The following is a 99,149-nucleotide window of genomic DNA, read 5'->3' as shown; positions in this document are numbered from 1 at the left end:
CCGGCCGCACCCACCACTGTCCACCGCGCCGCGCGACGGTGGCCCCGCCCGGCCGCACCCACCACTGTCCACCGCGCCGCGCGACGGTGGCCCCGCCCGGCCGCGTCCGCCGCTGCCGGCGCGGGCGACGATATGGGTCGCCACTGCCGTCATGGTCGCCGCGGGCCTCGTGGGAGACGCCGGCCTCGTCGAGCGGGCGAACGCCACCGGCCTGGAGGTCGCGACGGCCGACCGCGCCGAACTGCCCTGGGCGCAGGCGCAGGTCCGCGGCGCCAGGTGCCTCGCCGACCTGCTGGGAGGCGCCCTCACCGCCGCGTCGGAGGCCGTGGAGACCACGTATCGGGAAGCCGTCGAGACCCAGACGGCCCACCTGGTCGGCGTGTGGACCGCCGTCCGGGGCATCGTGGCGAAGGCCCAGGGGCGCGTGGACCTGGCACAGCAGGCGCTGCGCGAGGCGATCGTGTTGCTGGAGGGCCGTGACCCGCTCCGCTTGCGGCGCGTGTACCTGGCCGAGCTGGCCGGCGCGTACGCGATGGCGGGGGACACCGTCCAGGCGGACACCTGGCTGAGCCGCATGGACGACTCTCCCGCACCACCGGGTGCGCTCTTCGAGCCCTGGATCGAGCGCAACCGCGCCTGGGCCGCCGCCGCCGCGCTCGATCTCCCCCTCGCCGCGAGCCGCGCCATCGGGGCCGCGAAGGCCGCTCGCGAGGCCGGAGCGCCGCTGATCGAGGCCCTGGCACTGTTCGACGCCGCGCGATTCGGTGCCGCGAAGGAGGTACGCGACAGGCTGAACGAGCTGGCCAGGGACACCGCCACTCCAACGACGGAGGCCTTCGCCACGGTGGCCACCGCGCTCGCCACCGACGACGCCGGGCTGCTGGCGGAGGCGGCCGAGACGCTCCACCACATGGGCCACCTGCTCTCCGCCGCCGAGGCGGCCGCGACGGCCTACCGGTTGCACGTCGGGGCGGGCCGGCGCACAGCGGCCAAGAACGCGCTCGTGTTCGCCCGCGAGCTGCTGGCCGAGTGCGGCGGAGCCCGTACGCCGCTGACGGACCTGACCGGGAGCGAGGCGTCGTTGACCCCCCGGGAGCTGCAGGTGGCGAAGCTGATCGCGGCCGGTCTCCCCGGCCGCGCCGTCGCCGACCGCCTCGACCTCTCCCTGCGAACCGTCAACAACCACCTGGGCCGCGTATACGCCAAACTAGGCGTCTCCGGCCGCCACGCCCTCGCCCAGGTCCTGACCCAGCCCCCCGAACAAAAGAGACCGTAAGGACGTCACAGTTCCCGACCCTACTTAGCGTGGCAGTGGGCCGGACTGCGGCGCGTGCGGTGATGGGGGCGAGCGCCAACGGCAGCCGGCCGCAGTGGGCGATGATCTCCGTGACCGCAGCGGACTCGCTTGCCACGCGTTCAGCACCGATGCGGCTGCTCAGCAGCAGGCGCTCAGCCGCCAGACCCCGCCGTAAACGGGACGGGATCCGCGCCGGTGGCAGGACCCCTCTTCGTCGTGGAGAGGTGACGGGCTGAGCGGGACGTCAGCCGGCGGGGCGCGTGTCAACGCGTCCGCGCCTCGCCGGCTTCGCGGTCGAGGGCCGGGGCGCAGCGGACACTGGCGCCGATCCGCGAGGCCTCGGCTCGGATGACCTCGCCCCACTGCGGCCATAGCCGCGACAACCGGGAAGTGATCATGACACGGTCGAAGGTGTTGTCGGGCCAGGGTGTCCGCAAGCCAAGTCCGTGGTGCGTGATGAAGCGGCAGTCGACGGATGCCCCAGTGAGGAGCCTGTCGTCGAAATCCACCAACGCGCCGCGCAGCCCACGACCAGGCACGCTCGCGCCGCTGCCGAAGACCGCCACGCGGGCCCCGGCCGGCAGGTCCGCGGTGCCACGGTCCACTTCTGGCTGCACGTCCAGGTCGGTGACCCGGTCCTCCCAGTCGACAAGGTCACGGTACGCGTCTTCGGCGGGGAACATGATGTAGTCGCGCGTCAGCAGTGCCCAGAAGAACTCGACGGCAGGGTCGGCGTGCGCCATGAGTATGCGCAGCGCGTTGCTCTTGTTGCTGGCGATACTGGCCTCGCGGTCACGCTCGTGCGGTATTTCCACCGCCCAGGGGAGGATGTCGCAGGCGAACGGCACACCGTGCCGGTGCAGGCGGTACCCGAGTTCCAGGTCCTCCCCTCCCCAGCTGTGAAATCGCTCGTCAAAGCCGGCCACCGCCGTGTAGTCGGCGGCATGCACCGAGACGTTCAGCGTCCAGAAGAACAGCCACGGCATCCTCAGCCCGGTCAAGCTGAAGTCGACCTTGTCCAGCTCTTCATGACGCGAGTCGCGGAACAGCGGATCGCCGAGATAGCGCTGGTACACCTGCTGCGGGCTGAGCAAGGTGAAGGACTCGGCAAGCCCCGGGGTAGGGCTATAGGGCCGGTATCCGTAGGTGTAGCCGATCACGGCCGCCCCGCGGGCCGGCGATCCGGGGCCCGGACGGTGCTCGGCCTGGCCGCGCAGGTGGCCGGCGAGCAGGTCAGGTCCCGCTAGCGTGCCGCTGTCCAGGAACACCAGGATCGGCGCTCTGGCGATGGCCGCGCCCATGTTCCGCGCCTTGGCTACCCGGTACCCTTGGTCCTCCTGATAGCGGTAGCGGATCGCCAGGCGGTCGCTGAACTCCTCAGCGACCTGCTCGCTGTCGTCGGTGGACCCGTCATCGGCCACGATGACCTCGAACGGCGGCGGGTCGCGCTGATCGGCAAGCGACGCGAGCGTCTTGCGCAGCAATGGCGCCCGGTTGTAGGTGGGGACCACCACGGACAATTGTGGCTGGTTAGGCATGCGATCACCTCAGGCGCTTTCTGCAGGAGACGTCTGCCGTTGGCTGCTCCGGGATGTGGTGATTGTACCCGACGGGGCCTCAAGCCACGTTGCCGAATGTCGCCCTTACGCCACTACAGGCACGGTGTCTATGCGCTGCTATCGCGTGGACGCGAAGGAGTCCGATAAGAGCGCCATGAGAGCGAAGAAGGACCGGTGCCCTCCATGATCGTATGTGTAAGCCAGATGGCCGAAAGGGTCGCTCTCGATTCATGATTACAAGGAGGATCGAATCTCGTCGTGAGCGTCTCTGTCCGGGTCATTAACGGCATCTACGGAAGGCCGGCCGCCGGACTTACGGTTAGCCTCAGTCGAGAGGTCGATGGTGGATTTGTGCAGCGATGGACTGGGCGAGCAGACGAAAGTGGGCAGTTCTTGAGCTTGCAAGAACTTTCACTACCGCCTGGAGCGTATAGGCTTGAATTCGATCTTGGTGACTACTTCTGCGCGCGGGTACGCGCCCTATAATTCGGTGATCTGGGTGTGCTTCTTCATGGCCAACCGTGGCCATGTTTATCGGATCACGCTGCTGGCGGCTCCCGCTAACTGCACCATATTCAGGGAGGCTGGGTAATGAAAGCTAAGTCAGGAGTGCCTTCGCAGTTCCCGTCCCTGCCTGCAGGGCATGTCACAGCCGGTGTCGCCGTTCTGCCCTCAACAGGACTGCGCCTTGACAGTGGGATACCATTTAATAATTGGCTTGGAATTGGCCAGGGGTTGGCCGAGGCCGTGAGTAGCTCGGCATGGTGCCTAGGCGACTGGCTGATTTACGGTGAAACTCGCTTCACCGGGCGTTACCGCAGTGCTATCGAGCAAACCTCGCTTGATTACAAGACGCTTCGCAATTATGCGTGGGTCGCTAGAAAGTTCGCGCACGCAAGGCGGAGGGCGGGATTGAGCTTCGAGCATCACGCCGCAGTCGCCAGTCTCCCCGAACCGGAGCAGGACTATTGGCTTCGGAAGGCAGAGTTGGCTGGCTGGTCGAGGAACGACCTGCGGCGCGAGGTGCGCGCCAGCCTCGCCGCGCGCGGCGAGGACCTGGCTGACCGAGGTATCGCGGCTGGGGTAACCGCTGACGATCACGCCAGGGGTCACGATCATGCCAGGCATGAAGGTGCCAGTATCGGCGACAGCGCCATGGCCTTGAAACTGCACCTGGATGTCACCGACGATCAGCTTGCCATGATCACGGAGGCGGCCAGCAAGTCCCAGCTCTCCGTTGGAACGTGGGCGCAGCTGATGCTTGAGCAGGCCGCTCGCGCGACCCTGGCATTCGCTTCGCGGGACCCGAACCCGGCGACGCGAGCCATCGGAGTTAGCTGACACTTAGCGGCGGACAGCGACACGGCGCCTGCCGGCAGCTCGGCCTGGTGAATAACAAGTGAGGTCGCCCTGCTCCCCCTCACCAATCAAGCTGGGCGAACCGCTGAACGGCGTCGCGGTACGCCGCAGTCGCATCGGCGCGCGTATGTGAGGAGCCCTCGGAGTAGAGCAGAATGCGGATGTGCTCGCCTATCTCTTCGCTTCGATTGAAGCTAGCCTCGAACGGGAAATCCGTGTGGGACCAGTCTTCGACCGCCTCCAGCGTGTCTAGGTCGAGCCGTAGCGCGGCGCCAGCGATGCTATGGAAGCTGTTGAAACCGAACAGAGAAGCTGGTATTACTGCCCTGCCAACGGTGCGGACCAATTGGGCCAGCGGAGTCCGGCCGCGCATGGTGACCTTCATCAGCTCCCGATGCGCCCGGACAACGGCCTCCTTACCAGGTGCTGCGACGTCGATTCGCAGCGGGGCGACGTTGAGGAACATCCCCCGCGCATCCACGCCGTTCGGTACCGCGAGCCGGGTATTGACAGGGACGCCAGTTAGGATGCTCCGCCCGCCGACCAGTCGCGCCTGCGCCTCAAGGTGGATCGCGAGAAGCACGGACTTCAACCCGGAGGAGGAACTCGCCGCAAGTCGGCTCAGCATCCTATTCTCCTGGCCTGCGATCTCCACCGAGTCCTGCCAGGTGTGGCAGTCGCGAGTGGTCTCGGCACTCGACTGCGTTTCCAGTCCGTCCAGGTACCGGCTCCACCACTGTGAGTCGGCGAGCGTGAGCGACTGGAAGAGCTGCTGCGCGCTATGCTCACGGAGTCTGAAGCGGGGCGAGGCGTTCGAGGCAGATGACGCTGACTGCTCGGGTGGCCGCCCAGTAAGTTCCGCGACGTAGCGGTCTAGGAATTCCACTAGGTTCAGGTGGGTGCTCCACCCGTCAGCAATCGCATGCGGCTCAGTAAGCGTCAAGGTGATCGCCGTCTCACTCAGGAGGTGGACCGTGATCGTGACGAGGGGCGGATCCTTCAGATCGATGGTCCGCGTGTTCTCGGCGTCAGCGAACTCGGCCAACCGTTGTTGCTGTTCACGGTCGTGGAGCCCCCGCAAGTCGCAAACTTTCACCAATGGCCGGTCGACATGGTTCAGTACGATCTGCATCGGGCGCGAGTAGCGGTCCAAGTCCAGCAGCGAGCGGAACATTTCGTGCTCCCGCACCAAGCCAAGCCCGGCCGCCTCGAAGGCTGCGGGCTCCACGCGAGGTACGGTCAGACGCGAGGTTGCGACGTTGTGATAGGCCGGGACACCGATGGCGCCGCGGTCTCGGAGGGCAGCGGCCATGAGCATCCGGGTGGCCATCACGGCCTGTTGCTCGCTCATCGGGAAGGCATCCACGGCACTGGCCGGCAGCCGTCGGCGATCAGCTGGCGAGACCAGGCCCAGCGCGGGTATCTGCGCCCATCGGTCGTCTGGAACCTCGAATGCCTCCACCTCGCTGGCTCCGGCTGTCGCGTAGAGCGTCGCGCGGACAGACTCGGAGATGGTGTCGCGGCCCCGACCTGTCACGATCGCTCCCCCGTTGGACGTGCTCGGGCCGCGAGGGACTCGATCTCGTCATCTTCTAGTACGTCGCGGATGGTGAGTTCGACACCCCGAGTGCGCGCGATGGCGATGAAGCGCACACACAAGATTGAGTCGCCGCCAACGGCGAAGAAGCGCGCCGAGCGGTCAGGCGGTGCATCAAGGCCGAGAAGCTCAACCCAGATGCTCCCAATCAGCTCTTGAGTTTCATCGATAGTTCTCACGGCTGCCTCCTGAGGTCCGAGAGCTTGCCTTGGCCACGGGGATCCACGGATCCGCCGGCCCCTTCTATCGCGACACCAGATGGTCTCCCATGACCATCGCGTCGATGTCTATCCGGGAGAACGTCGCCACCGCGTCCTCGGGTGAGCAGACGATCGGCTCCCCGCGCGAGTTGAACGAGGTGTTGAGCAGGACCGGAACGCCGGTGATTGCCCGGAAGGCATCGATCAACCGCCAGTAGAGCTCGTTGTCCTTGCGTCGCACTACCTGGATCCGGGCAGTGCCGTCGACGTGCGTCACCGCCCCAAGTCTCGGACGCCAAGCCTCACGAACATCGACGGTTTCGATCATCCACAGATACTCGTCGGGATCGTCGATCTCGAAGCACTGCTCTGCGTACTCGAGCAGGACCGCCGGCGCGAGCGGCCGGAATTCCTCCCGTTGCTTGACCATTGAGTTGATCCGGTCCCTCATCTCGACGGATCGTGGATCGGCGAGAATGCTGCGGTTCCCCAGCGCTCGCGGGCCGTATTCCATCCGGCCCTGGAAGAGCGCGACGACCTTTCCGTCACTCAGAAGCCCAGCAGCCTCAGCGACGAGGTCGTTGAGTTCGCATCGCCGCCATCGCAGGTCGGTGCGCTCCAGCGTGGCCTGGATGCGCTCGGAGGTGAATGCCGGACCGAGGTAGGGCAGCCCGATGCGCGGGCGAACCCGCCTCCTGGGCACCTCGGCGCGCTCCTCCTCCTCCATCACCATCAGCGCCGCACCCAGCGCCGTTCCGTCGTCGCCGGCCGCTGGCTGGGCGAACTGTCGCCGGTACATCCCGCTCTTGCGGATTGCCTGGTTGACGACGCAGTTCAGGGCCACGCCGCCGGCCAGGCATAGATTCTCGCTGGACTGCTCATCCCGGTGCGCCGCCAGGAAGCCAACGATGGTCTCTTGGGTCACGGCCTGCAGCGCCGCGGCGATGTCGAGGTGACGCTGCTCAAGGTTCGCACCCGGCTCCCGGGGCGGGCCGAGAACCGAGGCGAGATGTTCCAGTGACTTCTGGTAAGTAGCGCGTTCCTGTGCTGTTTCGTTCAAGTATGTTAGAGGCGTGGTGTAACGGCCGTCGTTTTGGCGGACGACAAGGGTGTCGAACGCCGGACGAAGTCGCTGCGGGTCCCCGTAGGGCGCCAGTCCCATGACCTTGTACTCGTCGAAGTTCATCCAAAATCCCATATGCATGGTAACCAGCCCGTAGACGAGTCCCATGGAGTGCAGTCCGCGCACCTGGCCGCGCAACTGCAGTCCCTGCGATCCGCCTGTGTAAAGCGATGTGCTCTCGAACTCTCCCATCCCGTCGGCGACCAGGACATCGGCAGAGCCGAAGCCGGAACAGTGCAACGCGCTAGCGGCGTGGGCCTGGTGGTGCAATATCGGGATGACCTTCAGGTCATCGCTCCAGAGTTCCCTTGGAAATGCTGCGAATAGATCGCGGTGTATGACCTCTGGCGCGTACACGTGCTTGTATTCCTCGATCGCCCCTTCGGATTCGAAGTACGTCTGGTACCGGCCGAAGTCAAAGTTGTGCGCGACCGCGCTCACGTCACGCGGAGTGATGCCAGCCGCTCCGAGCACATACTCGATCGCGGCCCGTGGGAATTCTCCGGTGCCCTTGCGTCGCACGAAACGCTCCTCGGCCGCGGCGGCCACGATGCCATCCTCGGTGACGAGAGCCGCTGCCGAGTCCGCCCCCTGGGCGAGCCGATATACGCGCTCGTCCAGCCCCGGAAACGACCGCCGCATGTATGGCTGGCTCTGGCCCAGCCCGCTAATTCCCAGGACATACCGCACGATTGCTGCTCCTCTTATTGACACTGCCGGTTCGCATCGGTTTCTTCAATCTCGATGAATCTTGGGCAGATGTTTCGTCGGCGGCTCCAGCAGGGCCGGGCCGGGTCAGGTCATCGCCACCGCGATCTGTCGCTCCCCCTCGTACGGTTCGCGTCCGTGGGCCGTCAGCATGTTGTCGATCATCAGCAGGTCGCCTTGCTGGTAGTCGAACCGTGTTGCTGCCTCACGATATTTCTCGCGGATGTGTGCGCATACCTCCGCTGGAATTTCCGCCCCGTCACCGTAGACGGTGTTATTGGGAAGGCCGGACCTTCCGAAAAGCTCCTCAAGGACTCCGATGACACGCTCGGGAAGGGTTGTCCAGTGAAAGAAGGCTATGTGGTTGAACCATAGTTCATTGCCGTTTACCGGATGGCGATGAAGAGCCACTCGATCGGCTACGGTGCGGAGAGTCCCGTCGCTGTTCCAGTGCGTCTGTATGCCGTTTCTTCCGCAGTAGAGATCCACGGCTTCGCGGCTCGTAGTTCCAAATACCTCGCTCCACGGCAGGCCAATCTGTGGATGGTAATTTCGGATGTGCCGCCAGCCGCGCCTGCGGAACTCTTCGACGATGCCGACGTCAAGCGAGGCGGTGACCTGACGCACGTCGGCTAGTGGCGTTGCCCCACCTGAAGCGGGCGGCCGCTGGCAGAAGAAGAAGAGCCTGCCCGGCCAGGTCGCCTGGTAAGAGTTTTCATTGTGGAAGAATATTTCCTCCTCCCGGGTGTACTCGGTCGACGTGTAGATTCCGGACTCGAGTTGCTTCCGCGGTGTGGAGCGCTCCGTATATGGCAACGGGTCGCCGCCCAGTGTCTGAACCGCCTTCGCGAAGTCGGCTGTGCTCTCGAGGGGAAATCCTCGGAACAGGACACGGCCCGCTGACATTAGCCGCTCGTTGATATGCCGGGACTGCTCGTCATTCAGCCTGGCGGTCAGGTCACTGTTTAGGTCCGGTGGCGTGATCGGGGTGTCCGGCATCTTTCCTGTCACTCCCATGACGCGCTCGACTTTCCACGTTCTGTGATGTTGATCTGTGTGTTGATCCGAATGGAACGCGGCAGCGCATAGGACGGAAATGTCTGGCGCAGGTGCGCGAGAAGATCGCTTTGGGTCGTCCCGCCGTCCCGAGTCACCACGGCCGAGTGGAGGCCGTGCACCTCGTCCGCTTGGACGGTGGCGCTCACCACCCCTGGAAAGGCATTGAGGCAAGACTCAAGAGCGGCCAGGTTGATCCGAAAGCCGGCGACCTTCGCCTCCCGTCCCAGCCGGCCAACGTAGGTGTAGGTTCCGTCGTGGTCGCGCCGCACGCGATCTCCGCTGCGGTAGCTGCGCTTGCCGGCGGAACTGGGGAACGGTCGCAACTGCCCGCGGCCATCCGCAGCGTCGTCCGAGTTCGAGGCGGTGAGGTAACCAGTCGCCACCTGCACCCCGGCAATTATCAGCTCGCCCTCCTCGAGGTCGTCTCCAGCCTGGGGCGGCTGTCCCTCGATACTCAGCTCCACACCTGGCGGGGCAGTCCCGATCGGAACCTCGTGACTGGTGAAGCCGGCCGGCACGATGTAGCGGCAGCAGCCCACAGTCGCCTCGGAAGGGCCGTACTCGTTGACCACCAGCGTGTCGGGGAGGCTGTGCCGCCAGCGGGCAATACTTTGCCCGTATAGGGCCTCACCTCCGACAACCAGGACTGGCATCGAGCACCGGGCTCCACGCGCCTCCAGCAGCTCACACAGCATGTTGACCTGGCTTGGCGTCATCTTGACGAAACTGGAGCCCTGGAGGATGCCGGGGTCGGTGGCGACCTGAAGCGGCCAACGCAAGGGATCGAGAATCTGTACTCGTCTGCCGTTCAGGAGCGGTCCGAGGAGGCTGGTGATCGTCAGGTCGAAGCCCAGCGAGGTAAACAGCGGTGCCCCCCATCCTCGGGTGCAGTTGTACTCGCGCATCGACCAGCCGAGGTAGGCCCGCACGGCAGGCTCGGGTACGACGACTCCCTTTGGATCGCCGCTAGTGCCTGAGGTGAAGATCACGTACACGGTGTCCTGCGGGGCGGTTGGTATGAGGCGGTTGGCGCCTGGATCGTTGGCCACGTCCCCGGGGCTGAGCCAGACGACGCCGTCGGTCGTCCCGCTGGCGTCCCCGAGGATGAAGGCGGCACCGCACAGACGGGCGATCCTGGCGGCAGTGCGTGGCGGCATGCGGAGATCGATCGGAGCAAAGGCGGCTCCGGTCATCAGGATGGCCACGATCTGGACGAGGGCGGTCGTGCTCGGGGCCGCCTGGATAGGCACGATTGCCCCGGGCCCGGCCCCGCGTCGGCGCAAATGGATGGCGACCTCGCGTGCGTGCGATAGGAGCTGTGCATGGGTGGTGACCGCGCCCTGCTCGATGACCGCGGCGGCAGTAGAACTGGTCAGTTCGCCGACAAGGCTGTGCGCGCGTGTGGTCACGGCCTTGCCAATCCTGCGCAGTCAACGAGGTCGCCGACGGCGACCAGCAAACGACGCACGCCCGTATAGGGGTTACGAGCGTGGCTGCGGCGCAGGTTGTCAACGACTATCGTGCGGTCCGCCTTCCAGGGCACGACTTCCTCCAGGTCGGAGCAGATTTCTACAAGTTCGTCGATGACGGCGTCGGGGATCGGCCTGCCGTCCCCGCGTCGGCACCCTTTGGGAAACTCGTGAGGCTCGTAAAGCAGACGGAGCGAATCGTAGATTTCCTCGTCCAGTGCCCGAGGATGCCAATGCAGGATTTGTGCTGTCAGCGAGGGTCGGCCAGTGGCCGGGTCGAGGATGACAGCCGGCCGCCGCTGCTCGGTGGTAAGGATGCCGCCGCGCTCATCCCACCTCCAGGTGGCGCCCTCCCGCTCGCAGGCGCGCTCGACAGCGGTTGGGTCAGTGGTGCGGTAGACCTGGCGCCAGTCGAGCCCGAGATCCATCCCCAGTCGGCGAACGTAGGTGACGCCGGTGGCGAGGACGTCCCTGGCCGAGCTGCTAAGCCGCTCGTAGACGGCCGTCATGTCCGCAGTCGGTGTCTCCCCACCGTCCCCGATTTCCTGGCAGCCAAAGATGATTCGCCTGGGCCACATGCGCGCAAATGTGTTCTCGTTGTGCCACAGCAGCTTCCTGGTCCGTGAGAAGGGGGTCGGACTGTTGATCGTGCCCGTGGGGTCATCGACGATGCTGTTGTGCTCTGGGTTGTCTTTGGCGAGCGGCCCGCAAGCCGCAGCGGCGAGTCGCTGGAAAGTTGCTACGTCCTGGCACAACCCATCGCCGTCGATGATGACCGCACCGTTACGGCGAAGGTGCTCCGCAACCGCCGTGGAGTTGGCGAGCCACCACACTTCCGGTGGGCCATCGAGCCTAAGGTGCTGCATCGGAGGCCGCCCTTTCACCGTGTGCCGCTGCCGAGATCAGGTGCTGGCGTGCCAGCTGCGCCAAACGGGCGATACCGGTGCTGTCGGCGGTGCCGTGTCGTGCGGTCACCGTCACTTCAAAGCTGGTATCAGTGACCGTCACGCCTACTGACAGCTGGTTACGTGCCACCGGCAAGCGGATGTCGACGGGCCGCAGGTGATGCAGACGACGCCGATACCGGATGTCACGGAAATAGAACTTGCAGGGGTGACCGCCGTGGCCGGCAGCTTCGCTGCCCGGGCGGATCTCCTGCCGCATGGCGGCGGCCAGCCGGCGCATCACGGCCGTGTGGACGGCGGCGGCCGCGGCCGGACCGGACGTGTTGCGGTCGACGGTGGCGATTTCCAGTTGAGACAGGTGGAATCCCATCGTGTCTTGGGACGTGCCGGCTAGCGGGCGGAGGTCTACGTCGATGTACGCCATGACCGTCGCTGGCTCCGACCAAGCCGCTGCGGCAGCCGCCAGGTGCCCGACCGTCCAGGCGAACGGGGTGACTCCGGCCCTCCGCGCCGCGGCCGCAACCCGCTCCCAGACACGGTCGCCATTCGAGATCGCTAGGTGCCGCTGCAGGTCGGTCACGAGCGGGGCATGGTCTCGCGTGGCAATGCGGTGCACGGAAGGACCGAAGCCGGGATGGTGATGTCCCGCGTCGCCTGCCCCGGGTCCGGTAAGCCGGCGGTCAACCTCGGTCCAGAAGATCTCCTCGGAATGTGCGTCCCAGACGATGTGGTGGGCCAGCACGAACAGCCGCGTGGCGTTTCCCCTGTCATCGGCCTGTGCGGCTAGGTGGACCAGGGGCCCGGTCGCGAGGGGGGTCGGCAGCCCTGCCAAGTGGGAGACGACGTCCGTGCGCCGCCATTCCGCCGGGAACGCAAGGACCTCTGCGGGCAGCGAAGCCGCAGGCGACTCGAGGAACTTGTGAAGTATGCCTTGCTCGTCGACTGCGAACCGTGCCAGCGCCTCGGGATGGCAGGCCCGGACAGCGGTCATGGCGCTGGCCGCGTCGCGAAGGCTTACCTGCGACCCGGGGCGTAGCTCCGCGGCCGCCAGGCACAGGTAGCGCCCCCGCAGTTCGGCCCCCTGCTCCTGATACCACAGGCCGAACTCGGCTGCGGTGGCAGGCAGAACCATCGCCACCTCAGCGTCGCCTCGCTGCGATAACGCAGCGCGTTATGGTGGCTAGCTGCGGAGCCTCAAAGACCTCGAGCAGCGGCAGCGTGACATCGCACGCGGCTTCAACCGATCGCAGCAGCCGGATGAAGGTGAAGGAGTCGGCGCCGCTTTCGAAGAGGTCGTCGTGCGGGGCCGGCTTCGTCGCGGACTCCGGCGCGATATCACGCCAGCAAGCTTCAACCTCTTCCAGGACCCGCGGGTAATCCATTGGCCTCATCGACCCGCCTCTTCTCGAGCACCGGCTGCGGCGGTCTGTTCCGCGACAAGGTCGCTGGCCAGGTCGTGCCGGAGGAATTGGCGGGTTTGCTCGATGTCGCCGGCCAAGACGCGGTCGTCCTTGAGCCGGGGCACTCGTGTGCGGTAACGCTCCTGTGCGCCGCGGACTGCGGGGGAAAGGATCAGCCCGGCCTTGAGATCGGCGGCCTGGCATGCGGTCATCAACTCGATGGCCAGCACGTTCTCCAGGTTGTCCACGATCTGCCGCAGCTTCAGCACGGAGGTGCCACCCATGCTCACGTGATCTTCCTGCAGTTGGCAGGTTGGAATCGAGTCGACGCTGCCGGGGTGCGCCAGGGTCTTGGCTTCGCTTACCAGCGCCGCAGCGGAGTACTGGCTGATCATGAGCCCGGAGTTGACGCCGGGATCCTCGGTGAGAAAGTCCGGGAGACCGCGGCGTCCGGACAGTAGCTGGTAGGTCCGGCGCTCGGAGATAGCGGCAAGCTCGGTGGCGGCGATGCCGAGCATGTCCGCGGCCATGGCGACCGACTCGCCGTGCAGGTTGCCGCCCATGAGCACCAGGTCGTCATCCACGAAGAACAGCGGGTTGTCGGCGGTTGTGTTGATCTCGTTGAGGATCGAGTTCTGGGCGTATGCGATGTGCTCGCGCACGGCCCCGTGGACCTGAGGAATGCATCGAAACGAGTAAGGGTCTTGCATTGACGGTACGGCGGAGTCCAAGGCTGCGTGGTTTCCGCCGTGGGTGTAGTGGGAGAGGTTCTTGGCGACCACCGCCCGCCACCGGTTCCCCGAATCGCGGTGGTATCGCTCGTGGAAGAACCTGTCGGCGCAACTGAATGCCTGGGTGCTGATCGCCGCGATCAGGTCGGCCGAGCGCGCGAGCTCAAGGAGGCGCCGCAGTTCGATCACCGCGACGGCCGAGATGTACTGGGTCCCGTTGGTCAGCGCGAGACCGTCCTTGGGACCGAGCTCTACCCGGCCGAGGCCCAGCTGCTCCTCGACGTCCCTGGTGTCGCACACCTGGCCGTCCACGGTGATCTGGCCGAGGCCGAGGAGGGGAAGCGCCAGGTGGGACAGTGGTGCAAGGTCTCCGCTCGCACCGACGGTGCCGCGCTCGGGTACCACGGGGTGGATGCCGTTGTTGAGCATCCTCACCAGGCTTTCGGCGACCTCCAGGGACACGCCGGTGTAGCCGCTGCGGAAGGTCAGCAGCTTGATCAGAAGCATCATCCGGACGACTTCAACGGGCGCACCGAGCCCGATGCCGCATGCGTGGGAAAGGATGTGGCGACGCTGGAGTTCTGCCTCATCGCCGGGCCGGACGCGGACGTTGGCCAGCGCGCCGAAGCCGGAGTTGACGCCGTACAGCAACTCGGGCCTCACGGTGAGCGAATCGACCCACTTGGACGAACGTCTGATCGCCTCGGTGGCCTCATCCGCCAGTAGTACTGTGTTGCCGGGATCGATCCCGGCCATCAGGCGCTCGACCTCCCAGCGTTCACCGGGCCGAATCACGACGTTGGCCATCGCCGAACCTCCTCATTGACAACTGCTTTGTCATGGTGGTGAGAGTGGCGTCGGCCCCAGCACGCAGTGCACGTGCCATCTCACCGTCGGAGCGGCCCGTGACGACGCAGGTGATGTCCTCGGCCAGTGCGCTGGTCCGGAAGTAGCACGCGAGGGCATGGCGCGGGGGCGAGCCGATGAGCTGCGTAGCCGAGCTCGCCACGCCGTCGATCTCGACAGCCGGCGCAGGCGGGTGATCCTCCAGGACAACGACGGCGTCACCGACGGGTGCCCACCCTTGTCCCGGCCGTACGCTGCCGAATCCCGGGACCAGCGCCGCGAAGTCGACAGCCGCCAATAGGTCGCGGTTAACCGCTTCGATGACGCGGGTAGTGTCCTGGCCGGCAGCATCGACCAGCAGGGGCACGTCAACCACGTAATTGCCGATCGAGCGGACCTCATCTGGAGTCCGCGTTGAGACCGGTGTCTCGACAACAACCTGGTCCCGGTCCAGCACCCGGCCGACCGCCCTGGCGATCAACGTGATGAGGACAGCCGCCCGGCTCACTGACAGGCAGTCCGCGAGTTCCCTGATTGGCTGCGTCGGCAGCCGCCAATCGACCACCGACGCTCCTGCGGCAGCACCGTTCGGGCGCAGCCGCTCGTCGTAAGGTTGAGCCTTCAGCCCACGCCTGACCGTGGACCAGTGCCCTGCCGCAGACTGGACGAGACGGGCATCCGGTCTTGCTGGGGGCAGCACGCACAGCGAAGACAGCGATGTTCGGCGTTCCGGTGTGCCAAGGCGGTGCTGCAGCTCCGCTACGAGCAGTCCCATGCTCACTCCGTCGCACACCAGGTGGTGGGCAATCAGATAGACGCCCACCGGTGCAGGCTCCGTGCGCGAGCGGACCAATATGGCCCGGACCAGCTGATCCGCCCCGACGTCAAACGGCTGGTATGCACTGCTGTCCACCTCCGGTTGGGGGAAGGTGTCGGCGGATGCAGAGATCTGGAGTACGTCGACCCGCGCAACGCCTGCTCCGTGCAAAACCCGTCGCGGGCGATCGCGGCCCGGGACGTACCGGACTCTCAGCTGGGCTACGTCCTTGAGCAAGTCCGACAGCGCTTGCCGGAGGCGCTGCTCGGTGATGGCCGCATGTGTAATGAATCCCCCGACGACGTTCAGTGCACCGTCGCTAGGAAACAACTGACTCCACACCCAGATCGGCCGTTCAGTGGAGGTCAGCTCCTCACCGAGGGTTACGGGGGCAGCGGTCGATACGGATTGCGGAGTTTGACGACGGTTGCGGTCCACCACGCCAGCGAGGCCGGCGACCGTGGGGTGGGCTAGGTAGTCACGGATCGACAGCCTGACTCCTAGGTCGCGCTCCAGGTGAGCGCTCAACTCGAGTGCCAGGAGGGAGTGTCCGCCGCTGGCGAAAAAGTCAGTCGAGCCTGTTATGGCCACGTCGGGCAGTACCCGCTCGAACGCTGCGGCGACCGCCTTCAGCGTCGTCTCATCCGCCGTCACCTCCACCTGTTCGTCACCCGAGTCGGCTACCTTGAGCGACCGGTAGTCGACCTTCCCGGAATGCAGGCGCGGCAGGGATGGACGGATCACCACCCGGTCGGGCAGAAGGCGGACCTCCACCGTCTCGGCGATCTGCGTCAGGACCGCGACACGATCGAGGCGGCTGTCGGACGGCACGATCCAGACGTGGATCATCACCTGCCCGTCTGCCTCATCGGCTCGAGCGGCCGCCTGCCCCACGGCCGGGAGCGCGTGGAGCACCGCCTCTACCTGGTCGAGATTGATCCGTACACCGCGTCGTTTCACGGTTCGATCGCGCCGTCCCGACAACCGCAGACGACCATGGTGGTCCAGATAGCCGAGATCTCCTGTACGGAAGACCGGGACGCCATTGGGTGCCGGGAAAGCTACAAGCGAGCCGACCTGCTCCGATCCGTATCCGCGACATAGGTACTCAGACTCCACCACGATCTCGCCGGGGTGTTGCGCTGAGGATCCGGATTGGCCGTCCAACGGCTCGATAGACAGTGTCCGTCCTGCGATCGCTTTACCAACCGGAATGTCGTCCGAGTCGGCGTCCTCCGAGGTGATCTGGTGCCAGGTCAGCAGAACGCACTCCGAAGGGCCGTATTCATTGTGCAGTCCGACCTTGGCCCCGCAGCGCTCCGCAGCGTCGAAGACCTGCCTTGCCACTTGCGGGTCGAACCACTCGCCGCTGCACATCACCTCCGTCAGGTGCGGCGGCCACGACGCCCCGGGCCGCACCGCAGCGGACGCCACCCGTCTCAGGATCGACGGAGTGGTCTCAAGATGGGTGATGCGCGCCTCCCTCAGCCACTGAAGCACCGCGTCCCCGTCATTGCGTATGGACATCGGCGCGACAACGCCTGCCGCGCCACTGGCCAGGGCCGAGATCAGTTGGCAGTAGTGGGCGTCGTAGGTGGGGGCCGCCCACAGCGCCAGGCGGTGGCCCGGCGCAAGGCCATATCTGCCGACGAACTCTGCGCAGTAGTACTCGATCGCCGCACGACTCATCTCGATCAGCTTCGGGTCCGCTGTCGTGCCAGAAGTCCGAACACAGTATGCCGCTGCCTGCGGTGTCCGCACCGCCATGCGTTCGCTGTGCTCGAGAACAGCATGGTCATCCCATTGCCGGGCGGCTTTACTCAGGTCCCGCCCGGTAACGGTGACCAGTTTGTTTATCAGGTTCGCAGGCGTGGTTTCGGCGGATGGGCTGGCCAGGAGGACCACGTCGGCGGCGAACTGATCGATGAGCTGCCGCCGCACGGCGTTGCTTTCCTGGTCGTCGATGACCATGAAGGTCCGCCCCGCCCAGAGACATGCCGCGATCAACGCGCTGACCTCAATCGACGCCGCACCGACGATGGCGACCCGTTCCGCGTGCCGTTGACCGAAGAACTCATCGCATGTGCAGGCAAGGGCACCGAGGCCGGCGTACGACAAGACATTGCCTGTGCCGTCCACCAAGGCTGTCTCGGCAGCTCCACGACGGATGCGCTCATCCAAGATCGTGGCTAGCGCTGCCCGTCCGTCTGGACCAGAGCTGATCATGATGGCTTCCCCTTGGTCACTCGGCGTTCGCCATCATCGCCACGAATTCATTCATGCTGGCCGCAGACATCAGGTCGTCCAGTGAAACGTTGTATCCAGCCTCCCGCAGCCCTCCCAGCAGGGAAAGAATTCCCAGCGAGTCGAGACCAAGCCCGAATACGTCTACCGCCATGTCCGTCAGCTCGCGACCAGTCACTTCGCGGAACTCTTGTTCAAGAACCTTGCGCGCCTGCATCGTCAGCGTCCTTTGTCGAGTAACGCGAAGTAGTCATATCGCCGCGATCACGGCCCATCGCCTTTTCCCTGCACTCCGGCTGCCTGAAGCCAGTGTGTCGACAGTCCAGTGCATCCGTCACCGTACTTATCTGTTGCCTGATGATCTCGGGAAAGTCGGCCATCAGTCGGTGCAGTGCCGAACGGTCATTGTTCTGCTTTGCACTGAATACCGCTACGGGCAGAGCAGAATAAAATCGAAGTACCGTTCTATATCGTTCGCTAATATGGCGTTGCCATAGATCATCGCCGAGCAGCAACTGCAACCGCTCAGACATTAAATTGCTGTGCTCGAACAGCGCCCGCGGGGCATGGAGATCGAGCCCCGTATCTTCTTTGGGCGGCGTGTCCAGGAGTTCATCCCGGTACGCTTCAAGCGCCGCTACGCCGTACAGGCGACCGTCCGGCATGACCAGACCCTGGGTAGCTCGACCCGGATTCCCAGAAGCGAGAAAAAGCTCGAGCTCAGCAACCACGAACCGTGGGTCGAACCGGTAGGATGCCATTGCATTGAATTTGAAGAGAATAAATGATCGCGTCCACGGCTGGTCCGCGTTCGCGCAGGATTCGTAAGCGGCGTCAAGCTCTGCCCATGAAACCTGGGTGGTTTCAAATCGAATCAACTCGTCGTAACCCAGTAGATGCGCGATCCCTGCATCACTATCTGATCCGTAGATAAGAACGTCATGATGACAAGAGCTCTCCCCGTACGTCGGTCGTCTCGGGATAAAGAACTCATCGACAAACGCGTAGATATACCAGCCATCGAGAAGCTGTGCATGCATGAACTCAGCGAAGCTGTGGCCGATCCACCTTTGCATCCACTTACGGTCTGCCCTGATGGTGTGCAGATACGGATTGGCCGCAAAATCATAAGAATAGAAGCACAGCGATGGGGATTCTATCGGGTGTTCATCATAGGCCAGGTGTATGAAGTTTGAGAGAATCCAGTCACGGTTTTTAGGAGCATGCGCCTCGATGATGGAGACCGGGTACGCATACGGCTGGTACGCCCGGATACTGGGATTCGTTGTCACCGGCAAAATTGTGCGGTGACGCCGCAAATCCTCAACGTGTTCCGCCTCTACCCTGTTCACCGGTATTGTCCAACTGCCCACGCGCGCTCGGCCGGCCCCTGAATTCGGCTGACGGCAAGCGCGTCGGACATGTACTCGAGCGGGGTGACGATTTCATCTCGGACCGCCTCTTCCCATGCGGTCGTTGGGCCGATTCCCCACTTGAACCAGGGAGTCAGGTCATCAACCACGAGCGTGGCGCCTGGCTTAGCCAGCCGTCGAGCGTTCGTGATGTCCGCCTTCGCGCACGAGTACTCGTGGCCTCCGTCGATGAAGATGAGATCGAAACCATCCATTGGGCCGGGTATCTGGAAGGCTGGAACCGTTTGCGTGGAATCTCCGTAGATCAGCTGATGGCGATCCGGGTAACGAGAGTCGATGAACTCCTTTGCCGACTTAACGGAGGTCTCGGTGTTGATTTCAAAGGATGTGACCTTCACCTGGGGAGAGCTTTCAAGGAAGGCGATGCTCGAGTAGCCGATATTGAAACCTATCTCGGCTATGGAACTGGCCTTCCGTGCACGCGCTAGATACATGAGATAAAGGACCTGGGCCAGGCAGCTGATTCCGTCGTCCAATGCGTTTCCGTGCCCTTGTGCATGCCGGAATATGTCCTCCATGAGCGAGTTGATACGTGATCGATCGCTGATTCCCGTGTCGGGGAATAGGGCAGACTTGAGTCCTGCTGGAGGCATCGACATGTCCATATGGCAATGTTGACTTTTGAAAGCCACCCCTGTCAACACTTCGGTGCTGCTTGCGCTGAGGAAACTTCAGAAGAGCCGTCATAGCAAGATTCCCTACCGAGGTACCCTCGGTAGGGATGGAGTGATTTATTTGCGCAGCGTCACCCGGGAATCGATCACCCGGAAGGGGGCATATTGCAACCGTCGCTGATCTTGACGGTCCTTCGCTTACCGGTATTGTCCAACTGCCCACGCGCGCTCGGCCGGCCCCTGAATTCGGCTGACGGCAAGCGCGTCGGACACGTACTCGAGCGGGGTGACGATTTCATCTCGGACCGCCTCTTCCCATGCGGTCGTTGGGCCGATTCCCCACTTGAACCAGGGAGTCAGGCTGTCAACCACGAGCGTGGCGCCTGGCTTAGCCAGCCGTCGAGCGTTCGTGATGTCCGCCTTCGCGCACGAGTACTCGTGGCCTCCGTCGATGAAGATGAGATCGAAACCATCCATTGGACCGGGTATCTGGAAGGCTGGAACCGTTTGCGTGGAATCTCCGTAGATCAGCTGATGGCGATCCGGGTAACGAGAGTCGATGAACTCCTTTGCCGACTTAACGGAGGTCTCGGTGTGGATTTCAAAGGATGTGACCTTCGCCTGGGGAGAGCTTTCAAGGAAGGCGATGCTCGAGTAGCCGATGCTAAAACCTATCTCGGCTATGGAACTGGCCTTCCGTGCACGCGCTAGATACATGAGATAAAGGGCCTGGGACAGGCAGCTAACCCGGTCATCCAATGGATTTACGCGATCTTCTGCGTGCCGGAATATGTCCTCCATGAGCGATTGAATACGTGATTGATCGCTGACTCCTAAATCGGAGAACAGGGCAGACTTGAGCCCTGCTGGAGGCATCGACATGTCCATGTCGCAATGTTGGCTTCCGAAATCTACCGCTGTCAACGCTTTGGTGATGCCAGCGCTGAGGCAGCCTCAGAAGAGCCTTCCCGCGTGGCAGCAGGTCAGCTTCCGAGGTAGCGGAACGTCGCGGCATGTTTGTTGTCCCGCCCGGCAGGACAAAAAATTTGCAGTGTCCAGTTGACAGCTCTCTGGCTGACTCTCAGGCAGAGGCGGGGGCGTCTTGGTCACTTCGCGGGTGCAGTCTGTGCCGTCTGGCCGGTGCTGGTCGGCTGCTGGCGTTCGTTGAGTAGTGCGGTGACGGCGATCAGGCCTGCTACCGCGATGAAGGATCCCAGGCCGATGACCCAGCGCGGGCCGAACCATTCCGCCAGCACGCCGCTTGCGAGCATGGCGACGAGCGACACCCCGGCGTAGATGGCGCCGGTCGTGCCCACGATCCGGCCGCGCAGCGAGCGCGGCGTGCTGAGCAGCAGCCAGGTCTGCCCGCCCACCCAGGAGATGGTGAAGGGCAGCCCGGACACGATGAAGGCGATCAGCGCCAGCGGCAGCGACGGCCAGATCGCCAGCACCACGATCGCGCAATTGGAGATGGCGGCGCCGAGCAGGACGGGAAGACGGTACCCCAGTCGGCGGACCACCGTGCCGATCATCGGGCCCGCGATCACGGCCGAGACCGCGAACGCGCTGTTGACCAGGCCCATCTGCCCGGACGTGGCGCCGATCACGCCCAGCATTAGCACTGGAAACAGGGAAGACAGCGGCCCCTCCTTGACCGCGTCAAGGAGTTGCAGGAGTACCAACCCCCGGACGCGACGGCTGCGTCGGAGCATCGCTAGATACCCGTCGCCGCCGCCTTCTTCGCCTTCCTCCGCCGTGCCGCCGGCGGTCGGCGTCTTCCGCCCGGAGCCCCGCAGGAGCAGGCTGAGCAGTGCGGACAGCAGCATCAGCGTCGTCACCCCGATGGCCGTCCAGCGGAATCCGGCCCATCCCATGATGAACCCGCCGAGCGCCGGCCCAATCAGCCTGGTGGCATTGGAGGCGAACGAATTCAGGCCGTTGGCCTCGGCCAGGTCCTCGACGGTGACGTAGTCGGCAATGAGGACCTGCTCGGCGGGAGTGTAGAGCTGCTGCAGGACCGCCTGGGCGAACACCGCGCAGACGAGGCCAAGCGGCGAGTCGGCGAGTGTGAAGAGGGCCACCAGTACCAGCACCCGCAGGAAGAGCGCGATCCGTATGATCCGCAGGGGGGCGCTCCAGCGGTCCGTGACAGTCCCGGCCAGGTGCCCGAAGGCTACCCCGGCCACGGTCGGGACCGCCGCGAGCACGGCTGTCCAGATCGGCGAGTGGGTGAGCTGGTAGAGATGGACGCTCAAGGCGATGCCCACGCCCGATCCCACCAGCGACGAGACCAGGTTGACGACCAGCAACGTCCCGAAGTTCGGATTCCTCATCAAGAACCCGATCGGTTTGACCCCCTTGTTGACGCTCACCTGGCCGCTCCTCTCGGAAGCATGACCACATCAGCCATACGCGAAGACATAATCGAACGTCAGTCATGATGTCAAGGTGTGTCTCTAGCTTGTTGACGATTACAGATGCCAGCGCTAGAACTAGTCAAAGTCGATGGTCAAACCATCAATGCTTGCACTCTGTGAGCGTGCGTGGAGAAGTGGTATGGCAGTCATCAAACTTACACCGCAATCTTCAGTACCCGTACATTTCTCGGCCGAGACCACCCGGCAAGGACCACTAACTATAGGTCAGCTCAACATTCTGAAGTGGATTAATGATTACAATTCGAGAGAGGGTCAGCCGTATCCTACCGTAACGTGTGCCATCAGCCTGAGTGGAACGGCGAGTGTGGAGGATGTCACTGAAAGTCTTGCCCTCCTGATCGCCCGCCATGAAGTGCTGCGGACGTCCTTCGTCACCGGACCGCAGCCATATCAGCGTGTTTCCTCCGTTGGCACATTGATGGTTGATATCTGTTCGCTGGAAGGCGGCCGAACCAATCGGGTTGACGTTGAAGCCGAGCTCGCCAAGTACCTAGAGATCACAGCCCCAAGACAGCCTGCTGGGCAGCGGCTAGCTGGCCAACAATTGCGAGTTGCCCTAGCCACGAGCGCTGAAGTGGTATGCGCAGGCCTCCTTGAGTTCTCTCACATGGCTGTGGATAGGGCAGCCGCGCAAATCCTTGAGCATGAGCTGGCTGAACTAATAAGCGATTCTGCTGCTCGAGTCATAGGACCGCCTCGTCATCAGCCTTTGGATCAGGCGGAACTCGAGCGCTCGGAGCGTGAATGTCAGAAACGTCGTAGAACGCTGGAATACTGGAGCAGCACTCTTGCCGTAATGCCCTCGCCTCTCTACCTGACGCCTTCTGCGGGGTCCGAGCTCACGGAGGCGAACGCTGACGACACGGTGGGCATCTACATGTCATCACCAGCCACTGCACTAGCCGTGCAGTGCGTGAGCGCACGCACGCGAACTAGCCGGTCCAGCTGCCTGCTTGCCGCGTTGTGCGCCGTACTCTCAGTGCGTACCGGCTATCGCGAGATAGTCTTTCCCGTCATGCCATCAAACCGCTTTGAGCGCCACCTTTACGACTACGTCGGTACGCTTGCTCAAACAGGCATCGCCGCTATCGATGTCGGCTCTGCGAGCTTCGATGAATTGGTAAGGCAGGCATGGCGTGGCATGCTAAAAGGTTGCATGCACGGCGTTTACGATGCCTATGAGGTCGAAGAAATCGGTAACCGGATATCGCATGACCGCGGCGTCTATTTCTGTTTCGATGCCATCTACAACTGTAGTGTCATCGAAAGCGGTGTACCAATGAATGAACGTGCACCATCGCCCGAGTACATGACCGCCATGCTGAGTCGGACTCAACTGCGCCGTTACCCTATGCCGTACCGTCTGGCAACACCCGTCCGATTCGATGTTTCCAGGCTGGAAGGCGAGGTAGAACTGTGTGGCTGGAGTTCCGACGTTGGCCGAGTGCCAGCGGAACACCTGACATCGTTGCTGCAGGCCATTGAGCGTCTCCTGGTAGCAGCAGTCGGCGGCAACCTCGATCACCAGGGTATAATCGATGTCCTTCAGATGGAGCCAGTCCGCCGGGACTCGAACTGGGTAAAGACCGATATCCAGTGGGTTGAGCTGGCTGAAATCCAGAGACTCCTCGATGACGCGTTCGCACCAGCCAAGGCGCGGATTTTTTCACAGGTAGCCGGCGAACCGCTTGTGGCGTATGTCGAGGCTTCCGATTCCGTCCGTACGCCGGAACAAGCTCACGCACGGTGCATGGCTATGATACCCGCACACCCGTCAGCGATGACGCCGCGCTATTACGTTATATGCGAGGCAGTTTCGGTTGGCGTTGACGACCCCATCGGTTGGCCGGCAGGGACAAGTGCAGGGACGGGAAGGAGCGCGGGCATCTAAACATTCAATGCCAGTCCAATGAGGCGCTGCAAAATCGATCGCCGCCGTGAATATCCGACGCAATGCCGGATCCGTATTGCTGGTGATATCAAGTGCCTCGCGACGGGCTGCGTCCGCGGGCCCTTGGATTTCCCAAATTCGCATCAACGTGGGCCTTGAACTCAAGGAGCCTGGCACGAAGCACCGGAATGGGACCGGTCTCACTGAAGATCACCAGAGCCTCGCCGGTTGCATCGGACCGAGCATATGCCGATCAAGGCGATCGCTCGGCATATGGGCATCTCGAAGAACACGGTCAAACGGGCGCTGGCTGCCGATACGCCGCCGAGGTACCAGCGGCCGAGCAAGGGATCGATCGTGGATGCGGTGGAGCCGCAGATCCGGGCGTTGCTGACGCAGTTCCCGGGCATGCCGGCGACGATGATCGCCGAGCGGATCGGATGGACGCGTTCGATCACGGTGCTCAAGGACCGGGTTCGTGCCCTGCGGCCGCAATACAAGCCGGTCGATCCGGTGTCACGGACGACATATCAGGCCGGTGAGCTGGCCCAGTGTGATCTGTGGTTCCCACCGGCGCGGGTGCCGCTGGGCGCAGGTCATCTCGCCAGCCCGCCGGTGCTGGTCATCGTCAGCGGCTACTCACGGTGGATGATGGCCCGGATGCTGCCCTCACGCAGGGCCGGAGATCTGTTCGCCGGGCACTGGGCGCTGTTGTCGAAGCTTGGTGCCGTGCCCAAGACGCTGGTATGGGACAAGGGGCTTCCCCCATGAACGTGAACACCGATTTCAGGCGGCAGACTTGAGGTTATCTGCCGTCTTCTCATAGTCGATCGGGCTGAGTGTCGAGGTTGTCGGCCCTGGTGTTTGGCTCGACATGGGTCCATGCGGTGATGGATCCGCGGTCGGCCACCACGTACTGGCGGGGTGCTCCAGGGCCCCATCGGCTGGTGACCAGGATCTGTTTGACGCCGGTGGTGCGCAGTAGGAAGTAGGAGGGGACCACCGCGACGATCAGGTCGTCGTCCCAGTGGTTGACCTCCATGGGCAGCCGGACGTACTCGGTGTCGCTGGGAGGGGGCTTTCGTAGACGCCGACGATTTCCGCGGTGCCGGTCGCCGGCGGACCGAACGCGTGCCCGTTGACGTGTAGCTCGCTGCCCGGCGACCCGGCAGGCGGCTCCACCGAGTCGATGTGGGGCAACTCGCCGAGTTCGAACTCGACAGTGTTGCTTTCGCCCCAGGGAGTCCGGACACGAACCGACTTGACTCCGGTGCCGTCCAAGGTCGTGAGGGCAGGTACCCGCAGGGTGATGCTTTCCGGGCTCCACCCCCCTAATCGCCGTGCGTGGTCGGGTGAGATCGTCGGGTGAGCTGGCGCCGATCAGCAACGCCTTGCGGACACCACCATCAAGGTGCTCACCCCAGCCGGCACGATCGTTATCCTGCCCCACCTGACGCCGACCGACTCCGCACCGCACCGCGTTCTCCGGCTCACACCGCCCAGGAGTCGATCCGCGCTGCCGCGCTGCCGCGATCCGCTCCGAGCAAGCCGCGGTTTCCACCTCGGGGCAGGCGGCCCAGACGTCCCGCGCGGTGCCATACTCCTCGAACGGCCACCCAAGGCGCCTCCACGCAGCCAGCCATCATTTCCTCCACCCAGGAAGACCCGGCCAGCCTCGCCCGGGTCTCCCCGCTCCACCCCTTCATCCGCTACCTGGAAGCGCTCCGTGTCTTCGACCTCGTCGACGATCCCCAGTCGCCCGATCGCCATCACCGACCTGTCGCCCTCCGGACCACGCAACGGAAAAGCGCCCTTCCTGAACGGCAAACCATGAGCCATGATGGAAATAGCGCGCTCGTACAGCCGGGCCAGTAAAGGGGATTCGTCACATGAACCCGCTCGATGACGCCCAACCCGCCTTCGAATCCGAGCTATTTGATCTCGGTAGAGTTTCACTGACGGTGCTGCGAGGAAGACCCCCTGCCGCAATCGGACCGGCCCTGCCACATGTCGTTGAGGAAGCCGAGGACCCAACCAGAACCAAGACCTCCTGCTCGAACGCAACCGGAGTCGGCTGACCCTCGGCTCGTCGCAGTCGATCACGCAGGGAGGCTTGCCGTGCAGGCAGAAGATCCTTTTGATGACCTGGGCTTCCGAACGTACAAGGTTCCCCGGAGCGACTTCGATCAACTGGCGCACGGGCAGGCGACGCCTCGCGTAGTCCGCGGGATCCGGCAGGCCGAACACAGCCGGCGCCTACTCCTGCTGCGTGCGGTTGACGAGAAACTCAAGAAGCAGCCGGACCTCATGGGTCCCCTGCCGCATCCGGACCGCGCCTGGGAGCTAGTCGACCGGGTGGAGCAGGTTTCCCGCCGCACCCTCGATCTGGTGCTCGCCCATCCGTACACCGGAGCGTGGGCCGGCTACACGACCCGGCTGCTGCGCAACCGAATCACCGGTGTCTGCCCACTGTGGGTGCATGTCGGGCATCTGCACGCACTGGCCGCCGCCGCGGGAATCCGGGCCGGCCTCAGCTTCGAGACCCGCATACCCGTATGGGACGGCGGCGCCATGCTGCCCACGCTATCTCGTACCGATGTACCGGCGTGACTCCCGCGAACGCTTCCTGACGCTGTGGCGCGACGACCCCCGGCCCATTGGCGGTGTCGTTCAGGGGGTGTACGCGTTTTTCGGTGTGACCGCATTCTGGCGAGCACTCACACACCACGGAAAAGGCAACACGAAATACCGGGCCGAATTCGAGTTCGGCTACTGGCGAGCGGGGACCTGGCACACGCTCCCGCGGTGTCGACGGCTCACTCTCCCCAGGCCCCACCGCCCCTTCAACGAACCGCGACGATGGGGAGGACCGTCGCATCTGCCGGGCGACCACGGGACTATCGGCCAAAACGCGGAATTTTCCACCTCGTGTCCATCAAGTCGAAAAGGCTTCGTGTTATGCATTTCAGGATCCTTGGTTCGCTGGATGTTTCACTTGATCGAATGGCCTTACAATTCCCGAACGGCCGCCAGCGAACCATATTAGCGATGCTACTCATGCAGGTAGGAAATCTCGTATCGCTCGACCGGATCACTGAGGGGATATGGGGAGAGGATCCACCCGTCACCGCCAAGGGCCAGATCCAGACCTGCATATCTGCCATGCGGCGTCAGCTGCGGAAATTCGGCGACGACCATGTGATCGTCACCAGCCTGGTAGGCTATACCATCCATATTCCCACCGAGTCGCTCGACTCTGCCGTGTTCCGCCGGATGATCAACTCCGGCCGGGAGCTAGCTGCTGCCGGAAAGATTAGGGATGCAGCAGCCGAGCTTCGTGCCGCGCTCGCGCTTTGGCGCGGCACGGCGGTCGCCTCAGACGTCGAGAGCGGGGTGGTCAGAACGATGGCGATTCGGCTTGAAGAGGAACGAATCAGGACCACCGAAGAGTGTATCGAGCTTGAGCTCAAACTCGATCGGCATCACGAACTCGTAGCCGAGCTGAGTGAGCTCGTCAGAGCTTACCCACTGCGCGAGTCGCTGAGAGCGTTGCACATGCTCGCCCTGTACAGGTCAGCCCGGCAAGCAGACGCCCTTGAATCATTCCAGGAAATCCGGGCCATCCTCAGAGAGGAACTTGGCCTGGAGCCATCCGACCAGCTTGATAGGCTGCACAAGTCCATCCTGAATCGGGAAAATTCGCTTACAATCGCGCCCCGAACTGGTCTCGGATCGGAATCTACAGGCAAGGTTGCCACCATTATCCCCCGACAGCTTCCGCCGACTATCGCCGAAATCACCAGTCGAGACGGTGTGCGATGACGCGCCGAGACGATTGCTGACGTTGCCTGAGGTGCTCGAATAACTCGGCGGCGGCTCTTGACCGGCTATTTATTATCCAGCGGCCGTGAGGATGACGACCGCACGGTCTTTGTCGCGGAGCGGCACCTGGCATGGGTCGGACGCCCATCTAGCTAGCCGCGTGATGCGTCTCCCTCGGGTGTCAATGAGCACAGTAGGCGCGGCTAGGCCCGGACAACAGTGATCGCGGGCGGGCCAGGATCAAACCGCCGACCTTCCGCTTTCAGTCCTTGATGTGGCTGCGCGTACGCCCTGCGGGGGTGAAAATCGGGGGTGGTTGCCCGCCGACGTCGAGTCCGCCTGGTGCTTGGTCGAGGCGGTTTTCAGTCTGACGCCGGAGCTGCCCGAGGGGCCCTGGATTGTTGCTTCGAGCACGAGAGCCCGGCTCTTGATTCCCCCTAACGGCTCCCCGGGCAACCACCCACCTGTCTGCCGCGGGAGAAGACGAGGACCAAGGGTGCAGGAGACCAACGAGTCGCTGGAGCTCATCGAGCGGGTCGCGGCGACTGATATCGGCAAGAGCGGTGTCTCCAGCGTGCTCTGCGAAGTCGTACAGGACTTCTGCGCCGTCGGTGTAGAGGCGGCGGCTGGCCAGGGCGTACTCGACACCGAGCTCGCGTTTCAAGGCGTCAATCGCTGGCCGGACGCGCTGTAGAGGTAGGCCGGAGTGCCGGAAGGCGGCAAGCGCGTATCCTTCCGCCAGCCCGACGAAGGGGAGCGCTGGTTCGTGGCGGCGGTCAGGGCGCTTTGCGGTGATCCACCGGTTTACCGTGGACAGACCCGCGTTCGTAGCCGTAAGCCCAGGTGCTCAGTGTCGATGGCGGAACAGAAAGATAAGACGCGGCTTCGGCGACGCCGTACAGCGGAGTTGAGAACCGATCGACAGCCACGCGTCACCTCCCTTTCGGCCGGTCACCTCGTTAGCCAATGCTACCGAGGTGACCGGTCGATGTCCTCGGGAAGGGAGTGATCCGATTACCGAGGGTCGCTCGCTCTGTCGCTGTACGTCAGCAGGCTGATGACGCCGTCGACGTACCCCGGGTTGGCGCCCGCCGGTGTCGGTCACATGCCGAGCGAGCGTTTCAGGAAGTCGGCCTGGAGGTGGAGGAGGTTCTCGGCGACGGCTTCCTGCGGGGTCATGTGGGTCACGCCCGGTAGGGGGAGGACCGTGTGCGGGCGGCCGGCGGCCGTCAGGGCGGCGGAGAACCGCAGGGTGTGGGCGGCGATCACGTTGTCGTCGGCCAGCCCCTGGATCAGCATGAGGGGGCGCCGCAGGTTGGCCGCCTCGTGGATGATCGAGTTGCGCGTGTAGTTGTCCGGCTCCTCGTCCGGGTGGCCGAGGAAGCGTTCCTTCCAGTGGGTGTCGTAGAGCCGCTGGTCGGTGGGGGCGGCTCCGGCGACGGCGGCGTGGAAGACGTCGGGGCGCCGCAGCACGGCAAGCGCCGCGAGGAAGCCCCCGAACGACCAGCCCCTGATCGCCACCCGTGACAGATCGAGGTCGGGATACCGTTCGGCCGCCGCGTGCAGCGCCGACACCTGGTCGTCCAGCACCGGGGCGGCGACGTCGCCCCGGATCGTCTTCTCCCACGCGGGCCCCCGGCCGGGAGTGCCGCGGCCGTCGGCGACGACCACCGCGAACCCCTGCTCGGCGAACCACTGGGAGACCAGGAACGTCCAGCTGCGGGCGGCGACCACGAGCTGGAGGCCCGGTCCGCCGTAGGGGTCCATGAGCACGGGAAGCTTCCCGGAACCCGGCTCGTGCCAGGACGGCAGCAGCACGGCCGTACGCAGCTCGCGCTCGCCGGCCCGCATCAGCTCGACCCGGGGCGTGAGCACGGGCTTCTCGGCGTGGGAGACGATCTCGGCGACCGGCTTCCCGTGGCGGTGGACGGTCACCAGCGTCCCGTGGTGGGCGAGCGACCGCGCGGTCACCACCGTGGTCCCACCGGACAGCCGCCCGCCGTACACGCCGGGCTCATCGCTGAGCCGCTGGAGCCCGCCGGCCGGGGAGCAGGTCCACAGGTGGACTTCAGTGGACTCCTCAGAAGCGGTGAACAGGATCGTGTCGCCGTCGACGTCCAGTACCTCCCGTAGCTGGAGGCCGGGCGGGGTCACCGGCTCGCCGTCGACGAGCAGGCGCCGCGTCTCGTCGTGGTCCTCGGCCGATACGAGCTCGCCGGACGCGGTGAGCGCGGGCAGGCCCGGCACGATCTCCACCCACGCGGCGTCGTGGTCCTCACGGCGGACCGTGGTGGCCCCGGTCTCCGGGTCGACCTCCAGGAGCCGCATGATCCGCTGGTCGCGGCTCTGCACCGACACCAGGAGGTCCGCCCCCCAGCGCACCGCGACGACGTACTCGAACGCGGCCCGATCCCACTCGACGGGCACCCGCGAGCCGTCGAGTGCGATCAGCCACAGGGAGACGTCCGCGTTGGCCGTGCCGGCGGCGGGATAGGCGATCTGCCGGGGCGGGCTCGCCGGGTTGGCGGGATCCGAGATCCACCACCGTTGCACCGGGGAGGTGTCGACCCGTGCGACGAGCAGGCGCGAGCCGTCGGGCGCCCACCAGTACCCGTGAGCCCGGCCCATCTCCTCGGCCGCGACGTGCTCGGCCAGCCCGTACACGACCTCCGGTCCGTCGGGCTCCGCCAGCGCCCGGTCACCGCCGCCGTCGGCGACCCGTAGCGCGCCCCGCGCGACGTACGCGATGCGCGTCCCCGAGGGGTCCGGGCGGGGATCGACCACCGGCCCGCGCACGTCAAGCTCGCGGACCGCGCTCACCGGCTGATCGAGGCGGGCGGTGAACAGGCGGCCCGAGAGGGTGAACGCGGTGAGGTCTCCTCGGGCGTCGGTGGCGTAGTCGACGACCCCGGCGGACTGCTCGCGTGACCGCTCGCGGCGGGCCTTCTCCTCCTCGGGCACCTCTTCGGCCCCCTCGTGCAGCGTGAGGGGATCGACGACGAGCCGCTCCTCGCCGGTCTCGACGTCGAGCGTCCACAGGCACGTCACGGGATCGTCCCCGCCTCGCGACCTGAGGAACGCCACCCGGTCGCCGCCGGGCGAGACGCTGAACCTGCGGGGCACGCCCAGGCTGAATCGTCGGGTACGGGCGAACTGGCGGGGGAAGTTCGGTTCGGTCATGCCCGACATGCTGCCAAGTGCCGTCCGTTCTCGCCCCTCCATTAAATCCGGACGAATGGGACGACCGGTCAGTCGTGGCGGAGGATGAAGTCGTCCTCCGCGTCTCCCCAGCCCACCGAGCCCACGGCCCACAGCCGGGAGGAGCCGGGAACCCGGGTGATGCCCGTCCTGCCGATGTCGTCGGACTCCGGGTACTGCTGGTCCGCCCGCTCCCGTCGCAGCAGCGGGCCGTACGACGGTGTCCACTTCTGGCCGTCGAAGTGGAGGAAGAGCACCTGGCCCGAGTGGTCGGCGTCGATGCCGCTGATCCACACGTCGTCCGACGCGGAGGCGGTGACCCCGTCGAGTTTCCCCCGGGCGATCGGGATCTGGACCTGCTGCCACGAGGCGCCGTCCCAGTGGAGGACGAGCGGGACCTCCGCCGTGCCGCCCGGGGGCGACACGCTGCCTACCGCCCACACGTCGGACGGTGTGACCATCCAGACCCTGCGCAGGACGCCTCCGGCGATCTCGGGTGTCCGGCCGCGCTGCCAGGACTGGATGTCGGGCCCCGACACGGCGGTGCCGTGCCAGACCATCGGCGTGCCGGGGGTGCCGGGCGGGGCGTCGGCGCCGACCGCCCATACGTGGCCGGGCTTGGCGGTGACCGCCGTGAAGTACCCGTCGGCGCGCAGGGCGTTGCGGAATCCCCGTCCCTTCCATTCCATGATCACCCCTTGCGAGGGGGTGCGGCCGACGAGCCAGGCGTGCCCTCCGGTGGTGGCGACGTCGGACAGGAGGTAGTCGTCGGCCACCCCGAACGGATGCCACCCGGTCCAGTCGCCGCCGTCCCAGTGCGCGGCGTAGGCGTTCTCGGCATTACCGACGATCCACACGTCGGCGGGGCCGCCCGCGCTGACGCCGACCAGATGCCAGGCGTCCGAAGGGGAGACCGCCGTCTGGGTCCAGCGCGTGCCGTCCCAGTGCTGGAGGGCCGGGACGCCCTCCCTGTCCTCGGCGCTGTCCTTGTAGCCCACCGCCCAGGCGTCGCGCGGGCCGGTCGCCGCCACGTCGAGGAGCGCCGCGCTCCCTTCGAGCTTCGCGCCCGTGACGGGCTTCCACCTGGGTGAGACCACCGTCTCGCCCGTCGCGCTGGCGGCGGGGGTGGTGGAGGTGGTGGAGGCGGTGGAGGCACGGCTCGGTGCGGGGCCGGTGGGAGGGTTCGTCGCCGGTGTCGCGGGACGGCCGCCTCCGCAGGCCGTCACCAGAGCCAGGCAGGTGATCGCGATCGGCCACCGCCGCTTTTTCCCCATGGCACGGCATGCTCCCAGGAAGCGTCCCGGCCACGCCACCGATCCGCCCCTAACGCGCCCCGGGCTAGCCGATCTGCCGCGCGACGTCCTCGTACACGTTCAGGACAAGGTCCCAGAAGCGGGACACGTCGAGCGAGGTGCCCACCAGGGCGTTGGGCTCGCGGCCGGCGAGGTTGAAGTCGGTCACGGTCATCCCCGAGGTGAACCGGCCGGCCGTCTCGACCTGGACCACGGCGGGTTCCAGCGTGACCAGCGAGGGGTCGATCAGGTACGCGATCGTGCAGGCGTCGTGGATCGCGGGGCCCTCGTCGGCGGTGACCATGCCGTAGAACTCCACGCAGGGCACGAGCAGGTCGGCGCCGAGCCTGCCCATGGCCCGCATGCGGTCGACCACCTTCCCGACGGCGAGGGCCTGGCGGCTCACGTCCAGGCCGAGCATCGTCACCGTCCATCCCGCGCCGAACGCGACGGCGGCGGCCTCGGGGTCGGCGGCGATGTTGAACTCGGCGGCGGGGGAGTAGTTGCCGCGGGTGTACGAGCCGCCGAGGATCGCGAACTCGCGCGCCCACTCGGCGATCCTCGGCTCCTTGAGCAGGGCCAGGGCAACGTTGGTGAGCGGGCCGATCGCGACCAGGGTGATCTCGCCGGGGGCGGCCCTGAGCGTCTCGATGATGAAGTCGGCGGCGTGCCCGTCGCGGGGCGGGAGGGTGGCCTCGGGCAGCCGGGCCTCGCCGAGGCCGAGCCGGCCGTGGACGTCGGCCGCGTCCACCGGGGTACGCAGCAGGGCGCCCGCGCTGCCGGCCGTCACCGGGACGCCGGGGAAGCCGAGGAACTCCCGCAGCCGCAGCGCGTTGCCGGTCGTGTAGGCGAGGTTGACGTTGCCGCCGACCGTCGTGATGCCGACGATCGAAAGGGCCGGGCTCCCGTGTGCGAGCGTGATCGCCAGCGTGTCGTCGATGCCGGGATCGCAGTCGATGATGATCTTCTTGGGCGCCACCCACCCAGCTTGGACGACGGCCCGACATACCGGCAAATCGGGAATAGGGGTCGCGGCTCCTCGGTTAGCCCGGACCATGGAGCCGACCAAGCGTGGCCGGGTGAAGGTTGAGCCCACCGCCAAGCGTGTCCGCGCGTACATCGGAGGGCGGCCGGTGGCCGACACCTCCAGCGCACTGCTGGTGTGGGAGATCCCCTACTACCCGACGTACTACTTCCCGACGGACGACGTCGACATGGAACGCCTCACGGCGACGGGGCGGACCGACCACTCGCCCAGCAGGGGCGACGGCGACGTCTACGACATCGAGGACCGATCCGGCGCCGCCACCGTCTACGGCGACTCGCCCATCGAGGAGCTCAAGGGCAGGGTACGGTTCGAGTGGTCCGCCATGGACGCCTGGTTCGAGGAGGACGAGGAGGTCTACGTCCACGCCCGTGACCCGTACACCCGGGTGGACATCCTGGCGAGCCAGCGGCACGTGCGCGTCGAGGTGGACGGGGTGACGGTCGCGGACTCGCGCGGGGCGCGCATCCTGTTCGAGACCGGCCTGCCGCCGAGGTACTACCTCCCGAAGACCGATGTCCGCTTCGACCTGCTGGAGCACACCGACACGGTGACGCACTGCCCGTACAAGGGGCAGGCGGAGTACTGGTCGGTGGGCGGCAGGGACGAGAACAAGGACATCGTCTGGTCCTACCGGACGCCTCTCCTGGAGTCGCAGAAGATCGCGGGGCTGGTCGCCTTCTACAACGAGAAGGTCGACACCTACGTCGACGGCGTCCTGCAGGACCGCCCGAACACCCATTTCTAGGCCGCACGCGTACGGCTCGCGGGTCATGCCGTGCACGAGCCGTAGCACGATGCCGTGCGCGAGCCGTACGGGAACCGCGTCGGAGAGGTCAGCGCCGGATGACGTGCAGGACGCTGGCGATGCGCTCCGCCGCCGTGACGATGTCGGAGGCGTGGCCGATGCGGCCGGCCCACGACAGCCAGAACCACCACTCGCCGTCGGCGGCGTTGGCGGCGAGCACGTCTTCGGTGACGGCCGGGGCCATCGGATTGATCACACGGAGGCGCGGATAGAGTCCGGTGCGCGCCGTGAGGCGCACCTGGAAGGCGTGGGCCTCCAACTGCGCGGCGAGTCGCTCCAGGTGGTCGATGGCCTCGGCCGACTGGATGCTTGGTTCTGCCGTCTTCATGGTGGTCTCCAGCGGGGACAAGGTGGGACCGGTTGGGGACCAGACTGAACCCGTGAGCGCCGACCGGCAATCAGAGCAAATCCACTGATAAGTGGAATACCGTCGGTCAGAGCCCAGGTTTACGTGGAAACCACGCGGATGCCCCAGGCATCAGTCCCATAACGCTGTAGGTCTTTAGGTGCTGGCTGGTTAACATCTGGGAAACATCCGTAAGGCGGAACACTCCAGTGGCGGAGGGCGGAAATGGCCCGTGGAGAGCATTCCCCAGCGTGCGCGCGGCGCTGGAGGGAGCAGGCCGTGGCCCGGCAGTGGAGCCCATGGCAGACGGCCCAGGCCATCAACGGCTGCTGTGGCGTCAGCCTTCTCAAGGCGCACCGCCTCGCACGCGGGTGGTCGGCGCGCCAGGCGATCGAGGAGCTGGAGCGGCTCTGCGAGACCCACTCGCTCGGCCTGCCCCGGGCCAGCATCGACCTGCTGAACGCCTGGGAGAACAACCGTGCGCGTCCCCGGCCGCAGACGATCGACCAGATCGCCCGGCTCTACTCCGCCAACGCCGTGCGCCTCGGCCTGGCCGCCGACTACTGCGACGACGGTGACAGCCCGAACGTCGTGGTCGTCACCCCGGCCCACGCCGTCCCGGCCGAGGACGCCCTCCCTCACTCCCGCGTCCCCACGCTGGACCCCGACGACGAGGCCGAGCGCCGCGCACTCTTCCACCACGCCCTGCTGAGCTCCGGGCTTCCCCTCAACGGCCGCCTGCTGGCCGAGGTCGAGCGCACCCGCCAGGACATGGACCGCACGCTGGCCACCGGCACGATGAGCGAGGACCAGCTCGACCGGCTCGACGAGCAGGTCCTGCGCTACCGCCGTGAGTACATCAAGAGCGCTCCGCTGCCGATGCTCTACCGGCTGATGCTGGAGATCGCCGACGTACGCAGGCTCGTGTCCTCCCGGCAGCCCGCCGTCACCCAGCGCCGCCTGCTGAACGCCACGACCATGCTGGCCCTGCTCTCGGCCGACGCGCTCATGAAGCTCGGCGACACCCGTCAGGCCCACGCCTGGTACGGCACCGCGCGGGCGGCCTCCGACGACATGGGAGAGGTCAGGCTGCGCGCCCTCGTGCGTGCGCAGGAGGCCATGCTGCCGTACTACTACGGCGACCTCACCGAGACCGTACGGCTCGCGCGCGAAGCCCGGATGCTGGCCGGGAGCGCTCCAAGTTCGCCCGCGGCGCTCGGCGCGGCCGCCGAGGCGAGGGCGCTGGCGCGCATGGGCGATCACCAGGCCGCCCGCGTCGCGCTGGCCGAGGCGGAGCGCATCTTCTCCCGCATGCCGCGCGAAGGGGCCGACCACCTGGCGTTCCGCTTCTCCGAGCGGCGGCTGCAGTTCTACCGCATGGGCACGCTCATCGAGCTGGGCGAGGCCGAGCAGGTGCAGGAGTGGATCTCACGGCCCTCCAGCCCCTACACGATCGACCCGGCGCTCGTGCTGCTCGACCAGGCGGCGCACGTCGCCAGGGACGGCGGGTTCGACGAGGCCTGCCGGCTGGCCGAGCAGGCCCTGACCCAGGTGCCGCCGGAGCACCGCACCTCGATCGTCGTCACCCGCGCCCGCGCCCTGCTGTCCATCGTCCCGCGCGGGGAGCGGCGCACGCCCGCCGCGCGACATTTACACGACCTGCTGGCGGAGGCGGGCCCGCAGCTCGCGCTGGAACGTCCATGAGCATGCTGGCGGACGAGGCCGCCGCGATCCTCGTGGAGGTGTGCGAGAGCGTCGGCCTCGATGCCCGGGATGCGCAGTTGCTCCGCGTGCGGAGCAACGCCGTCTTCAAGCTCCGTGACGAGATCGTGGTCCGCATCGCCACCGCGCCGGACGCCCTCACCCGCCTGCCCGTCGTGCTGGCCGTGGCGAGGTGGCTCGCCGACCAGGGCTTCCCCACGGTGCGCCCGGCCGACGAGCTGTGCGAGCAGCCGCTGGTGTACGACGGGCGCGTGGTGACCTTCTGGCACTACGTTCCCGCGAGCGGCAGGCCGACGACCACGCAGCTCGGGAACATCCTGCGCAGCCTCCACCTGCTCCCGGTGCCGCCGTTCCCGCTGAAGCGGCTCTCCGACCCGCTGGCGGAGGTGCGCGACTCGGTGGAGCACCGCAAGGAGGTGCTCACGCCGTGCCAGCGGGCGTGGCTGCGCGACCGGGTGGCGGAGCTGACCACGCGGTGGGCGGAGCTGGACACGGCCGAGCCGCCGGTGCTGCTGCACGGGGACGCGTGGATCGACAACCTGCTGCGCTGCCAGGACGGCCACGCCGTGCTGTGCGACTGGGACGGGGTCGCCGTGGGCCGCCGCGAGTGGGACCTGGTGCACACCTACCACGGGCAGCGGCGGTTCGGCCTGACGGCGGCCGATGTCGACGACTTCGCCGGGGCCTACGGCTCCGACCTGCGGGCTTGGCACGGCTACCCGACGCTCATGGAGATCAGGGACATGTACGCCGTCGGCATCCACATCCGCAACGCGACCCGTGACCCGTTCTCCCGCAAGGAGCTGCCGCGCCGGCTCGACTCGCTCACGCGCGGTGACGGCCAGGCCCGCTGGTACCTCGCCGAACCCGCCTGATTGTAAACCAGGCAAACCAGGCAAAATGGCCATTGTGTCTTTGGTGCCGTTTTCGAGCAGGCAGGAGGCAGGGTGATCTCCGGCTTTCCGTTGGACGCGGGGCTTCTCTCGCCTGTACGGGCGGGCGCGGCCGTGGAGGCGGTGACCTGCGACCAGGCGTTCCTGCGGGGCATGCTCGACGCCGAGGCCGCGCTGGCCCGGGCGCAGGCACGCCTCGGCATCGTGCCGTCGCCGGTGGCGGAGGCGATCACCGAGCTGTGCGGCAAGATCGAGATCGACGTGGTGGAGCTGGCGCGCCGGGCGCGGGGCGCGGGGAATCCCGTGGTGCCGATGCTGGCGGAGCTGCGCGCCGCCGACGACTCCTTGAGCGGATTTATCCACCGGGGGGCGACAAGTCAGGACATTGTGGACTCGGCGCTCATGCTGATGGCCGCGCGGGCACGCGAGGTGATCATGGCAGACCTCGGCCGCACGCTCGACGCCCTGGCCCGCCTCGCCGCCGAGCATCGGCAGACCCCGATGGCCGGGCGCACCCTCGGGCAGCACGCCGTGCCGGTGACGTTCGGCCTCAAGGCGTCGGGCTGGCTCCTGCTGGTCCTCGACGCCAGGTCCGTCCTGCGCGAGGCGCGGCTCCCCGCCCAGCTCGGCGGGGCCGCGGGCACGCTCGAAGGTCTCGGCCCGGCCGGGCTGATGGACGTCTTCGCCGACGAGCTCGGCCTGGCGCGAGCCGTACTGCCGTGGCACTCGCGCAGGACGGCGGTGGCGGGGCTCGGCGCGGCGCTGGCCACGACGGCGGGGGCGCTCGGGAAGATCGCGGGCGATGTCGTCCTGCTGACACAGAACGAGGTGGGGGAGGTGGCCGAGCCGGCGGCTCCCGGACGGGGAGGATCGTCGGCGATGGCGCACAAGCGCAACCCCGTGCTGTCCATCCTCATCCGGTCGGCCGCCTCGCAGGTGCCCGCCCTCGCCCAGATCCTCCAGTCGTCGCTCGTGTCGGAGCACGAGCGGGCGACCGGAGCCTGGCACGCCGAGTGGGCGCCGTTCCGCGAGTGCCTGCGCCTCGCCGGAGGCGCGGCGGAGCTGGCCGCCGAGCTCTGCGCCGGCCTGGAGGTCTCCCCCGGGCGCATGCGCGCGAACCTCGCCGTCACCGGCGAGCTGACCGGGGGGCTCGGCGCGTCCGGGGACCTCGTCGACCGCGCGCTGGAGGCGTACCGCGCGGCCGTGTGAGCGACGGAGCGGCCGGCCGGTACGGTCGATCGCAGGACGAGGGGAGACGACATGGAGTTGCGCTACGAGGTGACCGGGCCGGATGACGGGCCGCTGCTGGTGCTGGGGCCCTCGCTCGGCACCACGAGGCACCTGTGGAAGCCCCAGATGGCCGAGCTGAGCCGTTCGTGGCGGGTGCTCCGCTACGACCTGCCGGGCCACGGCGCCTCTCCTGCGGCCAAGGGCGAGTTCTCCATCGAGGACCTGGCCAGGGACGTCCTCGCCCTCGCGGACACCGAGCGCTTCGCCGTGGGCGGGGTTTCCCTTGGCGGGGCCGTCGCGATGACCGTCGCGGCGCTGGCCCCCGAGCGGATCTCCGACCTCGTGCTCTGCTGCACCTCGGCGCGGTTCGGCGACCCGGCGTCGTGGCACGAACGGGCGGCGCGGGTACGGGCCGAGGGGATGGCGTGGCTGGCGGGCATCGTGACCGCCCGGTGGTTCACGCTGGGGGTCGACCCGGAGCTGGCCGAGCCGGTGCAGACGACGCTGCTCGGCGCCGACCCGGAGTCCTACGCGCTCGCCTGCGAGGCGATCTCGGCCTTCGACCTGCGCGACCGGCTGCAGCGGATCACGGCGCGCACCCTGGTGATCGCGGGCGACCAGGACCCCTCGACCCCCGTGGAGCACGCCGAGACCCTCGTCGAGGGCATTCCCAACGCGCGCCTGGCCGTGGTCGCCGAGGCGGCCCACCTGGCCAACCTGGAGCACGCGGACGTCGTGTCCGGGCTGATATCGCGGTTCCTCGGCCACGGCAGGGGCATCAAGGTGCGGCGAGAGGTGCTCGGCGACGCCCACGTCGAACAGGCCCTGGCCGCCGCGACCGACTTCACGGCCGACTTCCAGGACTTCATCACCCGGTACGCCTGGGGGGAGATCTGGACGCGGCCCGGGCTCGACCGCAGGACGCGGAGCTGCGTCACGCTCACGGCCCTGGTGGCCCGCGGCCATATGGACGAGCTGGCCATGCACGTGCGGGCGGCGCTGCGCAACGGGCTCACTCCCGACGAGATCAAGGAAGTGCTGCTCCAGACGGCCGTCTACTGCGGCGTTCCGGCGGCGAACGCGGCCTTCGGCGTCGCCCAGCGGGTGCTCCGGGAGGACTCCTGACCCGGCCGTGTGCTTCCTCGCTCGACTCGCCCCATGTCACTCTATGTAGCGAAATATCGGTATTTTTTGTGCTCTCCCAGGTGCATATGCGCGAGCGGCTCGCGACACGCGTGATTCGTTTGTGATTCGGCGAGACAGCCGGTAGGCTCGACCGTGTTGCAGTCGTAGTTTCCTCGAACGTCTTTTCCTTAAAAGCGCCCGCGGGAAGTTTCCTGACAGCGGTCGTTCTGCTTCTTCAGCGGTTTCGTGGATGCAGGGTATGGTCCGCTACGCAGCCCCGTTCCGCCGACTTGGCGGCGCGGTGAAGGCTCCTAACAAGGAGAAGCAGAGTTGTCTGAAGGCACCGTCAAGTGGTTCAACGCCGAAAAGGGCTTTGGCTTCATCGCTCCGGACGACGGTACTGCCGATGTGTTCGTCCACTACTCGGCGATCACCTCCGGTGGCTACCGCAGCCTGGATGAGAACCAGCGAGTCACCTATGTGACCGTGCAGGGGGCCAAGGGCCCGCAGGCCGAGCAGGTTACCGTCATCTGACGACAGCCTTTCTCATCTGGGCCCGTACCGCATCACCGGTACGGGCCCTAAAGCTTTTACGGGGTGACACCTCACTCCCGGTTCCGCCGTGGCCGATAGTTTGCCCGCCCTTGGGGTAGAGGCGGGCGGGTGAGACTCACCTATACCTCAGACCTGTGGTGGAAGAACGCCGTCGTCTACTGCCTCGACGTCGAGACCTACGCCGACGGCAACGGCGACGGCATAGGCGACTTCCGCGGCGCCACCGAGCACATCGACCACCTCGAACGGCTCGGAGTGACCTGCATCTGGCTGATGCCGTTCTTCCCGAGCCCCGACCGTGACGACGGGTACGACATCACGGACTTCTACTCCGTGGACCCCCGGCTGGGCACGCTCGGGGAGTTCGTCGAGTTCATGCGCACGGCGCGCGACCGCGGGATCCGCGTCATCGCCGACCTGGTCGTCAACCACACCTCCGACGAGCATCCGTGGTTCAAGGACGCGAGGTCCGCCCGCGACTCGCGCTACCGCGACTGGTACATCTGGTCCGACACCCCCGAGCCCGACGACCCCAAGGGCGTGGTCTTCCCCGACAAGGAGAAGAGCCTCTGGGAGTACGACAAGGGCAGCGAGCAGTATTACTACCACCGCTTCTACCGCTTCCAGCCCGACCTCAACGTCGCCAACCCCGAGGTCCGTGACGAGATCGCGCGGATCCTCGGGTTCTGGATGGAGCTCGGGCTTTCCGGATTCCGCGTCGACGCCGTCCCGTTCCTGGTGGAGGACGTCTCCAAGAAGGAGGAATCCGCCAAGGAGGAGTCGGCGAAGAAGAAGGACCCCAAGAAGGCGGAGAGCGAGGGGCAGGACGGCAAGCTTCCCGACGTCCACGAATTCCTGCGCGACATGCGGGCGTTCATGAACCGCAGGGACGGCAGCGCCGCGCTCCTCGGCGAGGTCAACCTCGAATACCCGGACCTGCTGAAGTACTTCGGCAACGATCTCGGTGACGAGGTCACGATGTGCTTCGACTTCATCGGCATGCAGCGCATGTACCTCTCGCTCGCCCGGGGCGACGCGAGCCCGCTCGCGGACTCGCTCAAGGAGCGCCCGGTCCCGCCGAAGGACAGCCACTGGGCCACGTTCGTCCGCAACCACGACGAGCTGACGCTGGACAAGCTCACCGAGGCGGAACGCCAGGAGGTCTTCAAGGCGTTCGGCCCCGACAAGGACATGCAGCTGTACGGCCGGGGCCTGCGCCGCCGCCTCCCGCCCATGCTGGACGGCGACCAGCGGAAGATCAAGATGGTCTACAGCCTGCTCTTCTCCCTGCCGGGCACCCCTGTGCTCTTCTACGGCGAGGAGATCGGCATGGGGGAGAACCTCCAGGTCCCGGGGCGCGAGGCCGTACGGACGCCGATGCAGTGGACGCCGCACAAGAACGGCGGCTTCTCCACCGCCGACCCGAAGTCGTTCCGCAATCCCATGGTCGAGGGCAAGTACGGCCCCGAGCACGTCAACGTCAGTGCCCAGCGGCGCGACCCGGGCTCCCTGCTCATGTGGATCACCAAGCTGATCGAGCAGTACAGGGGATGCCCGGAGCTGGCATGGGGTGACTGCACGGTGCTGGACACCGGGGAGCCCGCCGTGCTCGCCCACCGCGCGGACATCGACGGGGCCACCGTGCTCGCCCTGCACAACTTCGCCGGCGAGGAGGTCTCCTTCGAGCTCACCCTGGACGACCTCGACGACAGCCAGGTGCTGACCGATCTGCTGGTCGACGGGACCGAGAAGATCTCCGCCGACGGCCAGGTCAAGATCCGGCTGGACCCGTACGGCTGCCGCTGGCTCCGTGCCTCCGAGCCCGAGCTGGCCCCCGCCGACTCCGCCGACGTGGTCAAGTCGGAGAGCAGCTGACCGGGTCCGTCCTGCGGCGTTCTGGGGTGGTTTGCCGAGGTGGATGCGGCCTGGCCCTGACCCAGGGCCGCATCCGGGCGTGCTGACGTCGGGGTCGGCTCGGGGGCGCTCCAGGGCTCGATCCGGCCGATCTCCGATGCGTTTACCTCAGGCCGCCGCCGGGCTGGTGGGGGTCACCGAGGTGGTGATCCTCGCCCTGATCGGGCTGTCAGCCGCCGCAGGCCGCGAAGGTGAACGCGTTCTTGATCTTGTAGGAGTCGCGGACCTTGGTCGCCCCGGTGGCAGGATCGATCCGCAGGACGGTCATGGTGTCCGGCTTGCCCTCGCCGGGCCGGAGGACGTGCACCGTGACCTCCCCGCTCCCCGTCCAGTCGATCATCTGAGGCGCGTAGTCGCCGGGCATGCGCACGCGGGTGCTCCCGACCACGGTGTCGGACTCCAGGTCGTAGACCTTCAGGGTGCGCGTGCCCTGTGAGTAGAACGCGACCGAACGGCCGTCGGCGTGCAGCGCGAGCGTGCCGTCCTGCCCCACGACCTGCGGCGGCTCCCGGCGCGCCAGCTCGTTCCCCTGGAGGTCGTAGGTGATCAGCATCGTGGTGTTCTCGTCGGTGCTCAGCCTGGTGAGCACCTCGTCCTCGTCCCCGCTGAAGCCCGTGAAGGCCCGTCGCGCGGGGATGGTGCCGAGTGCCTTCCCGGACGCGACGTCGAACAGGCGGATGAACTTCTGGTCGCCGTCCTCCACGGCCAGGGCGGCCCCCGTGAGGGACAGGTCGAGGGTCACCCCGGCCATGTCCGTACCCCTCGGGATCGCGTCCGCCGGCATGACGTGGATCTTCCCGGTGAGCTCCCGTACCACCAGGCGATCGTCACGCTCGCGGATGTAGGCGACGTACTGACCGTCGCCGCTGACCGCCACCGGGGCGGGCACGTTCTTGACGACCTTGCCGTGCGCGTCGCGCGGCAGGACCCGGGCGCCGGTCAGGCTGGCCTTCTCGCCACTGTGCAGGTGGAGCTGCCAGGGGCCGCAGGGGACCTCTTCCTTGTTCTTGGTCACGCAGCTCTTGAGAGAGGCGTACCGCACGGAGTCCGAATGCATGCCGTGCTCGGTGTGCCGCGCGTGGGCGGCGGGCGTCGTGGTCGCGGCGGCCGTTCCGGCCGCCGGTACGGCTGTCGCCGCGAAGGCCAGAACGAGTGCACCTACTGCTCTTAACGTCATGATTTCTCCCTTCGCCCGGTTAGACCACCGTCAGGACGAAGAGGTTCACGCCGTGCCGCCCCGGGATCTGGAAAGATCCCGGGGCCCGGCGCCTGGGCGCTCAGATGAGCCCGAGCTGCCTGACCGCGTCGCGCTCCTCGCCGAGCTCGCCGGTCGAGGCGTCGATCCGCTCGCGGGAGAACGGGTTGAACGACAGGCCCTGGACGATCTCCCAGCGGCCCCCGCGGGAGACGGCGGGGAACGACGAGATCAGGCCCTCGGGCACGCCGTACGAGCCGTCCGAGGGGAGCGCCACGGAGGTCCAGTCGCCCTCGGGGGTGCCGTTCACCCAGTCGTGGACGTGGTCGATGGCCGCGTTCGCGGCCGAGGCGGCCGAGGACGCGCCGCGCGCCTCGATGATCGCGGCGCCGCGCTTGGCCACCGTGGGGATGAACGTGTCGCGCAGCCACCCCTCGTCCACCTGCTCGGCGGCGATCTTGCCGTTGACCTCGGCGTTGTAGAGGTCGGGGTACTGCGTGGCGGAGTGGTTGCCCCAGATGGTCATCTTGGTGATGGCCGTCACCGGGACGTTCAGCTTGGCGGCGAGCTGGGACAGCGCGCGGTTGTGGTCGAGCCGGGTCATCGCCGTGAATCGCTCGGCGGGGACGTCGGGCGCGTGCGACTGCGCGATCAGCGCGTTGGTGTTGGCCGGGTTGCCCACGACCAGGACGCGCACGTCGTCGGCCGCGTTGTCGTTGATCGCCTTGCCCTGCGGCCCGAAGATGCCGCCGTTGGCCTGCAGCAGGTCGCCCCGCTCCATGCCCGCCGTGCGCGGGCGGGCGCCGACCAGGAGCGCGATGTTGGTGCCTTCGAAGGCGGCGTTGGCGTCGTCGCTGATGTCGATGCCCTGGAGCAGTGGGAACGCGCAGTCGTCGAGCTCCATGGCGGTGCCCTCGGCGGCCTTGACGGCCTGCGGGATCTCCAGGAGGCTCAGCCGCACCGGCACGTCCGGGCCGAGCAGGTGGCCTGAGGCGATGCGGAAGAGCAGCGCGTAGCCGATCTGGCCGGCGGCGCCGGTGACGGTGACCTTGACGGGAGCCTGCGTCATGACGTTCCCCTACGTGGGCGGTTGACGGTTTGCGAACAGCCGAAGGGTATCCGTTCGATTCGCCGCCGTCCGAACGCAGGTACCTCCCGGGCCTCGCGGACCCTGCCGGAGCCCCTCCGGGCGAGGCCCGTTGACGCCGGGCCCGGGCGGTCCTACCGTACGGGGATCGGCCTGGTGGTATGAGACCGGAGGTCAATATGCCCACGGTTGAGACGGTTCGCGGTCCTGTAGACGTCGCCGATCTGGGGCAGACGTTGATGCACGAGCATGTGTTCGTCCTCGCCACCGAGCACGTGGACAACTACGGGATCGGCGCCTGGTGGGACGAGGAGCACCGCGTCGCGGACGCGGTCACCAAGCTCCGCGCGCTCGCCGCCAGGGGCGTCGGCGCCATCGTCGACCCCACCGTGTGGGGGCTCGGCAGGTACATCCCGCGGATCCAGCGGATCGCCGAGCAGGTGCCGGAGCTCGACATCATCGTGGCCACCGGCCTCTACTGCTTCGACGAGCTGCCCCACCAGTACGAGCATCGCGGCCCTGGGCTGCTGATGGACGTGCCCGAGCCCATGGTCGACGACTTCGTGAGGGACATCGGCGAGGGCATCGCCGGCACGGGAGTGAAGGCCGCCCTCCTCAAGTGCGTGATCGAGCACCGGGGCCTGACCCCGGGGGTCGAGCGCATCTGCCGGGCCGTGGCCCAGGCGCATCTCGCGACCGGCGTGCCGATCACCGTCCACACCAACGCGTTCACCCACTCCGGGCTGGCCGCCGTCGACCTGTTCGCCAAGATGGGCGTCGACCTGACCAAGGTCGTCCTCGGCCACTCGGGCGACACGAACGACCTGGACCACCTCATGCGCCTCGCCGACACGGGCGCGACGCTCGGCATGGACCGGTTCGGGCTGGACGTCTACAATCCGACCCCGGCGCGCGTGGACACGATCGTGAGCCTCTGCGCGCGGGGGTACGCCGACCGCATGGTCCTCAGCCACGACAGCGCCTGCTTTATGGACTACTGGGGCGGTGCGTGGGACCTCACGCTGGAGCAGGCCGCCCCGAACTGGCACTACGGCCACATCCACGACGACGTGCTCCCCGCCCTCCGCGAGAAGGGCGTCACCGACGCCCAGCTCCACCAGATGCTGGTGGAGAACCCCCGCCGCTACTTCTCGTGATCCTCTGTGTCGTGCTCTCCCAGCCCGCTGAAGGGGCCGGCGGTCACACCTCGTGGGCCGTGAGCGGGGACCTGTCTCCGACGAGCCACAGGTGACCGAACGGGTCAAGGAAGCCGCCCTGGCGGTGAACGCCCCACGGCATCTCGTGGTCGCGAATCTGATCGACGCTGCCGTCGGCTCCGGCGGCCACGGCTCGCGCGATGAAGGCGTCCGGATCGTCGACGAACACCTCGACGCGCACGGTCCTCGTGCCCGCCTCGGTGGGGGTGGCCCAGCCGTTCTTCTCCGGCTCGCCGAGGAAGAAGGGTGCTCCACCGACCGTCAACCCGACGACCCCGCCGAGGTCCCACAGCGTGGTGGCGCCGAGCGCCTGCGCGTACCAGCGTGCGGCTTCGGCCGCGTCGGGCACGGCGAGCATCAGTGAGATGACGGGGCGATCAGCTGCCGCTGTCATGGACGGCCTCCTTCGGGACGATCGGCCGGCGAATCCGACGTGGCGCGCCTCAGCCGTGCGTACTCGGTAGTGAGCTTATCGAGATCAAAGTGGGCGTTGAGGCCGTCGAAGTGAACGGCTGGACCTACTCGGGTTGGGCAGCACCCGGCTGCCGCAGCTGCCGCATGAGCTCGGCCAGCCGGGGTGCTGTCCACGGCGCGTTGAGCCCCCCGAAGTACTACTTGAGGCCCTTGTCGAGGCCGGCCTTGCGGAGGGCTTCGGCGAGGGCGCCGCCGCCGGTCGACGCGCCTCGGTCCTGCCGTGGCTGGCCTCCGCCGCGCTGGCCCGCCCCCGGATTCCTGCCGCCCCTGCGGTCGCGGTCGCCGCTCCCGGCCTGTGCGCTCTGGCCTCCCGTACGGCCCGCGGGCCGGCCGCCGCCACGGCCCTCGGCCTGGTCGCCGGTGCGGCTCGCCGCCTCGTCGTCGAGGCGCAGGGTGAGGGAGATGCGCTTGCGGGGGATGTCGACGTCGAGCACCTTCACCCGCACGATGTCGCCCGGCTTCACGACCTCGCGCGGGTCCTTCACGAAGGTCCTGGACATGGCCGACACGTGGACGAGGCCGTCCTGGTGGACGCCCACGTCGACGAACGCGCCGAAGGCGGCGACGTTGGTGACCACGCCCTCCAGCAGCATGCCGGGCGAGAGGTCGGAGATCTTGTCCACGCCCTCCTTGAAGGTCGCGGCCTTGAAGGCGGGACGCGGGTCGCGGCCGGGCTTCTCCAGCTCCTTGAGGATGTCGGTGACGGTCGGCAGGCCGAAGGTGTCGTCGGCGAAGTCGGCCGGCTTCAGCGAGCGCAGCACCGCGCCGTTGCCGATCAGGGTCTTCAGGTCGCCGCTGGTGGCGTTGATGATGCGCCGCACCACCGGGTACGCCTCCGGGTGCACGCTGGAGGAGTCGAGGGGGTCGTCCCCGCCGGGGATGCGCAAAAAGCCGGCGCACTGCTCGAACGCCTTGGGCCCGAGCCGGGGCACGTCCTTGAGCGCGCGGCGCGACCGGAACGGCCCGTTGGCGTCGCGGTGCAGCACGATGTTCTCGGCGAGCCCGGAGCCGATGCCCGAGACGCGGGTCAGCAGCGGCGCGGAGGCGGTGTTGACGTCCACGCCGACGGCGTTAACGCAGTCTTCCACCACGGCGTCGAGCGAGCGCGAGAGCTTGGTCTCGGAGAGGTCGTGCTGGTACTGCCCGACGCCGATCGACTTGGGGTCGATCTTGACCAGCTCGGCCAGGGGGTCCTGCAGCCTGCGGGCGATGGACACCGCGCCGCGCAGCGACACGTCCAGGCCGGGAAGCTCCTGCGAGGCGAAGGCCGAGGCGGAGTAGACCGACGCGCCGGCCTCCGATACGACGATCTTGGTGAGCTTGAGGTCGGGCTGCTGCTTGATGAGGTCGCCGGCGAGCTTGTCGGTCTCGCGCGAGGCGGTGCCGTTGCCGATGGCGATCAGCTCGACGCTGTGCTCGCGGGCCAGCCGCGCGAGGACGGCGATCGACTCGTCCCAGCGGCGCCTCGGCTCGTGCGGGTAGATCGTCTCGGTGGCGACGACCTTGCCGGTCGCGTCCACGACGGCCACCTTCACGCCCGTACGCAGGCCGGGGTCGAGGCCCATGGTCGGACGGGTGCCCGCGGGCGCGGCGAGCAGCAGGTCGCGCAGGTTGGTGGCGAACACGCGCACTGCCTCCTCCTCGGCGGCCTGCCACAGGCGCATGCGCAGGTCGATGCCGAGATGGACGAGCACGCGGGTGCGCCAGGCCCAGCGCACGGTGTCGAGCAGCCAGCGGTCGGCGGGCCTGCCCCGGTCGGCGACGTCGAAGCGCCGCGCGATGCGCTGCTCGTAGGTGTTGGGGCCGTCCTCGGCGGGGGACTCCTCGGGCTCCAGCGTGAGGGTGAGGATCTCCTCCTTCTCCCCCCGGAACATCGCCAGGATGCGGTGCGAGGGCAGCTTGGTGAAGGGCTCGGCGAAGTCGAAGTAGTCGGAGAACTTGGCGCCCGCCTCCTGCTTGTCGTCGCGGACCCGCGCCACCAGGCGGCCACGTGACCACATCTGCTCGCGCAGGCCGCCGATGAGGTCGGCGTCTTCGGCGAAGCGCTCGATCAGGATGGCCCGCGCGCCCTCAAGCGCGGCGGCGGCGTCCGCGACGCCCTTCTCGGCGTCGACGAAGGCCGCCGCGGCCGCCTGCGGATCGACAGAGGGGTCGGCGAGCAGCCCGTCGGCGAGCGGCTCCAGCCCCGCCTCACGGGCGATCTGCGCCTTGGTGCGGCGCTTGGGTTTGTACGGGAGGTAGATGTCCTCCAGGCGGGCCTTGGAGTCGGCCGCCATGATCTGCGCTTCGAGCGCCTCGTCGAGCTTGCCCTGGGAGCGGATCGACTCCAGGATCGCCGTGCGCCGCTCCTCCAGCTCGCGCAGGTAGCGCAGCCGGTCTTCGAGCGTGCGCAGCTGCGCGTCGTCGAGCATCTCGGTCGCTTCCTTGCGGTAGCGAGCGATGAACGGCACGGTGGCGCCGCCGTCGAGCAGCTCGACGGCCGCCTTCACCTGGCGCTCGCGCACGCCGAGCTCCTCGGCGATCTGCTGATGAATGGAGATCGTCACGATCCTGATCCGCCTTCGCTTTGAGGTTCGGGGACGATTGTGCATGCTCCGCACACCGATTGTCGCGCGAAGACGCCCCGCCTCACGCCCCTGGCGTCACCGGTCGTCCTCGCCGGCGGGCGGCGACGCATGCCCTCGAAGCTGCGAGACTGGGAGTGCGCGACCCGGGTATCGGGGCTACTCGCGCCCGGCGCGTCCGGGAGCGCCGTGACGGCCCTGCGACCGCAGGGAATTGGAGGTTGGCGTGAAAACCGTGCTGTTGCTCTTCGGCCTGATCATCGTCGTTTCCTGCCTGCTCGTGCTGGTGCGCACCTGGACACCCCCCAAGCGTGCGGCGGAGCTGCCCGCCGCCGACAACCCGAGGGAGATCCTCAAGCGGCGCTACGCCGCCGGGGAGATCGACGAGGACGAGTACCTCCGCCGGATGTCGGGCATCTCCCAGGATTGGTAGTCAGGCGCGCGTGCTCTCCTCGCGCTCGTCCGGCGGCGGGAACGCCGAGACCCGCCGAGCGGGATCCGCCACGACCGACCTCAGCACCGCCTCGTAGCGGCGCGCCAGGCGGGCGATGGCCGGGCCGTCGAACAGGTCGGTGTTGTAGGTGAAAGCGACGAACAGGCCTTCGGCGTCACGGGTGACGTCCAGCGACAGGTCCATCTTGCTGTACCGGAAACCCGGGTCGAAGGGCTCCACCTCGAGGTCGCCGAGCGCCAGCCGTCCGTGGCCGGCGTCGGCCTGGTTCTGCTGGATGAACATCGTCTGGAACAGCGGGGTGCGGCTGAGGTCCCGGGGAACCCGCAGCTCCAGCAGCAGCCGCTCGAACGGCACCGCCTGGTGGCCGTAGGCGCCCAGCGCGTCCTTGCGCACCCTGCGCAGGAGGTCGGCGAACGGCGGGTCCCCGCCGAGGTCGGCGCGGAGCACCAGCGTGCTGGAGAAGAACCCGATCAAGGGCTCAAGGTCCGGATCGGCGCGGCCGGCGATCGAGGTCCCGACGGCGAAGTCGGCCTGGCCTGTATGGCGGGAGAGCAGCACCTCGTAGGCGGCGAGCAGGGTCATGAACGGCGTGCAGCGATGCGCGCGTGCGACCCGCTCGACGCCCTCGGCCACCTTCAGGGGGACCCGCAGGACGTGGACGTCGCCGCGCGAGGTCCGCACCGCGGGCCGGGGCCGGTCGGCCGGCAGATCCAGTGTGGGCAGGTCCGTGAGCCGTTCCTTCCAGTACGCCAGGCCGGCCGCCTCGTCGTCCCGAGGAGCGCGCACGTGGTCGGTGTACTGGAGGGGGAGCTCCGGCAGGGGTGAAGGCCCGCCCTCGCGGAAGGCCTCGTACAGCGTGGCCAGCTCGCGGTAGAGGACGGTGAGCGACCATCCGTCGGCCACGATGTGGTGGACGACCAGGCAGAGCACGTGCTCCCGGGCGGACAGGCGGATGAGCGAGACCCGCAGCAGCGGCGCCCGGCCGAGGTCGAACGGCTTGTTCGTCCGCTCGGCCACCAGCTCCAGCGCCCGCCCCTCGCGGTCGGCGGAGGGGAGCGCCGAGAGGTCCAGGTGCTCGACGGTGAGCGGCGTCGCGGGCATCACCTGCTGGACGGGACGTGCCTCGCCGTGGAAGCGGGTGCGAAGCGTGCCGTGCCGGGCGACGATCGCGTCCAGCGCGCGGCCGAGGGCGCCGGCGTCCAGGGGGCCGCGCAGGCGCTCGGTGACGAAGATGTTGAAGGACGCGTCAAAGGGGTCGAATCGCTGGAGGAACCACACCCGTTCCTGGCCCGCCGACAGCGGGGCCTCGTCGATCGGCGGCGTGGCGTCCCGCGGGCTGCCGGCGCTTTCCGGGCTACGGGCGCCTTCCGCGAGGGGCGGCCGGTAGGCGAGCCGTCGTGCGAGCAGGGCCCGGAGGTTGGGTGACAGGGAGACGCCGTCGCCGGGGCCCTCGGGCGTCGATGGTGCGGGCATGGTGAACCCGTCTTTCACGCGGTCCGGTTCCTCATCGGCTGAGGAGGCTCGGGGTCGGTGGATATGCGGCTGAATCGCCTCGACGGTGCTTCGCGAGGAAACTCGCATATAGCGGTACTGATCAATGGACCGTACGCTATGAACGGGAAATGCGAATTGTCAACCGCCGCCCTTATCGGCCCGGCCTTGACAGGGCGGCGGCGCGGGAAGCAATATGAGACCGCTCCCAACCAGGTCTCTCCACCACCCGAAAAGACGGCGTAACGCGGGGTGCGCCTCGGGCTCCAACTGGCCGGGCGCTTCGGGGAATTAAGCATTGCATACAGGCGAAACAGTCGTTTCTTCGATTCAGGCGCGTCGGCCCGGGTGTCGCCGTTCATTTCGCACGCGCCCATTCGTCGGAGGTGCACAGTGCGTGCCGTACAACCGGGCTCGGCTCGCGGCCGGTCGGCCACGCTGACGGTCCCGGGCCTGCTGTCCGCCCGTGCCTCGGCCGACCCCGGCGCGGTCGCGCTCACCGTCCACGGGGTGGGCTCGCTGACGTTCGGCGAATGGGACCGCCGCTCGGACGCCGCGGCGCTGGGCCTGCTCGAACGGGGGCTGCGGCCGGGGGACCGGGTCGCCCTGGTCTTCGGTGAGAACGAGTGGATCGACTACGCCGTCGCCTACTGCGCCGCGCAGAAGGCCGGGGGCGTCGCCGTGCCGCTGCCCGCAGGCCTGCCGCCCGCCGAGCTTCACCGGCTCCTCGCGCACAGCTCCGCCGCCTGCGCCGTCCACGGCGCCGGCAGGACCGTGCCGCCCTCAGAGCTCTGGACCGCGACCCTCACGGAGCTGGCCGGGCTGTACGGACTCGCGGCCCGGGACGGTGCGGTCACCCGCCTCGACGCCGTCGTGCCCGTCCGGCCCGGGGACCCCGCTCAGATTCTCTACACCTCGGGCACGACCGGCGAGCCGAAGGGCGTGGTGGCGAGCCACGCGAACCTCACCTTCGGCTGCTCGCGCGACGCCCGCCATCGTCCGCTGGCCCACTCGCGGCACTTCCTCCATGCCTTCCCGATCGGGACCAACGCGGCGCAGACGATGCTGATCAACGCGCTCGACGCCCGTCCGGGCGCGCTGACCCTGCCGCGCTTCACGGCCGCCCGCTTCGCCCGCCTCATCGAGTCGTACCGGGCCGGCACCGTGTTCCTCGTGCCGTCCATGGCCATCGAGCTGCTCAACGCAGGGGTCTCGGAGAAGTACGACCTGTCGAGCGTGCTGCTGCTGGGCTCGACCGCCGCCGCGCTGGCCCCGTCCGTCGCCGTCGCGCTCACGGCGGCGTTCCCCCGGGCGACGATCGTGAACTACTACACCTCGACCGAGGCCGCCCCCGCCCAGACGACCATGGTCTTCGATCCAGAGCGCCCCGGCTCGGTGGGCCGCCCGGCGTCCGGCGGCGCACTCATGATCTCTGACGGCGAGGGCCCCGTCCCGCCGGGCACGGCCGGGGAGGTCTGGCTGCGCTCACCGGCGGCGCCGCGTGGCTACCACCGCGACCGCGACGCCCCCGGCGCGGTGTTCCGCGACGGATGGGTGCGCATGGGCGACATCGGCCTTCTCGACGAGGACGGGTACCTCTACCTGCTCGACAGGGAGAGCGACATCGTCAAGTCCGGCGCGTTCAAGGTCTCGACGCTGCGCGTCGAGGCGGCGCTGCATGAGCACCCGGCGGTGGTCGAGGCCGCCGTGTTCGGGGTGCCGCATCCGGTGATGGGTTCCGCCGTCGCCGCGGCCCTGGTCTGCCGCGCCGACACCTCACCCGTGGAGCTGCGGGCCTTCCTCACCGGCCGGCTCGCCGGCCACGAACTGCCGACCCGATGGACGGTTCTCCCGTCCCTGCCCAAGAACACCGCGGGGAAGGTGCTCAAGCGCGAGCTGCGTGCGCTCCTCGCTACCCCGGAAGGCGACGATGCAGCGGACTCCCCTTGACACCCATCTCCCCGCCTCGCCGGCCCAGCACGGCATCTGGATCACCGAGCGGACGGGCGCGGCCGGCGCCGCGTACCGCATGCCCCTGGTACTGACGTTCGAGGGCGGCCTCGACATCCCGGCGATGCGCGGCGCGTGCGAGGCCGTCCTCGCCCGCCACCCCCTGCTCGGCACCGTGCCGGCCGAGGTGGACGGGGTACTGCGCCTGGTCCCCGCCGGCGTCCCACCGTCCGTCGTGCTGGAAGACCTGTCCGGTGTGGATCCCTCCGGGGCCGTACGGGCGCACACCGAGCGGCCGTTCGACCTGGCACGGGGGCCCCTGGCCGGGTTCGCGCTCCTCACCCTGAGCCCGGTGCGTCACCAGGTCGTCTTCACCGCCCACCACCTGGTCTTCGACGGAATCTCCAAGGACGTGCTGGTACGCGACCTGGCCGCCTTCTACCGGGAGCGCGTCACCGGCACGCCCGCGGGTCTGCCCGAACCCGCGTACTCCCACCGCGAGCACGGCGAGCACGTCGAGCGGGAGCGCGAGGAGGTCGCCGCGCTCCGCGACGAGGCCGCCGCCTTCTGGCGGCGGCGCTGGACCGACCCGCCGCAGCCGACCCTGCCCGGCCACGCGCGGGCCGTGCGGGCGGCGGAGCCGGGGCAGGTGATCGAGGTCGTCCTGGACGACATCGCCCGCGTCGCCACGTCCCTCGGGGTGACCGGCTTCGAGTTCCTGCTCGCCTGCCTGCACGCGCTGCTGCGCCGGTACGGCAACGAGCAGGTCGTCGTCGCGGTCGACGTGTCCACCCGGACCCCCGCGTCGCGCGACCAGGTGGGCCTGTTCGTGAACGAGCTCCCGGTCGTGACCCGGCCCGGCCTCGACATGACGTTCGCCGGATTCGCCCAGGGCGTCCGCGATGAGCTGCGGCAGATGTACCGGTTCCGCCGCGTGCCCCTCACCCTGGCCGCCGGCGGGATCTCGCCGCGCGCCGCGCTCGCCCCGATCTCGCTCAGCTACCGCGAACGCGACCCCGACCCCGTCTTCCCCGCGCTCGACGTCACCGTCGACCGGACCATGTTCAGCGGCGCGGCCCGCAACACCCTGCACATCCAGGCCGTCGACTCCTCCGAGGGACTCGCCCTGGGCTTCCAATTCAGCCCGGACGCCGTCGCGCCCCGCACCGTGGAGGCCCTCGCCGGGCACCTCCGCACCCTCATCGACGGAGTCGCGGCCGACGCCGGCCTCCGCCTCGCCGACCTGCCGATCCTGACCCCGGACGAGCGGCGGGCACTGGACGGGTGGAACGCCACGAGCAGGCCCGTTCCTGCCGTCACCGTCACCCAGCTGTTCGAGGAGCGTGCCCGGACGACCCCGGACGCCGTCGCCGTCGTGTGCGGCGAGCGCGAGGTGACCTACGCCGAGCTGGACGCGGCGGCCGACCGGCTCGCCGGACTGCTGCGCGAGCGCGGGACGGGACCCGGCACGCTGGTCGCGGTCCACCTGGAACGCTCGCCGGAGATGGTCGCCGGCGTGCTCGCCGTGCTCAAGGCGGGCGGCGCCTACCTCCCGCTCGACCCGGGGTACCCCGAGGAGCGGCTCGCCTTCGTCCTGCGGGACGCGGGGGCCGCCCTGGTCCTCGGGCGCGAGCGGCTTCCCGACCCGCCCTGCGTGACCGGGGTGCCGGACCTCCCCGGGGGTACGGTCCCGGTGCTGGAGCTCGGCGACCTGGCGTCGTGGCCCGGCACGGCCGTACGGCTCGCCCCCCCGGTACCCGGGGACCTCGCGTACGTGATCTACACCTCCGGGTCCACCGGGCGTCCCAAGGGCGTCGAGGTGGAGCACCGCTCGCTGACCAACCTGCTGCTGGCGATGCGGGACGAGCTCGGGGCCGGCGACGGCGACGTGTGGCTCGGGCTGACCACCCTGGCGTTCGACATCTCGGCGCTGGAGCTCCTGCTGCCGCTCATCACGGGCGGCCGGGTCGTCGTCGTGCCGGAGGCGAGCACGAGGGACGGCGCCGCGCTGCGCCGGCTGATCGAGGATCGTTCGGTCTCCCACGTGCAGGCGACCCCGTCGAGCTGGCGGCTCCTGCTGGACGCGGGCCTGGACTCACCGGGCCTGGTGGCGCTCACCGGAGGGGAACCGCTGCCGCTGCCGCTGGCACGGGAGCTGCGCGAACGGGTGGGCCGCCTGGTGAACGTCTACGGCCCGACCGAGACCACGGTGTGGTCGGCGATCGCCGAGATCCCCGAGGCGCCGGAGGAGGTCACGATCGGCGTCCCGCTCGCCAACACCCGGATCCACCTCCTCGACGAGCGGCTGGCGCCCATGCCCGCCGGGGTGCCGGGCGAGATCTGCGTCGGGGGAGCGGGTGTGGCGCGCGGGTACCTGGACCGGCCGGCGCTGACGGCCGAGCGCTTCCTCGCGGACCCGTACGGCCCGTCGGGCTCGCGCCTGTACCGTACGGGTGACCTCGGCAGGAGGCGGCCTGACGGGCAGGTCGAGTTCCTCGGCAGGGCCGACACCCAGGTCAAGATCCGCGGGCACCGGGTGGAGCTGGGCGAGATCGAGGCCAGGCTGCTGGAGCATCCGCTGGTGGCCGAGGCCGCCGTGGTCCTGCGCCCTGAGGACCAGCGCCTCGTCGCCTACGTCGTGCCGAAGTCCGAGCCGGGCGTCGGGTTGACGGCAGGCCTGCGGGAGCATCTCGCGCGCGCCCTTCCGGGGGTGATGGTGCCGGGCGTCTTCGTCCCCCTCGATCGCCTTCCGCTGACACCGGCGCGCAAGCTCGACCGCGCGGCCCTCCCCGATCCGCCCGCGCGGGCCGAGGAGGTCTCCCCGCCACCGGGGGCGGCGGATCCCCTGGTCGGCGAGGTGACCCGCATCTGGGAGGAGGTGCTGAAGATGGACGGCATCGGCCCGGACGAGGACCTGTTCGACCTCGGCGGCCACTCGCTGACCGTGACGCAGATCGCGAGCCGCATCCGTAAGCGTCTCGGCGTGGACGTCGAGCTGGACGTCTTCTTCGACACTCCCACCATCGACGGCGTAGTGGCCGCGATCAGGCTTGTACGTGCGGAGGCGACATGACGGACGTGACGCTGGACGACCCGGACGGCGCGGAGCTGAGGCGGCGCGTCGCCGGCATGGTGGCGGTCGCCTCGGACGGGGAGATCAGCTCGGAGGAGGTGCTCCGGTCGGGCGGCTCGTTCACCGCGCTCGGCGTGACCTCGCTGACGACCCTGCGGCTCCTCGACGCGATCGAGGAGGAGCTCGGCGTGGAGATCGACCTCGGCGGCGACGTCGACTTCCTCGATGGCCTGGACTCCCTGGTCAGCCACATCCTCGCCGCCCTGGCCGCACGGCCGGTGAGCGGATGAGGATGGAGTTCGGGTTCGAGGGCGAGCGCTCGGGGACCGCCCCGCTCGCCTGGGGCCAGCGTTCGATATGGCTGGCCATGTGCCGCACGATGCCGAGCGACCACTACTTCAACTTCGGCCGGGTCGTCGCGATCTCGCCGCGCCCGCCTCGGGACGTGCTGGACGCGCTGGCGCGGCTGGTCGCCCGGCACGAGTCCCTGCGTACGAGGCTCCGCGAGATCGACGGGGACGTGCACCAGGACGTGGGACGTTCCGGGATCCTGGAAGCCGAGGTCGTGGAGTCCTCCGCCCCGGACCTCAAGCGGGCGGCCGAGGACCTTCGCGACCGGCTCGCCGAACCCACCTTCGACTACTACGCCGAATGGCCGCTGCGCGCCGGCCTCGTGACCTGCGAGGGCGACGTCCGGTACGTGGTGCTCGTCTTCTGCCACCTGGCCGCGGACGGCCACGGCGCCGACGTCGTCGTACGGGATCTGCGGCTGCTCCTGCGCCGGGGCGCCGTCCCGGGCCCGCCGCCGCGACAGCCGCTCGACCTCGCCCGCGAGCAGCTGTCGCCCTCGGGCGTGCGCGTCTCCTCCGCCGCGCTGGCGTTCTGGGACCGGGAGTACCGCCGGATCCCGCCCTCGATGTTCGACACTCCGGCGGGCCCGCCCCTGGCGCCGAGGTTCTGGCGGGCGGCCATGACGTCCAGGGCCGTGGACACCGCCGTACAGGTGATCTCCGGACGGCACCGCGTGAGCGGCACGACCGCGCTCCTGGCGGGCGCCGCCGCGATGGTGGGGCAGGTGACCGGGCACGGCACGTGCGCCATGCTGCCCGTCGTCAACAACCGCTTCCACGTTCGCGATCGGGATGTGGTCACGCCGCTCGCGCAGGACGGCCTGTTCGTCCTCGGTCTCGGGGAGGAGACGTTCGAGGGCCTCCTGCGCTCGGCGTGGGTGTCGTCCCTGCGCGCCTACAAGCACACGAGGTTCGACCCGTTGGAGCTGCGGCGGGTCGTCGAGTCCGCGAGCAGGGACCGGGGCGCCACGATCCATCCGTACTGCTGCTTCAACGACCAGCGGTTCGTGGAGCAGCCGCGCATCGTCCCCGTCGAGCACGACGAGGCCACTACGCGGGCCCTCCTGGACGAGACCACCGTCACGTGGCCGGTCAAGCTCGACCAGCTGAACTGCCGGTTCTGCCTGCACGTGACCGACGAGCCCGGCGGGCTCGGCATCTCGCTCACCGCGGACACGGCCTTCCTCCCGCCCGAGGCCATGGAGGGCTACCTTCGCGGCCTTGAGCGCCTGCTCGTGGAGGCGGCCTGCCGGGACGTACGGCTGGCGGAGCTGCCCGGCCTGATCGGCAAGGCGGCCGCGTGACTGCGTGAACGCCGAAGGCCGGGGAGGCGGGCCCGTGCCCGCGCTCCCCGGCCTCCTGCCGCGCTTAGCCCAGCCCGTTCTTCATGGCGGTGATCAGCTCACCGCCGGTGGTGTCCCCGGTGAGCTCCCAGAAGAAGGAGCCGCCGAGACCCTGGTTCTTGGCGTAGCTCATCTTCCCCGCGATGGTGCTCGGGGTGTCGTAGCTCCACCACTGGTTGCCGCAGTAGGCGTAGGCCGTGCCCGCCACGGTGCCGGTCGCGGGGCACTTGGTCTTCAGGACCTTGTAGTCCTCGATGCCCGCCTCGTAGGTGCCCGGCGCCGCGCCGGAGGCCGTGCCGCCCGGAGCGCTCTGCGTGACGCCGGTCCAGCCTCGGCCGTAGAAGCCGATGCCGAGGAGCAGCTTGCTGGACGGGACGCCCTTGCCCTTCAGCTTCTGGATCGCCGCGTCGGAGTAGAAGCCCGGGGTCGGGATGCCGGTGTAGGAGTTCAGCGGCGAGTGCGGCGCGGTCGGCCCGGCCGCCGCCCAGGCGCCGAAGTAGTCGTACGTCATGACGTTGTACCAGTCGACGTACTGCGCGGCGCCTCCGTAGTCGGCGGCGTCGATCTTGCCACCCGAGGTGCCGTCGGCGGTGATGGCCGCGGTGACCAGGTAGTTCGAGCCGAAGCGCGAGCGCAGCGCGGACATCAGGTTCTTGAACGAGGCCGCCCCGCTGGTGTCACAGGTCAGGCCGCAGGCGTTGGGGTACTCCCAGTCGATGTCGATGCCGTCGAACACGTCCGCCCAGCGCGGGTCCTCGATCAGGTTGTAGCAGGAGTTCGCGAACGCCGTCGGGTTGGCCGCGGCCTGGGCGAAGCCGCCCGACCAGGTCCAGCCGCCGAAGGACCAGATCACCTTGAGGCCGGGGTGCTTGGCCTTGAGCTTGCGCAGCTGGTTGAAGCTGCCGCGCAGCGCGCCGGCGTCCCAGGTGTCGGCGACCCCGTCCACGCTCTCGGCGGCGCTGTAGGCACGGTCGTAGTCGGCGTAGCTGTCGCCGATCGCGCACTGGCCGTTGGTCACGTTGCCGAAGGCGTAGTTGATGTAGCCGAGCTTGGACGCCGAGCCGCTCGTCTCGATGTTCTTGACGTGGTAGTTGCGCCCGTAGATGCCCCACTCGACGAAGTAGCCGAGCAGCTTGTTCCCGCCGCCACCGCCGCCACCGCTCTGGGTGGTGGCGCTGATCTGGTTGCTGTTGGCCGACAGGTTCCCGGCCGCGTCACGCGCGCGGACGGTGTAGGTGTAGGCGGTGCCGGCCGCGAGGCCACTGTCGGTGTAGGTCGTGCCGGTGGCCGTGGTCACCAGGGTGCCGCCCCGGTAGACGTTGTAGCCGGTGACGCCGACGTTGTCGGTGGAGGCGTTCCACGCCAGCGAGACGCTGGAGGAGGTGGTCGCCGTGGACCGCAGGTTGCCGGGCGTGCTCGGCGCGGTGGTGTCACCGCCGCCACCGCCGCCCGGGGTGGTGACGCTGAGCGTGTTGCTGGCGGCCGAGAGGTTACCGGCCGCGTCGCGCGCCTTCACCGTGTAGGAGTACGCCGTGCTCGCCGTCAGGCCGCTGTCGGTGTAGGTGGTGCCGGTGGCGGTGGTGACCAGGGTGGTGCCCCGGTAGACGTTGTAGCCGGTGACGCCGACGTTGTCGGTGGAGGCGTTCCACGCCAGCGAGACGCTGGAGGAGGTGGTCGCCGTCGAGCGGAGGTTGCCGGGCGCGCTGGGCGCGGTGGTGTCACCGCCGCCGCCGGTCACCGGCGTCCAGAGCGCCGGCACGTTCGGCGGCTCCCAGCCGACCAGGGAGGTGTGACTCTGGACGCACTTGTAGTCAACGCCGTTGTAGGAGACCAGTTGGCCTACGGTGTACGCCGTGTTCGGAGCCCAGGCCGGGGCTGCGAGGGCGACGCGGCTCGTGGCGGTGACCGTGGCCGAGGCGCTGGGGCCGAACGCCACCGCTGTGCTGAGCGGGAGAAGCAGTGCGCCCGCTGCTATCAAGACTTTGGCGAACCTGTGTTTCATGTGTGTGCTCCACGTCCATCGGGCGGATGCGAAAGGGGGGTCGATGTGGACGTATCTACTGAGCCGGCGTGCCTCCGGAAGCGAGAGGCGGTGGTGCCGGCCGATCGCCGGGCGTTCCCGGCCGAGGGGCGGTCACGAGCGGAGTGGTGGGGATCGCGACACGGCGGCGACCTTCCTACCTCGCGGTTGCGACGTTACTTTTAGGAAGCTTTCCTTTTAATTAGCTGTGAACCTACCCGGAGGTGCTTGCCCCGTCAATGACTTCTGACCAACCGAGTCGGAGCCCCGCCCACCGACCCCCGGACTCGCCGCCGATGGATCCTTCTCCACCGGCCGGTGCCGACTCGCCCGGCACGAAGGTCACTACCGGCGTGGGCGGGCGATCAGGCGGCGATGGTGGCGTGCATCTCCCAGAGGAGGATTTCGGCGGGGTCGGTGGCGGTGACGCGCTGGCCGCCGGTGGCGGTGAAGCGGACGGCGTCGCCCTGGGCGAGCGGGCCGGCGCCTTCGAGGGTGACGTTGCCCTGCGGGACGAACAGGTGCAGGAAGGGCGCCTCGGGAAGCTCGACGCTCTCGCCCGGCTTCAGGCGCGCGACGTGGAGCGCGGCGTACTTGTTCTTGATGCGGATGGCGGACCGGCCGTCGTGCCGCGGCATTCCGGAGGCGACGGGGACGAGGCCTCCGCGCAGGAGCTCGTCGTCGATTTCGAGCTGTTCGTACCCGGGGGCGATGCCGGGCTCATCCGGGACCACCCACATCTGAACGAAGTGGACCGGTTCCTGGTGGTCCTCGCCGCCGTTGAGCCGCCAGGAGTCGTTCTTCTCGGAGTGCAGGATGCCGGTGCCCGCGCTCATGCGCTGGGCGAGGCCGGGGTAGATGACCCCCGAGTGACCCTCGGAGTCCTGGTGGACCAGCGATCCGCGCAGCACCCAGGTCACGATCTCCATGTCGCGGTGCGGGTGGGTCTCGAACCCGGCGCCGGGCGTGACGATGTCGTCGTTGTTGACCAGGAGCACGCCGTGGTGGACGTTGCGGTGGTCCTGGTGGTGGCCGAACGAGAACGAGTGCTTGGAGTCCAGCCAGTCGATCTTCGTGGCGAACCGCTCCTCGGCTCTGCGGACGTCGACGGTGGGTGTGCTCATGTCCTACCCCTCCCGGTTAGTTGAAACTTTGAACAACTCTGGTGCCCTGCCGCTTCCACGCAGGTCAGGGCGCTGTCGCCACTTGCGGGCAGGCTCGCGGTCTACGCTCCTGGGTATGAGCGTGGAGATCGAAGGTCGCTGGACGCACGACGACTACTGCTCGGCGCTTGAGGCCGAGCTCGGCCGGTTCGCCGAGATCGTGGAGAACGCCGACCCGGCGGCCAAGGTGCCGACCTGCCCGGGCTGGACCATCGCCAAACTGCTGAAGCATGTCGGGATCACGCAGCGGTGGGCCGAGTACCTCGTACGTCACCGTGTCGCCGAGCGGATGTCGTCCCGGGAAGTGCCGGTCACCCTGCCGGACGACGACACCGGCTATCCGGCCTGGCTGGCGGCGGGGGGCGCGTCCCTTGTCGCCACGCTGCGGGAGGCGGATCCCGGCACGCCCATGTGGTCATGGGGAATCGACCAGCACGCGAGCTTCTGGTCCAGGCGGATGCTCCACGAGGGCACCGTCCACAGGACCGACACCGAGATCGCTCTCGGGCGCGAGCCGAGGATCGACTCCAGGGTCGCGACGGACGGCGTGGACGAGTTCCTCGACAACCTGGCGGTGGCCACATGGGTGGCCGACAGCCTGAAGGAGCTGCCGGGCGACGGCGAGGTTCTGCACTTCCACGCCACGGACGTCGACGCCGGCGGGGAGTGGACGGTCACGCTGGGCCCCGACGGCTTCTCGTGGCGGCACGGCCACGGCAAGGGCGACGTCGCCGTGCGGGGAGCCGTCAGCGATCTCCTGCTTCTGCTCTACGGCCGCCTCAAGCCCGCCGACGGCCGGTTCGAGGTGTTCGGCGACCGGGAACTGCTCGCCCGCTGGCTGGAGAAGACGGCCATCTGACGGAGACCGCGGAAGGCCGACGAGGTCGCTCGCCTCCCGCACGTCGAGCTCGCTCGGAGGGGCGTTGGCAAGAGGCTGTTCGCGGAAGGGACGATGGAGCCATGGATCCTGAACGCTTCCCCGCCACGGCCCAGGAACCGGCTGAGTCTTTCCTCGCCGTGGCCGAGGAACTGCTCGCCGTGCCGTCGACGGCCGACCGGCCGGGCGACCTGCACCGCGCACTCGACCTGGTGCTCCACTTCGTCGGGCCGGGCTTCACGGTGGAGCGGTTCGAGTCGAACGGCAAGCCCAGCGCGCTGGTGTATCCGGGCACGGCACGACAGCGCTTCAGGGTCATACTCAACGCCCACCTCGACGTCGTGCCCGCTCCGCCCCACCAGTTCCGGCCCCGCTGCGAGGGCACCCGCCTGTACGCCAGGGGCGCTCAGGACATGAAGGTGTCGGCGCTGGTGGAGGCACTGGTCTTCCGCGAGCTGGCCGCCGGCCTGCCGTACCCGGTGGCGCTGCAGCTGGTCACCGACGAGGAGGTGGGCGGGCGCGACGGCACGCGGCACCAACTGGAACAGGGCGTCACCGGCGATTTCGTCATCATCGGCGAGGGCAGCGGGCTGCGCATCGTCACCGACTCAAAGGGGATGGTGGCCGCGAACCTCACGGCCGCCGGCCGGAACGCCCACGGCGCCTACCCGTGGCTCGGCGACAATGCCCTGCTCAAGCTGCACCGGAGCCTGGACAACCTGCTGACCCGGTATCCCGTCGCGACCGAGGAGATCTGGCGTACGACCGTCAACGTCGCGCGGATCGAGACGCCCGACGCGGTGCGCAACCAGGTCCCGGCCTTCGCGGAGGCATGGCTGGACATCCGCTTTCCTCCGGAGGACGCGGACCTGAACGGCAGGAGCGTCCAGGAGATCACCGCGTACCTGGAGACCTTCTGCGAGCCCGGCGTCACACCCGTCGTCGATCACGTCGACGTGCCCCACCACGCTGATCGAAACCGTCCAGAGGTGCGCATGCTCCAGCAGGCCGCGCGGAACCAGGGTCACCGCGCCGATCTTCTCCGCAAGCACGGCGCCGCCGACGGCCGCTTCTACTACCAGCGAGGCATCGACGCGGTCGTCTTCGGGGCGGGTGGCGACGGGCAGCACGGTCCGGAAGAGTACGCCGACACCACCACGATCACGCCGTACTACCGGGCGCTGGAGGAATTCCTCCAGAACTTTCCGCCATCGTGATCAGAGGGCGGTCGGCGCGTCACCCGGGTAGCGGCCCTTCTTGCCCCGCCGGGCGTCGAGCACTGGATGTATGTGGCATCACAGGGCATCGGGTGAATTGATGATGTTCTTCCAGCCGGGCCCGAGGGAGTCCGCGTACGCCGCACGCTCGTGGGCCAGCTCGGCCCAGCTCTCCGGTCTCTCGGCGACCGCCAGGCAGTCGCTGCCGTGCAGGCCCCACACCTCCGCCTCGACCCAGCACAGCCGCCTGTACTTGCGCGGCGACACGACCTGCGAGCCGAAGTCCCATCCGACGGCCGAGACCGGCCTGCCGGAGAACTGCTTCGCGGCTCTGTCGACGTACGCCTGCCTGGTGACCGTCTCCGGATGCAGGAACGACAGGTCGAACCCGTTGAGCCCGAGGCCGAAGGCGGCCAGGCCGTAGAGGAACGTCGTCCGTATGCCGCTCTTCGCGCAGAAGGCGGCGATCCTCTCCGCTCCCGCCATGGTCCCGGCGTACGACAGGACGTACAGCCGCGTCAGCGTGTGGGTCTCCAGGTAGCGGCCGACCGCCGCGACGATCGTCGCACCGGAGGCCACGGTGTCCCCGACCAGCAGCGTCCGCGCGGGCGCCTCCAGCTGGGCGTACGAGACCTCTACCCGGGCGGACTCCGCGGACACCGCCACGCGCGAGGTGGCGACCAGGTTCAGCGGCAGGTTGTGACCGCTCTGCTGGGCCACGGCGTCGCCGAGCTGGTACACCAGCCCCTTGCTCAGGATCATCAGCTCGGCCGTGTCATCTGGGTGATACTCGTCGGCCAGATGGCGGACGAAGTGGCGGCTCGACTCCAGGCACGCCCGGCGGAAGTCCGTCCCGACGAGGTTCCGGTCGAAGAGCATTCGTTCGAGAGCGCTGTTGCGCACCACGTACAACCGGGACGCGTCCGTTCCCGCCTCGATGAGCTCCGCGGTGCTGTCCTCCGCATCGAGGATCACGTTGGTCCTCCTGTCCGGTCATCCAGGGATTCGGTCGAGCTGTCGCAACGCCTCCAGCATGGGGACGTCGGCTCCGAGGACATTGTCGCGGTATTCGTCGATCGCCCTGCCGAGCCAGCCGGGCACGTGCGCCAGCGGGGGCAGGGCGTTGGCGTCCACGATGCGCGACAGCTCCTCGCCGGCGGCGAGGAAGTCGTCGGCGATGGCCGCCGAGAGGGCGGCGACGTGCGGGTGGACGTAGTCGTGCACCGTGACCCCGCGGTACTGGAGCGTGTCGGCCCGGTATTTGGAGTTCGGCGGTGCCACGACGATGACGGGCGTGCCGAAGGTGCCGGCCGCCGCCATCTCGACGCCGATGCCGAGGCCGCGCCTCTCGCGCGCGTCCACGATGACCGCCGTCGCGACCATGACCTGATACATGTCTCGACCAAACTGCCCAAGGGTGTTGTTCGGGTCGGTGATGGGGTCGTCGGGATTCAGGAAGACGACCTCGTGGGGTGCGGCTCCTTTGGCGACCTCCATCCTCTCGGTGTCGGACCAGGTGAGCTTCCTGCTGTCGGAAGCCCCTTTCGCGATGGACCCGGAGCAGTACACCGAAAGCTTCATTGATGTTCCCTCGCCGTTCGTTCCGCCCGCCACGGACCTCGCGCGGGGTGAGTGGAACGGTCAGCCGGGCATCCGGGCCAGCTGGTCGGCCACGACCGCCACGTTGGACAGTGCGTCCCCACAGGTGACGGCGGGACCGAAGTGTCGAGACCTACTGGCGCCGATGATCGCGAGCCTGAATGCGTCCGCCGAGCCGCTCCCATACAGCAACGACGCAATCATGCCGAACTCGGCGCTGGATCTCAGAAGAACGAGCTCCTTCCAGCTTGCCCCACGGTGAACGAAGTGATCGACGCGCAGCCAGTGCAGCGCGAGGTCGAGGCGGCGGGACGACAGGACCCGGCCCCTCATGTCCTCCATCGAATTGTTCAGCTCACACGAAAGCGGCCCGATGGGCAGGTCGGTGAGGATCGCGGTGTCCAGGTCGTGGACGTAGGAGCGCAGGTACGCGGCCGACAGGAACAGGCCGAGGAGGCTGTCCGCGTGGCCCGGGACCGGGCCGGGCAGCGTGCGCTCGACGAAGCGCTTGACGAACGCCTGCCCCTCCAGCCGCTCGGGCGACTTGGCCATGATGCTCTCCACCCGCCTGTACGGGCGGTGCCACGCTCGCGCGACCGCGTGGACGACGCCCGACAGATCGCCCTCCGGCGCCAGCGCCCGGCTCCACCGCTCGGCGATGCCCACGGACGTCGGTTTCCCGAAGCGCGGGTACCACGCCAGATCCGGCTCGATGTGGAACCGGTGCGACGTCGAATAGGGATTCCTCTCGTCGCGGCGATACTCCCGCACTTTCATGTCCTGGTACGCCGTCAACTCCGGGGTGGGCGACGTATGGCGTATCAGGCCTTCGTGGATCAGCGGCTCGATGCGGCCGAGGAAAACATCGAACCACGGCAGCTCGAACATGTACGACGACGGGAAAATGAGATAGGCGTCCGTCAGGAGTACGGCCAGCCGGGTGGCCCTGAGCGCCTGTGCCAGGATTTGGTCGATATCTCGGGTGGTGGCGTCCTTTCCGTAACACGCGAGGATCTCGGGGTTGACGTACTGGATGAACAGCGACCGTTCTCGCCGGTAGGAGTCCCCGCCGGCCGGGGCCGGCGGCGGTGTGCCCGGCAGGATGTTCACCGACAGGTCGCGCGCCGCGGTGAAGGCGTCGCGCCGGGCCAGGACCCGCTGGACCAGCTCCCCGCCGGGCTCCGGCTCAGCCTTCATCGTCGTCGTCCACGACCGGGAACACGTGCTGGTCCCGGCCCGCGGTGTAGGAGTCGCGGCCCGCGGTGATCTGCTGCACCACGTTGAAGGAGTCGCGCGCAGCGAGTTGCCGCACGTCATGGACGAACTCCCGCAGTTCGGGGGCGGCTTCGCCGTGCTGGGCGAGGAAGGCGGCCAGGAGCGCGGCCCAGCGCCGCCGCTCATCGTCGACGGCCGGCTCCAGCGCACCGGAGGGTGATCGCAGGCGCTGCTCGGTCACGTCGAGCTCGCGAGCCAGCTCCGCCTGGTCGTCTTCCCCGTGGCGGCTGAAGATCGTGGAGAAGCGCGCCTTGACCGATTCCCAGGTGTCTCTGGTCATGGCCTGGACCAGTGCTGTTCCCGCGGCGCCGGCGAGGGTGACCAGGGCGGGGTCCATCGCGGCTACTCCTTCGTTGCGATGCGTTCCCCACTGGACGGCTTGATTGTCAGGCTAGTATGCCGCGCCGGGTGGTGCTTTTCCAGGCCTTGGTAAATCGCGTTTGTCAGTGCTTTCTTGATCCTGTCGCGATTACCGGGCGCCAATCACCAAAATACGCCCGAGGGGTTTGCTCGGCGGCTTGGAGGGGGGTCAGCTGCGGCCTGTTCTCCGGGGCCGGGTCCTCCTCCTCACACGCTGAGACGCTGGCGGGTGAGGAGCGTGAGCAGGGGTGTGCCGAGGGCCCACTCGGCGAGGTCGCCACGGTCGATCATGGCGAGCCCGGCGCCCTGGCCTTCTCTCGTGGCGGGTGGTGTGAAGCCGCTGGAGGTGATGAGCACCCCGGTGTTGCCGGAGTACGTGTGGGCGAGGGCGCCGAGGAAGTTGCGCACGTGGGGTGAGCCGAGGTTGCCGGACCAGCGTTTGCACTGCACGGCGAACGGCCGCCCGTCGGGGGCGACGCCGAGGACGTCGACCCCGCCGTCACCGGCCTTGCCGACCACGCGGACCTTGCGGAACCCGTCGCGCCGCAGGAGCGCCGCCACGAGGTGCTCGAACTGCTCGCCGCTCATCTTGTCGATCGTCTCGAGTTGGGCGTTGGCCTGGAGGTAGTGGTCGCGGTGCCGGCGCGCCTGGCGGACGGCGAGCAGCGCCACGCCGATGACGACGGCGGCCACGGCGAGGGTCGCGACCAGGAGCCACGGCCACGACGATCGCACGAACCCCACCGTCGCGTTCAAGAGCGGGACCGCCACCACGAGCCCCACCATCGCCAACATGATGCCGTCGCCGCCGGAGCGGCGCCCCCCGCGCCGGGTCGGTCGTCGTCGCGCCATCGGGAACCTCCTTGGGATGAGGTGGTCACAGCGACGAGTGTGAACGCGGGCACCGACAAAAACGGCTCTCGCCTCAGCCCACCTGCTCCTGGATGCCGGCCATCGAGCTCAAGCAGGAACCGGACTACCGGGTCGCGATGGTGCGCAAGGCGTGGAACTGGGCGAGCAGCGCCGGATCGCCGGACAGGCGGACGGCGTCGTCGCCCGCGCGGTTCCACAGCCAGAGCAGCAGAGGCGCGGCGTCGCCGCTCACCAGGGCGTCACCACCGAACCCCGTGACCGCGTCGGCCGCCTCGACTCCGAAGGGCGTGGCCGTGACGGTCCAGGCGTGGTGGCTCGTGGAGACCGACACGGGGCGCTTGTCTGGCGTGTCGAGCAGGGCGCCGAAATCCTCCCTCCAGCGGACGCTCTGGTAGGCGACGAAGAGCTTGAGAACCTCGTCGATGCCGTCGATCGCCAGATCCGGAGGGATGGGGGACACCGGGAGGCCCGCGGCGAGCTCGGCGTCGGCGCGGTGGACGACAGTCTCCTGGGCCATGCGGCGGATCCAGAAGCCGACCGTCTGGTCGGGCTCGTGCCAGGTGGCCGCGTGGTCGCCGGGGGAGTGCGCGGCGAACTCCGCCGTCAGTGCGGCGTAGGCATCGTCGAGGGCGGCGACCGGATCGGGCTCGGTCACCTCCGGCGGCCACGGGTCGGGGAACGCGCCGAGCCGGATGCACTCGGTCTTGTGCAGATAGACCTTGGCGACGTGGCCGGTCAGATCGGCGACCGTCCAGTCGGGGCATGAGGGCACCGGCGCCCCCGGATCGGTCACGGCGACGGCCGCCCGGAGCAGGTTGAAGTCGTCAGCGAGGCAGCTGAGGAGCCGGGAGAATTCCATGCCGCCCATCGAAGCAGCTCCGTAGGACACTTTCGCGCCGTGCCCCCGACTCTGTGGATAACCACCTGCCGGAGTGGCCGGGTGCGTCAGGGGTGTGCCGGCTGCTGGGCGTGGGCGGCGGCGACGCGCTTGGGGACGACCATGCGCCACGCGTCCACGACCAGCTCCCGCATCTCGGGCTCGTCGATCGCGGCCATCCGGACCTGGACCCAGTTGTACCGCAGGTCGGAAGGGCGGGGCAGGTGAAACTTCCCGGGCTCGGCCGCGACGAGCGCGGCACGCTCCTCCTTGGGGAAGGCGAACCCCATCGAGGTCTCGTCCGGAGAGATGGCGATGTAGACGATCCTGCCCACCCGGAACTTGATGCGCTCTCTGATCAGATGCTCTTCGGTGCGCGGCAGGGTCAGCGCCAGCCTGCGTACGTCGTCGGCCGTGACCATCGTTCCCCCGCCTCTCCAGCTCTGGACTCATACTGACGCACGTCGCCGGCCGTGATCACGGGGTCGGCTCCTTCAGCTGGACGGCGACGATGACGTTGCCGAGCGGGTCGCGGAAGTGGAGCGAGCGGCTGCCGGGATCGTCTCGCTCGTCCCACACCGGGCAGCCGTGGGCGAGCAGCCGCTCGCGGGCGTGGTCGAAGTGATCGGTGTACAGCACCAGCAGCGGCTGATCTCCCGACTGGCGGCCGACCATGCGCCGGTCGTGCTCGGTGGTGGCGGGCATCAGCCACAGACCGGCGGGCTCCTGCCCGGGAAGACCGATGTGCAGGTAGCGGAAACCGTCGGTCTCCTGGTCGTGCAGGACGCCGAAACCCAGCACGTCCCGATAGAAGGCGAGCGCCGAGTCGGCGTCATCGACGAGGAGCACCGTGCGCCCGAGCGAGGCGAAAGGCGCGATCGGCATAGTGGTGTCCGGCGCGGCAGGGCTGGTGGGAAGGGATACGTCAGGGATCGTCACACGGCGTACGTTAGCCGCGGGCACCGACATCCTGCGGGCTCCGTGGTCTTCCTGGAGCCTGACTCTCAGAAGAGGACGCACTACCGGTCCCTGGGGCGCCGTTAACGAGCGTGTCACCAGCTCAAATGGGACGATCGGGAGGGCTGAGCTCCTGTTGTGCGCGAACGCCGTGAGGTTCCTCGGCGATCAAGCGCCGCGATGGACCTGGTGTCCGTCCCTTCTGTTAAGTGACTGCGATTCCTCGGTTGTCGATGTGGTGATTGGTCAGCCGCTATGACCGGGGCCGGTGAGGCCGTGTCGCAGCAGCCTGGTGAGGGTGTCGATCGCCTCGTCGTCCCCGAGTGTGCGGCCGATGGGCTCGCCGCCGCCGGTGAGCCAGACCGTGCAGAACCCTTCCATCAGGGCGTTGAACGCCGATGTCAGCACGGCGGGGTCGCCGGGCAGGTCGAACCCAGCGGTCTGGAGCCGCTGGAGGTGTTCGCGCATGGTCTGCAGTTGGGCGTGGCGGATCTGGGCGACGCGCTCGGCGAACTCTGGGTCGACCAGTGCGGCTTGGCCGAGCGCCTGAATCTCGGGCAGGTGCGCCTTGTAGGTGTGCCAGTACGCGGCCACCCGGGCGCGCAGGGCGGGCTCGCTCGACAGGTCGTCGCCCGCCTCATGGACGGAGAGCTCCTCGCCGGCCTGGTCGAGCCAGTCGGACAGCAGCGCTTGGAGCACTTCCTGCTTGCTGGCGAAGTGTTTGTAGAAGGAGCCGGCGGAGCGTCCCGCCTCGGCCGTGATGTCGGTGATCTTGGCGTTGAGGTAGCCGTTGCGAGCGAACACGCGGCGGGCGGCCTCCTTTAAGGCGATCTCGGTCTGCGCGGCCTTTTCCTTCCGGCTCGCAGGCGTCGGCTCGGATGCGGACACACGGCCCCCTTGACGGACAAGCAAACTTAGACGAATCTAGATTCACTGAATCTGGATTCACCGAAAATTCGTTCACAGACAGTATGACCTACCGAGAGGGCGGAGCCATGGGCATGGCGCGCAACGGCGACATCGAACTCGCCTACGAGACCTTCGGCGCCACGAGTGGAGTGCCGTTGCTGCTGATCAGCGGTACCGGGGTGCAGATGCTGATCTTCCCCGAAGACCTCTGCGGCGCGCTGGTTGAATCCGGGTTCCAGGTCGCCAGGTTCGACAACCGCGACACCGGCCTGTCCACACACCTGACCGGAGTGCCGGCGCCCGGCTGGCTCAAGACCATGATCCGCCCCTCTTCAGCGCCGTACCGGCTGAAGGACATGGCCGAAGACGCCCTCGCGGTGATGGACGCCCTCGGGTGGCAGTCCGCGCACCTGGTCGGCACCTCGCTGGGCGGGATGATCGCCCAGACCCTCGCCATCCGCTACCCCTCCCGGGTGCGCACCCTCACCTCGATCATGTCGACCCCCGCGGCTCGGATCGGCACCATGCCCAAGATCGCCACCCTGAAAGCGATCATGAAACTCTCCAACATGCCAGTCACCAGCCCGGACCAGGCAGCGCAAGAGGCCATCGCGATGAAGAAGCTCATCGGCTCCCCGCGATACCCCTTCGACGAGAAGGAGGTGGGCGACATCGGCCGCCGCTCCTATGAGCGCCATCCCGGCAGTCCCGACGGCGACGCGCGCCAGCGCGCCGCCGTCACCGCCTCCGGCGACCGGCGCAAGGCACTGGCCACGCTACGCATCCCCACCCTCGTCCTGCATGGCGAGGACGACCCAGTCATCCAGCTCAAGGCCGGACAGGCAACCGCGGCAGCCATCCCCGGCGCACGCCTGATCACCTACCCCGGCATGGGCCATGACCTGCCCAGGCAACTCTGGCCATCCATGCTCCAGCAGATCCGGGCCCTCGCCTTCACACATCAATAAACCATCTTGCGACCAAGCCAGGCAGGAGTCCCGTTGCGGGAGAAGTCCGTCATCCACCGGACGATCAAGGTAGCCCCGGGCGTGCTCGCACCGGGCCATCTGGGCGAGCTCCCCCAAATCGTCGACTTCGACCTGGTGGACGCGGTCGTGGAGGAGACCGGAGCACGCGAGCGCCGACTACGGTTACTGCCTTCACGGGTGATGGTGTACTTCGTGCTGGCGCTGGCGATGTTCGAGCACTGCTCCTACCGGCAGGTGTGGGACACGCTGATGGCGTGCCTGACGCCGTTACCACTGCTGCGTACCTCGCGTCGGCGGATCGCGTCGTCGTGATCATATGGGCCGTAGACGACGAGCCGCGCACCACCTGGGTTGGCGGAGCGAGCGGCGAGCGGCACGCCTGCCCGCCGTACGAGATACGCGTCTTCAGCGTGGACGGCATGCCCACCTGGTGCGAGATCGCGGTGCTGGTCAGGCGCCGTGGGGGTGGGTGGTGCGGGTGAGCAGGAGGGCTACGTCGTCATATTGCTTGGGGAGGGCGGCGATGATGGCGTCGCAGGTGGACTCCAGGGTGTCGCGCGGGGAGCTGAGCGCTTCCTGGAGGGCCGCGATGCCGCTGTCGATGTCCTGCTCGCGGCTCTCCACGAGCCCGTCGGTGTAGAGCGCGAGCGTGCTGCCGACCGGGATCGGCACCTCCGTCGTCGTGAACGCCCTGGAGAACGTGGGGTCGCCGAGGCCGAGCGCCAGCCCCGACGGCAGGGCCAGCACGGAGGCGGTGCCGTCGGGATGGACGAGGATCGGCGGCGGATGCCCGGCGCGGGACAGCGCGCAGGTGCGGGTGGCGAGGTCGACGGTGGCGTAGAGGCAGGTGGCGCACTGGATGGAGTCCATGTCCTCGGCCATGCGGTCGAGCCGGCGCAGCACCTGGTCGGGCGGCAGGTCGAACCCGGCGAGCGCCCGTACGGCCGCGCGGAGCTGGCCCATCGCGCCGGCCGCCACCGCCCCGTGCCCCATGGCATCCCCGATCACCAGGGCGATGCGCGTCTCGGACAGCGAGATCACGTCGTACCAGTCGCCGCCCACGGTCATGGCGCTCGCGGGCAGGTAGCGGTGGGCGACCTCCAGGCCGGGCGGGACGGTCAGAGTGCGGGGCGCCAGATCCTGCTGGATCGCCTGCCCGGTGCGGCGCTCGCGGCAGTAGAGCCGGGCGTTGTCGATGCAGATGGCGGCCCGGGTGGCGAGGTCCTCGGCGAGGGTTGTGTCGTGGTCGTCGAAGCGGGGACGGTCGCCGGTGCGGCTGAACGCGATGAAGCCCAGCCCGATGCCCCGGGCCGTCAGCGGCGCCGCGAGGAACGAGGTCTTCTCGAGGACGCCCATGGCCGAGGCGCCGAGCATGCCGGTGATCCGGTCGAGCTCCTTGGTCTCCAGGTCGGCCACGGTGTAGACGATGGCGGCGTCGCCGGTCATGCACCGGTTGGCGGGGTGCCGCGCGCCGTAGTGGACGATCTCGTTGGCCGGGAAGACGGCGCGCCAGTCGCACTCGCCGGCGCTGCGCTCACCGGTGCGGCGGGGGGCGAAGCGGATGGCCAGCCGCCGGACCCTGACCGACCCGTCGGCCGCGAGGTCGGGGTAGAGCTCGTCCCTGAGCAGGCCTTCGACGATGTAGAGGCTGGCCGCGTCGGCGAACCTGGGCACGGCGATGTCCATGAAGTCCTCGGCGGCCTGCCGGGGGTCGAGCGTGGCGCCGACGCGGGTGCTCAGCTCGTTGAGCAGGGCGAGGCGGTCGCCGGCGGAGGCGCCGGCGTCGGCGGGGCCGGGCAGGGAGGTGTCCATGGCGGTGACCATCACCGCGCCCCACGCGCCCGGGCGGGCCAGAGGCTCCCAGATGAACGCCACGTCGTGGACCTGGCCGTCGGCGCACGCGACGGAGAGGATCTCGCTCCACCGGGCGCCGGCGGCCACCTGGGCGAGGACCCGCCTGACGGTGTCGCGACGGGCGACGCCCAGGAGCAGATCGCAGATGTCGTCGCCCATGGCCCTGCCGGGAGAGTGGCCGAACAGCCGGGTGGCGCCGCCGCCCCACTCGGTGACGCGCCCCTGCCTGTCGAGCACCAGAGCGGCGAACCCCGCCAGGTGCGCCATGCCTGGGCGTGAACCCCACGGGTCGTCGACCGGTGACTCCGATCTCGCCGCACCCGCCACCAGACCCCCCTGGAAAGAAGATGGGACATCGTGTCCGGGCCGCTCGCAGGCGCGGGGGCTCCTTTCCCACCCAGGTCTGCACCCATCTGCGGCTACCGTCAGTAAAGTAGCATCTACTCTTAGCTGTCTTTCGCGAAAACTCCTCAAAGCCAGCCATCTGGCATCGGTCACGCCGGTTTCCGCGGGCGCGAAAGGCCTCACCCTCGGGCAGTGGCCCGGATCACACTTCCGATCGGGAATGGTGAGAATGCGCGGAGCGGTTGGCCTCAGCGTGACGCTAGCTTCGCCTTTGACCTGGTCGTTGCCCTCGGCCGACCGGGCGATCCGCGGGTGTCGCGTTCGTCTCTGAAGCGGGGATCCCCTTCGTCGCCCCCCGCCCCACCCGCCTCCTATTTCGGATATAACCTACCTGTGATACATGTTTCTCGCCTGCGAAAGGTCTACGGCACCGGTGTCGTCGCGCTCGACGGGGTCGACCTCGACGTACGGGAAGGTGAGATCTTCGGTGTGCTGGGGCAGAGCGGCGCCGGCAAGAGCACGCTGCTTCGCTGCGTCAACCTGCTGGAACGCCCGACGGGCGGCACCGTGACGGTCGCGGGCCAGGAACTGACCTCGCTCGACCTCGCGGGGCTACGCCGCGCCAGGCAGCGCATCGGCATGATCCACCAGCACTTCGCGCTGCTGTCCTCCCGCACCGTGGCGGGGAACGTCGCCTTCCCGCTGGAGGTGGCCGGAGTGCCGCGCCGCGAGCGCGGCACGCGCGTGGGGGAGCTCCTGGAGCTGGTGGGGCTCCAGGGCAAGGCCTCGGCCTACCCCGCCCAGCTCTCCGGCGGCCAGAAGCAGCGCGTCGGCATCGCCCGCGCCCTCGCCGCACGTCCGAAGGTGCTCCTGTCGGACGAGGCGACCAGCGCACTGGACCCGGGGACGACGCAGTCGATCCTCGCCCTGCTCAAGCGGCTCAACGCGGAGCTCGGCCTGACGATCCTGCTCATCACCCACGAGATGCACGTCATCAAGAGCGTCTGCGACTCGGTGGCCATCATGCGCGATGGCCGCGTCGAGGAATCCGGTACGGTCGCGGAGCTCATCGCCCGGCCCGGGTCGCTCCTGACCCGCGAGATCTTCCCGCTCCCCGAGCCCGCTCCGGACGGCGTCATAACGGTGACCTTCGCCGGGCAGGCGGGCGAACCGGTCATGTCGAGCCTGGTCCGGAAGTTCGACGTGGACGTCGACATCCTCGGCGGGTCCCTGGAGGAGCTCGGAGGCGTGCCGGTCGGGCGCCTGCGGATCAGGCTCGAAGGAAGGAACACCGCCGACGCCCTGGCCTACCTGCGCGAGCGCGGCCTGATCCTGGAGGAGGCCGGATGAGCGGCGACGAACTGCCGCAGGCGCTCGCGCAGGCCACCGGCGAGACGGCCCAGATGGTGTTCTGGTCGGCGCTGCTCACGCTGGTGCTCGGCCTGCCCCTCGGCGTGCTGCTGGTCGCGACCGACCGTGGCGGCCTCATCCCCGCCCCCGCCGTCAAGGCCGTGCTCGGGGCGATCGTCAACGTCGGGCGCTCGCTGCCGTTCATCGTGCTGATGGTCGCGATCCTTCCGTTCACGCGCCTGGTCACCGGCACCACGATCGGGACGATCGCCGCGATCGTCCCGCTGACGCTCGGGGCCGTTCCCTTCTTCGCCCGGCTGGTGGAGACCGCGCTGCGCGGGGTGGAGCGGGAGGTCGTCGAGGCCGCCCAGGCGATGGGCGCGAGCCGTACGAGGGTGGTGGCCAGGGTCCTGCTCCCCGAGGCCCTTCCCGGGCTCGTCGCCGGGCTGACCGTGACGATCGTGGCGCTGATCGGGTACTCCGCGATGGCGGGGGCGATCGGCGGCGGTGGCCTCGGCGACCTCGCGATCAGGTACGGCTACCAGCGCTTCGACACCACGGTGATGATCGTCACGGTCGTGCTGCTCGTCGTGGTCGTGCAACTCGTGCAGAGCCTCGGCGACCTCGTCGCCCGCCGGCTCTCCCACAGGTAGCCACACCGTCCCCCAGGGCTTTCCCGCAATAGCAATAGACGAATAAAAGGAGATATGACGTGCGCAAGTTGTTCGGCGCCGTGGCCGCGGCCACGCTGGCACTGATGCTCGCGGGGTGTGGAGGATCGGGCTCGGAGCCGGCCGCCGCCAAGGACGACGTGCTGAAGGTCGGTGTCAGCCCGGTGCCGCACGGGGAGATCCTCAAATTCGTCAAGGACAAGCTCGCGCCCGCCGCAGGGCTCAAGCTGGACATCGTCGAGTTCACCGACTACGTGCAGCCCAACGTGCAGCTCCAGGAGGGCCGGCTCGACGCGAACTACTTCCAGCACCGCCCCTACCTGGCGGACTTCCTCAAGTCCAAGGGCGGCAAGGAGCTCGCGTTCGTCCAGGCGGTCCACCTTGAGCCGCTCGGCCTGTACTCCAAGAAGGTCAAGAGCGTCGGCGAACTGGCCGACGGCGCGACCGTGGCCGTGCCGAACGACGCCACCAACCTCGGGCGCGGGCTGAAGCTGCTGGAGGACAACGGCGTGATCAAGCTCAAGCCGGGCGCCGGCACCGCCGCCACCGAGCGCGACGTGGCGGAGAACCCCAAGAACCTCCAGTTCAAGCCGCTGGAGGCCGCGCAGCTGCCGCGCTCGCTCGAAGACGTGGACGCGGCCGTCATCAACGGCAACTACGCGCTGGAGGCCAAGCTCAAGCCCGCCTCCGACGCCCTGGTGCTGGAGAAGGCCGAGGACAACCCGTACGCCAACGGTCTCGTGGTGCTCAAGGGCCAGGAGAACGCCCCTCAGATCAAGAAGCTCGCCGAGCTGCTGGCCGGCCCCGAGGTGAAGAAGTTCATCGAGGACACCTACCAGGGCTCGGTGATCTCCGCCACGTCCTAGCGGGACTACATCGCCGCGGCGTGCCGGCTGGAGCCGGCGGGCTAGGGCCCGTCCTTGCGCAGGCCGGCGAAGGCGATCTTGCAGACGGTGTCGGCGAGGGCGTCGGCGCCCATGCCGCCGCGCGGCCGGTACCACTCGGTCAGCGAGTTGACCAGCCCGAACACCAGGCGGCTCGCGACGGCGGGATCCACGTCGGGACGTACGTCGCCCTCGGCCTCGGCCTGCTGGACCAGCTCGCTCACCATGTGGTCGAACTGCCGGCGGCGGGCCAGGGCCTGGCGCTCCACCTTGGTGTTGCCGCGCACCCGGAGCAGGAGGGTGACGAAGGGGAGCCGCTCGACCAGCACGTGCACGCTGCGCCGTACGAGATGCTCCAGCTTGTCGATGGCGCGCCCGTCCATGGCGGTGGCCTCGTCCGCGGCCTCGAACAGGCCGTCGAGGGCGCGGTCGACGGCCAGGCGCAGCAGCTCGTCCTTGCCGGTGATGTGGTGGTAGATCGCCGACTTCGTGATGCCGAGCCTGCGGGAGAGGTCCTCCATGCTGGTGGCCTCATACCCCCGCTCGTTGAACACCTTGACCGCGACGGCGAGCAGCGACTCCAGGTCGTAGCCGGGGCGGCCTCGTCGCGGAGGTGTGACGCGGGCGGTGGTCATCGCAGGAGTATCCCAGCCCTTCCTCCATGGGATGTCACGTGCCTTGCATACTGACCGAACGGCCGGTTAATAATGAGTTGTCGCCAGTTAAGGGTCGTGGTTGCACCGCTGTCAAGGGCACCCCCTGGAAGCCGGCGAAAACGGGTAGGAGCGGAGAGGCGCGCCGGATGGACGGGCCCCTGTCCGGACGAACGGCCGGTTGGTGATTCCTCGATGGGGAGGTCCGCGATGGCCCCGCTCAGCAGTTATGTCACCGGTTCCTGGCATGTCCCGGACGACGAGGGAGCGCCGCTGCACGACGCGGTCACGGGGGAGGAGGTCGCCAGGATCTCCTCCGCGGGAGTCGACTTCGGCGCGGCGCTGGAGTACGGACGCCGCTCCGGCGGGCCCGAGCTTCGCGCACTGACCTTCCCGCAGCGCGCCGCGCTGCTGAAGGCGCTGGCCTCCCACCTGCGCGAGCACCGCGAGGAGCTGTACGAGCTGTCGCTGCGCACCGGGGCCACGCTGGGCGACTCGAAGTTCGACGTCGACGGCGGCATCGGGGTGCTGTTCTCGTACTCCAGCAAGGGGAGGCGCGAGCTGCCCGGCGACACGGTTCACCTCGACGGCGCCGTGGAACCGCTCGGCAAGGCCGGGTCGTTCGCCGCCCAGCACATCTACACGTCCATGCGGGGCGTCGCCGTGCAGATCAACGCGTTCAACTTCCCCGTGTGGGGGCCGCTGGAGAAGCTCGCGCCCGCTTTCCTCGCCGGGATGCCGTCGCTGGTCAAGCCGGCGGGCCAGACCGCCTACGTCACCGCGCGGCTGGTCGAGCTGATCGTCGCCTCGGGCATCCTGCCCGAGGGCGCCCTGCAGCTGGTCTGCGGGAGCGTGGGCGACCTGTTCGAGCACCTGACCGAGCAGGATCTGGTGGCCTTCACCGGCTCGGCGTCCACGGCCCAGAAGCTGCGCACCCACCCCGTCGTCGTGGGCCGTTCCGTGCGCTTCAACGCCGAGGCGGACTCGCTGAACTGCTCCATCCTCGGCCCGGACGCCGTTCCGGGCACCGAGGAGTTCGATCTGTTCGTCAGGCAGCTGGTGACCGAGATGACGGTCAAGGCGGGGCAGAAGTGCACGGCGATCCGGCGCGCGTTCGTCCCCGCGGACCTGCTCGGCGAGGTGGCCGAGGCCGCCGCCGCCCGGCTGGCGAAGGTCACGGTCGGCAACCCCGCCGATCCGTCCGTACGGATGGGGGCGCTGGCCGGGCTCGGGCAGCGCGAGGAGGTCCGCCGCGCGCTCAAGGCGCTGATCCCGGCCGGCTCGGTGGTGTACGGAGACCCGGAGCGGGTGGAGGTGGTCGGCGCCGACGCCGAGCGCGGGGCGTTCATCTCGCCGGTGCTCCTGCGCGTGGACGATCCCGATCGGCCGGAGCCGCACGAGGTGGAGGCGTTCGGCCCGTTCAGCGCCCTCATGCCGTACACCTCGGCCGAGCAGGTGATCGAGCTGGCCGCGCGGGCCCAGGGCAGCCTGGTCGGTTCGGTCGTGACCGGCGACGCCGCCTTCGCCCGCGAGGTGGTGCTCGGCACCGCTCCCTGGCACGGCCGCCTGCTGGTGCTGGACGCGGAGGCCGCCAAGGAGTCCACCGGGCACGGCTCGCCGCTGCCCGTGCTCGTGCACGGAGGCCCCGGGCGGGCCGGGGGCGGCGAGGAGATGGGCGGCATCCGCGGCGTGCTGCACCACATGAACCGCACGGCCGTCCAGGCGAGCCCGGCGATGCTCTCGGCGATCACCGGCCGGTGGGTGCCGGGCAGTGAGCGCACCGTGACCGAGGTCCATCCCTTCCGCAAGCACCTGGAGGATCTCAGGCCCGGCGACACCGTGATCGCCGGACCCCGCGCGGTCAGCCTGGCGGACATCGAGCACTTCGCCGAGTTCACCGGAGACACCTTCTACGCCCACATGGACGAGGAGGCGGCGCGGGCCAACCCGTTCTTCGACGGCAGGGTGGCCCACGGCTACCTGATCGTCTCGCTGGCGGCGGGGCTGTTCGTCGACCCCGACCCGGGGCCCGTGCTGGCCAACTACGGGCTGGAGAACCTCCGCTTCCTCACGCCGGTCTACCCCGGGGACGAGCTGACGGTGACGCTCACCGCCAAGCACGTCGACCCGCGCGAGGGCGCCCCGTACGGGGAGGTCCGCTGGGACGCCGACGTGACCAAGCAGGACGGGTCCTCGGTGGCGAAGTACGACGTGCTGACCCTGGTGGCCAGGCGCGCCACCTGACCTGGAAGGACGTACCGCTTGCGCGGGAACGGCCGCTGAGCGAGACTAATAACTGACCGAATGTTCGGTAAAGGGGTGGCGGTGCATGGCTGACCTGGAAGGGCACTTCGACCGCACGATCGACAGGGACCAGCGCGTCGAGCCGCGCGACTGGATGCCCGACGGCTACCGCGCGACGATGGTGCGGCAGATCGCCCAGCACGCCCACTCGGAGATCATCGGGATGCAGCCCGAGGGCGAGTGGATCACCAGGGCGCCCTCGCTGCGCCGCAAGGCGATCCTGCTCGCCAAGGTGCAGGACGAGGCCGGGCACGGGCTCTACCTCTACTCCGCCGCCGAGACGCTGGGCGCCGACCGCGCCGAGCTGACCGCGATGCTCATCGAGGGGCGGCAGAAGTACTCATCGATCTTCAACTACCCGACCCTGACGTACGCCGACGTGGGCGTGATCGGCTGGCTGGTCGACGGCGCCGCCATCTGCAACCAGGTGCCGCTCTGCCGCAGCTCCTACGGGCCGTACGCGCGGGCGATGATCCGCATCTGCAAGGAGGAGTCCTTCCATCAGCGGCAGGGTTACGAGCTGCTGTTGACGATGATGAGGGGCACCGAGGCGCAGCGCGCGATGGTGCAGGACGCCGTGGACCGGTGGTGGTGGCCGTCGCTCATGATGTTCGGCCCGCCCGACGACGCCTCGCCCAACACCGCCCGGTCGATGGCGTGGAAGATCAAGCGGCACACGAACGACGAGCTGCGGCAGCGGTTCGTGGACATGAGCGTGCCGCAGGCCGAGGCGCTCGGCGTGACGCTTCCCGATCCCGGCCTGCGTTGGAACGACGAGCGGGGCCGCCACGACTTCGGCGAGATCGACTGGTCCGAGCTGAAGCGGGTGATCAGCGGCGATGGCCCCTGCAACGCCCGCCGGATCGCCGTACGCCGCGCCGCGCACGAGAACGGCGACTGGGTCCGCGAGGCGGCGTCCGCCCACGCGCGCAAGGCGGCGGCCGGGCGCCTGGAGGCCGTCGCGGCGGGAGGGGTCGCATGAGCGCCTGGCCGCTGTACGAGGTTTTCGTCCGGAGCAAGCGGGGGCTCAACCACGTGCACGTGGGCTCGCTGCACGCCGCCGACGACGAGACGGCGTTGCGTCACGCCCGCGATCTCTACACGCGCCGCAACGAGGGCGTGAGCATCTGGGTGGTGCGCTCCGACCGCATCGCCGCCACCAGCCCCGACGAGAAGGACTCGTTCTTCGCGCCCAGCGGCGACAAGGTCTACCGGCATCCGACCTTCTACTCCATCCCCGACGACGTCCCGCACATGTGAGGCCACGATGCCTTCCTCGGACGACCTTCACGACCCGGACACGGGGAACGCCTACGAGGCGCTCAACGAGGCCGACGACCCCCGCTGGGCGTACGGCACCGGATTCGCCGACCCGCTGGACGGGGTCGACACGCGGGTGCCCGAGGGCGTGGACGGCGCCGACCTGGCGGCCTACTGCCTGATGCTCGGCGACGACGCGCTGATCATGTCCCACCGCCTGCAGGAGTGGTGCACGCGCGCGCCGGAGCTGGAGGAGGAGGTCGCGCTGGCCAACATCGCGCTCGACCTGCTCGGACATGCTCGGCTGCTGCTGTCGCGCGCGGGGGCGGCGGACGGATCGGGCCGCGACGAGGACACCCTGGCGTTCCTCCGCGACGAGGGCGAGTTCCGCAACGTGCGGCTGGCCGAGGTCGAGAACGGTGACTTCGGCCAGGCCGTGGCCCGCCTGCTGATCTTCGCGACGTGGCGGCTGGCGCTGCTCGGCAGGCTGGCCGGCTCGCGTGACCCGGTGCTGGCCGCGGTGGCGGTCAAGGGCCTGAAGGAGGTCGCCTACCACCGTGACTACGCCGCCGGCTGGGTCGTACGGCTCGGCGACGGGACGCCGTACTCGCGGAAGCGCGTGGTGGAGGGCCTGGAGTCGGTGTGGCCGTTCGTGGGGGAGCTGTTCATCCCGCACGAGGTGGAGTCGCGCCTGGCGGCGGCGGGCGCGGGGGTCGACCCTTCCGATCTCCGGGAGGAGTTCGACGCCGTCCTCGACCAGGTGCTGTCGGCCGCGACCCTCACCCGTCCTGTGGACGCCGTGACGGCGGCGGGTGGTCGCTCCGGTGTTCACACCAATGCGATGGCCGAGATCCTGGCCGAGATGCAGAGCGTCGCCCGCGCCCATCCGGAGGCGACATGGTGACCGCGCGCGAGGTCGCGGAGGGCGTGGCGGATCCCGAGCTGCCCATGATGACCCTGGCCGACCTCGGCATCCTGCGTGACGTCGCGGAGGTCCCGGGCGGAGGCGTGATCGTCACCATCACCCCGACGTACAGCGGGTGCCCGGCGATGGCGGCCATCCGCGCTGATCTGTCCATGGCCCTCCGCTCTGCCGGATACGCCGACGTGCGGGTTCGTACCGTCCTGTCGCCGGCGTGGACCACCGACTGGATCAGCGAGAAGGGCCGGCGGAAGCTGGCCGAGGCGGGGATCGCCCCGCCGGGCCCGGCCCCGGTACGGGCGCGCGGGCCGGTGCCCGTGACGCTCGGCCCGAGCCGGAAGCGGCTGAGCTGCCCGCGCTGCGGGTCGGACGACACCGAGGAGATGTCCCGGTTCGGTGCCACCGCGTGCAAGGCCCTGTGGCGCTGCCGCGCCTGCCGCGAGCCGTTCGAGCACGTCAAGGAGCTGTGACATGACCGTGGCCGGGGTAGGGGTACGGCGGCGCGCGCGCTTCGCCACCTTGCGCGTGGCCGGGGTGGACCGGCTGTGCGAGGACGCCACCGTGATCACCTTCGAGGTGCCGGACGAGCTGGCGGAGGACTTCGCCTTCCTGCCCGGCCAGTCGCTCACGCTCCGGGCGATCGTGGACGGCCGTGACGAGCGGCGCTCCTATTCGATCTGCGCTCCGGCGGGCGGACCCCTGCGCATCGGCGTCCGGGAGATCCCGGGAGGGCTGTTCTCGACGTGGCTGGTGCACCACCTGAGGCCCGGTGACCACGTCGCGGTGCTGCCGCCCACCGGGACCTTCACCGCCGACCTCGGCACGCCCGCCCACCACGTGTTCGTCGCGGCGGGCTCGGGCATCACCCCGGTGCTGTCGATCGCCTCCTCGGTGCTCGCGGCGACCCCGGGAAGCACGGTGACGCTGTTCTACGGCAACCGGAGCACCCGCACCGTCATGTTCGCCGAGGAACTGGCCGACCTGAAGGACACCGCGCCCGCCCGCGTGGAGCTGGTCCACGTGCTCTCCAGGGAGCCGCGGGAACCGGAGCTGTTCACCGGCCGGCTCGACGCCGCCAAGCTGCGCGTGATGCTCCCCGCCCTGACCTCCGTACCGGATGTCGGCCACTGGTGGCTGTGCGGGCCGTACGGGATGGTGCTGGACGCGCGCGAGGTGCTCGCCGAGCTGGGGGTGCCGGCGGAGCGCGTCCACAACGAGCTGTTCTACGTGGACGAACCACCGCCCGAGCCGGTTCGGCGCGTGGAGGGCCCGGGTGAGGGCGCCACCGCCGAGGTGACGGTGATCCTCGACGGCCGGGTCACCTCCACCGTGCTCCCTAGCGGCGCCACCGTCCTTGAGGGCGCGCAGCGCGTACGGCCCGACCTGCCCTTCGCCTGCAAGGGCGGGGTGTGCGGCACCTGCCGCGCGCGCGTGGTGGACGGTGAGGTCAGGATGCGGCGCAACTTCGCACTGGAACCCGCCGAGGTGAGCGCCGGATACGTGCTGACCTGCCAGTCGGTGCCGGTCTCCGGGCACGTCACCGTCGACTTCGACGTGTGAGAAGCCGTTCAGGAGGCCTGCGAGAGGCGGAGCCGCCAGCGCCCGCCGTGGGCCGTGAGCCTCACGTGCGACAGGGGCTCCGCGTCGATCTTCCAGAACGCCTCCGGTGGCGTGCCGAGCACGTGGACGACGGCGGCCCTGATCACGGCCGGATGGGTGATCGCCACCACCCTCCCGCCCGCTTCGTGGCGTGACTCCAGCCAGGCGGCGACGCGGCCGACGAGGGTGAGGACCGACTCCCCGCCATGGGGAGCGGCGGCGGGGTCGGTGAGCCAGGCCGTCATGCCCTCGGGGTCCTCCACCCGCAGGTCGGCGAGGGTGCGGCCCGCCCAGTGGCCGGTGTCGCAGTCGCGCAGGCCCTCGTCGGTCTCGGCGGTGACCCCGAGGCCGGCCGCGGTCTGGCGGCAGCGCAGCGACGGCCCGCACAGAGCGGACGAGCTCTCCGCGCCCGCCGGTGCGAAGAGGTGCGCGGCGTCGGCGACCTGCTTTGTCCCGTGCTCGTCCAGACCCTCGTCGAGGGGAAAGGCGGCCCGGCGTAGCGCCTCGGTCGAACCATGACAAACCATGACAATTCTGACCGTCACGTGTCTCCCCTCTATGGCGCGAGAGGGGTAATTGTCGCCCTTCACCCCCATTGACGGACTAGTCATTCACACCGTAACGTCCAAGCGACATTGTTGACGGTGTGGGGAATCCAGCGAGACTCTGGTACGGCCGCGCCACTGTGACCGGTCCTTCGGGCCCGGGAGTCAGACCCTCCGTCGTCACCGCCACCCCGCATGGGACGCGTGATCCCGAGGAGGCAACACCCCATGGCCCAAGCCGCCGTTCCCCACTCCCAGCCCGCCCCCATCAGCATCCCCGTTCGCGAGCTGCTGCCCTGGGCGGTCTTCGCCGGTGTTCTGGCCCTCATCCTCATCTACTTCGTGGGTGCGGAGCAGGGCGCGACCTCGCTGATCTCCGGGAACCTCGTGCACGAGTTCGTGCACGACGGACGTCACCTGCTCGGCTTCCCCTGCCACTGACGGGGTCTGTCACAGCATGGTGAGAAACCTGCTGGTCCGCGGCATGCTCGCGGGCCTCGTCGCTGCCGCCCTCGCCCTGGTGTTCGCCTGGATCTTCGGCGAGCCCCAGGTGGGAGCGGCCATCGCGCTCGAAGGACACGCCGGGCACGCGGCACACGCCGCGGAGGCCGTCGCGTCCGAGCCCGAACCGGTCAGCCGCGGCGTGCAGTCGACCGTGGGCCTCGCCACGGCGGTCGGCGTCTACGGCGTCGCGGTCGGCGGCGTCTTCGCGCTCGTGTTCGCCTTCGCCTACGGGCGGCTCGGCACCTTCGGCGCCCGGGGCACCTCGGCCTTGCTCGCCCTGGGCGCGTTCGTCACGGTCGAGCTGGTGCCGTTCCTGAAGTACCCCGCCAACCCGCCGGCGGTGGGCGACCCCGGCACCATCAGCCACAGGACGGTCGTCTACTTCGCTCTCGTCCTGATCTCCGTCCTCCTCGCGGTCGCGGCGGTGTACGTGGGCCGCGGGCTGGCCCCCCGTCACGGGAACTGGAACGCAACGTTGCTCGCGGTCGCCGGGTTCCTCGCCGCGGTGGTCGTGGTGTGCCTGCTCATGCCCACGGTCGACGAGGTGCCGCCCGGCTTCCCCGCCGCCCTGCTGTGGAAGTTCAGGCTCGCCTCACTGGGCACGCAGGCCATCGTGTGGAGCGGCATCGGGCTCGCGTTCGGCACGCTGGCGGGGCGGGCGCTCCCCCCCTACCGCGCACCGGTGTCCTCATCCGCCGTCTGAGCAGGTCACCTGCGGTCATGAGCCGCAGCGAAAGGACATCGCGACATGCTTCACCGGCCGGTCAAGGCCGCACGCAACTACCCGTTCACCGCCGTTGTGGGGCTCGACAACCTCAAGCTGGCGCTGATACTCAACGCGGTCTCCCCGCGCACCGGTGGCGTGCTCATCCGCGGGGAGAAGGGCACGGCGAAGTCGACCGTCGTCCGGGCGCTGGCGGCGCTGCTGCCGCCGGTCGCCGTCGTCCCCGGCTGCCGCTTCTCCTGTGATCCGGCCGGTCCCGACCCCGGATGCCCGGACGGTCCGCACGGCGCGGACCCCACCTCGTCCGTACGGCCCGCGCGGCTGGCCGAGCTGCCCGTCGGTGCCTCCGAGGACCGGCTCATCGGCTCGCTGGATTTGGAACGCGCGCTGACCGAGGGCGTGAAGGCCTTCGACCCCGGCCTGCTCGCCGCCGCCCACCGGGGCGTCCTGTACGTGGACGAGGTCAACCTGCTGCACGACCACCTCGTGGACCTGCTCCTCGACGCCGCCGCGCTCGGCATGTGCTACGTCGAGCGCGACGCCGTGTCCGTACGGCACGCGGCGCGGTTCATCCTGGTCGGCACGATGAACCCCGAGGAGGGCGAGCTGCGGCCCCAGCTGCTCGACCGCTTCGGCCTCACCGTGGAGGTCACGGCCTCGCGCGACCCCGAGGAGCGTGCCGAGGTGGTACGCCGGAGGCTGTCCTTCGAGGACGACCCCGAGGGGTTCGCCGGCCGCTGGGCGGGCGAGGAGAAGAACCTCGCCGCACGCATCGCCGAGGCGCGCGGCCGGCTGCGCGAGGTGGACCTGCCCGACGCCGCGCTGCGGAAGATCGCCACGGTCTGCGCCGCGTTCGGGGTGGACGGGATGCGGGCCGACCTCATCACCGCGCACGCCGCCGTGGCGCACGCCGCGTGGCGCGGCGGTACGGAGGTCACCGCCGAGGACATCCGCGAGGCTGTACGGCTCGCCCTGCCGCACCGTCGCAGGCGCGACCCCTTCGACGCCCCCGGCCTGGACGAGTCCGAGCTGGACGAGCTCCTCGGCGGCCCGGACCCGGACCCGGACCCGGATCCGGACCCCGATCCCGATACCGACGGCGGTCCCGATACCGATCCCGATCCCGATCCCCGCCCCGATACCGACGGCGGTCCCGGCCCGGAGGCGGGCCCGGATTCCAGTTCCGGACCCGACTCGGGCCCGGGCGCCGATTCCGATTCGAGTGGGGGTGCCGGGGATCCCGCTCAGGGGCCCAGAGCGATGCGGGACCCCGGCCGGCGTGGCGACGCGTCCGAAGCGCCCCGGACGGACGAGCCCTACCGGGTGCGCCCGCTGGCCGTCCCCGGGCTCGGCACGGGAAGTCCGGGACGGCGGTCGCGAGCCCGCACGTCGTACGGCCGGATCTCTGGTTCGCGGGTGCCCCTCGGACGGCTCACCTCGCCGCACCTGACGGCCACCCTCCGCGCGGCGGCCCCGTACCAGCGGGAACGCGGCAGGACCGGGCCCGGCCTGGTCGTACGGGCCGGTGACCTGCGCGAGGCCGTACGCGAGGGGCGCGAGGGCAACCTCGTCCTTTTCGTCGTCGACGCGAGCGGCTCGATGGCCGCGCGGCAGCGCATGGGCGCGGTGAAGGGCGCTGTGCTGAGCCTGCTCCTGGACGCCTACCAGCGCCGGGACAAGGTCGGCCTGGTCACGTTCCGGGGCGCCGGCGCGGAACTGGTGCTGCCGCCGACCTCGTCGGTGGAGGCCGGGGCGGCACGTCTGCGCGCTCTGCCCACGGGCGGGCGCACCCCCCTCGCCGAGGGGCTGCGGCGGGCGGCCGAGGTGGTGCGCGTGGAACGGCTCCGCGACCCCTCCCGCAGGGCGTTGCTGGTCGTGGTCACCGACGGGCGCGCCACCTCCGGCACCGACACCGACGTCCTGCGGGCCGCCGCGCTGCTCAAGGACGTCGCCGCCGTGGTGGTCGACTGCGAGAGCGGCCCGGTGCGGCTCGGCCTCGCCGTACGCCTGGCGGCCCGGCTCGGCGGCGAGGCCGTACGGCTGGAGCGCCTGGCCGCCGGCGGCCTCCGCGACCTGGTCCGCGAACGCAGAAAGGCGGCCTAGACGTGCCTGCGGGAAAGCCGGCGGAGGTGCCGGACGACGGCCTGACCACCCGGCAGCGGCGTACCCGGCCTCTGGTGCTCGTCCACACCGGGCCGGGCAAGGGCAAGTCCACCGCGGCGTTCGGGCTGGCACTCCGGGCGTGGAACCAGGGCTGGCCGGTCGGCGTGTTCCAGTTCGTCAAGTCGGCCAAGTGGCGCGTGGGCGAGGAACGGGCCCTCACGGTGCTCGGGGAGTCCGGCGCGGGCGGCACGGTGACCTGGCACAAGATGGGCGAGGGCTGGTCCTGGATCAAGAAGCCGGGAACCGAGGACGACCACGCGGCCGACGCCCGCGAGGGGTGGGAGCAGATCAAGCGCGACCTGGCGGCGGAGACCTACCGGCTGTACGTGCTGGACGAGTTCACCTATCCCCTCAAGTGGGGATGGATCGACGCCAAGGACGTGGCGGCCACCCTTGCCGAGCGTCCGGGCACGCAGCATGTCGTGATCACCGGCAGGGACGCCCACCCGCGGCTGCTGGAGATCGCGGACCTTGTCACCGAAATGACCAAGGTCAGGCACCCCATGGACGCAGGCCAGAAAGGCCAGAAGGGCATCGAATGGTGATCCCCGCGCACCCGCGATCGCCCGTCCGGCATGGGCCGCAGGGGCATCGAATGGTGATCGCCGAGGGATCGCGGTCGCCCGTCCGGCGAGGGTCAGACCCCCTTGGGTTTCTCCCCGCGGGCCGCGTACGTGCTCGCACGGCGGCGGGCGGGGCGAGCGGCCGGTGAGTGAGATCCCGCGCCTGGTCATCGCCGCTCCCTCCTCGGGCTCGGGCAAGACCACGGTGGCCACCGGCCTCATGGCGGCGCTGACCGCCAAGGGCTTCGTCGTGTCCCCGCACAAGGTCGGACCCGACTACATCGATCCGGGCTACCACGCGCTCGCCTCCGGCCGTCCCGGACGGAACCTCGACCCCTGGCTGGCCGGGGAGGAGCTGATCGTCCCCCTGCTCGCCCACGGAGCCGCCGGGACCGACATCGCCGTCATCGAGGGAGTGATGGGCCTCTTCGACGGCGCCGCCTCCCCGTACGGCGGCGCGGGCGGGTCGCACGGTGGCTCCGGTGCCGGAGTGATGGACTCCCGCGTTGGTGACCTCGCCTCAACGGCTCATGTCGCCCGCCTGCTGGACGCTCCGGTCGTACTGGTCGTCGACGTCTCGGGGCAGGGCAGGTCGGTCGCCGCGCTCGTCCACGGGTTCATGTCGTACGACACCCGCGTGCGCGTCGGTGGCGTGATCCTCAACCGGGTGGGCTCGCCGCGACACGAGCGAATCTGCCGCGACGCCCTCGACGAGATGGGGATCGCCGTGTTCGGCGCCATCCCGCGCAGCGAGGTGGTGGCGACGCCGTCCCGCCATCTCGGCCTCGTCCCGCCCGCGGAGCGCAGCGCGCAGGCCGTGGACGCTGTGGCAGGCATGGCAGAGCTGGTGGCGGCCACCTGCGACCTGGAGGCTCTCGTCCGGCTCGCTCGGGGCGCGTCCGCGCTTCCCGGCCCCGCCTGGTGCGCCCGGCAGTCCGTCGGCGCCCCCTCCGAAGACCACACCGGCCCGGACGTCGTGGTGGCGGTGGCCGGGGGGAAAGCGTTCACCTTCGGCTACGCCGAGCAGGCGGAGCTGATCGAGGCGGCGGGTGGCACGGTGGCCGCCTTCGACCCGTTGAGCGAGGAGAGCCTGCCCGCCGGGACGGGTGCCCTGGTGCTGCCCGGAGGCTTCCCCGAGGTGTACGCGGCGGAGCTGTCCGCCAACGAACCCCTCCGCCGGCAGGTGGCGGCCTTCGGCGGTCCCATCGTCGCCGAATGCGCGGGGCTGCTCTACCTCTGCCGCGAGCTGGACGGGCGTCCGATGTGCGGGGTCGTCGACGCGACCGCCGCGATGACCGGCAAGCTCACGCTCGGCTATCGGAGCGCCGTGGCCGTACGCGACTCCGTGCTGACCCGCGAGGGGGAGCGGTACCACGGGCACGAGTTCCACCGCACCCGCGTCACTCCGCCGGTCGACGCCGCGCCGCTGTACCGCTGGCGCGGCGGCGGTGCCGACGGGTACGGCGGGCCGTCGCTTGCCGCGTCCTACCTGCACCTTCACTGGGCGGGCAGCCCTGAACTCGCCACGAGACTGGTGTCCCGTGCCCGGCACTAGCACTGGGCGCGCGTCTTCCCGGCATGGTCGGACATGAGCGGGCCGGTGGTCGTCGTCGGCATAGGTGCCGACGGCTGGGACGGGCTGTCCGCGTCCGTGCGGCGGGAGATCGGCGCCGCCGAGGTGCTCATGGGCAGTTCCCGGCAGCTCGCCCTGGTGCCGGACACGGGCGCAGAACGGGTCGCCTGGCCCTCGCCGATGGTCCCCGCCCTCCCCGGAATCCTCGCCGAACGCGCAGGCAGGGCCGTGTGCGTGCTGGCCAGCGGCGACCCCATGTTCCACGGCCTCGGGACGACGCTCGTCAGGCTTCTCGGCCCGGACCGGGTCCGCGTGCTGCCGCATCCGTCGTCGGTCTCGCTGGCGTGCGCCCGGATGGGCTGGCCGGTGGAGGACACGACCGTCGTCAGCATGGTCGGCCGTCCGGTGGAGCTGCTGAACCGCGTCCTGCAACCGGGACGCCGGGTGCTCGCGCTCAGCGCGGACGCGGCCACGCCGGGCCTGATCGCGGCGCTCGCGACCTCAAGGGGCTACGGCGGGACCGCGATGACCGTGCTGGAACAGCTCGGCGGCCCGGGGGAGCGCCTGGTGAGGGCGACGGCCGGGCGATGGGATGCCGTCGTGGGCCCACTGAACGTCGTGGCCCTGGAGTGCCGCGCCGATCCGGAGGCGGCGGCTCTGGCCTCCGTCCCCGGCCTGCCGGACGACGCGTTCGAGCACGACGGGCAGCTGACGAAGCGCGAGGTCCGCGCGGTGACGCTGTCAAGGCTGGCGCCCGTACCCGGTGAGCTGCTCTGGGACGTGGGCGCGGGAGCCGGAAGCGTCGCGATCGAGTGGATGCGTGCTCATCCGGCCTGCCGGGCCGTCGCCGTTGAGAGCCGTCCGGAGCGGGCCGCCCGCATCGGGCGCAACGCGTCGGCGCTCGGCGTACCCGGGCTGCGAGTGGTGACCGGTACGGCCCCGGTGGCTCTCGTGGGCCTCGAACCACCTGACGCGATCTTCGTCGGCGGGGGGAGCACCGCGCCGGGCACCGTCGAGACCTGCTGGAACGCGCTACGCCCGGGCGGGCGGCTGGTGGTCAACGCGGTCACCGTGGAGTCCGAGGCGGTCGTGGCCGCCTGGCACGCCAAGACCGGCGGTGACCTCCTGCGCATCGCGGTCCACCGCGCCGGTCCGGTAGGCGCGTTCACCGCGTGGCGTCCCTCGATGCCCGTGACGGTGTGGACGGCGGTCCGCCGATGAGAACAGGCGTGAGACAAGGGAGGCATGACGTGGCGGTGCATTTCATCGGGGCGGGGCCCGGAGCGGCCGATCTCATCACCGTGCGCGGACGCGACCTGATCGCCTCCTCGCCGGTCTGCCTGTACGCCGGTTCGCTGGTGCCGAAGGAGCTGCTCGACTACGCGCCTTCGGGCGCCCGGCTGGTGGACACGGCGCGGATGACGCTGGAGGAGATAGTGGAGGAGATGCTCGCCGCGCACGCGGCCGGGCTCGACGTGGCGCGGCTGCAGTCGGGTGACCCGTCGATCTTCAGCGCCATGGCCGAGCAGATGCGCCGCCTGGACGCCGCGTGCGTCCCGTACGACGTGACGCCCGGCGTTCCCGCGTTCGCGGCGGCGGCTGCTTCCCTGGGCCGCGAGCTGACGGTGCCGGGAGTGGGTCAGACGGTGGTGCTGACCCGTACGTCCGCACGCGCCACCGCCATGCCCGACGGCGAGGACCTGGGGACGCTCGGCCTCAGCCGTTCGACGATGGTGCTGCACCTGGCCGTCCAGCGGATCGAGGCGCTGGTCGAGGAGCTGACGCCCAACTACGGCGCGGACTGCCCCGTCGCCGTGGTGGCACGTGCGAGCCGTGAGGACGAGGTAGTCCTGCGGGGGACCCTGGCCGGCATCGCCGAACAGGTGCGAGACGCGGGTGTGGTCCGCACCGCCGTGGTCATCGTGGGCGGGGTGCTCACGGCCTCCGAATTCCCCGACAGCCACCTCTACTCCACCGCACGCGAACGCGACTAGCGCGGTGGGAGGCACCTGTACCAGACCGCACGCCAACGGGGCTGGTGCGGTGGCAGCCACCTGTACACGACCACACGCCAACGCGACTGGTGCGGCAGGAAGAGATCAGAAGGAGATCGTGATCGACTACATCCGAGACGGGGCGGAGATCTACCGCCGGTCTTTCGCCACCATCCGCGCGGAGGCCGATCTCGCGGGCCTGCCGGACGACATCGCGAGAGTCGCCGTCCGGATGATCCACGCCTGCGGCATGGTGGATCTGGTCACCGACCTCGCCTGGTCGCCCGGCGTGGTCTCCGCCGCGCGTACGGCCCTGCGGTCCGGGGCGCCGGTGCTGTGCGACGCGAACATGGTGGCGTCCGGCGTGACGCGCGACCGCCTTCCCGCGGGGAACGACGTGCTGTGCATGCTGGGAGACGCCCGGGTGCCAGACCTGGCGCGGCGGCTCGGCACCACCCGGAGCGCAGCGGCGCTGGAGCTGTGGCGCGACCGGCTCGATGGTGCCGTGGTGGCGGTCGGCAACGCCCCGACGGCGCTGTTCCGGCTGCTGGAACTGGTCCGGGAGGGCGCGGGAAGGCCGGCCGCCGTGCTGGGTGTCCCGGTCGGGTTCATCGGAGCGGCCGAGTCCAAGCAGGCCCTCGCCGCGTATGGCGACGGCCTCGACTACCTGGTGGTACACGGCCGCCGAGGTGGCAGCGCGCTGGCCGCGGCCGCCGTCAACGCGATCGCGAGCGAGGAAGAGTGAGCGACACCATGAACGAGCCCGCCCGCCTCCAGGACGCGGATCCGTCGAGGGCCGAAGAGGCACGCGCAGAGGCCGGACCGGGACGTACGGACGATTCGGGGCTTACGGAGAGTTCGGGAGCGGGACGTTCTGGACGGTTGTGGGGGGTGGGGCTCGGACCTGGGGATCCTGAGCTGGTGACGGTGAAGGCCGCGCGCCTCGTCCGCGAGGCGGACGTGATCGCCTACCACAGTGCCCGGCACGGACGCAGCATCGCCCGCACGGTCGCCCAGCCGTACCTGCGCGGCGACCAGATCGAGGAAGCGCTGGTCTATCCCGTCACCACCGAGACCACCGACCACCCGGGCGGCTACCGTGGCGCGATCGACGCGTTCTACGTGACCTGCGCCGAACGGCTGGCCGCGCATCTCGACGCCGGACGCGACGTCGTCGTGCTGTGCGAGGGCGACCCGCTCTTCTACGGCTCCTACATGCATCTCCACAAACGGCTGGCGCACCGCTACCCGACCGAGGTCGTCCCCGGGGTGACGTCGGTCAGCGCCGCGTCGGCCGTACTGGGCCGCCCGCTGGTCGAGCGCGAGGAGACCCTGACCATCCTTCCGGGCACCCTGCCCACGGAGGCGCTCGCGGCACGGCTGGCCACCACGGACTCGGCGGCGATCCTCAAGCTCGGCCGCACCTTCACCTCCGTACGCCACGCGCTGGACCAGGCCGGCCGCCTGGACGAGGCCTGGTACGTCGAGCGGGCGACCACCGACAGGCAGCGCATGGCGCCGCTCGCGGAGGTCGACCCGGCCGGGGTGCCGTACTTCTCCCTGGCCATCCTCCCCAGCCGAATGCCCAGCCACCTGGACACACCCACCCGCACACCCGCGGGCCGTCTGGACACTCCCTTCCCGGCGTCCGGCGTCTCCGGCTCAGGCGGGACGGCCGGGGCGCGGTTCGGTGGTGGGGAGGTCGTGGTGGTGGGGCTCGGCCCGGCGGGCCGTCCCTGGCTGACCCCGCAGGCGCAGGACGCCCTGGCGACCGCCGATGAGCTCGTCGGCTACGGCCCCTACCTCGACCGGGTGGCACCCAACCCGCGCCAGCGCCGGCACCCGACGGACAACCGCGTCGAGGCCGAGCGGGCGGCGCACGCGCTTGAGCTGGCGAAGGCCGGCTCACGTGTCGCGGTGGTCTCCTCGGGCGACCCCGGGGTGTTCGCGATGGCCAGCGCCGTGCTGGAGGTGGCGTGCGAGCCGAGGTTCGCCGGGGTGCCGGTGCGCGTGGTGCCGGGCCTGACGGCCGCGCATGCGGTCGCCGCGCGAGCCGGTGCGCCGCTCGGCCACGATTACTGCGTCATCTCCCTGTCCGACCAGCTCAAGCCGTGGGACGTCATCGCCGGGCGCATCACCGCCGCGGCCCGTGCCGACCTGGTGCTGGCGATCTACAACCCGGCGTCGCGGAGCCGTACCTGGCAGGTGGCCACGGCGCGGGACCTCCTGCTGGAGCACCGCGCCCCGGACACGCCCGTGGTCATCGGGCGGGACGTCGGCCGGCCGGAGGAGAGCCTGCGCGTCACCACCCTCGCCAAGCTGGATCCGGCCGACGTCGACATGCGCTGCCTGCTGGTGATCGGCTCCTCGACCACCCGCGCGGTGGACCGCGACGGCCACACCGTCGTCTTCACCCCACGCCGCTACCCAGCCTGAACCTCCCCGACGCACCCCATCTCGCGGGGTGACAAGGGTCCGGTGTGGCCTGCCTTGCGGCTCAGCGTGTCGCGAGGGCTTGGAGCCAGGCGAGGGCCTCTTCCGGGGTCTCGACCGTGGGCGCCTCGGGGAGCGGTGGGCGTCGTACCACGACGACCGGTACGCCGAGCTCGCGCGCGGCCGCCAGTTTGGCCATGGTCATCGTTCCGCCGCTGTCCTTGGTGACCAGCACGTCGACGCGATGATGACGCATCAGCACGCGCTCGCCGTCCAGCGTGTACGGACCCCGGTCGCGCAGAAGGTGGCGATGGCGCGGAAGCGGCGGATCGGGTGGGTCGACAGTACGGATCAGGAACCACAGGTCGTCAAGACCGGAGAAGGCGGACAGCCCCTGGCGCCCGGTGGTGAGGAAGACCCGCCGTCCGAGCCCTGGGAGGGAGGCGGCGGCTTCCGGCAGGGATGACGTCCAGTGCCAGTCGTCTCCGGGCTCCTGCCGCCAGCCGGGGCGCCGCAGTACGAGCAGGGGGACCTCCGCCGCCGCGGTGGCTCGTACGGCCGAGGCGGTGATCCGCTCGGCGAACGGGTGGGTGGCGTCGACGACGGCCTGGATGCCTTGCTCGCGCAGCCAGCCCGCCAGGCGTTCTGGCCCGCCGAACCCGCCGACGCGCACCTCGCCCTCGGGAAGGCGGGGATCGGTCACCCGGCCCGCCAGCGAGGAGATCACCCGTACCTCAGCACGGCGTACCAGCGCCGCGGCCAGCGCCCGCGCCTCCCCGGTCCCCCCGAGAACGAGGACGCCTGCCTTCACCGGCTACTCCTGCCGTACACCAAGAAGTGCGCCCTCATCGAGGGCATCCTTCCGGATACTAGGACGTCTGCGGGGCCGCGTCCCAAGGGGCGGGCGTAGTACATCCTTGACGCATGAGCACTGCCCTGCGACATGGTTGGACCACCGGTGCTTGCGCCACGGCGGCCACCACGGCCGCGTATACGGCGTTGCTCACCGGGGCGTTCCCCGACCCCGTGGAGATCCTGCTGCCACGCGGGCAGCGCCCGGCGTTCGCACTCGCCACGGAGGAGCTCAGCCGACCCCTGACCATGGAGGGGGACCCCTCTGCCATGGCGCGGGCCGGAGTGGTCAAGGACGCGGGGGACGATCCGGACGTCACCCACGGTGCGCTGATCTTCTCGACCGTACGGCACGGAGCGCCCGGAACCGGTGTCGTGTTCCGTGCGGGGCCAGGGGTGGGCACGGTGACCAAGCCCGGGTTGCCGCTGGAGGTGGGGGAGCCGGCGATCAATCCGGTGCCCAGGCAGATGATGCGCGAGCACGTCGAACGGGTCGCCGCCCGGTACGGAGGCAGTGGCGACGTCGTCGTGGAGATCTCCGTCGACAACGGCGAGGAGCTCGCCGGCCGTACGTGGAATCCCCGCCTGGGCATCCTCGGCGGCCTGTCCATTCTCGGCACCACAGGTGTGGTGGTCCCCTACTCGTGCTCGGCCTGGATCGACAGCATCCGGCGCGGGATCGACGTCGCGCGCGCGGCCGGGCACACGCACGTCGCCGCGTGCACCGGCAGCACGTCCGAGAAGGTCGCCGCCGAGCTGTACGGGCTTCCCGACGACGCGCTCCTGGACATGGGCGACTTCGCCGGGGCCGTGCTGAAGTACCTGCGAAGGCATCCGGTCCCGCGGCTGACGGTCGCGGGGGGCATCGGCAAGCTGTCCAAGCTCGCCGACGGCCATCTCGACCTGCACTCGGGCCGCTCGCAGGTCAGCACGGAGGCGCTCGCCACGCTGGTCCGGGAGGCGGGCGGCAGCGGTGAACTGGCCGACCGGGTGCTGCGCGCGAACACCGCGTTGCAGGCGCTGCAGCTCTGTCAGCGGGAGAGCCTGCCGCTCGGTGACCTGGTGGCCGAGCGGGCCAGGGTCGCGGCGGCCGGAGTGCTGCGGGGCGCTGCCGTAGAGGTCGACGTCGTGGTCATCGACCGCGCGGGCACCATCGTCGGCCGCGCCGGCTGATACCCCCCAGACCCCCATCACACCCGGGCCGATCTGGACCCCCACCGCTCATCCGATCGGTATGTCGGCCCTGACGGGCGAACCCGGTTCAACCGGTCGTTCTCGCCGTGGCGACCGAGGTGGCCGTTTCCTCGATGTCCTTGTGGTGCAGGCTCCGGCCGTCCGCGTCGACGCGGTAGCCGTCGCCGGTGGCCACCACGAGTACGGCCCGTCCGGCGGGCCGTCCGCACCGGCGCTCGCAGCCGGCCCAGTGCACGGGTAGTACCCCGGCCCTCGGCGCGTCGATCAGCGGAAGGGCGGCGCGAGCCGTCGAGCGGGTGGCGTCCGCCTGGACATCGGCCAGTGACTTCGCGCAGCCGGGTCGCCCGGTGCAGGCGGTGACCCCGGTCCACGCGGAGGCCGGATCGGTGACCAGGCCGGTGGCCGCGAGTCCGGACAGCCATGACCCCGCGTCGGCTTCGCTGATGCCGGGGACGACGGCGGCACGCCACGGGGTCAGCCGGATCTCGCCACCTCCCGCCTCCGCCGCCGTGGCGAGGGCGTACGCCTGGGCGGTCGTCAACCGGCCGAGCGGTGGCATGACGACCAGCGCGGTCCGCTTCCCTGGGCGGGATATGCGACCAAGCGGCGGTGGTATCGACATCTCCGAGAAGTCCGGCACGGGGGCGACGTGGCCGAACGATTCAGTTCCATCAGAGCCTTCTACGTGGCCGGGCCGTGTGACGTCGTCGAAGGTGCTGAGGCGGGCGGCGATTCTCGTGGGGCCGTCGTCGAGTTCGGCCACGCGCCAGGCCGTCGAGTTCTGGGCGGCCCGTTCGGCGAGGAAGGCCTCGGCCGCCGCCGTCATGGCGGGTACGGCTCGCGTCAGGGCGACGCGTCGTCCGTGGTCCTCACCGGCCAGGAGCAGCGCCCCCTCGACCGCCTCGCCCCCGGCCGGCGCGGGGATGGGGATGAAGGCGATGTCGGGCACGAGGGCGAGCAGGTCGCCCCTGCCGTCGTCGAGGGCGAACAGGAACCGGCCGGGCAGTTCCGCGAGGGCCGGGCGAGCGCACAGCGCGTCGTCCAGCTCACGTACGAGCGGTGCCACCTCGATCAGGCCGAGACCGTCGAGCCCGGCCATCGGGGAGGCCAGGATGTTCCTCACGCGTTCATGGGTGGCGGAGGGAAGCAGCCCGGCGCCGGCCATCCTTCCGGCGAACACGGTCTCTCCCTGGGCGTCCAGCCCTCGCACCTGCACGTTGGCGCGGGACGTCAGCTCGATCACCCCGGAGCCGAGGCAGGTGGCGGTGGCACCCAGCTCGCGCAGCTGGGCGGTGGTGAGGATGCCCCCGGGCACCCGGATGCGGGCGACGGCGCCGTCCGCGGCCGGATGCGTCTGCAACGCACCGGGACAGGCATCCAGCCGCGCCCTGCCCGGAGCTCCCTGGACAGGTGTCCGGGGGGCGATTCCCGGTGAAAAGTCGGCAACAGCCACGTTGAGGATGTTAACCCGACTTGTCGCAATAAGTCGGGCTCCGTGATCTGATGGGGGAGCGACGGCACAAGGAGGAAGCCGGTGTGAATCCGGCGCGGTCCCGCCACTGTCACCGGGGAGCGAACCCCATCCAAGGCCACGGCCCGGCAACGGGCGGGAAGGCCGGGGTGAGCGTCGATCCGGAAGCCAGGAGACTCCAGGCCGTATGGACCCACGACCCGGGGCGCGGACCCCGAGTGAGGATGTGCCGTGCGCCATCTCCCCGTACTTCTGCTGTCGACCTCCGACACCGACCTGCTGAGCGCACGCGCGAGCGGCGCCCCGTACCGCCTGGGCAATCCCGCGCGGCTCACCGCCGAAGACCTCACCCCACTGCTGGACGGCGTGGAGCTGGTCGTCGTCCGCCTGCTCGGCGGGCGGCGGGTGTGGGAGGAGGGGCTGGACCACCTGCTGGCGGGACCGCGCCCTGTCATCGTGCTCGGAGGTGAGCAGGCTCCCGACGCCGAGCTGATGGAGCTGTCCACCGTGCCCGGTGGGGTGTGCGCGGAGGCGCACGCCTACCTCGCGCACGGCGGCCCGGCCAACCTGGCCGAGCTGCACAGATTCGTGTCCGACACGGTGCTGCTCACCGGGTACGGCTTCGCCGCCCCCGAGCCCACGCCCAGCTGGGGCGTCCTGGACCGGACCACGGGCGCCGGGTCAGGTGGCCCCGGTAGCGGCAGGGACGGCGAGTCCCCAGGGGGCTTCGGAGGCCTGCCTGAAGATGATGGGCGGCCGGTGGTGGGGGTTCTGTACTACCGGGCTCACCATGTGGCGGGGAACACGGGGTTCGTCGAGGCGCTGTGCGCCGCGATCGAGAACGCCGGGGGACGGGCGCTGCCCGTTTACTGCGCGTCGTTGCGCACCGCCGAGCCCGCCCTGATGGAGGTGCTCGGCCGGGTGGACGCGCTGGTCGTCACCGTGCTGGCGGCGGGCGGCACCCGTCCCGCCACCGCCTCGGCGGGCGGCGACGACGAGGCCTGGGACGTGGGCGCGCTCGCCCGGCTCGACGTCCCGATCCTGCAGGGCCTGTGCCTGACGGGGGACCGGGAGACCTGGGCGGCCGGTGACGACGGGCTGTCCCCGCTGGACGCCGCCTCCCAGGTGGCCATCCCGGAGTTCGACGGGCGGATCATCACCGTGCCGTTCTCCTTCAAGGAGGTCGACGAGGAGGGCCTGACCGTCTACGTGGCGGACCCCGAGCGCGCCGCCCGGGTCGCCGGCATCGCCCTGCGGCACGCCACCCTGCGGCACGTGCCACCGGCGGACAGGCGGATCGCGGTGATGCTGTCGGCCTACCCGACCAAGCACGCGCGGATCGGCAACGCGGTGGGCCTGGACACGCCCGCCAGCGTGGTGCGCCTGCTGGCGGCCATGCGCGCGAGCGGGTACGACATCGGGCCGCAGGGCGACGGCGGCCTGCCGGGAGTGGACGCCCAGGACGGTGACGCGCTCATCCACGCGCTCATCGCCGCGGGCGGCCAGGACCAGGACTGGCTCACCGAGGAGCAGCTCTCGGGCAACCCCGTGCGCATCTCCGCCGCGCGTTACCAGGCCTGGTACGCCACGCTCCCCGAAGACCTCCGCGCCAGGATGGAGCGCCACTGGGGGCCGCCGCCCGGTGAGCTGTTCGTCGACCGTTCGAGCGACCCCGGCGGGGAGATCGTCCTGGCGGCCCTGCGCGCCGGCAACGTTGTGGTGATGGTGCAGCCGCCGCGCGGGTTCGGCGAGAATCCCATCGCGATCTACCACGATCCCGACCTGCCGCCCAGCCACCACTACCTGGCCGCCTACCGCTGGCTCCAGGACGGGTTCGGCGCGCACGCCGTGGTGCACGTCGGCAAGCACGGCAACCTGGAGTGGCTGCCCGGCAAGTCCGCCGGGATGTCGGCCTCCTGCGGGCCGGACGCCGCGCTCGGCGACCTGCCGCTGATCTACCCCTTCCTGGTCAACGACCCCGGCGAGGGCACCCAGGCCAAGCGCCGCGCCCACGCCACCCTGGTCGACCACCTGGTGCCGCCCATGGCCCGCGCCGACACCTACGGCGACATGGCGCGGCTGGAGCAGCTCCTCGACGAGCACGCCTCCATCGCGGCGATGGACCCCGCCAAGCTCCCCGCGATCCGCGCCCAGATCTGGACCCTCATCCAGGCCGCCCGGCTCGACCACGATCTCGGACTGGACGACAGGCCGCACGACGCGGAGTTCGACGACTTCCTGCTGCACGTCGACGGCTGGCTGTGCGAGGTGAAGGACGTGCAGATCCGCGACGGCCTGCACGTGCTCGGCCAGGCGCCCGTGGGACAGGCCAGAAGCGACCTGGTGCTGGCGATGCTGCGCGCCCGGCAGATGTGGGCCGGGGCCGAGGCGCTGCCCGGCCTTCGCGAGGCGCTCGGCCTGGCGGAGGACGGCACCGCCGGGCGGGCCGGCACCGACGAGGCCGAGACGGTCGCGGCGGCGCTCGTCCGGGGCATGGAGGACCGGGACTGGGACCCCGGCGCGGTGGAGGAGGTCTGCGCGGCCGTGCTCGGCGCGGCCGTACCGCCGCTGGCCGGCAGGATTTTGGAGTTCGCGGCCACCGAGATCGTCCCCCGGCTGGCCAGGACCACCGACGAGATCGACGCGGTGCTGCACGCGCTCGACGGGGGGTACGTGCCGGCGGGGCCCAGCGGGTCGCCGCTGCGCGGGCTGATCAACGTGCTGCCCACCGGCCGGAACTTCTACTCCGTGGACCCGAAGGCCGTGCCGAGCCGCCTGGCCTGGGAGACGGGACAGGCCATGGCCGACTCGCTGCTCGCCCGCTACCGCGCCGACACCGGCGACTGGCCGCGCTCGGTGGGCCTGTCGATCTGGGGGACCAGCGCCATGCGCACCTGCGGCGACGACGTGGCCGAGGTGCTCGCGCTCCTCGGCGTGCGGCCGGTGTGGGACGAGGCGTCCCGCCGGGTCACGGGCCTCGCGCCGATCCCGCAGGAGGAGCTGGGCAGGCCCCGCGTGGACGTCACCGTCCGGATCAGCGGCTTCTTCCGCGACGCGTTCCCCCACGTGGTCGTGATGCTGGACGACGCGGTGCGGCTGGTCGCGGGGCTGGCGGAGCCGGAGGAGGTCAACTTCGTACGGGCGCACGTGGTGGCCGACCGCGCGGCCCACGGCGACGAGCGGCGGGCCACCACCCGCGTCTTCGGGTCCAGGCCCGGCGCCTACGGCGCGGGCCTGCTGCCGCTGATCGACAGCAGGAACTGGCGCGACGACGCCGACCTCGCCGAGGTGTACGCGGTGTGGGGCGGCTTCGCCTACGGCAGGGACATGGACGGCA

General features: G+C 69.2%; 88 protein-coding genes, 2 pseudogenes and 2 riboswitches (1 of these 92 cut by a window edge). Of the genes and pseudogenes, 47 read left to right on the top strand and 43 right to left on the bottom strand.

Annotated features, from left to right (window positions below):
• On the top strand, positions 1–1,276 hold a 1,276-nt coding region (locus AB0O34_RS00730), incomplete at its 5' end, for a helix-turn-helix transcriptional regulator (RefSeq protein ID WP_363911091.1).
• A 284-nt stretch (positions 1,277–1,560) separates the two neighbouring features.
• On the opposite strand, the gene AB0O34_RS00725 is transcribed toward AB0O34_RS00730, so the two are convergent.
• Positions 1,561–2,835: a glycosyltransferase gene (locus tag AB0O34_RS00725; protein ID WP_363911089.1), complete on the bottom strand. Its 1,275-nt coding sequence runs from the start codon at positions 2,833–2,835 to the stop codon at positions 1,561–1,563.
• A gap of 279 nt (positions 2,836–3,114) precedes the next feature.
• Here AB0O34_RS00725 and AB0O34_RS00720 point away from each other — a divergent pair, with 279 nt between their 5' ends.
• Together AB0O34_RS00720 and AB0O34_RS00715 are read left to right on the top strand one after the other, a co-directional pair.
• Positions 3,115–3,342, top strand: coding sequence for a hydroxyisourate hydrolase (locus tag AB0O34_RS00720; protein WP_363911087.1), 228 nt, complete (start codon positions 3,115–3,117; stop codon positions 3,340–3,342).
• 105 nt (positions 3,343–3,447) lie between these two features.
• Positions 3,448–4,197: an LmbU family transcriptional regulator gene (locus AB0O34_RS00715; protein WP_363911085.1), complete on the top strand. Its 750-nt coding sequence runs from the start codon at positions 3,448–3,450 to the stop codon at positions 4,195–4,197.
• A gap of 79 nt (positions 4,198–4,276) precedes the next feature.
• Here AB0O34_RS00715 and AB0O34_RS00710 read toward each other — a convergent pair whose 3' ends face one another.
• From AB0O34_RS00710 to AB0O34_RS00640, 15 genes are all read right to left on the bottom strand, one after another.
• Entirely contained in the window at positions 4,277–5,752 is a 1,476-nt protein-coding gene (locus AB0O34_RS00710) for a condensation domain-containing protein (RefSeq protein ID WP_363911083.1), read from the bottom strand.
• Positions 5,749–5,991: a phosphopantetheine-binding protein gene (locus AB0O34_RS00705; RefSeq protein WP_363911081.1), complete on the bottom strand. Its 243-nt coding sequence runs from the start codon at positions 5,989–5,991 to the stop codon at positions 5,749–5,751. Before AB0O34_RS00705 ends, AB0O34_RS00710 begins: the two co-directional genes overlap by 4 nt.
• 64 nt (positions 5,992–6,055) lie before the next feature.
• Positions 6,056–7,825, bottom strand: a complete 1,770-nt coding sequence (locus tag AB0O34_RS00700) for a carbamoyltransferase C-terminal domain-containing protein (protein WP_363911079.1) — start codon at positions 7,823–7,825, stop codon at positions 6,056–6,058.
• 105 nt (positions 7,826–7,930) lie between these two features.
• Positions 7,931–8,860, bottom strand: a complete 930-nt coding sequence (locus tag AB0O34_RS00695; protein WP_363911077.1) for a TauD/TfdA family dioxygenase — start codon at positions 8,858–8,860, stop codon at positions 7,931–7,933.
• Positions 8,851–10,311 (bottom strand): AMP-binding protein, encoded by a 1,461-nt coding sequence (locus tag AB0O34_RS00690; protein WP_363911075.1) that lies wholly within the window; start codon positions 10,309–10,311, stop codon positions 8,851–8,853. The genes AB0O34_RS00695 and AB0O34_RS00690 overlap by 10 nt, the downstream gene beginning before the upstream one ends.
• A complete protein-coding gene (locus tag AB0O34_RS00685; protein ID WP_363911073.1) occupies positions 10,308–11,237 on the bottom strand; it encodes a TauD/TfdA family dioxygenase in 930 nt (309 codons plus the stop codon). Before AB0O34_RS00685 ends, AB0O34_RS00690 begins: the two co-directional genes overlap by 4 nt.
• The gene (locus AB0O34_RS00680; protein ID WP_363911071.1) at positions 11,224–12,414 is read right to left on the bottom strand and encodes a hypothetical protein; all 1,191 of its coding nucleotides are present in this window, start codon (positions 12,412–12,414) and stop codon (positions 11,224–11,226) included. Before AB0O34_RS00680 ends, AB0O34_RS00685 begins: the two co-directional genes overlap by 14 nt.
• 1 nt (position 12,415) lies before the next feature.
• Positions 12,416–12,658, bottom strand: coding sequence for an acyl carrier protein (locus AB0O34_RS00675; RefSeq protein WP_363911069.1), 243 nt, complete (start codon positions 12,656–12,658; stop codon positions 12,416–12,418).
• A gap of 5 nt (positions 12,659–12,663) precedes the next feature.
• Positions 12,664–14,214 (bottom strand): histidine ammonia-lyase, encoded by a 1,551-nt coding sequence (locus AB0O34_RS00670; RefSeq protein WP_363911067.1) that lies wholly within the window; start codon positions 14,212–14,214, stop codon positions 12,664–12,666.
• Positions 14,186–17,251, bottom strand: a complete 3,066-nt coding sequence (locus AB0O34_RS00665; RefSeq protein ID WP_363911065.1) for an AMP-binding protein — start codon at positions 17,249–17,251, stop codon at positions 14,186–14,188. Before AB0O34_RS00665 ends, AB0O34_RS00670 begins: the two co-directional genes overlap by 29 nt.
• 61 nt (positions 17,252–17,312) lie before the next feature.
• Positions 17,313–17,531: a phosphopantetheine-binding protein gene (locus AB0O34_RS00660; protein WP_363911063.1), complete on the bottom strand. Its 219-nt coding sequence runs from the start codon at positions 17,529–17,531 to the stop codon at positions 17,313–17,315.
• The gene (locus AB0O34_RS00655) at positions 17,509–18,666 is read right to left on the bottom strand and encodes a hypothetical protein (protein WP_363911061.1); all 1,158 of its coding nucleotides are present in this window, start codon (positions 18,664–18,666) and stop codon (positions 17,509–17,511) included. Before AB0O34_RS00655 ends, AB0O34_RS00660 begins: the two co-directional genes overlap by 23 nt.
• Positions 18,663–19,223, bottom strand: a complete 561-nt coding sequence (locus AB0O34_RS00650; protein ID WP_363911059.1) for a class I SAM-dependent methyltransferase — start codon at positions 19,221–19,223, stop codon at positions 18,663–18,665. The genes AB0O34_RS00655 and AB0O34_RS00650 overlap by 4 nt, the downstream gene beginning before the upstream one ends.
• A 336-nt stretch (positions 19,224–19,559) precedes the next feature.
• Complete coding sequence (locus AB0O34_RS00645) at positions 19,560–20,249, bottom strand: class I SAM-dependent methyltransferase (protein ID WP_363911057.1); 690 nt, start codon at positions 20,247–20,249, stop codon at positions 19,560–19,562.
• 218 nt (positions 20,250–20,467) lie between these two features.
• On the bottom strand, positions 20,468–21,733 hold the full coding sequence (locus tag AB0O34_RS00640; protein ID WP_363911055.1) for an MFS transporter: 1,266 nt from the start codon (positions 21,731–21,733) through the stop codon (positions 20,468–20,470).
• Positions 21,734–21,917: 184 nt separating this feature from the next.
• On the opposite strand from AB0O34_RS00640, the gene AB0O34_RS00635 reads away from it, so the two are divergent.
• Positions 21,918–23,690, top strand: a complete 1,773-nt coding sequence (locus AB0O34_RS00635; RefSeq protein WP_363911053.1) for a condensation domain-containing protein — start codon at positions 21,918–21,920, stop codon at positions 23,688–23,690.
• Positions 23,691–23,936: 246 nt separating this feature from the next.
• A pseudogene (locus tag AB0O34_RS00630) lies at positions 23,937–24,443 on the top strand (IS21 family transposase); the annotation flags it as partial.
• Between the two features lie 67 nt (positions 24,444–24,510).
• On the opposite strand, the gene AB0O34_RS00625 reads toward AB0O34_RS00630, so the two are convergent.
• On the bottom strand, positions 24,511–24,732 hold the full coding sequence (locus AB0O34_RS00625) for a hypothetical protein (RefSeq protein WP_363911051.1): 222 nt from the start codon (positions 24,730–24,732) through the stop codon (positions 24,511–24,513).
• A gap of 1,076 nt (positions 24,733–25,808) precedes the next feature.
• Between AB0O34_RS00625 and AB0O34_RS00620 the strand changes: the two genes are divergently transcribed.
• From AB0O34_RS00620 to AB0O34_RS00605, 4 genes are all read left to right on the top strand, one after another.
• The gene (locus tag AB0O34_RS00620) at positions 25,809–26,300 is read left to right on the top strand and encodes a hypothetical protein (protein ID WP_363911049.1); all 492 of its coding nucleotides are present in this window, start codon (positions 25,809–25,811) and stop codon (positions 26,298–26,300) included.
• Entirely contained in the window at positions 26,287–26,736 is a 450-nt protein-coding gene (locus AB0O34_RS00615; protein WP_363911047.1) for an HEXXH motif-containing putative peptide modification protein, read from the top strand. The genes AB0O34_RS00620 and AB0O34_RS00615 overlap by 14 nt, the downstream gene beginning before the upstream one ends.
• Positions 26,649–27,512: an AfsR/SARP family transcriptional regulator gene (locus AB0O34_RS00610; protein WP_363911045.1), complete on the top strand. Its 864-nt coding sequence runs from the start codon at positions 26,649–26,651 to the stop codon at positions 27,510–27,512. The genes AB0O34_RS00615 and AB0O34_RS00610 overlap by 88 nt, the downstream gene beginning before the upstream one ends.
• A 496-nt stretch (positions 27,513–28,008) precedes the next feature.
• A complete protein-coding gene (locus tag AB0O34_RS00605) occupies positions 28,009–28,206 on the top strand; it encodes a hypothetical protein (RefSeq protein ID WP_363911244.1) in 198 nt (65 codons plus the stop codon).
• Between the two features lie 36 nt (positions 28,207–28,242).
• Here the strand turns inward: AB0O34_RS00605 and AB0O34_RS00600 are convergent.
• The 4 genes and pseudogenes from AB0O34_RS00600 to AB0O34_RS00585 all read right to left on the bottom strand — a co-directional run.
• Positions 28,243–28,441: pseudogene (locus AB0O34_RS00600) on the bottom strand (hypothetical protein); the annotation flags it as partial.
• Positions 28,442–28,613: 172 nt separating this feature from the next.
• A complete protein-coding gene (locus AB0O34_RS00595; RefSeq protein WP_363911043.1) occupies positions 28,614–30,692 on the bottom strand; it encodes a prolyl oligopeptidase family serine peptidase in 2,079 nt (692 codons plus the stop codon).
• A gap of 68 nt (positions 30,693–30,760) precedes the next feature.
• The gene (locus AB0O34_RS00590; protein WP_363911041.1) at positions 30,761–31,984 is read right to left on the bottom strand and encodes a hypothetical protein; all 1,224 of its coding nucleotides are present in this window, start codon (positions 31,982–31,984) and stop codon (positions 30,761–30,763) included.
• 64 nt (positions 31,985–32,048) lie between these two features.
• Positions 32,049–32,981 (bottom strand): nucleoside hydrolase, encoded by a 933-nt coding sequence (locus AB0O34_RS00585; protein WP_363911039.1) that lies wholly within the window; start codon positions 32,979–32,981, stop codon positions 32,049–32,051.
• 100 nt (positions 32,982–33,081) lie between these two features.
• Here AB0O34_RS00585 and AB0O34_RS00580 point away from each other — a divergent pair, with 100 nt between their 5' ends.
• Positions 33,082–33,795 carry a DUF427 domain-containing protein gene (locus AB0O34_RS00580; RefSeq protein ID WP_363911037.1) on the top strand — a complete coding sequence of 238 codons (714 nt, stop codon included), beginning with the start codon at positions 33,082–33,084 and terminating at the stop codon, positions 33,793–33,795.
• 88 nt (positions 33,796–33,883) lie between these two features.
• Here AB0O34_RS00580 and AB0O34_RS00575 read toward each other — a convergent pair whose 3' ends face one another.
• Positions 33,884–34,183: a hypothetical protein gene (locus tag AB0O34_RS00575; protein WP_358560980.1), complete on the bottom strand. Its 300-nt coding sequence runs from the start codon at positions 34,181–34,183 to the stop codon at positions 33,884–33,886.
• A gap of 297 nt (positions 34,184–34,480) precedes the next feature.
• Here AB0O34_RS00575 and AB0O34_RS00570 point away from each other — a divergent pair, with 297 nt between their 5' ends.
• From AB0O34_RS00570 to AB0O34_RS00545, 6 genes are all read left to right on the top strand, one after another.
• Positions 34,481–35,905: a helix-turn-helix transcriptional regulator gene (locus tag AB0O34_RS00570; RefSeq protein WP_363911035.1), complete on the top strand. Its 1,425-nt coding sequence runs from the start codon at positions 34,481–34,483 to the stop codon at positions 35,903–35,905.
• The gene (locus AB0O34_RS00565) at positions 35,902–36,798 is read left to right on the top strand and encodes an aminoglycoside phosphotransferase family protein (protein ID WP_363911033.1); all 897 of its coding nucleotides are present in this window, start codon (positions 35,902–35,904) and stop codon (positions 36,796–36,798) included. Before AB0O34_RS00570 ends, AB0O34_RS00565 begins: the two co-directional genes overlap by 4 nt.
• Before the next feature lie 72 nt (positions 36,799–36,870).
• Complete coding sequence (gene pcaB / locus AB0O34_RS00560) at positions 36,871–38,025, top strand: 3-carboxy-cis,cis-muconate cycloisomerase (RefSeq protein WP_363911031.1); 1,155 nt, start codon at positions 36,871–36,873, stop codon at positions 38,023–38,025.
• A gap of 51 nt (positions 38,026–38,076) precedes the next feature.
• Positions 38,077–39,171 carry a 4-carboxymuconolactone decarboxylase gene (pcaC, locus tag AB0O34_RS00555; RefSeq protein ID WP_363911029.1) on the top strand — a complete coding sequence of 365 codons (1,095 nt, stop codon included), beginning with the start codon at positions 38,077–38,079 and terminating at the stop codon, positions 39,169–39,171.
• 330 nt (positions 39,172–39,501) lie between these two features.
• Positions 39,502–39,705 (top strand): cold-shock protein, encoded by a 204-nt coding sequence (locus AB0O34_RS00550; protein ID WP_358548954.1) that lies wholly within the window; start codon positions 39,502–39,504, stop codon positions 39,703–39,705.
• A gap of 129 nt (positions 39,706–39,834) precedes the next feature.
• Entirely contained in the window at positions 39,835–41,601 is a 1,767-nt protein-coding gene (locus tag AB0O34_RS00545) for an alpha-amylase family protein (RefSeq protein WP_363911027.1), read from the top strand.
• A 208-nt stretch (positions 41,602–41,809) separates the two neighbouring features.
• Here the strand turns inward: AB0O34_RS00545 and AB0O34_RS00540 are convergent, their stop codons facing one another.
• On the bottom strand, positions 41,810–42,817 hold the full coding sequence (locus AB0O34_RS00540; RefSeq protein WP_363911025.1) for a hypothetical protein: 1,008 nt from the start codon (positions 42,815–42,817) through the stop codon (positions 41,810–41,812).
• A 100-nt stretch (positions 42,818–42,917) separates the two neighbouring features.
• Positions 42,918–43,904 (bottom strand): malate dehydrogenase, encoded by a 987-nt coding sequence (locus tag AB0O34_RS00535; protein ID WP_363911023.1) that lies wholly within the window; start codon positions 43,902–43,904, stop codon positions 42,918–42,920.
• Between the two features lie 197 nt (positions 43,905–44,101).
• On the opposite strand from AB0O34_RS00535, the gene AB0O34_RS00530 reads away from it, so the two are divergent.
• The gene (locus AB0O34_RS00530) at positions 44,102–45,079 is read left to right on the top strand and encodes a phosphotriesterase-related protein (protein ID WP_363911021.1); all 978 of its coding nucleotides are present in this window, start codon (positions 44,102–44,104) and stop codon (positions 45,077–45,079) included.
• A gap of 43 nt (positions 45,080–45,122) precedes the next feature.
• Here AB0O34_RS00530 and AB0O34_RS00525 read toward each other — a convergent pair whose 3' ends face one another.
• Complete coding sequence (locus tag AB0O34_RS00525; protein ID WP_363911019.1) at positions 45,123–45,533, bottom strand: VOC family protein; 411 nt, start codon at positions 45,531–45,533, stop codon at positions 45,123–45,125.
• Positions 45,534–45,750: 217 nt separating this feature from the next.
• Positions 45,751–48,159: a Tex family protein gene (locus AB0O34_RS00520; protein ID WP_363911017.1), complete on the bottom strand. Its 2,409-nt coding sequence runs from the start codon at positions 48,157–48,159 to the stop codon at positions 45,751–45,753.
• Between the two features lie 244 nt (positions 48,160–48,403).
• On the opposite strand from AB0O34_RS00520, the gene AB0O34_RS00515 reads away from it, so the two are divergent.
• Entirely contained in the window at positions 48,404–48,610 is a 207-nt protein-coding gene (locus AB0O34_RS00515; protein ID WP_363911015.1) for an SHOCT domain-containing protein, read from the top strand.
• Here the strand turns inward: AB0O34_RS00515 and AB0O34_RS00510 are convergent, their stop codons facing one another.
• Positions 48,611–50,122, bottom strand: a complete 1,512-nt coding sequence (locus AB0O34_RS00510) for a condensation domain-containing protein (protein WP_363911013.1) — start codon at positions 50,120–50,122, stop codon at positions 48,611–48,613.
• Positions 50,123–50,515: 393 nt separating this feature from the next.
• Between AB0O34_RS00510 and AB0O34_RS00505 the strand changes: the two genes are divergently transcribed.
• Genes AB0O34_RS00505 through AB0O34_RS00490 form a run of 4 tightly spaced genes read left to right on the top strand, consistent with a single transcriptional unit; the run spans position 50,516 to position 56,799 of the window.
• The gene (locus AB0O34_RS00505) at positions 50,516–52,072 is read left to right on the top strand and encodes a class I adenylate-forming enzyme family protein (protein ID WP_363911011.1); all 1,557 of its coding nucleotides are present in this window, start codon (positions 50,516–50,518) and stop codon (positions 52,070–52,072) included.
• A complete protein-coding gene (locus AB0O34_RS00500; protein WP_363911009.1) occupies positions 52,053–55,145 on the top strand; it encodes an amino acid adenylation domain-containing protein in 3,093 nt (1,030 codons plus the stop codon). The genes AB0O34_RS00505 and AB0O34_RS00500 overlap by 20 nt, the downstream gene beginning before the upstream one ends.
• The gene (locus AB0O34_RS00495) at positions 55,142–55,435 is read left to right on the top strand and encodes a phosphopantetheine-binding protein (RefSeq protein WP_363911007.1); all 294 of its coding nucleotides are present in this window, start codon (positions 55,142–55,144) and stop codon (positions 55,433–55,435) included. Before AB0O34_RS00500 ends, AB0O34_RS00495 begins: the two co-directional genes overlap by 4 nt.
• Positions 55,432–56,799 carry a condensation domain-containing protein gene (locus AB0O34_RS00490; RefSeq protein ID WP_363911005.1) on the top strand — a complete coding sequence of 456 codons (1,368 nt, stop codon included), beginning with the start codon at positions 55,432–55,434 and terminating at the stop codon, positions 56,797–56,799. The genes AB0O34_RS00495 and AB0O34_RS00490 overlap by 4 nt, the downstream gene beginning before the upstream one ends.
• A gap of 64 nt (positions 56,800–56,863) precedes the next feature.
• Here AB0O34_RS00490 and AB0O34_RS00485 read toward each other — a convergent pair whose 3' ends face one another.
• Positions 56,864–58,840 (bottom strand): glycosyl hydrolase family 18 protein, encoded by a 1,977-nt coding sequence (locus tag AB0O34_RS00485; protein WP_363911003.1) that lies wholly within the window; start codon positions 58,838–58,840, stop codon positions 56,864–56,866.
• A gap of 383 nt (positions 58,841–59,223) precedes the next feature.
• Positions 59,224–59,982 carry a pirin family protein gene (locus AB0O34_RS00480; protein ID WP_363911001.1) on the bottom strand — a complete coding sequence of 253 codons (759 nt, stop codon included), beginning with the start codon at positions 59,980–59,982 and terminating at the stop codon, positions 59,224–59,226.
• A 121-nt stretch (positions 59,983–60,103) separates the two neighbouring features.
• On the opposite strand from AB0O34_RS00480, the gene AB0O34_RS00475 reads away from it, so the two are divergent.
• The gene (locus AB0O34_RS00475; RefSeq protein ID WP_363910999.1) at positions 60,104–60,880 is read left to right on the top strand and encodes a maleylpyruvate isomerase family mycothiol-dependent enzyme; all 777 of its coding nucleotides are present in this window, start codon (positions 60,104–60,106) and stop codon (positions 60,878–60,880) included.
• A gap of 101 nt (positions 60,881–60,981) precedes the next feature.
• Positions 60,982–62,115 carry a M20/M25/M40 family metallo-hydrolase gene (locus AB0O34_RS00470; protein ID WP_363910997.1) on the top strand — a complete coding sequence of 378 codons (1,134 nt, stop codon included), beginning with the start codon at positions 60,982–60,984 and terminating at the stop codon, positions 62,113–62,115.
• 78 nt (positions 62,116–62,193) lie between these two features.
• On the opposite strand, the gene AB0O34_RS00465 is transcribed toward AB0O34_RS00470, so the two are convergent.
• The 9 genes from AB0O34_RS00465 to AB0O34_RS00425 form a co-directional block, all read right to left on the bottom strand.
• A complete protein-coding gene (locus tag AB0O34_RS00465) occupies positions 62,194–63,090 on the bottom strand; it encodes a hypothetical protein (RefSeq protein WP_363910995.1) in 897 nt (298 codons plus the stop codon).
• Positions 63,091–63,108: 18 nt separating this feature from the next.
• Positions 63,109–63,696, bottom strand: a complete 588-nt coding sequence (locus AB0O34_RS00460; RefSeq protein ID WP_363910993.1) for a hypothetical protein — start codon at positions 63,694–63,696, stop codon at positions 63,109–63,111.
• A 60-nt stretch (positions 63,697–63,756) separates the two neighbouring features.
• Positions 63,757–64,911 (bottom strand): hypothetical protein, encoded by a 1,155-nt coding sequence (locus AB0O34_RS00455; protein WP_363910991.1) that lies wholly within the window; start codon positions 64,909–64,911, stop codon positions 63,757–63,759.
• Positions 64,901–65,326 (bottom strand): hypothetical protein, encoded by a 426-nt coding sequence (locus AB0O34_RS00450; RefSeq protein WP_363910989.1) that lies wholly within the window; start codon positions 65,324–65,326, stop codon positions 64,901–64,903. Before AB0O34_RS00450 ends, AB0O34_RS00455 begins: the two co-directional genes overlap by 11 nt.
• 230 nt (positions 65,327–65,556) lie before the next feature.
• Positions 65,557–66,201, bottom strand: coding sequence for a restriction endonuclease (locus AB0O34_RS00445; RefSeq protein ID WP_363910987.1), 645 nt, complete (start codon positions 66,199–66,201; stop codon positions 65,557–65,559).
• Between the two features lie 124 nt (positions 66,202–66,325).
• Positions 66,326–67,090, bottom strand: coding sequence for a maleylpyruvate isomerase family mycothiol-dependent enzyme (locus AB0O34_RS00440; RefSeq protein ID WP_363910985.1), 765 nt, complete (start codon positions 67,088–67,090; stop codon positions 66,326–66,328).
• 77 nt (positions 67,091–67,167) lie between these two features.
• Positions 67,168–67,521 (bottom strand): MmcQ/YjbR family DNA-binding protein, encoded by a 354-nt coding sequence (locus AB0O34_RS00435; RefSeq protein WP_363910983.1) that lies wholly within the window; start codon positions 67,519–67,521, stop codon positions 67,168–67,170.
• 55 nt (positions 67,522–67,576) lie between these two features.
• Positions 67,577–67,984 (bottom strand): VOC family protein, encoded by a 408-nt coding sequence (locus AB0O34_RS00430; RefSeq protein ID WP_363910981.1) that lies wholly within the window; start codon positions 67,982–67,984, stop codon positions 67,577–67,579.
• Positions 67,985–68,302: 318 nt separating this feature from the next.
• On the bottom strand, positions 68,303–68,944 hold the full coding sequence (locus tag AB0O34_RS00425) for a TetR/AcrR family transcriptional regulator (RefSeq protein WP_363910979.1): 642 nt from the start codon (positions 68,942–68,944) through the stop codon (positions 68,303–68,305).
• Between the two features lie 113 nt (positions 68,945–69,057).
• Here AB0O34_RS00425 and AB0O34_RS00420 point away from each other — a divergent pair, with 113 nt between their 5' ends.
• From AB0O34_RS00420 to AB0O34_RS00410, 3 genes are read left to right on the top strand one after another with little or no spacing between them, the layout of a single operon-like run.
• Positions 69,058–69,933 carry an alpha/beta fold hydrolase gene (locus tag AB0O34_RS00420; protein WP_363910977.1) on the top strand — a complete coding sequence of 292 codons (876 nt, stop codon included), beginning with the start codon at positions 69,058–69,060 and terminating at the stop codon, positions 69,931–69,933.
• A 33-nt stretch (positions 69,934–69,966) separates the two neighbouring features.
• The gene (locus AB0O34_RS00415; protein ID WP_363910975.1) at positions 69,967–70,266 is read left to right on the top strand and encodes a transposase domain-containing protein; all 300 of its coding nucleotides are present in this window, start codon (positions 69,967–69,969) and stop codon (positions 70,264–70,266) included.
• Complete coding sequence (locus AB0O34_RS00410) at positions 70,263–70,436, top strand: hypothetical protein (protein ID WP_363910973.1); 174 nt, start codon at positions 70,263–70,265, stop codon at positions 70,434–70,436. Before AB0O34_RS00415 ends, AB0O34_RS00410 begins: the two co-directional genes overlap by 4 nt.
• Here the strand turns inward: AB0O34_RS00410 and AB0O34_RS00405 are convergent.
• Positions 70,405–72,075, bottom strand: coding sequence for a SpoIIE family protein phosphatase (locus AB0O34_RS00405; RefSeq protein WP_363910971.1), 1,671 nt, complete (start codon positions 72,073–72,075; stop codon positions 70,405–70,407). The two genes, AB0O34_RS00410 and AB0O34_RS00405, sit on opposite strands and share 32 nt — an antisense overlap.
• A gap of 471 nt (positions 72,076–72,546) precedes the next feature.
• Between AB0O34_RS00405 and AB0O34_RS00400 the strand changes: the two genes are divergently transcribed.
• Genes AB0O34_RS00400 through AB0O34_RS00390 form a run of 3 tightly spaced genes read left to right on the top strand, consistent with a single transcriptional unit; the run spans position 72,547 to position 75,040 of the window.
• Positions 72,547–73,503, top strand: coding sequence for an ATP-binding cassette domain-containing protein (locus AB0O34_RS00400; RefSeq protein WP_363910969.1), 957 nt, complete (start codon positions 72,547–72,549; stop codon positions 73,501–73,503).
• Positions 73,500–74,156 carry a methionine ABC transporter permease gene (locus AB0O34_RS00395; RefSeq protein ID WP_363910967.1) on the top strand — a complete coding sequence of 219 codons (657 nt, stop codon included), beginning with the start codon at positions 73,500–73,502 and terminating at the stop codon, positions 74,154–74,156. The genes AB0O34_RS00400 and AB0O34_RS00395 overlap by 4 nt, the downstream gene beginning before the upstream one ends.
• Before the next feature lie 59 nt (positions 74,157–74,215).
• Entirely contained in the window at positions 74,216–75,040 is an 825-nt protein-coding gene (locus AB0O34_RS00390; protein ID WP_363910965.1) for a MetQ/NlpA family ABC transporter substrate-binding protein, read from the top strand.
• A 41-nt stretch (positions 75,041–75,081) separates the two neighbouring features.
• Here the strand turns inward: AB0O34_RS00390 and AB0O34_RS00385 are convergent, their stop codons facing one another.
• A complete protein-coding gene (locus AB0O34_RS00385) occupies positions 75,082–75,693 on the bottom strand; it encodes a TetR/AcrR family transcriptional regulator (protein ID WP_363910963.1) in 612 nt (203 codons plus the stop codon).
• Between the two features lie 228 nt (positions 75,694–75,921).
• On the opposite strand from AB0O34_RS00385, the gene paaZ reads away from it, so the two are divergent.
• From paaZ to paaE, 6 genes are all read left to right on the top strand, one after another.
• Positions 75,922–77,955: a phenylacetic acid degradation bifunctional protein PaaZ gene (gene paaZ / locus AB0O34_RS00380; RefSeq protein WP_363910961.1), complete on the top strand. Its 2,034-nt coding sequence runs from the start codon at positions 75,922–75,924 to the stop codon at positions 77,953–77,955.
• Between the two features lie 85 nt (positions 77,956–78,040).
• Positions 78,041–78,997, top strand: a complete 957-nt coding sequence (gene paaA, locus AB0O34_RS00375) for a 1,2-phenylacetyl-CoA epoxidase subunit PaaA (RefSeq protein ID WP_363910959.1) — start codon at positions 78,041–78,043, stop codon at positions 78,995–78,997.
• A complete protein-coding gene (gene paaB / locus AB0O34_RS00370; RefSeq protein WP_363910957.1) occupies positions 78,994–79,275 on the top strand; it encodes a 1,2-phenylacetyl-CoA epoxidase subunit PaaB in 282 nt (93 codons plus the stop codon). The genes paaA and paaB overlap by 4 nt, the downstream gene beginning before the upstream one ends.
• A gap of 7 nt (positions 79,276–79,282) precedes the next feature.
• Entirely contained in the window at positions 79,283–80,179 is an 897-nt protein-coding gene (gene paaC, locus AB0O34_RS00365; RefSeq protein ID WP_363910955.1) for a 1,2-phenylacetyl-CoA epoxidase subunit PaaC, read from the top strand.
• The gene (gene paaD / locus AB0O34_RS00360; protein WP_363910953.1) at positions 80,173–80,667 is read left to right on the top strand and encodes a 1,2-phenylacetyl-CoA epoxidase subunit PaaD; all 495 of its coding nucleotides are present in this window, start codon (positions 80,173–80,175) and stop codon (positions 80,665–80,667) included. Before paaC ends, paaD begins: the two co-directional genes overlap by 7 nt.
• A 1-nt stretch (position 80,668) precedes the next feature.
• Positions 80,669–81,757, top strand: a complete 1,089-nt coding sequence (paaE, locus tag AB0O34_RS00355; protein ID WP_363910951.1) for a 1,2-phenylacetyl-CoA epoxidase subunit PaaE — start codon at positions 80,669–80,671, stop codon at positions 81,755–81,757.
• Between the two features lie 8 nt (positions 81,758–81,765).
• Here the strand turns inward: paaE and AB0O34_RS00350 are convergent, their stop codons facing one another.
• The gene (locus tag AB0O34_RS00350) at positions 81,766–82,341 is read right to left on the bottom strand and encodes a histidine phosphatase family protein (protein ID WP_363910949.1); all 576 of its coding nucleotides are present in this window, start codon (positions 82,339–82,341) and stop codon (positions 81,766–81,768) included.
• 80 nt (positions 82,342–82,421) lie between these two features.
• Positions 82,422–82,535: riboswitch (cobalamin riboswitch) on the top strand.
• Between the two features lie 34 nt (positions 82,536–82,569).
• Here AB0O34_RS00350 and AB0O34_RS00345 point away from each other — a divergent pair.
• From AB0O34_RS00345 to AB0O34_RS00305, 9 genes are all read left to right on the top strand, one after another.
• Complete coding sequence (locus AB0O34_RS00345; RefSeq protein WP_363910947.1) at positions 82,570–82,782, top strand: CbtB domain-containing protein; 213 nt, start codon at positions 82,570–82,572, stop codon at positions 82,780–82,782.
• A 16-nt stretch (positions 82,783–82,798) separates the two neighbouring features.
• Complete coding sequence (locus AB0O34_RS00340; protein ID WP_363910945.1) at positions 82,799–83,548, top strand: CbtA family protein; 750 nt, start codon at positions 82,799–82,801, stop codon at positions 83,546–83,548.
• 45 nt (positions 83,549–83,593) lie between these two features.
• The gene (locus AB0O34_RS00335; RefSeq protein WP_363910943.1) at positions 83,594–85,672 is read left to right on the top strand and encodes a putative cobaltochelatase; all 2,079 of its coding nucleotides are present in this window, start codon (positions 83,594–83,596) and stop codon (positions 85,670–85,672) included.
• Positions 85,673–85,674: 2 nt separating this feature from the next.
• A complete protein-coding gene (gene cobO / locus AB0O34_RS00330; RefSeq protein WP_363910941.1) occupies positions 85,675–86,277 on the top strand; it encodes a cob(I)yrinic acid a,c-diamide adenosyltransferase in 603 nt (200 codons plus the stop codon).
• Between the two features lie 163 nt (positions 86,278–86,440).
• A complete protein-coding gene (locus AB0O34_RS00325) occupies positions 86,441–87,850 on the top strand; it encodes a cobyrinate a,c-diamide synthase (RefSeq protein ID WP_363910939.1) in 1,410 nt (469 codons plus the stop codon).
• 33 nt (positions 87,851–87,883) lie between these two features.
• Positions 87,884–89,089, top strand: coding sequence for a precorrin-6y C5,15-methyltransferase (decarboxylating) subunit CbiE (cbiE, locus tag AB0O34_RS00320; RefSeq protein ID WP_363910937.1), 1,206 nt, complete (start codon positions 87,884–87,886; stop codon positions 89,087–89,089).
• Between the two features lie 29 nt (positions 89,090–89,118).
• Positions 89,119–89,862: a precorrin-4 C(11)-methyltransferase gene (cobM, locus tag AB0O34_RS00315; RefSeq protein WP_363910935.1), complete on the top strand. Its 744-nt coding sequence runs from the start codon at positions 89,119–89,121 to the stop codon at positions 89,860–89,862.
• A gap of 118 nt (positions 89,863–89,980) precedes the next feature.
• A complete protein-coding gene (locus AB0O34_RS00310) occupies positions 89,981–90,607 on the top strand; it encodes a precorrin-8X methylmutase (RefSeq protein ID WP_363910933.1) in 627 nt (208 codons plus the stop codon).
• A gap of 137 nt (positions 90,608–90,744) precedes the next feature.
• A complete protein-coding gene (locus AB0O34_RS00305; protein WP_363911240.1) occupies positions 90,745–92,298 on the top strand; it encodes a precorrin-2 C(20)-methyltransferase in 1,554 nt (517 codons plus the stop codon).
• Positions 92,299–92,359: 61 nt separating this feature from the next.
• Here AB0O34_RS00305 and AB0O34_RS00300 read toward each other — a convergent pair whose 3' ends face one another.
• The gene (locus tag AB0O34_RS00300) at positions 92,360–93,106 is read right to left on the bottom strand and encodes a cobalt-precorrin-6A reductase (protein WP_363910931.1); all 747 of its coding nucleotides are present in this window, start codon (positions 93,104–93,106) and stop codon (positions 92,360–92,362) included.
• A 113-nt stretch (positions 93,107–93,219) separates the two neighbouring features.
• On the opposite strand from AB0O34_RS00300, the gene AB0O34_RS00295 reads away from it, so the two are divergent.
• Positions 93,220–94,320 carry a cobalt-precorrin-5B (C(1))-methyltransferase gene (locus AB0O34_RS00295; protein WP_363910929.1) on the top strand — a complete coding sequence of 367 codons (1,101 nt, stop codon included), beginning with the start codon at positions 93,220–93,222 and terminating at the stop codon, positions 94,318–94,320.
• 88 nt (positions 94,321–94,408) lie between these two features.
• Here AB0O34_RS00295 and cobG read toward each other — a convergent pair whose 3' ends face one another.
• Positions 94,409–95,794, bottom strand: a complete 1,386-nt coding sequence (gene cobG / locus AB0O34_RS00290; protein ID WP_363910927.1) for a precorrin-3B synthase — start codon at positions 95,792–95,794, stop codon at positions 94,409–94,411.
• A gap of 18 nt (positions 95,795–95,812) precedes the next feature.
• A riboswitch (cobalamin riboswitch) is annotated at positions 95,813–96,010 on the top strand.
• Between the two features lie 33 nt (positions 96,011–96,043).
• On the opposite strand from cobG, the gene cobN reads away from it, so the two are divergent.
• Positions 96,044–99,149: the 5' portion of a cobaltochelatase subunit CobN gene (gene cobN / locus AB0O34_RS00285; protein ID WP_363910925.1), read on the top strand. The gene runs 590 nt beyond the window's last position; 3,106 of the gene's 3,696 nt are visible here — the first part of the coding sequence; the start codon lies at positions 96,044–96,046; its stop codon lies off the right edge, out of view.

Source organism: Sphaerisporangium sp. NPDC088356, from assembly GCF_040685555.1.
Lineage (GTDB): Bacteria > Actinomycetota > Actinomycetes > Streptosporangiales > Streptosporangiaceae > Sphaerisporangium.
Note: the sequence above shows the minus strand (reverse complement) of the source record. Positions and strands in the feature narration are given on the sequence as shown.

Excerpts from the sequence above, each read along its gene's own strand:
- AB0O34_RS00675 (WP_363911069.1), bottom strand. The coding sequence starts at position 12,658 with ATGGATTACCCGCGGGTCCTGGAAGAGGTTGAAGCTTGCTGGCGTGAT.
- AB0O34_RS00715 (WP_363911085.1), top strand. The coding sequence starts at position 3,448 with ATGAAAGCTAAGTCAGGAGTGCCTTCGCAGTTCCCGTCCCTGCCTGCA.
- AB0O34_RS00495 (WP_363911007.1), top strand. The coding sequence starts at position 55,142 with ATGACGGACGTGACGCTGGACGACCCGGACGGCGCGGAGCTGAGGCGG.
- paaB (WP_363910957.1), top strand. The coding sequence starts at position 78,994 with ATGAGCGCCTGGCCGCTGTACGAGGTTTTCGTCCGGAGCAAGCGGGGG.
- AB0O34_RS00695 (WP_363911077.1), bottom strand. The coding sequence starts at position 8,860 with ATGGGAGTGACAGGAAAGATGCCGGACACCCCGATCACGCCACCGGAC.
- AB0O34_RS00575 (WP_358560980.1), bottom strand. The coding sequence starts at position 34,183 with ATGAAGACGGCAGAACCAAGCATCCAGTCGGCCGAGGCCATCGACCAC.
- AB0O34_RS00625 (WP_363911051.1), bottom strand. The coding sequence starts at position 24,732 with ATGGAGGTCAACCACTGGGACGACGACCTGATCGTCGCGGTGGTCCCC.
- AB0O34_RS00385 (WP_363910963.1), bottom strand. The coding sequence starts at position 75,693 with ATGACCACCGCCCGCGTCACACCTCCGCGACGAGGCCGCCCCGGCTAC.
- AB0O34_RS00445 (WP_363910987.1), bottom strand. The coding sequence starts at position 66,201 with ATGGCGCGACGACGACCGACCCGGCGCGGGGGGCGCCGCTCCGGCGGC.
- AB0O34_RS00725 (WP_363911089.1), bottom strand. The coding sequence starts at position 2,835 with ATGCCTAACCAGCCACAATTGTCCGTGGTGGTCCCCACCTACAACCGG.
- AB0O34_RS00525 (WP_363911019.1), bottom strand. The coding sequence starts at position 45,533 with ATGACAGCGGCAGCTGATCGCCCCGTCATCTCACTGATGCTCGCCGTG.
- AB0O34_RS00670 (WP_363911067.1), bottom strand. The coding sequence starts at position 14,214 with ATGGCCAACGTCGTGATTCGGCCCGGTGAACGCTGGGAGGTCGAGCGC.
- AB0O34_RS00685 (WP_363911073.1), bottom strand. The coding sequence starts at position 11,237 with ATGCAGCACCTTAGGCTCGATGGCCCACCGGAAGTGTGGTGGCTCGCC.
- AB0O34_RS00615 (WP_363911047.1), top strand. The coding sequence starts at position 26,287 with ATGTACCGGCGTGACTCCCGCGAACGCTTCCTGACGCTGTGGCGCGAC.
- AB0O34_RS00450 (WP_363910989.1), bottom strand. The coding sequence starts at position 65,326 with ATGGACCCCGCCCTGGTCACCCTCGCCGGCGCCGCGGGAACAGCACTG.
- cbiE (WP_363910937.1), top strand. The coding sequence starts at position 87,884 with ATGAGCGGGCCGGTGGTCGTCGTCGGCATAGGTGCCGACGGCTGGGAC.
- AB0O34_RS00610 (WP_363911045.1), top strand. The coding sequence starts at position 26,649 with ATGCATTTCAGGATCCTTGGTTCGCTGGATGTTTCACTTGATCGAATG.
- AB0O34_RS00455 (WP_363910991.1), bottom strand. The coding sequence starts at position 64,911 with ATGAAGGCTGAGCCGGAGCCCGGCGGGGAGCTGGTCCAGCGGGTCCTG.
- AB0O34_RS00500 (WP_363911009.1), top strand. The coding sequence starts at position 52,053 with ATGCAGCGGACTCCCCTTGACACCCATCTCCCCGCCTCGCCGGCCCAG.
- AB0O34_RS00340 (WP_363910945.1), top strand. The coding sequence starts at position 82,799 with ATGGTGAGAAACCTGCTGGTCCGCGGCATGCTCGCGGGCCTCGTCGCT.
- AB0O34_RS00595 (WP_363911043.1), bottom strand. The coding sequence starts at position 30,692 with ATGACCGAACCGAACTTCCCCCGCCAGTTCGCCCGTACCCGACGATTC.
- paaC (WP_363910955.1), top strand. The coding sequence starts at position 79,283 with ATGCCTTCCTCGGACGACCTTCACGACCCGGACACGGGGAACGCCTAC.
- paaZ (WP_363910961.1), top strand. The coding sequence starts at position 75,922 with ATGGCCCCGCTCAGCAGTTATGTCACCGGTTCCTGGCATGTCCCGGAC.
- AB0O34_RS00470 (WP_363910997.1), top strand. The coding sequence starts at position 60,982 with ATGGATCCTGAACGCTTCCCCGCCACGGCCCAGGAACCGGCTGAGTCT.
- AB0O34_RS00395 (WP_363910967.1), top strand. The coding sequence starts at position 73,500 with ATGAGCGGCGACGAACTGCCGCAGGCGCTCGCGCAGGCCACCGGCGAG.
- AB0O34_RS00430 (WP_363910981.1), bottom strand. The coding sequence starts at position 67,984 with ATGCCGATCGCGCCTTTCGCCTCGCTCGGGCGCACGGTGCTCCTCGTC.
- AB0O34_RS00490 (WP_363911005.1), top strand. The coding sequence starts at position 55,432 with ATGAGGATGGAGTTCGGGTTCGAGGGCGAGCGCTCGGGGACCGCCCCG.
- AB0O34_RS00440 (WP_363910985.1), bottom strand. The coding sequence starts at position 67,090 with ATGGGCGGCATGGAATTCTCCCGGCTCCTCAGCTGCCTCGCTGACGAC.
- AB0O34_RS00335 (WP_363910943.1), top strand. The coding sequence starts at position 83,594 with ATGCTTCACCGGCCGGTCAAGGCCGCACGCAACTACCCGTTCACCGCC.
- AB0O34_RS00460 (WP_363910993.1), bottom strand. The coding sequence starts at position 63,696 with ATGAAGCTTTCGGTGTACTGCTCCGGGTCCATCGCGAAAGGGGCTTCC.
- AB0O34_RS00535 (WP_363911023.1), bottom strand. The coding sequence starts at position 43,904 with ATGACGCAGGCTCCCGTCAAGGTCACCGTCACCGGCGCCGCCGGCCAG.
- pcaC (WP_363911029.1), top strand. The coding sequence starts at position 38,077 with ATGGAGTTGCGCTACGAGGTGACCGGGCCGGATGACGGGCCGCTGCTG.
- AB0O34_RS00530 (WP_363911021.1), top strand. The coding sequence starts at position 44,102 with ATGCCCACGGTTGAGACGGTTCGCGGTCCTGTAGACGTCGCCGATCTG.
- AB0O34_RS00590 (WP_363911041.1), bottom strand. The coding sequence starts at position 31,984 with ATGGGGAAAAAGCGGCGGTGGCCGATCGCGATCACCTGCCTGGCTCTG.
- AB0O34_RS00345 (WP_363910947.1), top strand. The coding sequence starts at position 82,570 with ATGGCCCAAGCCGCCGTTCCCCACTCCCAGCCCGCCCCCATCAGCATC.
- AB0O34_RS00420 (WP_363910977.1), top strand. The coding sequence starts at position 69,058 with ATGGCGCGCAACGGCGACATCGAACTCGCCTACGAGACCTTCGGCGCC.
- paaA (WP_363910959.1), top strand. The coding sequence starts at position 78,041 with ATGGCTGACCTGGAAGGGCACTTCGACCGCACGATCGACAGGGACCAG.
- AB0O34_RS00435 (WP_363910983.1), bottom strand. The coding sequence starts at position 67,521 with ATGGTCACGGCCGACGACGTACGCAGGCTGGCGCTGACCCTGCCGCGC.
- paaD (WP_363910953.1), top strand. The coding sequence starts at position 80,173 with ATGGTGACCGCGCGCGAGGTCGCGGAGGGCGTGGCGGATCCCGAGCTG.
- AB0O34_RS00295 (WP_363910929.1), top strand. The coding sequence starts at position 93,220 with ATGAGCACTGCCCTGCGACATGGTTGGACCACCGGTGCTTGCGCCACG.
- AB0O34_RS00565 (WP_363911033.1), top strand. The coding sequence starts at position 35,902 with ATGAGCATGCTGGCGGACGAGGCCGCCGCGATCCTCGTGGAGGTGTGC.
- AB0O34_RS00660 (WP_363911063.1), bottom strand. The coding sequence starts at position 17,531 with ATGCAGGCGCGCAAGGTTCTTGAACAAGAGTTCCGCGAAGTGACTGGT.
- AB0O34_RS00405 (WP_363910971.1), bottom strand. The coding sequence starts at position 72,075 with ATGGCGCACCTGGCGGGGTTCGCCGCTCTGGTGCTCGACAGGCAGGGG.
- paaE (WP_363910951.1), top strand. The coding sequence starts at position 80,669 with ATGACCGTGGCCGGGGTAGGGGTACGGCGGCGCGCGCGCTTCGCCACC.
- AB0O34_RS00480 (WP_363911001.1), bottom strand. The coding sequence starts at position 59,982 with ATGAGCACACCCACCGTCGACGTCCGCAGAGCCGAGGAGCGGTTCGCC.
- AB0O34_RS00645 (WP_363911057.1), bottom strand. The coding sequence starts at position 20,249 with ATGGACATGTCGATGCCTCCAGCAGGGCTCAAGTCTGCCCTGTTCTCC.
- AB0O34_RS00485 (WP_363911003.1), bottom strand. The coding sequence starts at position 58,840 with ATGAAACACAGGTTCGCCAAAGTCTTGATAGCAGCGGGCGCACTGCTT.
- AB0O34_RS00540 (WP_363911025.1), bottom strand. The coding sequence starts at position 42,817 with ATGACGTTAAGAGCAGTAGGTGCACTCGTTCTGGCCTTCGCGGCGACA.
- AB0O34_RS00635 (WP_363911053.1), top strand. The coding sequence starts at position 21,918 with ATGGCAGTCATCAAACTTACACCGCAATCTTCAGTACCCGTACATTTC.